Origin of the sequence: Candidatus Poriferisodalis sp., assembly GCF_965205175.1 — a bacterium.
GTDB lineage: Bacteria > Actinomycetota > Acidimicrobiia > Acidimicrobiales > Poriferisodalaceae > Poriferisodalis.
The window spans coordinates 1,782,334-1,897,676 of the sequence record NZ_OZ242038.1 but is presented as its reverse complement, the minus strand read 5'-3'; the positions used below and the strand labels follow the sequence as shown (position 1 = coordinate 1,897,676).

The following is a 115,343-nucleotide window of genomic DNA, read 5'->3' as shown; positions in this document are numbered from 1 at the left end:
GATCTGGGCAGTATCGAGACGCCGTCGGTGCTGGTGGCAACCGCGCTCACAGCAGCCGACACCGCTGTGCTCGACCCCGAGAAGGTACTTGGCATTGTGACGGAGGCAGGAGGGCCGACGAGCCATGTTGCCATCATTGCGAGGTCACTCGGAGTGGCAGCCGTGGTGGCGGCGAACGGGGTCGTCGCCGGCGTTCGCACTGGCGATACGGCGGCCATCGACGGTGCTACGGGCGAAGTGGCGATACGTCCCCGACCCGCCACGGTCGCGGATTTCGCTGCGAGACGCGCCGCGGCTGAGGCGGCCGTCGTCGCTGCCGAGCAGTTTCGAGGGGTGAGCATCGCCCTCGACGGCCGCCCGATCCAGGTGCCGGCCAATGTCGGTTCGCGCGACGATCTCGAGCGGGCCGTCGCGGTCGGCGCCGAAGGCGTGGGTCTGCTGCGCACCGAGTTCTTGTTCCTTGATCGCGCCGAGCCGCCAAGCGAGGACGAGCAGGCCGACTTCTACTCGTTTGCCGCCAGTGCCTTCAGCGAGCCTGTCGTCATCCGCACCTTCGACATCGGCGGCGACAAGCCGGCGCCCTACCTCGATGTCGCCACCGAGGACAATCCGTTCCTCGGCGTGCGAGGGGCTCGTCTCTACCGTCGACACCCGGAGACCTTTGCTGCCCAGGTGAGGGCGATCTTGCGGGCGGCCGCGGCCGGCGAGGTGCATCTGATGCTGCCCATGGTTTCCACCGTCGAGGAGATCGCCGCGCTGCGGCGCATCATCGAAGGTCAAGCCCGGCAACTGGACGCGCAGGGCAAACCCCACGCGCTTCCCCCGGTCGGGGTCATGGTCGAGGTGCCGTCGGTAGCACTCACGGCCGACAGATTTGCGAACTGCGTCGACTTCTTCTCGATCGGCACCAACGACTTGACCCAGTACGCCATGGCCGCCGACCGCACGCATGCGCTGCTCGACGGCTTGCAGGATCCGCTGCATCCGGCGGTGCTCGCGCTCTGCGCGCTCACGGTGGCATCAGCGCAGCGGCACGGCATCGGCGTCTCCGTGTGCGGCCTGGCTGCCGCAGATCCGCTGGGCGCCGCAGTGCTTGCCGCCATGGGCGTCGGCAAGCTGTCGGTCGACGCCCGACAGGTGAACGCGATCAAGTCGGTCATCGCCTCCATGGATGCCGCGGCAACCAGCGGCATGGTCGATGCGGCCCTGCAAGCAGCAACGGCTGCCGATGTGCGCCGCATCGTCGGCGCGGCCTTGGGCTGCACATGAGCGTCACGCTCGACACCCGCGTCATCCGGATCACCCGGTGGCTACTCGCACAGAGCGGGCCGAGGAGCACGGCGGATCTCGCCGCAGATCTGGGTCTCACACAGCGGGTGGTGCGCTACCGCCTCGGCCACATCGAGCGCTACCTGCGCACCTGCGACGCAGAGCTGGTGCGCAAGCGCGGGCTCGGACTCGTGATCGAGGCATCGCCGGCGACTCGGGCGCAGATCATCGAAGCCCTTGGCTCGGTGTCGAGGCCGCCGAGGGTCTATGCGCCCGAAGAACGGCTCCGCATCCTGTTGGCGGCCATGTTGTGGGCTGCACCTGCCGGCACGTCCCTGGACGAACTCCATCTCGAGCTGGCAGTGTCCAAGACTTCGGCGCGGCGCGACCTGCGGGCGTGCGAGCCGTGGCTGGAGCGCAACGGCCTGCCGCTGGTCCGCCGTCCAGGTCACGGGGTGTCTGTAGTCGGCACCGAGCGCCGTGTCCGCCAGGCAATCGTGCAGCTCATCTTGGAGGCGATTCCCTCCGAAGTGCTGCGCCTCCAGCTCCTTGATGATCCTTCGGCTCGCCAACAGGCCGCCGCCCGTGTTCCGGTGGGCCTGCGCGAGCGATTCTTCAACCTTCCGCTGGCGGAAACCTTGGCGATCGTGCGGGCCAGCACGCTGGGGCGAACGCTGACATCAGACCACAGCGACACGGTGTTTGCGCTGTTCCTAGCGGTCTCAGCAGCCAGAATCCGAGAGGGTCACACCGTCACTGTCGAAACCGGCTTGCACCGATCGGTCATGGACCATCCCATTGCACAGAGCGTCGCCGGCATTGTTCCGAGTCTCGAGGAGCTTGCAGGCACGTCCGTGGCAGCCGAAGAGGTCGCGGCCGTCACCGAGTACCTGCTCGGCCTAGACGCACTCGACGCAGCCAAACCGGAGTCGTCGGCCATCGGTTCCGAGCTTCTCGATGAAGTCATGGGCATCGCCGGCGCGCAGCTGCACTCAGCGCTCACCGACGACACGGAGTTGAGGAACGGGCTGTCCTCGCACCTCGAACGGCTCAGTGTCCGAGTTCGCTATGGCCTGCCGATACACAACCCGCTGCTGCGGGAGGTTCGTCAGCGGTACCCCGAGGTTCACGCAGTCGCTGCCGAGATGGCCAAGCCTGTGGAAGCTGCCATGGCGGTCCCCATCGCCGAGGACGAAATCGGCTTCATCACCATGTATGTGTGCGGTGCGATGGAGCGGGCCCGTCTGCGGCCGCGGCGTCGGGCGCTGGTCGTGTGCCCGAGCGGTATGGCGACGGCGTGGGTGCTCGTCTCTCGAATCCAAGCCGAGTTCCCGCAGTTGGACCTCGTAGAGGTGCTGTCGGAGCGGGGCTACGAGGAACTCCCCCATGACGACTTCGACTTGGTGATCTCCACGGTTCCCGTTGTCGACCGCAGGGTGCCGGTCGTCGTCGTCAACCCGTTGCTCTCAGCCGGCGACGTCGTCCGCGTGGCCCAGCAAGTCTAGCCAGCGCTCGATGCGCAGTCAGACTTTCCGGCGGGGCGAGTCAGCGTTCTTGAGGACGCGGCCGTCGGCATCGAGGATGCCGACCTTGGACCCAAGCGACAGCGGATTGGCCCCGAAGAGGTCCTCGCGGTTGATGGCCACCCAGCGGTAGCCGTCGATCTTCTTGGCCCGCTTGAATGCTCCCTTCAGCTCTGAGACCTCCGCAGCGATCACGATGTAGCCCCGCTCAAAGACGACATCCGCGACTCCGGAGGCATCCGGAGTCGCGCCGACCGAAGCGGCCAACGCGGCGACAAGCGCGTCGTGGTCGAGACGAGCCATGTCAGCTGTCCGCCGTGAGGATCGCCACGACGGTCTCCATGGCTGCACCGGCGTCGGGACCCTCAGAGATGATGCGTGCTTCGTCGCCCGGACCGGCACCCAGAGCCAGCAAACTCATGATGCTCGCTGCATTCGCTGTCTTGGCACCGACTTGGATGCGCACATCGGCATCGAGCTCCTTGATTTTCTCGACGAGCACTGCGGCTGGACGCGCGTGGAGTCCGTGACTGTTGGTGATGACCAGTTCTTGCTCCATGGGCTCGCCTCCCCTCACGCTGCTTCGTCTCGCGACTCGGATTCGCTGTCGCTCGGCCGCCCGTGGTCGCGACCCAGTCGCCGTATGTGCTCAGTCGTCATCGGACGGCACTGCGCTCAGACATTCGTAGATGCTCGCAGCGTCATCGACTTGCGCGAGCTCGCGGCAGAGCTCCTCATCCTGGAGCACCGAGGCCAGCTGCGACAGCACGCGCATGTGATCGTCGCCCACGGCCGCGAGTCCCACGACGAGATGAGCTGTGCCACAGCCTCCCCAATCGACGCCTCGCGGGTATTGGGCGACGACGACGCCTGTCGAGCGAATGTACTGCTTGCTCTCCAGCACCCCGTGCGGAAGGGCGACGCCGTTGCCCAGATAGGTGGACACGACCCGCTCGCGCTGCTTCATGCCCTCGATGTACTCCGCTGACACCGAGCCGCGGCACACGAGCAGGCGTCCCGAGAATTCGATCGCTTCCTCCATGGAGTCGGCGCTGCACGCCATCACGATATCCGTCGGGGTCAGAACCGTTCCAAGTCCCCCGTCCACGGCCGCCCTACACCCGGGAGGTCACAGGTTCGCCCGCCGCGAGCTGCGCGACCAGCTTCTTCACCGCAGGGTCGTTCATAAACAGCGTGAACGGTACGACCACTGCGTTGGGCACCTTCGCCCGAGCCTGTTGTGCCAGACCCTTGTGTACGACGACCACGTCAGCTTCATCGGTCAGCTGCCCGACCGGTGTATGCACCACCGAGATGTCGAGCTTCGCCTTCTTCACCATCTTCTTCAGCTGGTTGGCACCCATCAAGCTGCTGCCCATCCCCGCCTCGCAGGCGAAGACGATGAGCTTCACCGCATCGGCAGCCTTCGTCACTCTGTTCGTCACTGTTGACCTCCGCAGGTCGGCAAGCTGAGCTTTCTCGTTGCATCTCATTCTGAGCGGCCAGTCACGGGCACCACCGTGCTCGCGGACTCTAGGCCGAAGCGGCGTGGCGTCAGCCGCGACCGCTCCGGCTTCGACAGGCTGCATCGACTGGGAAGCCGACGCAACCCACCGTGCCATCAGCCCATGGGCACGCCTTCCATGGCATCGGCTACAGAAGTGTCGTCGTCTTCGGTGTCGTCAATCTCTGCGACCGGGAACAATCGCAAGAGGATGCTGCCAACGAAGAACGCCGCCGCTGCACTGACGGCCATGCCGAGATACACGCCTGCTGCCGCTGCGCCGCTCGAAGGCGTGAGCGGCAGGTAGGCAAAGATGCTCCCTGGAGACGGCGGACCGGTCAGACCGGCATCGAAGATCACGAAGACGATGTCGGCGAGGATTCCGCCGGCCCACATGGCACCGATCATGACTGGGTTCATCAGGACGTACGGGAAGTAGACCTCATGGATGCCGCCGAAGAAATGAATGATGATCGCTCCGGGGGCGGACAGCTTGGCCAAACCCTGGCCGGCGAACCAGTAGGCCAGCAGCAATCCCAGGCCAGGTCCGGGGTTGGACTCCAGCATGAAATAGATGGACCGGCCGGTTTCGGTGACATCGATGGCACCGAGGGGTGTCAGCACGCCGTGATTGATGGCGTTATTGAGGAACAGCACTTTGCCGACCTCGATCGGCAGGTCCATCAGCGGCAGCAGGCCGGCGTCGCTGATGCCTTCAACCATGTTGCCGAACATCTCAGCGAGGGTCGACACGATCGGCCCGATGACGATGTAGCCGAGCATCGCCATGAGCACACCGGCGATGCCCTGAGAGAAGTTGTTGAACAGCATCTCGAACCCGGCCGGACGCCTGTCCTCCAGCCACTTGTCGATCTCTCTCATCACCAAGCCGGCAAGGGGCCCGATCAGCATGGCACCGAGGAACTGCGGCGGATCGCCCGTAGCACCGGAGGCCAGCTCGAACGAAGACCCTCCGATGACGCCCAGCAAGGCTACTGCTGCGAGAACGCCTCCTCGGTGGCCGTGTATCAACTTGCCGCCGGTGTAGGCCACGAGAATCGGGAGCAGAAATTTGATCATGGGAGCGACCGTGTTGTCGGTGATCGCACCCCAGTCCCAATCGAGGCTGGTCTTGGCCAGCCATCCCCTGGGAATGAACAGTGCCGTGATGAGCCCCCAGGCGATGAACGCACCGATGTTCGGTATGACCATGCTCGACAGGAAGCCGCCGACACGCTGAACGCGTTGAAGCATGCGCCCGTCCCCCCTTGTGTGTTGAGATAAAGACAACCGCGTCGTGTTGCGCGATACCGGAGTATCTGCGATCTCGGCATCTTCAGCAACTCCCAATACGGCACCGCAGGAATACGACATTTCGGCGCGCAGCAGTGCTCCAGGACAGGGCCGGCCCAGAGCTCGTCGCCAGAACACGTCGAAGATGCTCGAGCCCAGCGCCTCGGTCAGTAGCGTTGAGTCCCGTGGCATACAGCGACCGCGTCCTGATGGGGCCTGGGCCTTCGAACCCGTACCCAGAAGCGATGGCGGCGTTTGCCCGGCCGGTGCTCGGGCATCTCGACCCTGAGTTCCTCGCTCTGCTCGACGAGACCAACGAGCGGCTGCGGGCAGTCTGGCAGACCGGCAACTCGCTGACGTTTCCGATCAGCGCCACCGGCTCAGCAGGCATGGAAGCGGCGTTCTGCAACTTCGTCGAACCCGGCGACACCGTGGTCGTCGGCGTCAACGGCGTGTTCGGCTCTCGCATGTGCGACGTGGCTGCGCGCTGCGGGGCCGAGGTCGTGGCGGTGAACGAGGAGTGGGGGCGCGCCATCGACCCGCAGCGTCTGCTCGACGCCCACCCGTCGCCGAAGATCATCGCCGTCGTGCATGCGGAGACCTCCACCGGCGTGCGCAACGACATCGCACCCTTGGGCCGGCACACGGGCGACGCGCTGCTGCTGGTGGACTGCGTGACGTCGCTGGGCGGCATCGAAGTCGCTGCCGACGACTGGGGCATCGACATCGCCTACAGCGGCACGCAGAAGTGTCTCGGCGTGCCGCCGGGGCTCGCGCCGCTGACCGTGAGCGAACGGGCGCTGGAGGCGTTGGTAGAGCGGCCCCAGAGCTGGTATCTGGACCTCAACATGATCCGGGCCTACGTGGCCGGCGAGGGCGCCCGCGCCTACCACCACACCGCGCCGATCTCGATGCTCTATGCGCTCCACGCCGGGCTGGGCGCGGTGCTCGAAGAAGGTCTCCCCAACGCGTGGGCGCGCCATCAGGCCTGCGGCGACGAGCTGCACACTCGCCTGCCCGAACTCGGCTTCGAGCTCTGGGCCCAGGAGGGCCACCGTCTGCCCCAGCTCACCACCGTCACGCTGCCCGACGGCTTCGACGACGCGGCAGGCCGCCGCTGCTTGCTCGAGCGCTACGGCATCGAAGTGGGCGGCGGGCTGGGTCCGGTCGCCGGCAAGGTGTGGCGCATCGGCGCCATGGGCCACACTGCTCGGCCGCGCAACGCGGAGATGCTGCTGGGAGCGCTCGAAGAACTCGTCAAAGCCTGAGCTGGCCGTGTTGGCTGAGCCGGCTGCAGTGGCTCGCTGACGTGTCAGTCAGGGCGATGTCAACCGCTCGTCCGGCTGTCGTCAGTCTCCCGGTACAACACCGTTGGTCAGGCTGTGGTCATTCAGGCGGTGGGATGCAGCTCCAGCAGCTCTTGGCCGAGTGCTGCACGGTAGGTGTTGTGGAAGTGGTGCAGCGCCGGCTCGTTGCGCCCGAACACGACGTGCTCCAGCGCCCCGCTGTTGGCTGAGAGCTGCTGGCTGGCGCTCATCACGTAGTCCTCGTCGCGGATGACGGTGCCGAAGCCTCGCGATGCCTCAGCGAAGAAGTCGATCTCGGCCTCGTCGCGCGCGATGCCTGGCCGCAGGTAGAAGGAGATCTGGCTGGTGTGCCGGCCGGGGTCGTCCGGGTGGGGGTACGCCCGCACCAAGAACAGCACCTCGCGCGACGGGATCAGCTGGACGTTCGGAAACAGCCAGTACACGGGCAACCCGTAACGGGTGATGTTCCACTCCGACGGCGGCCGCTGGCGGGCTTCCTCGATGACGCGGCGGCACAGAATGAGCCGGTGGTGGCGCCCGAACTCGTCGTAGCACTGCACGTTGCCGTAGAAGTCGTTGGACAGCGTGTCGACGTGCAGCACTGGGAAGTGGTACGTCTCGCCGAAGGTGTCCATGGCCAGCTTCCAGTTGCATTCCACGGAATAGGCATCGCCGCCCAGCCACGCCAGCGCGCCGAAGTCCCACCCGGCGAGGTCCGCGGTCAGCTCGGCGCCCAAGAGCGCTTCGGGGTCGAGCACGCCGTCGGGCCGTGGATGCACCCACAGCAGTCCGCAGTGCTCCGCCGCCGGGAGTTCCACCAGGCCCAAGTCGTCGCGGTCCAGCTCCCCGAAGTGCTCCGACTTCGGCAGGCCGCAGAGCGCACCGTCGGCGTCGTAGGTCCAGTTGTGGAACGGGCAGGCGAACCTGCGCTTGCGGCCGCGCGCCTGGGATTCGAGGACCACGCCGCGGTGGCGGCAGGCGTTCACGAATGCCCGGAACCGGCCACTGGGCGAGCGAACCAGCAGCAGCGGCGTGCCCAGGTCGTTCTGCGTCACGAACGAGCCGGGCTCGGGCAGGTCGCCCGACAATCCGACCAACTGCGGATGCGTGTCGAAGAACTCCCGCCGCTCGATGGCGGCGAGTGAGCGATCGGTGTAGGCGGTCGTGGGGTTGTAGCGAACGCCGCCTGCGTCGACGTTGGTGCCCGAGTCGAGCCGGGCCAGCAGGGTCTTGATGTGGCTGATCTGCTCGGCGTGGTCCACGGCGTCAGCCCTGATTCATCGACTGCGCCAAGACGGCGAAGCCGTCGGTGCTCTCGAGGCGCAGACCGACAACCTGCTGGTACTCCGCAGAGTCGTACCACGCCTTGGCCGCTGCAGTGTCCTCGAACTCCAGGATGACTGTTTGGGGGCCGGGCGGCGTGCCTTCGATGGACTCGGCCGCGGCGTCGAAGGCGATGACCTTGGCACCCGCCGCCGCAACGGTCGGCACGGCGCCTTGCTGGTAGCGCCGGTAACCGTCGGCATCGTTCACGCTGTACTGAGCGACGAAGTACGCGGGCATGGCGGCAGTATGCCACTTGATGCCACTCGCACACGGCGACCCGAGACCGTGAGATGCTGCACGCTACGCTCCGTGCGCATGCCGGACGGCCCCACAACGGCAAGCACAGACGGCAACCCCTTTGCGCCATTTCGCGACGCGCTGATGCTGCGTCTCGACTCCGTGACCGCCGCCGGCCGGCGGACGCACTACGTGACGCCATTTGTGACCGACGGCAGCAGGCTCTGCGTGTTCGAAGAACCCGGCGACCGCAGCGATGCGCTGGAGCAGCTGCTGGTGGGCAACCGCACCACCATCAGCTCGGTGGCGACTGGCGCGCTGCGAATCTGCGCCGTGGGCCGTCTGCCGTCCGGCGCTGACGAAGCGTGGGCACGCGATGCCTGCGCCGAGCGGTTCTGCTACGACCAAGCTCTGCAGGATCTCGCCCAGCTCGGCGGCCTCGTGAGCCTGCACCCCGCCTGAGCACCTTGCCTGTGGCGACTGAGGTGCCGAAGCCGCATCGGCGCAGCGAAGCCGACAAGCCCCACCGCACGCACGGCAGCCCGCGGCCCCTCACCCCCACCCAGCGGCCCGGCGTGGTCGATCCCACGACCGGGCGCCCACGACCTAGCGTGTGGGCCTAGCGTGTGGGCGATGCGCACAGCAATCGGCTTTGGAGGTCCGGCTTCGGGCCGCCGGCGCGACTGGGAAGAACAGGTCGAGTTCTTGCGCGAGGCCGAACGGCTCGGCGTGGACATTCTCTGGTCCGCTGAAGCGTGGGGCATGGACGGTGTCAGCACGCTGGCCTATCTCGCTGCGGTGACCCACCGAGTACAGCTGGGCACGGGCATCTTGCAAATCTCGGCGCGCACGCCGGTTATGACGGCCATGACAGCGCTCTCGCTGGCAGCACTCAGCGGCGACCGATTCATCCTGGGGCTGGGCGTCAGCGGACCGCAGGTAGTCGAGGGCCTGCACGGGGTGCGTTTCGCTGACCCGCTCGGGCGTCTGCGTGAAACCGTCGACATCGTCCGCCAAGCCTTCGCCGGCGACAAGATCAGCTACGCCGGGCGCCACCACAGCCTTCCGCTGCCCGACAGCGGCGGCAAGTCGCTGCGGCTGGCTCAGCCCGCCAACGACACCATCGAAATCTGGCTGGCCACGCTGGGACCCAACTCGCTGCGTTACACCGGCGAGGCAGCAGACGGCTGGGTCGGCACCTGTTTCGTGCCGAGCAGCCCCGAAGCCACTTGGGGGCACGTGCTCGCAGGCGCAGCGTCCGCAGGTCGAGCCCCCGGTTCGGTGACATGCCAAGTCGGCGGCGCAGTCGAGTTCGGCGACGATCTCGATGCCCTCATCGCACCGCGTCGGCCCGGCATCGCCTTCACGCTGGGAGCGATGGGGTCGGCCACTGCCAACTTCTACAACGACGCTTACCGGCGCGGCGGCTTCGAGCACGAATGCCGCTCAGTGCAGCGCCTCTGGCTCGACGGCGACCGGGCGGGCGCTGCCGCAGCTGTGCCGGACCGACTCGTCACCGAGACCAACTTCTTGGGCACGCCGGCGCAGGTCGCCGAACAGGTGCGCGCCTACCGCGACGCTGGCGCAGACGTTCTGCGGCTGCAGCCGGAAGGCACGACAGCCACGGACCGGTTGGAAACGCTCGCCCAGATGATCGACATCGTGCAGACAGTGAACGCCGAGCCCGTTGCGCGGTAGGCCTTGATCCCACTCGGCTGATCTCATTCGGCTGATGTCACCCAACGAAGAGCCGAGTGGGTGGGTCATTTTCTGAACTTGTCCGGGGCGATGTAGCTCTGGGCCTCGGTGACCTTGAACGGCACGTCGATGAGGGGCTGCAGTACCTCGACGATCAGGTCAAACCAGCGATTCAGCGACAGCAACGACCGCTGCGGGACCAACGGGTCGTGTATGCCGATCTCCAGCACACCGGCCTCATGGTCGACCCAGGTCCAGGCCACGGCGTCGGCCAGCTCGATGCTCTGCGGCGGTATCTCGTAAACGTCACGAGGCAGGAACACGCCGCGGCCATCCGCGAACTGTCGCTGCGCTGTCATCAACACAGCAGCGCTCTCCGGCGCGCCAGTACGCACTTCGAGGTAGTCGTGCGCGCCAACGAGTTCCTGTGTCTCGGTGCTCGGCACATCGTCTCCCGCAAGGGCGACCCAAGCGGTCATACGTCCGCCCTGATTGGGAAGTTCGCCCTGATTGGGATCGCTGTGCTCCAAGCCGAAGCCGGCTACTCGCTCCTGCTCAAGGTTCAGAATTTGCTCGACTGCCTGCTCCAGCACCGGAAGTTGAGCAAGGCGGCGATGGGCCTCTTTCTGCGGAATCCGCTGCGCAAAAGCGTATGATTCGACAGCGCACATGGGGTAGTCGAATCTGCCAGGGATGCGGCCGCACGGACTCACGTAATTGCTCAACACTTTCGGATAGCCACCGCAGCGTTCACTGCGCAGACCGCCTAAGGGCCCACTGATTTCGACTCGCTGTGCGTCGTCACCTACTCCGATCGGGCCCTCGCGCCAATCAGGCCCGTGTACCCAGATCTCCAGCGAATCAGGGTCAAACTGGACCCAGCCGCGCGGTAACACCATAACGTACTGGCGTCGGAGCTGCTCGGGGGGCAGGCCCGAATAGCGGTACTCGCTCGTCATATCACCGTCCACGATGATGTAGAGACAGCGGCCTTCGAGACGCGGCTTGCCGAGAGCGCTGATGTCGGCCCAAGATTGGTGCGGTATCGGCTCGTACATCTCGTCGAAGTCTGCCCACGGCAATGGCAGCACAAGATCCTTCCGCGGCGCGAACGGCACCGACGTAGTTGACGCAGTCCAAGGACTGCCGTCTGCACCATCTGCGAGCGTTCGGGCGCCTGCAGCCCCGGGTATCGAAACGCTACCAGTCGCCTCCGGCGTACTTGTTGACGACGGAACTTGTAAGTTCGGCAGCGCGTCAGGAGAGTGGTCTGTGGCCGGCTCCAGATCGCCTGTTCCGGACTGACCGACTGAACAAGCCGTCGTCAGAAGCAATACGGTAATCAGCACGCTCGGGAACATGGTTCGACTACACACCGCAGTCCTGACGGAAGTCACCCGAACGACCACCAAAGACGGTTTCGGTCGACATGCTCCAGCTGCAGTTCTCGAGACCAACATCGGACGCCTTAGTTCACACTCAATGGACCGAAGGTGAGCACTTGCACGCCAAGAAATCTCTCGACTTCGCGTATCGCGCTGAAATAGATTGCTACGTTGGTCTTGTCACAGTCGTTGCCCGAATCACTCCCATTGTGAATGCCGAACGCCGTCGAACGGTGCCTCAGATGCAATGAACTCGGCTGCGATGACACGGTAGGGTACGTTGATGTGCGGTGCCAAGAGTTCAGTGATACTGTCACGAAGCTGAGCAGTGGTGATGCCGCCGCCGGTGTTTCCAGTTGGCCCGAACGGAACCGTGGCCTCTAGATCGCCCGGCACCGCAGCACCTGGAAGCTGAGTGCGGTCGATCCCGATCTCCAGTGCGTTCGCTCGCAGATCTATATCGGTGTGAGTCATCAGATCAGCGAAATCGACGGCACCGCCGTCGGCTGAACCGACACCAGCGACGGGCCCGACGCTGCTCCCAAAGCCAAAGTTCTTTTGGGCAGCGACGAGTGCTGCGTAGGTGACCTTGGCGCCGGTACGTATCTCCAGGTCGTCGTGTGCGGCCGCGATCTCGACTGCTGCCGCGCTTGGGGCCTCATCACCAGAGAGCCACACCCACAACGTCAACGGGCCGTCATGGTCGATGCCCCAGCCAGCAAGCCGCTCCCGCACCGCTGTATGCAGCCGCTCAACGGTCGGCTGCAATTCGTCGATGCGATCAAGACGCCGTTTCGCTTCAGCATGAGTGACGGCATAGTCGACTGCGTACGAGGCCACGACCGGGTGGACCGCTGCGCCGTGCTGGACTTCGGGCGCATCGACTGACGGCGAATCCGTGTCGGTGCCGGCCTGAGCAGTTGCCGGTGCCAGTGCGCCGAGCGATGTGTCGGCGGCTGCGGCGGACGAGGTGGCTGCGCTGGGGACCTGAGCAGTTGCCGGCGCCAGTGCGCCGAGCGATAGCGCGACGGCCAAGGCGGCGACGTACCAGCGCCGTCTCCCTGTTGTCTGGGCCCCGGGACTGGAGACATCGCTTCGTCTTGGAAGTAGTGGATCGTGCCGCATGGCTAACCCTCCTCCTGGGCATTCTGCTTCACCAACGCCTGATGGCCAGGTTTGGTTCCATGCACTCACTGCCGCGTCGTGCCAGCAGCGCGCGGCTCTGTACTGTGGGGGCCATGAGCGAACGCGCCGTGTCCTTCAGCCCGGACGAGCTGCGGGAGCGGCTCACGCCGATGCAGTTCTACGTCACTCAGGAAGCCGGCACCGAGCGTCCGTTCAGTGGCGACACTTGGGACAGCCACGAACGCGGCACCTACCGATGCGTGGTCTGCGGCGCAGAGCTTTTCAGCTCGGACACGAAGTACGAGAGCGGCTCTGGCTGGCCGAGCTTCTGGCAGCCGGCGTCGCGCGAGTGCGTGGCCACGAGTGTCGACCGATCGCTCGGCATGGTCCGCACCGAGGTGACCTGCACGGCCTGCGGAGCGCACCTCGGCCATGTGTTCCCCGACGGCCCCAAGCCCACCGGCGACCGCTACTGCATGAACTCTGCCGCGCTGGCGTTCGCTCCCGCCCCCGAGTCTGACTGAGCCTCAGCCCGGTTCAGCTCGGCTCAGCGTCGTCGATGTCGAGGCTCAGCTGCACCGCAATGGGCTCGTCGGGCAGCAGCTTCACCACGGCGGTGTCCAGTTCCCTGCGAACGCCCGCCACCGGCAGCACCGACAGCATGGCCGTCTGGCCTTGCCGCAGCAGGCTCATCACCGTCTCGTCGTCCGCGAGCAGCACGTCGCTGCCGCTGATGACGATGTTCGCAGACGCGACCTCGCCGCCCATCTGGTTGCGCAGGTAGTCGAACGCACGGGCAATCGATTTGAGCTCCACGTTCTGCTCGCGCATCTTGTTGGCGATCTTGAGCTCGACGAGATCGTTGTAGGAGTAGCGACGCCGCGAGCCGCTGCCTGCCGCCTGGGCGACCGACGGCTTCACCAAGCCGATGCGAGCCCAGTGATCGAGCTGGCGGTAGCTGATGCCGACAATCTTCTCGGCCTGCTTGCTGGTGAACCCGTCGACGACCGCACCCGCACCCTCGCCTGCACCTGCATCGGCAGGCCCCGCGGCATCGGCAGCCTGCGCTGCGGACTGCGGCGCGACGGTGAACGTGCTGGTTGCGGCGGCGGCTGCGGGCAGCGGCTGCTGGGCGGCCATCGGCGTCTCCTCTGCTCCTGAGCACGGTATGCATCGCACGCCGGCTTGCAGGTCCGGCATCGCAAACCACACTCGACGAACTACCGAGCTGTGATCTGGACTGTCATGCAGCGTACGGGGAGCAGTCGCCGCTGCGCAAGTGCAGCCTCAGCAGCTCACCCCTTGTCGTCGGACTCCGCTGCGGGTCCGAAATCTCGCGGCTGCACGTCGTCGAGGAACTGCTTGAACTCGTCGAGCAGCTCGTCGGGGTCGACGTCGTCGTCGCCGTCGGGAGCGAGCTCGATGACTTGCCCAGCCTCGTCGAGCACCGACTCGCTGGCGAAAATCGGCGTGTCGGCACGCACGGCCAGTGCCACAGCGTCGCTCGGCCGAGCCGAGATCGTGTGGGTGGCCGATCCGATGGTCACCTCCATCTCGGCGAAGAAGGTGCGATCCCGCAGGTCGGTGACGGTGACCTTGACGAGCGTGGCGCCGAGGACGTCCAGCATCGCCGCCATCAAGTCGTGCGTGAGCGGCCGCGGCACCCGGATTCGCTCGATGCCGCGGTAGATGGCCTGTGCCTCGGGCGTGTCGATCACCAGCGGCAGCACCCGCTGCGGCCCGACCGTTTCGCGCAGCAGCAAGATGGGACTCTGCGAGGGCATCTCCACCTGCACGCCAAGGAGTTCCATCTCGACCATGCCCCGCACACTACTTCGGCGCTTGCGGGCATCAAGCCGGGCAGCGCCCAGTGAACCGGCACCATGCACCGGCCAGATGCGCTAACGCCAGTAGCTGCGCAGTGTGTCGCCCATCACCACTGAGCGCAGCCGCTCGCACAGCGTCACCAAGCGACCCAGCGAACGCTGCACATCGCTGTCTGCTGATGCGACGCCCGCATGTCGGATCGGCTGAATGCTCTGCTCCAGCATGGCGGCGTCTCGCGCTGCCGCGTTGCGGATCACTCGCAGGTGACGTGCGCCGAGGCCATAGGTAGCGAACTCTCGGGCGACTCGGGCGACCACCAACGAGCCGTTGCCGTAGCGCGGCTCGGGCGGAACCAGCCCCAGCGAAGCCTGCACTGGTTCTGACGGCGCAGGGCCGTGTAGCGCTGAGACGTCTGGACCTGGCCCGTCCGAAACTGGGCCGTGCAGCGCTGGGCCATCCGATGCTGGGCCATCCGATGCTGGGCCGTTCAATGCTGGGCCGTTCAATGCCGGGCCATTCGATGCTGGGCCGGTCACTGCTGGCTCGCCATTCGTGGCTGCCGGCAAGTCAGGCAACGGCATCAGCAAGCCAAACGCCGCCAGTTCGGCAATCTCCGCAGCGGTCAGCCCGCTTTCGGCGCTCAGCTCTGCGGCGCTGTAGGAACGGCGTTCTTCAGCTGGGCGCCACGGCGGTTGCGGCGTTGCGGCGGCCTCGCCGGGCACCTCCTCGCTGGTGCCGCGAGACGGCTGCGATTCGGCGGCACCGGCTGTAGACGACAGACTGGTCAGCCCCTCGACCGCTGCATCGTCGACACTCGACGACGTCCCTGCATCTGCCGGCCGGCTGCCCCAGATGTCCGCGAGGTGCTCGCCTCGCTCGATCCGCTCGCCGATGACGTTGAGCGGCAGATACTGGTCGCGCTGACGCGTGAGAATCCACCGCAGCACGTCGATGTCGTGGGGCCCGAACGCCCGGTAGCCAGCCGAGGTGCGAGCCGGCGAGATGAGCTTGCGGTCCTCCAGGAAGCGGATCTTGGAATCGGTCAGATTGGCGAACTCAGGCCGCAGCAGCGCCACGACCTCGCCGATCGACAGCCGGCTGCCAGACGAGGACGGCGCCGATCGGCGACTCACAGCCCGACCGAGGACACCAGGTACAGCAGCTTGAACTTGCCGACCTGCAGCTCGTCACCGCTGCGCAGCCTGACCTCGCCGTCGGTGCGCAGGCCGTTGACGTAGGTGCCGTTCAGCGAGCCGACATCGCGCAAGACATGGCCCGTCGGCCCGGATTCGAGCACCACGTGACGGCGAGACACCGTGATGTCGTCCAGGAACACGTCGCTCTCGGGGTGGCGGCCCACGGTCACCCAGTCGCCGCACAGCTCGAAGCGGGTGCCAGACCGATGCCCGGCGATGACCATGAGCTCCGCCGGCCCGCGGTAGCGCGGGGCCTCGCCCACGTCGACGGGCGCGAGCACTGCAGTCGGAGCGTCGGCGGCTAGGTCCAGGCGCGCTCCGCACTTGGAGCAGAACAGGGCATCGTCGGCGCATGGGGCGCCGCATGCGCCGCAGACGACCGACATGTCGATCAGGTGTCCTCGGAGATCAACGCGGCGTAGGCCTCGGCATCCAGCAGTGCTTCCCGCTCGGCCTGCGCTGACGGCGCGTCGTGAACCGGTTCGATCACACACAGCCAGCCATCGCCATAGGGCGATTCGTTGATCAGCTGCGGCTCGTCCTCCAAGTTGACATTCACTTCCACGATCTGCCCCGAGATCGGGGCGAATATGTCCGAGACCGACTTGGTGGACTCGATTTCGCACATCGCCTCGTCGGCAGTGACCGCAGCGCCGATCTGGGGAAGCTCCACATACACCACATCACCGAGCGCATCCTGCGCGAAGTCCGTGATGCCGACCTGCATGCCTCCTTCGACGGCGCGCACCCATTCGTGATCGCTCGAGTAGAGCAGCTCCGCGGGAATCTCCATGCCCGCGAACCTACCCGATAGCCGTCACTCCCTTGGCGAACGGAGGCTGCTTGGCGAGGGGACCGCGGGGCCTGCGGCTCATGCGGCCCGGCCGGCGCGCACGGCGGCGAGCGCTCGGGGCACATACCCCACCGCGGACCAGTAGTGGATCGGCAGGCCCGCCGCCACGAAGATCCATGCCCCGACTCGGAAGGCATCCGCCGCGGCGATGTGGCTGGCACCCGCGAGGAACATCGGCACCGCGAACATCATCAGCAACGTGCCCGTCTTGCCCCACCAGGTCACCTCGATCTTGCGAGCGCCGAGCGCCCCCAGCACCAGCGCGGCAACGGCGACCGCGCCTTCGCGCACCAGCGCCAGCACGGCCAGCCACAGTGGCAGCGAGCCGTCGGCGATCATCACCACGAGCGCGACCAGCAGCAGCAGCCGGTCCGCTGTGGGGTCCAGGATCTTGCCGAGCTCGGACACCTGGTCGAAGCGCCGCGCCACCCAGCCGTCCACCCAGTCGGTAGCGCCCAGCGCGCCGAGCAGCAGCGCAGCAGCCCAGCGGTCCTGCGCTCCGAAGACCAGCCAGACGAACCACGGCAGGCAGCACAGACGCACCACGCTGATCAGGTTCGGCACGGTGAATGGCCGCCACCCGGGGTCTGGTGCCGATGCCGCAGATGCCGACGGTGGGGACGCACCGCTCACCTCGCTCACCCATGCCCCCCGCTCACGGTGCCTCACCGTACCGAAGCTGGGTTCAAGCGTTCGGTACGCCGTGACTGCACCGGCGCCATGTCAGCACAAACACGGTCGGCATCAGCACGGTCAGCATCAGCAGGCACCACCCATGCAACGGGAAAACCATGGCAGCCCGAGTTTGGGGATGGGTGATGATGCTCGCATGGGCTTCATCGACGACGTGTGGTGCGCGCTGCTGTCGGACGCACCGTGCGAACGCGATGCCGCGCTCGACCGGGTTGCCGACCACGACGTCGCCTCGGCCATCGCGCGCAGCCTTCTGCCCGACGAGTCGGCACCCGAAACGGCACGCTCAAGCGAAGACTCGAACGAAAAAGGCGGCCCCTGACACGTCATCGGCACCGAGTACCCAGCAGCAGTGACCTACCGCGGCGTGCCCGCGCGTCTGCGAATGGCTAGCCGCACGGTTCGCAGGGGCGCGGGCGGTGCTTCCCGCGGCCGTCGCATAGTTGCGAAACCCGCGATGGCTGCGTCCGCGGGCGCGCTCAGACAAGCCGATGTCCTCGATGGGCCGAAGATTTGCGAGACCCGCGATAGTTGCGTCTGCGAGGCTCCGCAGCAGCACCTAGCCTCTCTCGCTCATGGTGAGCGAACAGGAGCGCACCCATCGAGAGCCCCATCAGGAGGGGCAGACGGGGGGCGGTAAACCGGAGCGCACCCATTAGGAGTCCGGGCAGCCGAAGAGCGGGCAGGCGGCAGATCGGCAGATGCCGTTCGAGCCAGAGGTGTTCACCGCGCTTCGGCGCCGCAGCGACTCGCCGCAAGAACAGGGGCGCATCTTCGAGCGCGTGATGCGCACGGCATTCGAACGGAATCCGCAGTACAGCCAACGATTCGCACGGGTGTGGCACTGGAACGACTGGCCCGACCGCATCATGCACGGCTACGGCAGCGACAGCGGCGTGGACCTAGTCGCGCAGGAGCACGACGGCGGCGTCTGCGCCATTCAGTGCAAGCTGTACGGCGTCGGGTCGACGGTTCCCAGTGCCGACATCAACAGCTTCTTGTCCGAGGCAGGCAAAGTGCCATTCACCAGCAGCCTGTTGGTGACCACCGGCAGGCTCGCTGACTCTTCATGGCAGAAAATCTTGAACGCCACGAAGCGCTGCCAAGTGCTCAAGGCGCATGAGCTGGACGACCGAGACTGCTTGCCGGTGCGGTGGGCGGAGTGCTTCGAGGACCCCGACCGGATCGTCTTCGCCGAGCGGGCAACAGCGCGCAGCGACCAAGCCGATGCGCTCAACGCCATCGCCAAGGGCTTTGCCGAGCATGATCGCGGCCAGCTGCACATGCCCTGCGGCACCGGCAAGTCGCTTGTGGCGTTGTGGGCTGCCGAGCAGCACGCCGGCAGGGGCGGCCGCGTGCTGTACCTCGTGCCGTCTATAGCCCTGATGTCGCAGACCATGCGAGTGTGGGCTGCGCAGCGCTCAGTGCCGCACCGCTACGCCGCAGTGTGCTCCGACGTGACGGTCGGCAAGCGCGCCAAGGCAGCCACGGCGGCCGCCAAGTCCGAACTGGCCGAGCTGCTGGCGCCCCCGAGCACCAACCGCGAGCAGATCGCCGCCACGCTGACGACGCAGGCCGGCGACGACGCAATGGGCGTGTGGTTCTGCACCTACCAGTCGCTGCCGGTGCTCTCGCAGGTGCTGGCCGACCACGCCCCCGGGGTGGTATTCGACTTGGTCGTCTGCGACGAGGCGCACCGCACCACCGGCGTCGGCCTCGCCGGCAACAGCGGCAACGGCACCTCCGGCTCGGCGTTCACGATGGTGCATGACGACGAGCATGTGCCGGTCCTGCGCCGGCTCTACCAGACCGCCACGCCTCGGGTGTTCACCGAGAAACAGCGCAGCAAGGTCGAGGCGCTCGGCGCAACCGGCAACTCCTACTCGATGGACGACGAGGCGACCTTCGGCCCGGTCTTCTACGAGATGAGCTTCAAGGAGGCCATCGACCGCGATCTGGTGTCGGACTACCGGGTGCTGGTAGTCGGCGTCAACGAGCGGGAGGCGAAGCTGGCGGGCGCAGCAAACCGGGTCATGCAAGTCACCGCATCGGATCGGGCCCGCAAAGCCAAGGTGGACTCCAACTACGCCATGAAGCTGCTCGGCTGCTGGGACGCGCTGGCCACTCCGCAGAGCATGCATCGCGCGGCGGGCACCGTGGCCGGCGAGCTGGCCGACAGCCCGCAGCACCGTCACCTGCGCACAGCGATTGCGTTCACCAACACCATCCGCTCCAGTCAAGCCTGCTCGCAGGACGCGTACTTCGCCGAGCAAGGCCTGGAAGGCTCGCTGTGGGAAGCCGTCGCGCACGACGTGGCCGAGGCCAACGCCGGCGCCGGCCGCCGTTTCCTCGGGCTCGACGTGGACCACGTGGACGGCGCCACACGAGCCGTAACCCGCGCCGAGGCGCTGGCCGCGCTCGAGCGTCAGAGCCACGACACCGAGGGCCCTCCCCGCTGCCGGGTGATCTCCAACGCTCAGCTCTTCACCGAGGGCGTGGACGTGCCCGCGCTGGACGCGGTGGTGTTCCTGGAGCCCAAACGGTCGCCGGTGCAGGTCACCCAAGCCGTCGGCCGGGCGATGCGCAAGGCCGAGGGCAAGGAGTTCGGCTACGTGGTGATCCCGGTGATCGTGCCCGAGGGCTGCACGATGACCGATGCCGAGGTGCTCGACGGCAGCGACTTCAAGGCCGTGTGGGAAGTGGTGCGAGCGCTGCGCAGCCACGACGAGCGAGTGGACTACTGGGTGAACGACCCTCGGGTGCCGTCGCCCATCGACGTCCTGCCGAACCGGCCCGACGACGGCGACCGCGATCCGGAGGTGGTCAACGACGCCCGCGCAGCCGAGCAGCTGGCGCTGCATCTGCAGTTCGTGGAGGAACTCGAGAAGGCGGTGGCCTCCAAGATCGTGGAGACCTGCGGCGACAAGCAGATGTGGCCCACCTGGGGCGAGCGCGCCGCGCAGGTGTGCAAGAACGTCGAGCGCAAGGTGGCATCGCTGATCGCGGAACCGGCCTGTGCCGTCGCGTTCGAGGAGTTCGTGGCGGCAATGCGCGCTGCCGTGGGCGAGCAGGTCACACCGGCGCAGGCACAGCAGATGGTCGCCCACCACGTCGTCACGATCCCCGTGTTCGACCATCTGTTCGCCGATGCTCAGTTCGCGCAGCGCAACCCGATTTCGCGGGCCATCACCCGGCTGCTGGACTCGCTTGCGGGCCACCACCCCCCTCCCGCCGCTGCTGACCCGGAGGCCTCCAGCGCCGACCTAGTGTTCGGGGAGCTGCTGGCACCGCTGGCGCGCAACTACCGCACCATGCAGCAGATGCTGGAGGGCACCCACAGCCCAGCCGAGACGGTGGACCTGCTGCGGCAGATCTACGAGGGCTTCTTCGCTCACGCCATGAAGGACACGGTGACCCGGCTGGGCATCGTGTACACACCGGTGGAGATCGTGGACTTCATGCTGCGCGCCGCCGATGCGGTCAGCCGCAAGCACTTCGGCTACGGGCTGACTGCACCCAACGTCCACATTCTGGACCCCTTCGTGGGCACGGGCACCTTTTTGTACCGCCTGCTGACCGCGACCCGCAGCAACGGTCAACCGCTGATCGAAGATGCCGACCTCGCGCGCAAATTCGGCAGCCCTGCTCGCGATGACCCCCCCCCCCCCGAGATTCGAGCGCAATGGGGACATCGGCCACGCCGTGCGCACGCCCGCCGGAGCTGCCTGCCGACGAGCCGATGGACGCGGACCGCGCGTGGCCTGCGCAACCAGAACTGCACGCCAACGAGACCGTGCTGCTGGCCTACTACATCGCGGCGCTCAAGATCGAAGCCGCTGCTGCCGAGCGTGGCATGGATGCCGCAGACCGGCAGTTCCGCGGCATCGTCTTCACCGACACCTTCCGCCAGCGCACACGCCAAGCCGGCATACCCGGGTTCGACGACAACTCCGAACGCGCTCGAGCGCAGGACGCACTGCCGATCCGGGTCATCGTCGCCAACCCGCCGTGGTCCGCCGGCCAGAAGTCGTCGGGCGACGACAACCCCAACATCGTGTACCCCGAGATCGAGCAGCGAGTCCGTGAGACCTACGGCCGCCGCCATCGGGAGGTCACCGGCAGCGGCATAGGCAAGGCCGCCGGCAACCTCTACATCGAGGCGCTGCGTTGGGCCTCCGACCGGCTTGCGCTTGACAGCGGCGGCGAGCGGCGCGGCATCATCGCTCTGGTTCATCCGAACTCGCTGACGCACGGGGTGTCGCTGGCAGGAGTGCGAGCCACGCTGCGAGACGAGTTCAACGACGTCTACGTGGTGAACCTGCGCGGCGACGCCATGAAGTCGGGTGACGAATACCGCGACGAGGGTGACAAGATCTTCGGCCAAGGCTCGCGCAACGGTGTGCAGATCACGCTGCTCGTTGCCGGAGAGGAGCTGTCGCGAGCGACCGACGATGTCCGCAGCGCCGAGGGCTCTGAGTACGCGACCGCTACGCCGTCAACCTCAAACGACATTGCAGCTAGCACGCCAGTGCCTGCCGGGGCCGTTGGCAACATCCACTACGCCGAAGTGCCGGCGCGACTGTCGTTGGCCGAGAAGTTTGCTTGGCTGAGTGAACTGGCACCAGGCACGGACGCGTTCTGGGACCAGTTCGAGACGGTGCCGGTCAACGACCGGCACGACTGGGCAAACATCACCGACGACAGCTACCAAGAGCTCATGCCGGTGTGCGTGGCCAAGCAACAAGAGCAAGTCGCGCTGTCGAACAACGTACTCGGCTTGATCACCGCCTGCGACGTCTACGTGTACTCGTTCGGCATACAGAGTCTCGAACACAAGGTGCGGCGGCTCCTCGCAGCCTACGAACAGGCACGCAGTCTGCATTTCGAGGACGGCTGGAGCCTTGAGGAAGTCACGCGCAACGACAACTTAGCGGCCATTCAGTGGACCGACCGCCTCAAGCAGTCACTCCGGCGCGATCTCCGCATCGATTTCGACCCAAGCCGGATCAGAAAGGTGCTCTACCGACCGTTCACTTACCTCTGGCTCTACGAAGACGACCGCGTCCTCACCAGCATCAAACGAGTGTCAAACATGTTCCCGCGGGCGACTTCAACAGAGAGAGAGAGAGAGAGAGAGAGAGAGAGAGAGAGAGAGAGAGAGAGAGAGAGAGAGAGAGAGAGTTCGGTACCCATTCATCATCACGACACCGAGCAACCGCTCAATATTCGGAGTCTTGGCAACGCACAAGCTCTGCGACCTCTGCGCAGTCGGGACCAATCAGCCCTCGCGAGTACTCGCACCGAGACGATGCTGATCACAGGCACGAGCAATATGACATTCCAAGCACTCGCGACCGCAACGATGCCAGACCTAGCTGCGATCAAGGGCTCTCAACCAACGCGGGCGATTCCGCGCATCAGCCGATGACGGGGGGGGGCGGATGCCTGCTGGTCATGTGTCACCGGCAACTCCCGTTCGGATGTCTCGCGACGGCTCAACTGCCCGACGGATTCGCAGCCGGTCGAGTTACCAGAGCGCTGCCCCGACGGGCCGCTGGAACGCGTCGATGATCGTGGCGGGCCCGTCAGCCATGGCGATGCCGGGCGCACTCGCCACAGCCGTGCTGCCGGACCTTCACCTGATGGGCCCAGGCCAGCAGTCGCGCACGCTGCCGCGGAGGCGCTCCTCGTGAGCAGTCCGTCGAACCGCACCACGTTCGCTGTGCTCGCAGCCGGTCACCTGCCCGACCTGCACACTGTGGACCCCGCAGCGCGGGTCGCGCCGAGATCGGAACCGCCACTACAGGCAGCACCGTGACCGACACCCTGAACCTCGGCCTCGAGCACTCCTCCGCCGACGGCGACAACGTGACGGACTGGTGCCTCGAACAGTTCCGCAGCCACTACCGCGACGACACGATCACCAAAGACGACATCTGGGAGTACCTCTACGGCGTCATGCACGCCCCCGACTGGCGCAAGCGCTACCACCACGACCTGCAGCGCAACTTGCCGCGGGTGCCGCTGGCACCGGACTTTGAGGCGTTCCGATCCGCGGGGCGCGAACTCATGGACCTGCACATCGGCCACGATGAGGTGCCGGAGTATCCCGTGGACTGCCTGCTCGACGGCGTCATCGACAACGACGGTGCAGCCGACCCCCTGACCGATCCCGACGCCTACCGCATCGCCAAGCTGGCTTGGGGCAAGGCTTCGGGCAACAAGAAGGATCGCAGTGTGATGGAGATCAGCCCCCGCTGCCGCATCGTCGGCATCCCAGAGCCGGCGCACGAGTACACCATCTCGGGCCGCTCACCGCTGCAGTGGGCCATCGACAGTCTGCGGCACAAGCACGACAAGAAATCCGGCATCACCGATGACCCGAACCACTGGGAAGCCTGGGCCGACGAGCCGTTCAACCTCATCCGCCACCTGCGCCGGCTGGTGATGGTGAGCGTCGAATCAGCGCGGATCATCGCGGCGCTCCCGCCGTCGCTAGACCCCGCTTAGGCTCTGCGTATGGCCACGGTGTTCACCCGCGTCATCTCCGGTGAGCTGCCGGGCACGTTCGTGTGGCGCGACGAGCGATGCGTGGCGTTCTTGTCCATCAATCCGCTGTCGCCCGGTCACACGCTGGTAGTGCCGATCGACGAGATCGACCACTGGCTGGACGTGCCGCCCGACACCCAGGCGCACCTGTTCGACATTGCCCGACGCATTGGCGAGGCGCAGATGCGCGCCTTCCGGCCCGAACGCATCGGACTCGTCATCGCCGGCTTCGAAGTGCCGCACTGCCACCTGCACGTCTGCCCGGTGAACTCGCTGGCCGACATGGACTTCGCTCACGCGCTGCCGATGGTCTCCCCCGAACAGCTGCACGAACCCGCCGAAGCCATCCGCGCCGAGCTGGCCGCCCTGACCTGACACAGCGTTGACCTGACACAGCACTGACACAGAACGAGGTGCAGCGATTCACCACAGCGCCGATGGGCCGTTCGACGCCACGGCCTCTGCGGGCTCGATGAGGCCGGCGTGGTTGTTGCGGGAATCGCCCACGGCTCCGCTCACTGGGTGAGAGCGGAGCATTCCTGGAGCGGCGGGGGCGCACAGAGCGGTCAGCTCGTCGAGATCGTCGTTGGCCGGGTCCAGCCACGTCTCCCACTGCGACCGCCCGAGCAGCACGGGCATGCGTTCGTGCATCTGGGCCATGAACTCGTTCGCGGCCGTGGTCAGCACCGTGGCCGAGTGGAGCACGTGGCGGGCACTGGCGGGCGTGCCGGAGTCAGCATCGACACCGGCGGCGACACCCTCATCGGCGCGAGGCGACCACCGTTCCCACAAGCCCGCCATGGCGAGCAGGTCGCCGTCGGCTCGGGTGATGTAGTGCGGGAGCGGACGCTGCTCGCGGCTGGCGCCCTTGGGTGCGCGGGGCCACTCGTAGAAGCCGTCGGCGGGGACGATGCAGCGGCGGCACCTGAACGCGTGCCGAAACGAGTTCTTGGACGACGCCGTCTCCGACCTCGCATTGAACAGCGGCGGACCCTTGCTGGGGTCGGCCGACCACGGCGGCACCAAGCCCCACCGAAACACCTCCAGCCGACGCGACCCACCACTGCCGACCACTGCCACGATGTCGGCGGTGGGACTCACGTTGTAGCTGCGCGCAGCGTCGAACCCCGGCGGCGGCGCGTCGAAGTAGGTGGCTACCAGCTCCAAGTCGCTCGCTGATACGAAGCGTCCGCACATGAGTGTCCAGCGTGCCATGTCCGCACTGCCATACGGGAAAGCTGTTGACAGCTAGCTGGCTGGTTGGGCCGCCGTCGGCAGCGTCATGTGCGTGTCCGCGCTATGTTGCCGAACGTGGCCGCAGCATTGGGGCGCGCAGACTGCGCAGCCCGGAGCGCTGGAAGCGTGCTGCGAGCGTGAGGGGAGATCACCATGGAACTGGGACTGTTCACGATGCCGAGCCATCCGCCCGAGCGAGACTTGCGGGCTGGCTGGGAGTGGGACCTGCAGGTCATCGAATGGGCCGACGAGTTCGGCTTCAGCGAGGCGTGGATCGGCGAGCATCACGCAGCCAAGTGGGAGCCGCATCCGGCGCCGGACCTGCTGACCCTTGCGGCATTGCAGCGCACCAAGAACATCCGCATCGGCCCGGGCGGCTTCCTGATGCCCTACTACCACCCCGCCGAGCTGGCGAACCGCATCTCGCTGCTGGACCACATCTCACAGGGACGGCTGAACTTCGGCGTGGCCGCCAGCGGACTGCCGAGCGACTGGGAGATGTTCGGCGTGGACGGCATGGCCGGCGAGAACCGCGAGATGACCCAGGAGTCGGTCGAGTTCATCTTGAATCTGTGGACCCAGCCGCCAGGCTGGGTGCATGAGGGCAAGCACTGGAAGGGTGCTGTGCCCCACGGCATGCCGGACTTGGACCTCGTGCAGCACCTCAAGCCCCTCCAGCAGCCCCATCCGCCGATCGGCGTGGCTGGGCTGAACTCGCCGTCGCCGACGCTGGAGATGGCCGGCGAGAAGGGCTGGCTGCCGCTCAGCCTCAACCTGAATCCGCAGTACGTCAGCGGCCACTGGGATTCCTACGAGGCGGGAGCGCGGCGAGCGGGTCGCGAGGTCAGCCGCAGCGACTGGCGGATGGTGCGCGAGGTGTTCGTCGCCCCCACCGACGACGAAGCCTGGGAGCTGTCCTACGGCGGGATGATGGGCCGGATGATGACCGACTACTTCATCCCCCTGCTCGGCGCCTTCGACTTCCACCAGTTCCTCATCGACGAGCGCAACCCACCCGAGGGCGGCGTCGTCACCACGGAGTACTGCGCCCGCAACAACTGGTTCGTGGGCTCACCGGAGACGGTCGCCAACGACATCGAGAAGGTGTACGCGGACGTCGGCGGATTCGGCCACTTGCTGCTGTTCTGCTTCGACTACTCCGAGACCGCTGAGTCGGCCGAAGCGTGGCGCCGCTCCATGGACCTGCTGGCCAACCAGGTCATGCCGCGTCTGTCGCACCTCACCGGCGACTGAACGCCGGCGCTCAAGGCGTCGGCTGGCCGCTCAGCGCGCAGCCGAGACGCTGCAGCGACACCGCGGCGGCATCGACCGAAGCTTGATCGTCGCCGATCAGCACGACGGCTGCGTCTCGCGGGCCGGGCACCGGCTCGATGCGCCAGCTTCGGCCGACTGCCTGCAGGTGGTGCCAGCCGCCGAGACTGGCAAACCACCCTTTTGCCCGCAGCAGCGAACATGGCGGCGAGTCGAGCCACTGAGCCACCGCCGCCGGGTCCCATGGGCCCGCAGGCTTCACCACCGCGGTCGCGACCTCCAAGGGATGCTCGCCGGCATCGACGCGGCACGCGACCCCCCGCAGCGCTGCACTGAGCAGCACCTGCGGGTCAACCCTGCCGTGGACCGAGGGCACCACCATTCGGCCGGGCGCAAGCTCGCCGATTCTGCTGGTCAGCGACGCCACCTCCTCGCAGTCCACCTGATCGGTCTTGGACAGCACCACGAGGTGCGACACGTCGATCTGGCGACGCACCGCCGGGCCGATGCGCGGATCGTCAAGCTGGCATGCGAGCTGCTGTGCGTCGGCCACCGCGACCACACCGTCGAGCGAGCATCCCGCGGCCGACTCCACAGCCAACGCCATCGCAGCAGGATCAGAGGCACCGCTGGCTTCCACGACGATGGCGTCGCATCTGGCATCGCCGCGCGGCGGCGCGGCGAGGCGCTCCAGGGTCTCGGCCAGGTCGCCGACCAGGACGCAGCATGCGCAGCCGTTGGTCAGCTCGACTCGCTCCAGCGGGCGGGCGACGGTCGCCGGTCCGTCGAGCGCTGCTGCATCGATGTTGACCGGTCCGATGTCGTTTACGACCGCGGCGATGCGCAGCCCGGCCGGTTCGGTCAGCAGGCGGCGCAGCAGCGTCGTCTTGCCGCTGCCCAGAAATCCCGTCAGCACCGTGACGCCCACAGCGTCGCTGCGAACTGCCCCGGGCCGGCGGCGCGCCGCGGAGATCGAGCCGACGACGGCCCGCCACGCCAGCTCGGTCCCACTCAAGGCCGGCTCGTCCGATACCCAATTGCTCCATGCCCAATCGCCCGATGAACAGGCGCTCGATGGCATCTCGCTCATTGGCACGCGGATTCGAGGGTCGGCGTCACTTCATGAGCTATCACGTGACTGCACCTGACATCACGAGGTGGGCTCGCCGCCGAGCACCGTGTCGGCGACGCCGATGTCCGCCAATGCCATCGGGTCAACCTCGTACGGGTCGTCGTCGAGCACGGTGAAGTCGGCCAGCTTGCCGACTTCGATCGAGCCCAGACGGTCGTCGCGTGCCAGCACGTGCGCAGCATCCACGGTGACCGCACGCAGCGCCCGATCCACCGAGATGCGCTCCCCGGGCGCCAACACCGTCTCGCCGTCCGCACCCACCCGGTTCACGGCGCACCACACGGCGAGCAGCGGCGACAGGGGCGTCACCACGAGGTTGAAGTCGCTGTGCAGCGCGAACGTCGCGCCGGCGCGCTCCAGCGAGCCCAAGCGGGCGGTGGCCTCGCTGCGGTCCGGCCCGAAGCCGTGGTCGGCGTGCAGCTGGGCGCGGAAATGCACGAAGTAGATGTTCACGCTGGCGATGCCGCCCAGCGCCGCCAGTCGCTTGGCCTGCGCCGGCGTCGAGATGCAGTAGTGCTCGATCGTGAACCGATGGTCGAAGCGGGGCTGCCTCGCCTGCAGTGCGGCCAGCGTGTCCAGCGTCATGTCGACGGTGCGGTCGCCGTTGGCGTGGGCATGGATCTGCACGCCTGCCTGCCAGAACGGCAGCATCCGCTCCGCCATGTCCTGCCACGGCACCTCGCCGGTGAAGCCGGTGTCCTCGTCGAGATAGCCCGGAGCATTCATCACCAAGGTCATCGACGGATACGACCCGTCGTTCACGTACTTCACGCCGTGCGTGTTGAGCCGGTCGTCGCCTCGGGCCCGCATCTGGGCCAGGAAGTCGAGCATCTCGGCGCCGTAGCTGCGCACCAGCTTCGGCTCGAAGGGCACCATGAAGATGCGCAACGGGAACGTGCCCTCGGCGATGGCAGCCGCGTGATCGTCCCACTCCCGCTCGAAGCCGTCGGCCATCCCCCACACCAAATCGGCAGTCGTGGTCACGCCTGCGGCACGGGCGACGGCGCCCATGCGGTCGATGGCAGCCCGGCCCGTGCCCGGCCCGAAGACCGCAGCGGCGACGGGCCTCGTCGCCCGGGCCGTCGCCTCGGTCTCCACGAACCAGCCGTTCAGCCGGCCGTCGGGGTAGCGGCCGAGCCCATGGCCGATCGAGTCGTCGTCGACGCCGATCAGCTCGAGCATCGGGGAGTTCGCATACACGATGTGCGGCGCGTAGGCGCAGACCCACAGCGGCACCGTGTCGCTGATCTCGTCGAGCGTGTCGCGGTCGAGGTGTCCGTGCTGGCTGGCGGGGTCGTAGCCCCATGCGGTGAGGGGTTCGGCGGGATCGGCGTGCTCAGCCGCCAAGGCACGCAGCTGGTGCAGCACAGCGTCTCGGCTCGGGAGGCCCTTGCGCATGCCCGTCGGCGAGGCCGAGTCGATCGGGCCGACGTAGTGCAGCCCCATGTAGGTACCGCTGAGACGCAGGTGGGTGTGCGGGTCGATGAAGCCGGGGAGGACGATCTTGTCGGCGTACCGGTCGTCGACCTCGTAGGGGCAGCGCCGCAGCCACGGCTGCATCGACGCCATCGAGCCGACCGACACGATGCGGCCGTCGGCGACTGCCACAGCGCTGCCGTGAGGCCTGCCGGGATCCATGGTGTGGACCCGAGCAGCCGTGTACACCGTGATCTGTTCCATTCGCGGACCCCGCTGGTGTGGCGCCTTGGCCGGTCGTTCTCGTGCGTTCGCGCCCGTTCTAGCTCACTGCGCTCGTTCTCGTTCGCGGTTAGGTTCGCGCACGACCGCTGCCGCGGAATCTCGACCACGGAAGGGAAGCACAGCCATGGCGCACGCCTACACCGACAAGGGCCTCGAAATGCAGGAGGCCGTGCAGTCGTTCATGGACGACCACATCTACCCCAACGAGCAGGAGTACCACGAGCAGTACGCCGAACTGGCTGCGGCCGGAGACGTTCACGCAACTCCCGAGATCATGGACAAGCTCAAGGCAGCCGCCCGCGAGCGGGGCCTGTGGAACCTGTTCATCCCCCACCTCGATCCCGAAGCGCCCGGCACGAAGCTCTCGAACCTGGACTACTCGCCGATCTCCGAGCAGCTCGGCAAGGTGCCGTTCAGCTCGGAAGCCCTGAACTGCGCGGCACCCGACACCGGCAACATGGAGATCTTGAACCTGTACGGCTCAGCACGGGTCAAGGAGCGCTACCTCGCGCCGCTGCTCGAAGGCGAGATCCGTTCGACGTTCTCGATGACCGAGCCCGAGGTGGCCAGCTCGGATGCCTCCAACATCCGCCTGCGGATCGACCGCGACGGCGACGAGTACGTCCTGAACGGCCGCAAGTGGTTCTCTTCCAACGCGCTGCGTCCGGAGTGCAAGGTGCTGATCGTCATGGGCAAGAACGACCCTGACGGCCCGCGCCACCGCCAGCAGTCGATGATCGTGGTGCCTCGCGACGCCGAGGGCATCACCGTCGAGCGCGACCCGCTGGTGTTCGGATTCCATGACCGCGGGGGTCACCCCGAGCTGGTCTACGACAACGTGCGGGTGCCCGCCGATCACATCCTCGGCGGCGAAGGCGAGGGCTTCGCCATCAGCCAGGCGCGGCTGGGGCCGGGCCGCATCCACCACTGCATGCGTTCGATCGGCGTGGCAGAGCGAGCGCTGGAGTACATGTGCAAGCGAGCGCTCGAGCGTGTGACGTTCGGCAAGCCCATCGCGCAGCAGGGGCTGATCCAGGACTGGATCGCGGAGGCCCGCATCGAGATCGACCAAGCCCGCGAGTACGTGCTGCACGTCGCGCACCTGATGGACACCATCGGCAACAAGGCCGCCGCTCAGGAGATCTCCGGCATCAAGGTGGCCGTCCCGAACATGGCGCTCAAGGTCATCGACCGCGCCATCCAAGTACACGGCGCCGGGGGTGTCACGCAGTTCTTCCCGCTGGCTGAGATGTACGCGCACATGCGAACGCTGCGCATTGCCGACGGCCCCGACGAGGTACACAAGATGACCATCGCGCGCCGTGAGCTACGTCGTCACGACCCCGACTTCCGCATGGCTTGACGCACCCGCGCCGAGCGTCGTGCTACGCGACGGGCGGCGTTGTCAGCTCGCGGAGCGGCACCATGCCGTCGCTCAAGGCACTCAAGGCATGAGTCGAATGCGCGCTATCGAACAGACGTCTGCTGCGCGGTACTGATTGGCCGGGCTACTGCTGCGTCCACAGGACCCGCTTCCTCTTGGACCAGCGTTTGCACTCCGCAGAGTATGACCACACTTCCACTCCGTATCGGATGTTGGACTGGAGACCTGTGATTTCTACAGAACGCGAGGTCGTGAGCGTGTGGCCGACGATCTCCTCACCGGGACTGGTCCATCTGCTGACCCTGTAGAGATAGCGCTGCGGAGATGCAGCCCGGCATCGCTTGGCCCCGACTTCGCTCGGGGCAGCATTCCACGTCACCGTCGCGGAAGTCCCGGACCCGGCCACTGCCAGATTGGTCACCCCCTTCGCAGTGAACTTGCGCGGGTGGGGTCCCGTCTTGGCCCACGGGTCCATCTGGATGGTCGTGGTGCTGGAGGCGGTTGTCGTCGTCGTTGCGGGGGCCGCAGTCGTTGCCGGGGCTGCCGTCGTCGCGGGGGCCGCAGTCGTTACTGGAGCTGCAGTCGTGCGCGGAGCGGCGGTGGTCGGGCGCGGCGCCGACCCGCTCCCCGATTGACGTTGCGCAGCCGCGGGCACAGGTGCGGAGAAGTACCCGAGGGCCCCTGACGAGGGCGCGTCACCGCAGGTGCTGTTCACCACTCGCGCGTGCAGCAGGTAGCCAGTGCCCGGCACCAAGCCACGCAGCGTCAGCTTCAGAGGACCGTCCGCCGGGATGTCTGGGTCTGCCACCGGAACGAAGACGCTGTCGCCGGAACTCGCGTAGGCACGGACGCGGTACGCCGTGGGCATGCACTCGTGGTAGTCGGCAGGAGTCCAGGTGATGGTGGCAGTGCCGCCGTGTACGTCCATCACCATCTGATGGGGCGCGTCGGACTCGTCAGAGGACGCGCCGTTCTGTGCCGATGCGCTGGTTGCAGTTGCGGCCAGCAGCGTCACGGACACCAGCGCTGCGGCGGCCGCCGTCGGGCAGCCGCCCCGACGGGATAGCCGCAAGCGCGGTCGGTGCAGCCACGCACGTGCTCTGGGTCGCGTCGCTGCGGAGTTCATCGAGGTGATCCTGTCGGTTTCTCGATCCATGGGCATGCGAGGATACCGCACACAGCGAGAGAAGCGAAACGCGTCCGATCGGCCACTGCACGCACGAGCCGGCCACGAAATGGCCGACGCTCAAGCCGGCCATCGCTAAAGTCGGTTGACATCACGAAGCCGAGCTGTTGAGGTTGCGGCATGACATCGCACACACGCCATCTGCTCGCACGACCCATGCCGGGTGCCACGACGGGGGCCACGAGATGATTCCGGCATCCATCCCGTTTCCGCTGTTCTTGGCATCGCTGGCGCTGATGACGACGTTCTGCGTCGTCTGCCAGACGCGCACGCTTCGGCGCTGCCGCCGATTCCTCCAAGAGACCCGAGCCGAGGCCAAATCCGGCCTTCGGCAGCTTGAACAGCGGCTTGAGGAGTGCGAGCAGCGAGCCGATGCGGCGATTGCGCGCATGCAGGCCGAGATCGACGCGTACGGCGTGTGGAGCGATGCGAACGACCGCTTCTTCCACCATGGCTTGGTGGCGGTGTCACACCTGCTCGGCGCCAGAGCGATGCCGGCGCGGCGAGCATGCGCGTCAGAGCGCAGGGTCACCCAGGAGCGGCGCGTGACCGAGACAGCGTGGCGCCCCAAGGCGACCCCTGCGGAACACTCGACTGCCGACAGATCCGCGGCGATGCAGGTGCGGCGGCGCACCTGCCCATGAACGGCCCGTAGGCGCCGCAGCGCGTACTGTTGCGACATGGCAGAGCTTGCACGATTCACGCTGGACAGCGACGAGAGTGAGATTGCCGAGGTCGTGCGCATCGACGGCGCTGCGATCATCGACGATGCCATCGGCACTGATCTCCTCGAACGACTCGAAGCTGAGCTGCGACCGTGGATCGACCGTACGCCGGGCGGGCTTGACGAGTTCTCCGGACGCGACACGACACGCACTGGGGCGCTCGTCGCGCGATCTCCCGCATGCCGGGAGCTGGTCATGCACGACAAGGTCATCGCCATGGCCAACCGGTTCCTCGAGCCGTACACCAACAAGATCCAGCTGCATCTGACCCAAGTCATCAACATCAAGCCAGGCCAGGGCACCCAGCCGCTGCACCGCGACCGGCTGGCATGGGGCGGCTACGTCCCCAGCTCGATCGAGCCGCAGTTCAACACGATGTGGGCGCTGACCGACTTCACACCCGAGAACGGAGGCACCCGCATCGTCCCGGGCAGTCCCGGATGGGACAACGAACGCCGCGCCGTCGACCACGAGAAGATCCAAGCAGCCATGGGCGCCGGGTCGGTGCTGCTGTACTCAGGCTCGGTCATCCACGGCGGCGGCGAGAACCGCAGCGATGCCGACCGCACCGGCATCAACATCACCTACACGCTGAGCTGGCTGCGCACCGAGGAGAACCAGTTCCTCTCCTGCCCGCCCGAAGTTGCCAAGGATCTCGACCCGCAGCTGGCCGATCTGCTCGGGTACTCCATGGGCAACTACGCGCTCGGCTACTACTCCGACCCCGGCGGCATGCCCGGACCGGTCGATCTGCTCACGCCGGAGATCGCGCTGGGCCGCAAGCCGGCCTCGAAGCACTCCAGCCCGGCGCTGGCGACCCCGGCGGAGTGAGCCCGCGCTGTCGCGGCGCCTGCTGCCGCCAGCGCTCGTGCAGGTCAGCCGGCAGCGACCACCGGCGGCGTGGTCTCGCTCATCTTGTCCCACACCACCTGATCAGGCAGCCCCATGATGCCGTCGTAGTGCTCTGCTGGCATCAGCTTGGGCATGCCGGTGTCGGGAGACGGCTGGGGTACCGGCGCGTCGGGTCGGGCATAGGCCGCCGGATGCTTCAGCCGCTCCAGCTCGGCATCGGAGATCTCGCACAAGCCTTGGACCTCGGGATCCACCCACTGTTCGACGGGAATGGCCGACCCACAGGCCACCTCGAGCGCCAGCCCCTCGGGACCGGCGAAGTAGATCGACTGGATGAACCCGTGGTCGATCGGCCCGAAGACCTGCACGCCGCGGTCACGGATGCGATCTCGCAACGCCAGCAAGTCCTCGAACGTCTCGACGTTGAATGCCACGTGCTGCATGGTGCCCGCCGTGACCGGTCCGCCGGGGCCTCCTGCATGGGTGATGCCCAACTCGATGTCCTTGGCGTTGTCCGGGTGCTGCACGAAGGCCACGTAGCTGTCGGAGGCCAGTTCGACGAAGCCGTGGTAGGTGCCCTCCACGCCATGCATCCAGTACAAGGCCTTCAGCGGCAAGCCCAGCACGTCGCACCAGAACTCCAGCTGGCCCTTCATGTCGCGGGTGGACAAGGCGAGATGGTTCACGCCGTTGGGATGCAGTGCAGTCATGCCGGCCTCCTGTGTGCCCCCAAGCGTGCCCGCTCACTCAGCGCGCTCGTTCACTTTAGACGGCCGCGATCTCTCGCATGCGAGCCAGCACGTCAACGCCGATCTGGCTGTAGACGTGCAAGAGGTCGATGAGCACCCAGTTCTCGCGGATTCTGCGTTCTATCGAACCGTCAGGCCGCACACGGCGCTCGATGCGCCAGAAGTCCAGACTGCGCATCGTGATTTGCTGACCGGCAGCGGCGATGCCGAGCCATCCGTCGCCGGTCAGGGTCATGGCCATGCCCGGCCAGCCGGTGACACCGACATAGGCGCCGTCGCCGAAGAAATGCCCGTCGCCGTCGTAGCCGCCGCGTCGGTCCGGCATGGCTCGAAGGAACGGGATCTGGTGGAAGCGCCGGAATCCCGCGATGCCGCGGCCCGTGCCGATGCCGTATGGCCCGTACCAGCTGAACTTGGGATGCCACCACTGTTCGAGCCGCATTGCTTCGACCGGCTCGCGGGGATGGCGCCCCATGTCGGACAGCATCCCGACGACATGGTCGACGCTGGCCTGCGACTCGGCGTCGTCACGCGGTCCTGAAGCGATGCCGTCTGAGGTCGCAGGCGACGGCACCAGCCAGTCGCGACCGAGGCTCGGCGTCATCGGCCAGACGCGTGCGTGCATCATCACCTCCGGCACGTCCCAGACGGCCTGCATCTCTACGATCTGCCGGCCCTCGAACCGGAAGAACTCGTGGTAGCGCATCGCCGCCGGCCGGCCTGTCGGCGGAATACCCAGCCACGCATCAGCGAAGGTGCCCATGTACGAGCCGGCGCATCCGACCCACGGCTGCGCGCTTGGATCCGCTCCGGCGATGACGATGTAGTCGCGCCGTTCGAGATCGGGCCACGCTGCGGCCAGCGGCGCGAGCGCTTGCTCGTACATGGCATCCGGTCCGTCGAGGTCCTCGAAGGGATGGGTCAGCCGAACGGCCGCATCGGGGGCGAACACCCCCCGCAGCGCCGCACTCGCGCCTTGCGGGCTGTAGTCGTACAACGCGGCACGCAGCGGTTCGAGCAGCGCTTGGTGGCGGCGATGCGGGTCGGTCACGAAGCGGCCGCCGCAATGGCTTCGTGACTGTGACGGTCGAAGAAACGCAGATGCCTGACGTCCACGTTGACCCGTATTCGGTCGCCGACGCGCGCGCGAGTCGCAGCAGCAAAGCGTGCAGTGCAGCGCCCCGTGTCGCGCATCTCGTCCAATGCGTCCGGGTCGCCGCTGTCCACGGCTTGCGCGTTCAGATTGAAATGCACCAGCGTCTCAGCCCCCAGTGCCTCGCGGACGTCCACTACGGCATCGATGCGCTGGTCGTCAGGGTGTTCGGTGGCCACTGCCGCATCCTCGAGGTGCTCGGGCCGTATGCCCACCACGACTGGTCGGCCCAGGTACTCAGCCAGTGCCGGCTGCGCTGCGATCACCGACGCCGGAACCGTCACACGCTGGTCCCCCAAGGTGAGCAAGCAGTCGCCGTCGGGTTCGTCGGCGCGCGAGAGCGTGGCTTCGTACAGGTTCATCGAAGGCGAGCCGATGAAGGCTGCAACGAACGCGTTGGCAGGACGGGCGTAGAGATCCTCGGGTGTGTCCACTTGCTGGAGCAGGCCGTCCTTGATGACCGCCACTCGGTCCCCCATGGTCATCGCCTCCACCTGATCGTGGGTCACATAGAACGTCGTCACGCCGAACTCGCGCTGGATTCCGGCGATGTCGGCGCGCATCTGGACGCGCAGCTTCGCGTCGAGATTCGACAGCGGCTCGTCCATCAAGAACAGCTCCGGGCGGCGCACAATGGCGCGTCCCATGGCCACCCGCTGGCGCTGACCGCCCGACAGCTGAGCGGGCTTGCGCTCCAGGTAGTCGGTGAGCTCCAGCACACGTGCCGCCTGGCGTACCTGCTCGTTTCGCTCTGTCTTGCGCACCTTGCGCAGTCTCAGCGGGAAGGCAATGTTGTCGGCCACCGTCATCTGCGGGTACAGGGCGTAGTTCTGGAAGACCATGGCGATGTCGCGGTCCTTCGGTGCAACGTCGTTCAGGCGCCGCTCCCCCACGAACAGATCGCCGCTGGTGATCTTCTCGAGTCCTGCGATCATTCGCAGCGCTGTGGACTTGCCGCAGCCGCTCGGCCCCACGAGCACCAAGAACTCCCCGTCGGCGAGGCTCAAGCTGAGATCGGTCACCGCCTCGAACCCGTTCGGGTACACCTTGGTCAGCTCGCTCAGCGTCACCGCAGCCATCAGAACTCCTCGATTCCCACGAGCCGGCGCATCCGCTCCAAGGGCCGCAGGCCCTGCTGGGACAGCCAGTGCAGCAGATCGATGAACACCCAGTTGTCGGCCAGCTTGTCGCCCTCGCGGCGGTACACGTCCACCACGCGCATCTCTGCGGGACCGCTGGACGGCAACCCGAGGTACCCGCCTCGCGGACGGTTGGTGACGTTCGCCCAACCGAACCACGCCGCGTAGCAGCCTTCGGCGATGCGGGCGACATGACCGTGGAACTCCTTGTCCGCCAAGCCGAATCGGAACGGGTAGGAGTGCTGCTGCTGGTAGCGGTCGATGGTGTAGGACGACCCGATGCCGTCGGGTCCGATCCACAGCATGTCCTCGTGCCAGCAGCGAGCCAGCACGTCGCGTGGCATCCGGTCCGAGCCCTGCTCGCGTGCGACGCGATTCGCCTCGTCGAGGTCGCCGGCCATGCGCCACGCCAGTTCCAGCGTTGCCGCAGACTCGTCCGGGTCCTGCGGCTCGGCCAGTACGCCGTCGGCGGTGCGGGGCCCGAGGTAGACACCCGGCTGCCCCGTCGTGGGCGGCAGCGGATAGTGACCGGCATGGCGCATCACCGCGATCAGGTCCAAGAACAGCGCCGACTCGCCGATGCGATCGCCGTCTACACGGCTGAACTCGACGTAGCGCAGCGGCAGCGCTCGACGGGTCGGCGGAATGTCGAGCCAGGGCGAGTCGAACAGTCCGAGGAAATGCCCCATCGAGCACACCCAAGTCGTGGCGCCGCCGTCCGCGTCGTTGTCGCCGGCCAGCAGCACGTCCACCCTTCGCTGCAGCGGCGCCATGGCGGCTCGCAGCGGCCCCCAGAACACGTCGGCGACCGCATGCGCGCCGTGCTGCTCGTAGAAGGGATGCATGCCGCGCCAGAGGTGGTCGCCCGTGATGCTCGACGCCAGCGCCGCCGCGATGTCGTCGCCGGCCGCACTGCGCTGATCTGGCACGCTCGCGAGCGTCTCGTCGAGCCTGCGGTGGTAGTCCGCCACCACCGATTTGGCGTGTTGCAGATACTCGCTCACGATGTCAGCCCTTCACCGCGCCGGCGCCGAGGCCCTTCACCAGGTGCTTCTGGAACAAGATGATCACGATCACGATGGGCAGCGTGATCGACACCGACGCTGCCGCCGCTTCAGTGATGGTGCGACTGCTCTCGCCGCCCGTGAGCGACACGATGGCCACCGGCAGCGTCCACTCGGTAGGTGCCAGCACACGCACGAACAGGAACTCGTTGTATGCCAGCAGCATCGTGAACAGCCCCGTGGCGATGATGGCCGGCCACATCACCGGGATGATGACTTTGCGAAAGGCCTGCAGGCGGGTGGCGCCGTCCATCATGGCGGCTTCCTCGAGTTCTTTGGGCACGTCGAGGAAGAAGCTGCGGAACATCCAGATGGTGAACGGCTGGTTGACCGCGACGAGTGCAAGCACCAGCACGAGCCGAGTGTCGAGCAGCTGCAGTTCGTCGATGAACGGCACGTCGATGAACGGGAAGTCGAAGGCGCCCACGCCGCTGGAGGTCAGCCAGTCGTCGATCCACGTCGCGCCGAAGAAGTACGGCAGCACGAACGCGCTGCGCGGCAGCGCCCGAAAAGCCAGAGCCACGATCAAGATGACGGCACCGGAGATGCCAGTGAAGCGGGCCAGCCCGTAGCCGGCCAGCAGCCCGATCGACAGCGACACCAGCATCGTCAGGACGGTGACCACGATGCTGTTGACCAAGAAGTCGTACTCGTCGTTGGTCTCCCAGATTCTCGGAAAGCGCCACATCGCCACGAGCAGCACGACACCGGCACCGCAGTACCACGGCCAGCCGCGCCGCATCCGTTTGCCGACGAGCCCGAGCAGCGCAGCAATGAGTCCCGCTGCGGCGATGTAGGCGAAGACGCCCCACATGTTGATGTCGTCGTCGCCGAGCCAGAACGCTCGATAGGCGTTGGCCGTGGTCTCATATCCCCACAGCACGGGTTCGCGCGCCAGCACGTCTCGGGTGAACTTGACCGATGTCTGCACGGTCCACAGGAACGGCAGCACCGACCAGATGCACAGCACCCCGAGCGTGACGTGCAGCGGCACGCGACGCGCGACCCGTCGGGAAGCCGTGGCTGCTGTGCGCATCTCAGGTGCGCTCGGAGATCTGGTCCTTGTAGGACCGGTACAGGAACGGGATCAGCACCACCAGGATCCCGACGACGGTCAGCACGGCCATGGCGTTGCCCTTGCCCACTCGGCCGATGTCGAACGCCGTTGCGACGCGCACGTTGTACACCTGCAGCGTGTGCGCGTCGGTGAAGCGGTTGCCGGTCCACACGAACACTTGGTCGTATATCCGGTACATGTCCATCACCGAGATCAACGCGACGAACACGACGAGCGTCCGCAGGTGCGGCAGCACGACATGCCACAGATTGCGCCAGAAGCCCGCGCCGTCGATAGCTGCGGCTTCGAGCCGTTCGCTCGGCAGCGTCTGGAGTCCAGCGAAGAACACGATCATGGCGAACGGCATGACTGCCCAGACGGCTTGGATGACGATGAGGTAGCGCACATTGCCAGAGGTGATCTGGAACGGATCGTCGAAGATCACCTCCCAGAGCCAGGCAATCAGGCCTCCGCGGTCGAAGAGATCCTTGTACACCAGCGACCCGACGACTGGGGTGACGATGAACGGGGTCAGCAGCGCTGCCATGTAGACGCTGCGTCCGCGCACCACACGGTCCAGCATGAGTGCGGTTGCCAGCCCCAGCAGCATCTGAACCGGCACGACGATCAGGACGAACAGCATCGTCCAGCGGAACGCAGTCCAGAACTCCGGATCGGACAGGATGTCCCGGTAGTTCTGCAGCCCGATCCAGCTGGGGTTCTTCAGGTCGCGCAGCAGCAGACGGTGAAAGCCCAGCCACACGGTCGTGGCAAAGGGCACGACCATGAGCACCGCCATCACCGCGACGCTGGGGATCGTGAAGTACCAGAACGTCCTGCGTTCCACTCACGCCCCCCTTCTGCTGCTCACGCCGCTTCGGGGCGACACCGCCACGCGGTGCCGCCCCGAAGGCGGACGGGACTGGCTGCTCGGCCTGGCGGCCTGGCGTCTAGTTGAGCAATCCCTGATCGCCGGCCTCGGCTAGGTACGCGTCCTCTGCGGCTTGGAGTGCCTCCTCGATGGGCGTGCCGTCGAGGATCGTGATGAGAGCTTCGCCCAGCTTGGCGCGAGCAATGCCCGCGGCCGGATGCGTGAGATCGGCACCGCGGCCGTTCACCAGGCTCGCCTGCGCAGCGGCGGCGTCGCGCGGACCGTTCGGGTGGCTCACTCCGTTGCGGGTGACCAGGCCGAACTCTGCTGCTGCTTGCATGCTCTCCAAGTCCGTCGCTGCAAGCATCGCCAAGAAGATCGCCTCGACCTTGTCAGCCGGCGTTCCGACCGGAATGCCCCAGCCGTCGATGTACGCAGGCGCCGCCACAATGTCGCCGCCGGTGCCCAGCGCGGGCGCGAACTCGATGTCGCCCACGACCGTGGAAGCCTCCGGATCGTCCATGCCTGCTGCACGCGAGGCCCAAGTGTGGCCCAGGATCGCTTCGCCGGTCTGGAAGGCGGCCTGCACGTCGTCGGTGCTGTAGGAACCAGCTGCGTCCGGCGCGCATTCGTCCACCATGCGCTTGAGCGTCTGTGCTGCCATCACACCCTCGGGACCGTTGAAGTTCGGCGCGCCGGTCATGGGGTCGATGGGCGAGACACCCATCGAGCCGAGCACCGAGTCGAACTCGATCTGCCAGGCCCAGCCGGCCGACAGCATGTACAAGAAGCCGATGTCGTAGTCGGCGTCGATGATCGCTCGACAGGTCTCGAACGCCTCCTCAAAGGTCGTCGGCACCGCCAGGCCCAGTTCGTCCATGGCGGGCTTGTTGTAGAAGACGTGCATGGTGTTGGACACCATCGGCAATGCGTAGATCTGGTCGCCGATGGAGGCCATGCGCCAGAAGGCGTCGTCGATCTCGTCAAGGTCGAACTGGTCGCGGTACTTCTCGACGAGGCCGTTCAGCGGCAGCAGGAACCCTTGGTTGGCCAGCTCGCCGATGAACGCATTGGAGCCCTGATAGAGCTCGAACGTCGGCGACCCGGTCGCCGCGTCAGCCGTCATCGCGCTGCGGGCCTCGACGCTGTCGAGGAACTGCAGGTTGAAGCGGTAGTTGCCTTCCTCGCAGTCCTCAAGTTCCTTCTCGTACTGCGAGATGATCGGGAACTCCCAGCCCATCGCATCGATCTCGACGACCTCGGACGGGTTGGGGATCGGGCACTCGTCGGAGATCAGCTCGACCTCCGCCTCGCCGTCGCCGGCCATGCCGTCGCTCGCGTTCGACCCGCCGTCCATGCCGTCGTCGTCATGGTCGTGCTCACCGTCCTCGTCGCCGTGGTCGTGGTCGTCGCCGTCCTCGTGGTCGTCGCCGTCGTCATCGTCGTGATCGTCGCCGTGGTCATCGTCGTCGGGCGCCATCGTCGATTCGGCCGCGGTGGTCTGCGTCTGCGCTTCGTCGGTGGCGTCGTCAGCAGCGTCGTCGCTGCCGCAGGCCGCCGCGAGGACAGCAAACGCGAAGACCACGGCGAGCAATCGCCATGCCTTGCCGGTAGTGGTGATCATGAGCTTCCCTCCCGGGTGATAGGGGCCGACGGGGATCGGGTGATCACAACCCGCTCCCCAACAACTCGAGCGGCGCGACATAGCCGGCCGCGTCGAGACCGAAACCCGCAGCTGTCGCCTCGGCGAGCACAGCGCCGGACCACTCGACCCTGCTCGGGCCGTCGCCGCCGGTGATGACCACTGCATGGGCAGCGGTCGCGCCGACGTTGCGCAGGTCGCGCCACGCAGATGCGGGGATGGACACCAGCGAACCCGCGGCGGGCCGCTCGGAGCCTTGTTGATCCGGCTCGTTGAGCGCGACTTCCCAGTCGCCGTCGAGCAGCAGCACGACTTGGCTGTCGTCGTGACGGTGCAGGCCGGTCGATGTGCCAGGCGATGCGCGCAGCCATTCGAGGCCGAAGCCGTGAGGAGTGCGGATCGGCGGCCGGCTGAGTCGGTCCTGACACAGGCCGAAGCCGATGACCGGCGCAAGCTCGACTGCGTGTTGCGGACCCAGCACGCTCGACAGCAGCCCGTGGGCAGACCATCGGCGCTGATCGCCGGTCACCACGCGCTGGGCCAGCTCTGCATCGCTGTACGCGTCGACGCATGCGAGCTGGCTGTCGCTCAGCGGCTGAATGCGGTCTTGAGGGACCGCGCCGTTGCCGGCTTCGATCAGCGTGTTGTCGCGACGCAAGTACAGGCCCGTCTCGGCGGCCTCCCGCAGCACTTCCGGCGCCCAGAGGATGCCGCCGGTGTCGTCACCGCCCAGCACGACGAACAAGAACCCGTCGTCGCAGCCGGTGTTCTCGAAGCCGCGGAACACCCAAGGCGGCACAGACAGCACAGCGCCGGGCGTGAGATGCACGGCCTGCTCGCGCCGGCGGCCGATGTCGACTCGCCAGTTGCCCCGAGTACACACGAAGACCTCGGGCGTGTAGTGCAGGTGGGCGTTGTTGTAGACGCCGTGGGGCATCGTGGCGGCACCCACGTTGAAGCCGTGCGGCTCGGAAATGCTGACGTGCTGATCGGCATTCTGCGACACGCCCGGTCCGACGAAGGAGTAGCTGACCTTGCCTCTGGAACGCTCGATGCGCACGTCCACGAATGCGGCGGTGTCGGCCACGAAGTCGGCGGGTTCCAGCACGCGCCCGGTGAGCACGGCACCAGTTCGCGCAGGATCTGTTCGCGTGGGTGCGCGCATCAGCCGCTTCGCTTGGTGGTCCGGCCGATGCGGAGGTGCCCGTCCACCACGACATCGCTCGGAGGTGACCCCGTTGCGGCATCGACGAGCAGGTCGGCGGCGTGGCGGGCGAGCAGTTCGGTCGGCTGCACCAGCGTGGTCAGGTCGATACCGGCCCAACTGGCCTGCGGCAGGCCGTCGAATCCGGTGACGGCGATGTCGTCGCCCACGCGGATGCCTCGTGATTCCAAGCCGTCGATGACGCCGAATGCGACCTCGTCGCTGCCCACCATCACCGCGTCGGGCGCGAGCCGTGAAATGCGCTCGGCGCCGGCATAGCCGGCGTCGTAGGAGAAAGCGCCGGCTTCGAGGTAGGGCAGCGCCACCCCGTGCTCGCCCATCTCACGCGCGGCGCCCCGATACCGAGCCTGGTCGGTCGAGGCCGACGACACGCCACCGACGAACACCGCCGTTCGGCAGCCTTGGTCGACCACGTGGGCTGCCAGCAGCCGACAGCCGGCTTCGTTGTCCACCGAGACCGAGGACACCAGCCCGGCTGCAGCCGGCTGGTTGAACGCCACCGTCTGGCTCGACTGGCCGCGCATGGCGCTGAGCTGATCGGGCCGGATGCTGGCCGAAGCCAGCAGCAGGCCGCTGACTCGGTACTGGCGCACGATGTCGAGCACATCGTCGACTTCGCCCGGATCGCTGAAGCTGAACAGCAGCAGCTGACGTTGGCGCGCCGCGAGCTCACGGGTGACCGCCGAGAGCACGTGCTGCCAGTACTCGCCGCAGGCGGGCACCACCGCGCCCACCACGTTGCTCTGCTGCGATTTGAGGCCGCGCGCAAACGCGTTGGGCGCGTAGCCGAGCTTGGCGGCCGCGTCGCCGACACGCTGACGCGTACGGTCGGACACGAGGTGCGGTGCGGAGTACGTGCGCGCCACCGTGGCCTGGGAGACGCCGGCTTCGGCGGCTACGTCGGTGGAAGTCGCTGGGCGCGCAACGCCGTCACGCACCTTGGCATCTCCTCTCATCCGGCGCATACTATGCATACGTAGTCATCGCTGCAACGAGTCAGTAGCGATGTCCCTTGCTGCGCTGCAAGAGCGGCACCGTGAGCGAGCGGGGCCTCAGCCGGTGTGCAGCAGGATCTGCTTCCACACAGCGGTGTCGTCCAGCAGCACCCACTCGCGCGCCAGGCCGTCGGGCCCGTACTCGCCGTGGCTGATGCCCATCACGTGAACGTTCGCCCCACTGGGGGCGCCGAAGCGGCCCCAGCCGGCATGCACACCGTCGAGCGACCAGCGCATCGCAACCCGCGGCGCGCGACTCGAGTCGCGACGTCCGATCCGGTGATGAATGGCGAAACGCGCCGACGGGAACGACGACAGCAGTCCGATCCAGAAGCTGTCGGACGCGCTCCAGCCGTGATCGGTGATGCCGCCTGGCAGCTCCAGCTGGACCGCCCGGTCGTACTCGCCGCGGATGGCCGCCAGGTCGCCCGTCATGACGCGGCCGTACATCTCGGCGTAGCGCGCACTGTCAGGATGGTCGTTGCCGGTGCCGCGGTAGCGGCCTTCGACGTCGGTCTCCGGACGCAGGGGCTGGAGGGCGTTGTCGTGCCCGCCTTCGGCGTCGATCTGGCCTGCGGCGAACGTCTTGGCGTCGATTCCCAGCTGGCGCACGATGGCGCCTTGATCTCGAATGAGCCATTCGTCGTAGATCTGGTCGCTGCGAGCTGCGCAGTCGGCGATGATGCGGTACCGCAGGCGCGTGCGGGTAGCCGGGCCGTAGATGCCGTCGCCCGAATGTGTGGCAGTCGACAGAATTCGATGCGACGACAAGAATCCCTCGTCGCCGTCGTCGCACCAGATGACGTCCTCGCCGAGCAGCTGGCGATCCCCGAACTCCGCCAAGGTGGCCAGCGTGGCGGCCATGACCGCACCATTGCCGACGACCACCCCAGACGGCGATCGGACCACCACATCTTCGGAGTAGAACCGGCGCAGCGAAGCCACGCCGCGGCGTTCCCAGACGGTCTCGGTGACGCCGAGGATGTACTCGCGCGGTCCGCCGAATTCCTCGCCGAATCCCTTCATGCCCATGCGGCCGCTCCTTGGTGGCGTTGTGGCACCGTGAAGACCAGTGAATCCCTCACGCGCATTTTGCATACGAAATCACGCCAGGCGCGGCATGCCGACCACAACGCCAACCCACAGGTGAACACGGTGCGGTCGCCCACCATGCCGCGGCGGCGGCTACTGGCGTGCCATCTCGGCTCTCGCTGTGGCAGCGACATCGCTGCCGCTGCGCGGTGCGAGACGGATCTCGACATGATGCAGCACTCCGCTGAAAGCGAACCCGCCGTCGTAACGCTTCGACACTGTCGAGCCGTAGTCGCGGCCGATGCTGGTGCCCATCGAGGACATGATCCGCATCATGAGCGGCAGCTCGGCAGTCGCTGCCGTCTCGCCGTTCACGCGTAGCTCGAGGGTGCCGGCGTGCCGGTCGGTTCGGCGCAGATGCATCGACAGCTCGCATTCGCCTTCAGGGATCGCAGCGGCGGACTCGACGACGGTGTGGTCTGCGAAGGCGTTGTAGTCCACGACGAGGCGTTCGTTCTGGACGAACATCGACACGCCTGCACCGGCGCTGCCGGTGGCCCAGATGACTCCTTCGTCGCCGGACTGACGCGTCACTCGCGCCGACAGGTCAAACGAGCGTCCGCCCGCCGATGCAGCGGCCTGGGTGGGGATGCGAGACATAGGCGGCCGGTACAGGTAGCGGCGCTCGGGCGTGTGCGGCGAATGCTCGAGCAGCGGCGCCGCGAACAGCGTCACACCGCGGTCGTCGAGAGGCAGCACGCCGTGGCGCTCGGCTTCGCTCCACCACAGGCCGACGAGCTCGTCGAGGCGCTGCGGCAGCTCACCAGCAAGGTCGTTGCACTCCGAGGGGTCCGCCCCGAGGTCGAAGAGCTCCCACTGCTCGGTGTCGTAGTCGTCGCCTGGCATGTGCCGCACGACTGCCTTCCACCAGATGCCGTCGCGCAACGCGACCAAGGCGCGCGATCCGCCGTTCTCGAAGTACTGCAACGTGTTGGCGGCTGGCGCATCGGCATCGTTGACCGCCGAGGCGAACGACTGGCCGGTCACCGGCAGCTGCTCGAACCCCCGATGGGTCTCGGGCGCAGCGACGCCGAGCAGCTCGTACACCGTGGGCGTCACATCGGAGACGTTGACGAACTGTGTGCGCTTGGTTCCGCGCTGGCCGGCGTCGATGCCCGCAGGCCAGTGCATCACCATCGGCACGTGTACGCCGCCTTCGTGGGTGTTCTGCTTGTACCAGCGAAACGGCGTGTTGCCGCACTGGGCCCAGCCCCAGGGGTAGTTGGTGTGACTGTCAGGTCCCCCGATGTCATCAAGCCGCTCGACCACGTCGTCCACGGACTCCGGCACGCCGTTGAAGTACTTCCATTCGTGCATGACGCCGAACGGGCCGCCCTCCTGGGAGGCGCCGTTGTCGGCCATCACGAACAGGATCGTGTTGTCGAGCAGGCCGCGGAGTTCCAGCCCGGTGACGAACCGTCCGATCTGGTCGTCGGTGTGGTCCAGGAAGGCAGCAAACGCCTCTTGCAGTCGGCAGGCCAGCCGCTGCTCGTTGCGGGACAGCTCGACCCACGGCTTGACGCCCGGGTTGCGCGGCGCCAGCACTGTGTGCGGCGGGACGATTCCCCGTTCGATCTGGCGGGCATGCCAACGCTGCCGTGCCACGTCCCAACCCTCGTCGTAGCGGCCTGCGTACTTGGCAAGGTAAGCGGGCGGTGCCTGGTGCGGCGCGTGGGTGGCGCCGAAGGGCAGGTAGGCGAAGAATGGCCGGTCCGGCCGCACGCCCTTGCTGTCGCTGATCATCTGCAACAGCTGATCCACGAGATCCTCGCTCAGGTGATACCCGTCCTGCGGCGGGCGAGGCGGATCGACGAGGTGGTTGTCGGCCACGAGCTCGGGGAAGAACTGGTCGGTCTCGCCGTCGAGGAAGCCGTAGAAGCGGTCGAAGCCCCGCCCGAGCGGCCACTGATCGAACGGGCCGGCCGCGGAGATACTCTGCGTCGGGGCGAGATGCCACTTGCCAGTGCAGAACGTGGCATAGCCGTGCTCGCGGAGCACCTCGGCGATGGTGGCCGCATGGTTGGTGATGTGGCCGAGCTGGTTGGGGAAGCCGGTCAGGAAGTTGGCTACCGAGCGGATGCCCACGGCGTGCTGGGACCGTCCGGTCAGCAGCGACGCGCGCGTCGGCGAGCACAGTGGCGTGACGTGGAAGTTCGTGAACTGGAGGCCGTTCGCGGCGAGCGCGTCGATGTGCGGCGTGTCGATGTCCGAGCCGTAGCAGCCGAGCTGGGCGAACCCGGTGTCGTCGAGCAGCACGAACACGACGTTGGGCGCATCGGGGGGCGCATGGGGATGCTCTTCGAACCACGGCTCGGAATCGGCAACGGTCTTGCCGATCCGGCCTCGAAACGTCGGGTGCGCGCTGGGAGCAGTCATGTCAGCCGTCTCTCACTTCAGTGCCGCGGTGCCTCACCGATGGGTGTACCGGCACATTACGTCGCGTCGCTGAGCACTACTGCTGAGCGCTGTCGCGGCGCGGCAGCGGCTTCCGACACGCCGAGCTGCCGTGTGCCGAGCAGCTCTTGACCGAACAGCTCGTACACGGCATTCGACACCATCAGGTGCGACTGGATCGTGTACACGTCGCGCAGGATGCGCTGCATCGCGCTGTGGTCCATGACCGCGCTGCCGCCCGCGAAGCGAAACAGCTCGGACACGAGCTCGACAGCCTCGTCGGTACACCACGCCGCTGCCGCTTGAGCCTCGGTGACCAGCGTCGGATCCGGAGGTCCCTGCGCCGCCGAGTCGAACATGCGCTCGATCGCGTCGGCCATCCCCAGAGCGCAGGCGTTCATGCGGATCGTGCCACGGCCGATGGCCCGCTGGAAGACCTCCCGATCAGCCAGGCTGACGCTGCCGACATAGCCACGCCACTTCTCTGAGACGTCTTGGCTCGCTGTGCGCAACGCCAGGCGCCCGAGCGCATACGCGAAGCTGCCGTGCTCGTTCACGACGAAAGCGGGCAGCCCCAAGCGCATGAGCGCGCCGCCTCGCGGCGGCGTGTCGGCGGACGCGTCGACGGCGAAGCCCGCGGGGACGAACACGTCGTCCATCTCGTAGTCGCAGCTGCCCGTGCCTCGCATGCCCAAGGTGTGCCAGTTGTCATGCACCTTGACGTGGCTGGTCGGCACCAGTGCTCGAATGAGCGACGGTCCGTCGCAGAACACCGGCACCAGCACCCAGTCGGCGTGCTCGATGCCGCTGCCCCACGCCCACTCGCCTGAGACTCGGTAGCCGCCGTCCACTCGTCGGGCCTCGCCGCCGGGTCGCAATGAGCCGGCCATGAACGGAAATCCCTCGGCCAGCACCGCCTGCACGGTCTCGTCGGGCAGCACCGACAGCGCAGCACCGGCCGCGGAGGCCGAGATGAACATGCACCACGCCGCCGCCGGGTCGATCATGGTCAACGCCTCGATCACGTCCATCTGAGTGACCGGGTGAGCTTCGGCGCCGCCGACCGCCCTCGGCGACTTCATGCGGAGCAGACCCGAGAAGCGCAGCGCCTCCACCGATGTCGGCGACAGACGTCGAAGACGCTCGGACTCAAGGCGCCCTGCGGCCAGTGCGTCCGCTACAGCGTCGACGGCTGCCAGCAGGCAGGCGCTGTTCGCGGCTCGGTCGGCGGGGAACCGATGCTCGGGACAGCTCAATGCCAGCACCTGCCGGCGCACCGGCGCACTGCTCGGCTGTTCAGCTGGCTGTCGGCGCTGGGACTGCGGCGTCAGGCACCCAGCTGCCGTGGAATCCGTACGGGACGCGCTGGGGCAGCAACACCCGGGCCACCGGCGCACGGCTCAGGTCTCGCGCATCCAGGATCACCAGCTCGCTGCCGTCGGTCGTCTCGTCGTAGACGAAGGACATCAGCCAGCCGTCGTCCTCGGCGCTGCCCGCCGGGTCCGCAACGAAGACCGCTTCCCCGCTGCCCCGGCCGGGTCCGTGATCGTGGCTGGTGGCGGTGCCGGTGTCGTAGTCGAACTTGTAGTTCGCACCGGGGACAAGCCCGCCGCTGAGGCCGACCGTGTAACCGAAGCGATGCCTGCGGGCAGTCCGGTCGGCCCGCACCTGAGGGAACTCGTGGGATCGCTCGTCCACGCGCTCTTCGTCGACTCGGCGCGTCGCTGGGTCGATGGTCCAGCGGTCGAGCGTGGGAATCGAATCGCCGGCCGGTCCCAGCAGGTCGCGGTCGAACATCTTGTCGTAACGGCACAGGTCGATCACTACGCGGCCGTCGTCGTCTTCGTAGGCGTTGAGCGGATGGAAGACGTAGCACAGCCCGACGTCGCACCACACGATCTCAGCCGCAGTGCCATCTCGGGGCAACAGACCCACCCGTGCGCCGTAGTCGGGATCCCAGCGGAACGGGAACGACGTCTTGCCGCTGAGCACCAGGTCCAAGTCCACCGTGACGGGCAGGTCGTAGATCACCGCGTAGTTCTGGGTGAGCGACATGTCGTGGATCATCGACATCCCGGGCAGCGGGACGTCGACGGTCTTGCGCACGCTGCCGTCGGCGCCGATCACGACGTACTCGACATGGTCCATCAAGTCCTGCCACGCGTAGCACACTGCGTGCAGCTCGCCGGTGTCGGGGTCCAGCTTGGGATGGGCGGTGAAGCCGGTGCGCAGCGTTCCGAAGAAGTCGTTGCGGCACGTCGTGTCAAGCTCGTAGCCGAGCTCGGTGGGCAGCGCGCCGGCCTCCACCAGCGCCCACGTGGTACCCGCGAAGCCGATGACACTCGTATTGGGCGAGAAGTCCACGCTGCGCCTGGGCCCCGGCACTGCCGGCTCGCCCAGCGCCTCAACCACGTCGTCGCCCCGCACCCAGCGATTGCGGTACCACTCGGCGCGGCCGCCGCGCAGGCGCACGCCGTGCACCATGCCGGTCCCGGTGAACCAGTGACTGGTCGCCGGGTCGGTGGGCACCACGGGATTGGCGCCGTTGCGCACGTACCGACCGTCCAACGTCTCGGGAATCTGGCCGATCACCTGGAGATCGAATGCCGTCAGCTCCTCGGCCACTCGGGCGAAGTTGCCGTCGGAGTACGTGGACGCTGCCGGCGTCGGTCGGGTTGCGGTATCGGTCATGGGGTTCTCCTCGATGCCTCTGATGTATGACGACGGAGCGCGTGCCGCGATCGGTCGCGATCCAGTGCCCCGGGCTCACGGGCCGATGCCCCATACCGTACGACACCGCTTCGGTGCCACGCGACGGTGCCCGGCAGCCCAAGAACGGCTTACAGCGAGATCGTGGTGAGGTCGTCGCCGATGATCACCTCGCCGCCGTAGTGCGCTGCTGCCAGTTCGATCCATTCGGGGTACTGCTCAGCGGCAGGCGCCGGGACCATGTGGGTCAGCACCAACCGCTTGGCGCCGACTCTGGCTGCGGTCTGCGCGGCTTCGACGACGCCTGAGTGGTAGTCCAGAATGTCCCTGAACATCTCGTTCGGGCTCAGCTCCACGAGGTCTTTTCTGATGACGGTCTGCACGTACGCGTCGGCTTCGGACGCGAGCTGGTCCACACCGTCGCAGGGCACGGTGTCGCCGACGACCGCAGCGGACCTGCCCTCGTGGGTGAGGCGGTAGCCGAGCGTGGGCCGCACCGGCGCGTGGTCCGTGGCTGCGGCAACGACCCTCACACCACCGATCTCCAGCGTTGCGCCCGCCTCGAGTTCGGTGACGGCGACCCGCGGCCCGTTCACCAGCGCGTCGTGGTGCGCGAGGCGATAGCCGATGTCGGCTTCGAGGGCGCCGAGCTGACGCTCCACGAACCGTTCGATTCCCGGCGGCCCGTACACCTGCAGTGTCGCGTTGCCTCCGCTCATGATCCAGTGCGTCGTGATCACGTCGTTGAGCGCGCACACATGATCGCTGTGCAGGTGGGTGACGAGCACGGCGCTCAGCCAGGCCGGCAGCGATCCGGCACCGGCCAGACGCATGACGACGCCGCGCCCGGCGTCGACGAGGACATGCGTGTCGCCCGCCTTGACGAGCGTGGAAGGCCCCGCCCGATGCGGGTCGGGCAGCGGCGACCCCGTCCCCGTCAGCACAACATCCATCGCTCTGTTCCTTCTCGAACCCGGGGAAGCGCAGTCACCGTCTTTGGACGGCTGTCATCAGACCGTGACCACAGCAAAGTACATACCGCCCGGCGAAGTTGCCGCAAGCGGCCATGCATCGTGGGCAGCATCTTCCCGCAAGACACCCACAATAGACGGATGCCAATGGCTCGTCTCGGCTCGAAGCCACGTCAACAGCAGCGAGTCCATGTCGCTATCTCGAACTCGCGTGCGTGCGACTCGAACGGCACTTCACGTCACATGGCCGCCGCGATCGCCGTCGCGACCTGCTTGGCCAGCAGCGGCGGCACAGCGTTGCCAATTTGAGATTGAACCGATGCTCGGCGGCCGACGAATTCGTAGTCGTCTGGAAACGCAAACAAGCGCTTGAGCTCGGGCACGCGCAAGCGGCGGTTCTCCCAGTGAAACGGGCCGACGTTTGGACCGGGCTGCGCTTGCACCGTGGGTGACGGTCGATTCGGATCCAGCTTCAACAAGAACGACCAGAACCTCGACCGCCACTCGAAGATTGGCGTCGGATGCCCGCGTTTGGCCGTGAAATACAGGTAGTTATCGCCGGGCGGTATTTCTGGGAGCAGATGCCCCCAGCGCCCACGAACGACTTCCTCGGCCTCTGGCGCGACGGCGAGATCAGCCAGTGCTTCGCCGGCCGTCACGTGCGGCTGCGGACCGCCTGCCCGCTTGCGCCGCTCCCAAGCGCCGTGGTGTGTCGGGGGCGGCAGCGCCGGAACTGCCTCGTCTCGCCTCGCGCCCACAACGAACAGCCGCGGGCGAGACTGTGGAGTGCCGTAATCGGCTGCGTTGAGCACTCCCCAGCCGAACGCGTAGCCCGCATCGTCGATTTCGCTGCAGAGGCGCAGGAAGGCCGGACGGCTGGCCTTGTTGTTGAATGTCAGCGCGTAGACGTTCTCCAGCATGAAGAACCTTGGTTGTGCCTGACGCAGGAATTCGGTGAACGCCTGAAGAAGGCTCGCCGCCGGGTCGGTGCCGTCACGCTTCCAGTCGAGCCAGAAGCCGGACTTGGAGAATGCCACGCAGGGCGGCCCCCCGACGAGCAGATCAGGCCGTTCCCGGCGGCCGAAGCCTCCTGCGCGCAGTATGTCCTGGACCGTCACGCCGGAATCGCGGCCCGCAGCGAGCGGGTACAAGTCCGCACGGATCACATCGCGAAGGGCTGGGAAGCAGAGGTCTGCGTTCTTCTCCATCGTGTCTGCTGCGTCGGCATCCCACTCGACTGCGACTGCGGTGCGAAACCCCGCCTGCTCGATGCCGAGGTCCAGTCCTCCTGCGCCCGAGAACAGTGACACCGCCGATCCGATCTCCACTGACCCAGTGTGGTCTGTCGGCCCGTTCGGGTCGCGCATCGGCACTGGCGCGCTCAGACTGAGCTGCCTGTCGTTCGCGCGGGCTTGGCTGCGGCGCGTGGCCATGCGCCGAACGTACGACCGGACTGTGACAGATGCGATGATGCCGTCGCTGCTGCGCCGAGCGCTCGGCGCCGCGCAACCGTGGAGGCTGCGGTCGGCGGTTCAGGTGCGGACGAGGCGGAAGACCGGTATCTCGCGGCCGTGCTCGGCTGCCTTCTGCTCGTACTCCGCGAACTGCGGCATCAGCGCTGCTTGGGCGTCGTACAGCCGCTTGCGCTCGTCTCCTTCGGCGAGGCGGGCCATGGCCTGCCATGAGTCTGTGCCCACCTCGACGGTGACCTCGGGATGGGCCACCAGGTTGTGATACCAGTTCGGATGGTCGGGAGCGCCGCCCTTCGACGCAATGACCACCAAGTCGTCCCCGTCGGTGGAGTACACGAGCGGCGAGCACAGCTTGCGTCCGGTCTTGGCACCGGTCATGGTGACCAGGATCATCGGCGCGCCATCGAGCCAGCCGCTGCACTGCCCGCCGTTGTCGCGGAACTCCTTGATCACCGCTTCGTTGAATGCCAGGTAGTCCGTCATGTGTCCTCCGTAGCTGTTGTGGCCCACGCCACCGCTCGCGCACGCGGTTTGTCGAGCCCGCAGTCTCTGAGAGTACGCGGTCAAGCGGCCCGTCGGCTGCGCCGAGCTGCCCGGACTGGAGTGCCGGTCGCCGCTCAGGCCGGCCGGGTGGGGGTCGGGTGCTCCTCGACGGTTCCGGCAGCCACGAGATGGTCGATCTCGGCAGCGTCGAATCCGATGCCGGCGAGCACTTCGCGGGTGTGCTCGCCGTAGCGGGGCGAGGCACCGAGGACGGGGCTGCCCGCGTCGCTGAAGCGCAACGGCATCCCTGAGGTGGTGTAGCGCCCGAACTCGGAATGCTCGAGGTCCACGACATAGTCGTTGGCTCTGATCTGGTCGTCGTCCAGCGCCTCGTAGGGCAAGTTGTACGGACCGCAGGGGAACTCGACCTCGCGCAACGCGGTCAGCCACTCCGCAGTGGTTCGTGTGCGAAACAGGGACTCGGCTGCGTCGACCACGCTGCGAAACGCATCGGAACTCGGGTCCTGCGTGCCGGGGCGTGCGAGACCGGTCACTCGGTGGAACTTGTCCTGCAGCGCAGCGCTCAGGCCCGCCACGCTGATCATCCCGTCGAGGGTCAGATAGGTGCGGAAGTACAGGCGAAAGGCACCGGCGCCGGGTGTGACGCGCTCCTCGTAGAGTCTCCGCTGATCGGCGAAGCCGACGCCTGCTGCACGCGCGGCGTCGATGTCGGATCGCAGTTCGGCGACGGCCTCTGCATCGGCCTCGAAGCCGCCGATCATCGGCGTGGCCAGCGCCATGGCGGTTCCGAGCAGCGAACTGTCGACGCGCTGGCCTCGGCCGGTCACGTCACGATGACGCAATGCGGCCACTACCCCGAGCGCAGAGACCATGCCGGTACCGAAGTCGTTGACCGCTGGACGTGTGGCCGACGGAACACCGTGCTCTGCGCGGTTCATCACGAAGCCCGCGCCGCTGCGTGCCTGCACCAGCACGTCGTAGCCGCCCACATGGGCGTCGGGACCCTCTGGCCCGAAGGCGGTGTGGGCGAGGTACACCAGACGCTCGTTGACCGCGCTGGCGTGATCCCAATCGATGCCGTAGCGCTTGAGATCACCCTGCTTGAACGCCACCAGAGCGACATCGGCCCACCCGAAGAGCGCGTCGATCACGCCGGCAGCGCCCGGATGCCCCAAGTCCAGCACGATGGCCCGCTTGCCGGGGTTGATCAGCGCGTATCCCCTGCCTTCGGTGGGCGTCAAGGCGGCGAGCGAGCGCATGGCGTCGCCGCCCGGGGGTTCCACCTTGACCACATCGGCGCCCATGCCGGCGAGCAGCCTGCCGCAGTGCGGGATCGCCGCGTTCTGTGCCAGCTCCACAACGTTGATCCCCGTCAGAATGCCGTCACCCCGCTGATCCGGCACCGGCTCGCCGTCCGCGGGTTGCGGCACATCGGTCGTCGGCACAGCAGTCATGGGCTTGTCGCTTCGCGTCGGGGCGTATACGGGTCCTGCGTGCCGGCAGGGATCAGCGGATGATCGGCCACGCTGTCCCAGAATTCGGCCACCGCCGCCATCACGGGGCGCTGCAGCCACGTGTTGGAGGGCAGGAACACGTCGCGGCGTTCCCGCGGGTCCTCGTAAAGATTGAACGCCCGCGGGATGCTGAGCTCGATCGGCGGGTCGCCCATGTACTCCTGCCAGACGAAGTGCAGCTTCCAGTTGCGCCACTTCACGGCGTGGAGCCGATCCGCGACGAAGCACAGCACCGAGTCGCGCTCCGAGCGCTCCGATGAGCCTTCGAGCAGCGGCAGCAGATCGACGCCGTCGATGGGTCTGTCGGTCGGCACGTGGGCGCCAGCGACTCCGGCGAGCGTGGCGAAGATGTCGGTGGCGTGCGCCAGCTCGTTGCTGACACGTCCGGCAGGGAGGCGCCCTGGCCAGCGGGCGATGAACGGCACTCGCAGGCTGCCTTCCATCGCCGTGAAGTACGAGCCGCCCCACGGCCCGGTCCAGCCTCGCCACGGCAGCACGTCCTCTGCGCCGTTGTCGCTGGTGAAGATCACCAGTGTCTCAGCGCCGACGGCCAGCTCGTCGAGCACGCCCACGAGATGCCCCACCCGGTCGTCGGTCTCACGCAGAGCGTCGGCAAAGTCGCCCAGACCAGTGACGCCGGCGTAGTCGGGATGCGGCAGCGTCGGGAAGTGCGGGAACGCGAGCGGCAGGTAGACGAAGAACGGTTGGCCCGCTTCGGCGCAGCGTCGAATGAAGTCCTCGCCCCGCCCGAAGGCCTCGGCGTCGAATTCGGCACGCCGTGCAGTGTCGTAGGGAGCCACCGCCTCGCTGGCCTGGCCCGCAAGCCCGGCCAGCAGCACCTCCGGCGGCACCACGTCGGGGTCGTAGCCCACGGCAGTCGACCAGAGCGAGGAGTCGTGGGTCTCCGCCAGCCCCCACCACTCGTGGAAGCCCCGTTCGTGGGGCTGGCGTCCTGGTCCCGCGCCCAGATGCCACTTGCCGTAGTGCGCGCATCGATAGCCCCGCGCCGACAGCAGTTCGGCTAGGGTGATTTCCCAGCGCACCAAGCCGCTGGGCTGGCCGGGCAGCGGGATGCGCACCGTGCCGGACCGAATGGGGATGCGACCGGTCATCACCGCAGAACGCGACGGCGTGCACTGCGCTTCCATGTTCATGTTGGTGAGACGCATGCCTTCGGCAGCCAGACGGTCGATGTTGGGCGTCGGCACGCCGCGCACCAGCCCGCCGCCGTAGCAGCCGAGCTCGCCGTACCCCAGGTTGTCGACGAACACGAACACGATGTTCGGGCGGCCTAGGTTCGGACTGCCCGGTTTCGAACTGTCGAGCTTCGGCTCGCCAGCGGGCTGGTCAGACATCCGGTGCAGCCACAGCTTCTCGGGCCACAGCGTCGCGGACCGCGTTCGACCGTGTCGATAGCTCGCTCACCGGACGGCCGCCCAGCTGCGGTCCGCTGGTGTGCAGATGGCACCAGACGGTGCCTCCTGCAGCGGTGGCGACCGGCTCGGGGAACGACTCCCGGCACACGTCGAGGGCGTGCGGACACCGCTCAGCAAAGGGACAGCTGTCGGCCGGCGCTCGTCCGCTGGCGCCGGCGATGCCTTGGGCCAGCTCGCGTCGGCGCTGCGACTTGACCTTCTGCACGGCTGGGTCGGGATCGGGAATCGACGCCAGCAGCAGATCGGTGTACGGGTGCGTCGGACGCTCGCAGATGTCGTCGGCATCACCCAGCTCGACGATGCGGCTGTGGTACATGACCGCGATGCGGTGGCAGGTGTGGCGCACAACCGCCAAGTCGTGTGCGATCAGCAGGTACGCCGTGCCAGTCTCGCGCTGCAGGCGTTCGAGCAGGTTGATGACCTGGCTCTGGGTGGAGACGTCCAGCGCGGAGACCGGCTCGTCCAGCACCAGCAGGTCCGGCTCGGTCGCCAGCGCTCGGGCCACCGCGATCCGCTGACGCTGGCCGCCGGAGAACTCGTGCGGGTACCGATCGAGGTGATGGCGCTGGAGTCCGACCTGTTCGAGCAGTTCGCCCGCCCTGTTGCGCGCCGCGCCGGCGTTCATGTCGAAATGGATGCGCAGAGGCTCCGCGATGATCGCGCCCACCACCATGGAGGGGTTCAGCGAGCCCACCGGGTCCTGGAATACCACCTGCACGGACTTGCGGTATGCGGTGGGCACGCGGCGGCCGAAGCCGGTGACGTCGAAGTCGCCCAGCCGTATCGAGCCGCTGTCGGGCTGCAGGAACCGCAGCACCGCGCGACCCAAGGTGGTCTTGCCCGATCCCGACTCGCCGACCAGCCCCAGCGTGTCGCCGGCGTCGATGACGAGCGACGCGTGCTGCACTGCACGCACGTCCGGCAGCTTCTGCCACGGCAGCGCGCCACGTCCCCCCGGGAACACGATCGTGAGGTCGTCGACGTGCAGCAGCGGCTCGCTCATGCCGGCTCTCCCCGCTGCACGCCTTGCAGTTCGAGTTCGTGGCTGCGCTCGCAGCGCACGAGCGACACCCCAACGCTTCGCAGATCCACGGGACCGCGTCGGCATTCGACCGTCTCGTACCGGCAGCGGTCGGCGAAGTGGCAACGCTCCGGCCATTCCCATGGCGGCGGCACCACGCCCGGAATCGTGGGCAGATCGCCCGAGCGCGGCTCGTTGCGAGGGATCGCTGCGATGAGGCCTTCGGTGTAGGGGTGGCGTGGCCGGGCGAACACGTCGTCGAGACGGCCGGTCTCGACGATCTCGCCTGCGTACATGACGGCGACCCGATCGGCCAGATCGGCTACTACGCCCAAGTCATGGGTGATCAGCAGGACCGACACGCCGCGGGAGGCAGCCAGCTCTCCGATGAGGTCGAGCATCTGGCCCTGCACGGTCACGTCGAGCGCGGTCGTCGGCTCGTCGGCGATCAGCAGTTTCGGCTCACACGACAGCGCCATGGCGATCATGACCCGCTGGGCCATGCCGCCCGAGAACTGATGTGGGTAGGCGTCGATCCGCTTGCGCGGGTCGGGTATGCCGACCTCGGCAAACAGCTCGATCACCCGTTCTCGGGCTTGGCGCTTGCTCATGCCCAAGTGGACTCGCAGCGGCTCTGCCACTTGGCGACCGACGGTGTAGGCAGGGTTCAGCGCGGCAGACGGCTCCTGAAAGACGATGCCGATGTCCCGGCCGCGAATGCGCCGAAGCTCGCCGAAGTCCATGCCCACCAACTCTTTGCCGTCCAGCATGATCGACACTGCCGAGGCTTGGCCCGGATCAGGCACCAGTCCCATCAGCGACAGTCCGGTGATGGTCTTGCCGGAGCCCGATTCCCCCACCAGCGCCACCACCTCGCCCCGGCCGATGTCGAGATCGACACCGCGCACGACGGTCATGTCGGTGCCCTCGCCGGGCTTGGGGAACACGATGTCGAGCCCGCGCAAGCTCAGCAGCGGAACGTCGGCTTCGGGCGGACGCGGAGGCGCCGCTGCGCTGGGCTGGCCAAGACTGGGCCGATCGAGACTGGGCTGGCCGAGACTGGGCCGATCGAGACTGGGCAGCCGCGGAAGCACGTCGCCCACGCCGACCCGTCCGCCGCGGGCCTCTCGGGCGAAGGCGTCGCGCAGCCCGTCGCCGAAGACGTTGAAGGCCACCACGGTGAGGAAGATGGCGACTCCCGGCGGAATGGCCGGCCAGATCGTGCGGTCGATGCTCAGCTCCGCATCCCGCAGCATCCGGCCCCAGCTCGCCTGGCTGGCATCGGCGCCGATGCCCAAGAAACTCAACGCCGCCTCTGCCAGCACGGCCTGGGCGAACAGCAGCGTGGTCTGCACGATCAGCGGGGGCGCGATGTTGGGAAGGATGTGGCGCCACATGACACGCCGGTCCGATGCCCCGGCAGCTCGGGCGCCGTCCACATAGAACTCCTCGCGTGCCGCGAATACCTCGGCACGGGTGAGACGGGTGATGATCATGGAGTAGACCAGCCCGATCGCCAGCATCGCGTTGGTCAAGCCAGTGCCCAAGCCCGTGATGATCGCCATGGCCATCACGACGGCGGGAACGGCCACCACGGTCTCCACCAGCCGCATGGCGACGCGGTCCACCCAGCCGCGGAAGTAGCCGATCACGAGGCCCAGCGGCACCCCTATCACCAGCGCCACGAGCACCGCTTCCACTCCGGCGATGAGCGCATAGCGTGCGCCGTAGAACAGCCGGGTGAGAATGTCGCGGCCGACGTGATCGGTGCCCAGCAGGTAGCCGGCCTCGCCTGGACTGAACAGCACGTCCTGGAAGCGGGTCGCGAAGGTCTCGTCATGCGAGGTGAACACCGGTGCGAACACCGCGGCGATGATCGTCAGCACCAAGTAGACGGCGCCGGCGACGGCCACCTTGTTGCGCCGCAGCCTGACCCAAAAGCGCCCCCGGACCTCTCCCGCGGCCGACTCGGCAGCACCGGGCAGGCCTGCTGCGGTGGGCACTTCAGCGAGCCGGCTCATTCCGGCCTCACCTTGGGGTTCAGCCACGCGTAGCTCATGTCGAGCACGATGTTGACCAGGACCACCACAGCCGAGGTCACCAGCACGAAGCCCAGCAGTGCGGGCATGTTCTGGCGCAGGATCGCGTCCACGCCGAACCGGCCCAGCCCGGGCACGTTGAAGACGAACTCCACGAAGATCGAGCCGCCGATGAGCGCCGAGGTCTGGAATCCGGCAAGGGTGACCACCGGTATGGCGGCATTGCGAATGGCGTGTCGTGACACCACCCGCCGCACCGGCAGCCCCTTGGCCAGCGCGGTCCGGATGTAGTCGCGTTGCAGCACGCCGATCATCGACGACCGCGCCTGGCGCGCTATCGCCGCCGACGCCGAGATGCCCAGCGCGATGCAGGGCAGCAGCAGTGCTTCGAGCCACTCCCCGATCGATGCGGGCCGGGTCATTGGCCAGATGGCCGGCAGCCACCGCAGCTTGACGCCGACGTAGTAGGCCAGCAGCAGCGCAATCCAGAAGTTCGGGACGGCGAGGCCCAGCGACGACGTCCCCGTGATGATCCGGTCCGGCAAGCGACCCGCCTTCAGTGCGGCAGTGACGCCGAACACCATGCCGATCAACAGCGCGACGATCAGCGAGCCGAACACCATCGCAGCCGTGACTGGGATGCGGTCACGCAGCTCGGTGGTGATCTGTTCGCCGTTGAACCAGTTGGTGCCCAGATCGCCGACCACGGCGCTGTTCAGCCAGTCCCAGTACTGCGCCAGCAGCGGCCGGTCGATCCCGAGCTCTGCTCGCTTGAGCGCCAGCGACTCGAGGTCGGCGTCGTCGCCCATGATGGTGGCCGCCGGATCGACCGGGTTGAGCTGGGCCAAGAAGAACACCAGCGTGGCCACCATCAGCATCAAGGGGATCGCCGCGATGAGGCGACTGACCAGCAGTCGGAACACCTCGTACCCCCTGTGTTGTGTCGGCGAGTCATGCAGGCGAGCGTGGCGGCCGAGCCGCTCGGGCCCGGCCGCCTGCTCAGTTCGTCATCGCGGCACCAGCCGTCGTATCTCGCGCGACGATGTGGATCGATCAGCGGTTGATGCGCACGCCGTAGGGCATGGGCGCCTGCATGTTGAGGCCCAGCGTGACACCCGACACATATGGCGCATACAGGGCGTTCTGGCCGCCGTGCGCCAGCGGCAGCACCACGCCGCGGTCGATCAGACCCTCCATGACCTCGGCATACAGCGCTTTGGCGGCGTCGGCCGACGGGGCGTTCAGCGCCTCCACCAGCGTGGCTTCGAGATCGTTCAGGTCATCGAGGCCGAACGCGTTGAAGCGGCCGCTCACGCCCATGAACTTGCCGAGGTCACGCGCCGGATGCACCAGCAGGTCGCGGAACCACGAGATGCCCCACTGCGCAGTCGCTGTGCCCGGTCCGAGCTCGCCGTTGTTGATCTGGATCAGATCGATGTTGATGCCCGACTGGCCGAGCATCTGCACCACGAACTCCACAATCGGGTTGATGGCCGGCATGATCGGCATCTGGATGGTGACGCCGTCTGGATAGCCCGCTTCGGCCAGCAGACGCCGAGCCTCGTCGGCATCGTAGCTGTACTTCGTGTCCAGCTCGGGAACGTTGAACTGGCTGAACGCGGGCGGGTAGATGCCGCCGAGGCTGTCGGCCTTGCCGAAGTGGACGGTGTTGGCATACGCCTCGCGGTCCAGCGACAGCAGAATCGCACGCCGCACCCGCTCGTCGGCCAGGGGCGAATCGAACTCGCCCGCCCGGTCAGTGACGATGAGGTAGGCGAAGAAGTTCGGCACCGAGATCAGCACGTTCCCGGCTTCCACGCCCGCATCGATCTGCGCGTCACGCGTGGTGGACATGATGTCGGCCTCTTCGGTGAGCAACGCGTTCAGCCGTGCGTTGTTGCCCGGCACCGCAGTCACCGTCACCGTCTCGACACCTTGGTCGGCCGGATTCCAGTAGTTCGGGTTGAGGTTGTACACCTCGGTCACGCCGGCTTGGCTTTCCTCCTTGGACCAGATCCACGGGCCTGAGCCCTGCGGATCACGCGAGAGATCGTGGCCGTCGAGCGCGTTCGGGCTGATCATCATGCCCATCACCATCGACATCTCCAGCGGGAACTGGGGCGCGGGCACTGCGAACTCAACCTCGAAGGTGGTGTCGTCGATCACCCTGGCTTCCGTGAATGCCGCCCACGTGGCTGCATTCGGATTGCCGGGGAACTCTGCGTGGTAGTGCATGTTGTCCACCGCGACCTGCGCAGTGAATGCAGCGCCGTCGTGGAAGGTCACGTCGTCTCGCACGGTGAAGCGCCAGACGTTCGGCGACGGCTGCGTCCACGATGTGGCAAGCGACGGCGCCAAGCTGAAGTCGTTGCGCTGTCTGGTCAGCGTGTCATAGACCGGGTAGTGGTAGGCGCTCTGGGCGGACTGGCTGGCAGCCGGGTTGAAGCTGGTGACCGGCGAGAACTCGACCATGCGCAGCGTGCCTTCGGGCGGCGGGATCGGCACGGCTGTGGTCGTCGTGGCGCCCATCGTGGTCGTAGTCTGCTCCACTGCCGCAATCGTCACCTCGGTCTGCGCCTGGGTCGTCGGCGCAGCGGCCGCCGCGGCGGTGGTCGCGGGCGCAGCCGTGGTCGCCGAAGCGGTCCCGCCGCCGGAATCCGAACTGCCGCCGCCGCAAGCGCTGGCTGTCAACGCCAGCGCCGTCAGCACGGTCATGAGACGCGTCACGCGCCGAGTAGGCAAGCTCACCAGCCTGTCCTCCCAGATGTCGAGCGCCGTCCCCTGAACTCCGCGGCGCTGGCTGTCAGTTCGTCGAACGATAGTCAGCCGGACGCCGCAGCGCTGCGGGCAGCACCACGACGAACTCGGCACGGGCACATCGATGCCGGGGTCGCAGCGTGTCCCGGCGACGGCAATCGGATCAGCCGACCACGATCGGCACGGACCGCGGGCCGCGGATCTGTCCCGTGGACCACGTGACCTCCGCTCCGGGCGCAATCGAGTACTCCGGGATGTGCCGCAACCACGTCTCGAGTGCGATCTCCATTTCGAGGCGTGCCAGATTCGAGCCGAGGCAGCGATGGATGCCGGCGCCGAAGGCCACATGCCGGTTCTCGGCACGATCGATGACCACGTCGTTTGCTCGGTCGAACCGCTGCGGGTCACGGCAGGCGATGGGGAACGTCATCATCACGTGATCCCCGGCGCGCATCTCCACTCCGTTGACCTCCGTGTCGACGGTGACCCGACGGGCCACGTTCACCGGCGCATAGGCCCGCAGGAACTCCTCCATGGCTCTGGGCAGCAGTTCCGGTGCTGCTGCGAGCCGGCGGCGGTCGTCGTCGTGGCAGGCGAGGTGCCACAGTGCTGCGCCGATGGAGCTCCAGGTGGTGTCGATGCCGGCCACGAGCTGCAGCACCAACATTCGCTCGATGAGGTGATCCGGGAGCGGCTCACCGCCCATCTCTGCGGCGACCAGGTGGCTGATCAGGTCGTCGCCGGGCTCGGCGCGCCGGGCTGCCATGACCGTCGCCATGTAGTCGCGCACCTCGGTGATCGCCCGTGCCATGACGGCGCCGTCGTTGGGCCCGGCCGCGAGGATGTCGAAGATCCACGCGCGGAACTGATCGCCGTCAGCAGGGTCGATTCCCAGAATGGAGGCAATGGCGCCCACGGGGATGTGCTGGCTGTACTCGACGGCAGCGTCGCCGTAACCCCGCTCGGCTATTTCGGCTGCACGCGCCTCGCAGTCGGCAGCGATGTGGCTACGCCAGCTCTCGATGCGCTTGGGCGCGAAGAACGGGAGCAGAGTGCGTCGGATGTCGAGGTGCTCGGGAGGGTCGGAGTTGATCGGCGGGAAGTAGCCACGGTCCACGGTGCCGCCTCGGCGGATCCCGTGGTGGACGTTGGAGAACGTCTGGGGGTCGTTCGCGATGCCGACGATGTCGTCGTAGTGCAGCGGGAGCCACACGCCTTCGTTGAACCGCTCCGAGTGCCCCATCGGGCAGCGGTCTCGCAGGTCTGCCCAGATGGGGAACGGATCGTTCACCCATGCCGGGTCGTTGAAGTCCCAGTCGGTGGCGAAGTCCTGCACGGGCGGTATCGCCGCGTCGGCGGCTGAGGCATCGGTGGAATCGTCGGTGTAGGTCACAGCAGCGGGCGTTGCAGCTCGTCGGCGCGGCAGCTCAGACCGGCCGGTCGCCGAGCAGCGTGACCCGTTCCATGCGCCGATGCAGTCCGCCGTGGTCCGGCACCGCGTAGTGCTGCGTGCAACGGTTGTCCCACTGCGCGATCGAGCCTGGCCGCCAGCGGAACCGGCACTGGAACTCCGGCTCGCTCGCCTGCTCGTACAGCCGACGCCGCAGCGGTCGGCTCTCCTCAGGCGTCATGCCGTCGATGGTGAGCGTGAACGGGCGGTTCACGTACAGGCTCTTGCGGCCGGTCACTGGATGCGTGCGCACGATGGGGTGCTTCTGGTCCGGGTAGTCGTGGCGGGCCTGCTCCCGCTCGGCTTCGCTCATGTTGCGGCCGAACGCCTTCACGAACGAGTGGATCGCGTAGCGCCCGTCGATCTGCTCCTTGATGTCGTCGGGCAGCCGCTCGTAGGCCAGTTCCATGTTCGCCCAGCAGGTGTCGCCACCATAGGCGGGCACGATCCGCCCCAGCAGGACCGAGCCGAGGGGCGGGCACTCACGGAAGGTCACATCGGTATGCCAGGTCTCGGCGGCCTCGAAGCTCTCCGGCGTGGACTCCAGCACGATGATCTCGGGGTGTTCGGCGATGTTCCGCGTGAAGGGATGGATCTCCAGCTCGCCGAGCGCGCGGCCGTAGGCGACGTGCTGCGCGTGGGTCAGGTTCTGATCGCGGAAGAACAGCGCCTTGTGGTCCATCCAGGCGTCCTGCAGCTCGCGGATCAGCTCGTCGTCCAGCTCGCGAAGATCGACGCCGGAGACCTCGGCGCCGATGGTGCCGGTCACCGGCTCGACGCGGATGCGGTCGTAGTGCTTCGGCGTGACGGCATCGATGCGCATGGCTGGTCCCCTGTTCCCCCGCCGGCGTCACGTCGCGGGCGAGCCCGTGCGCGTAGATTAGCCACGCCGTTGTCGAGCTTCACGACGATGTCGAGCCGAGATGCTGTCCGTCGCGACGTCGACCGCCGAAAGGAAAGAGCAGATGCCTGATGTCGTGGGTTACCGAGCCAAGATCGGCGTCATCCTGCCCTCGACCAACACCGTGGTGGAGCACGACTTCGCCCGGGTGCGGCCCCCGGGGGTGACCTTCCACAGCGGGCGCTTCCTGGTGGAGGCGCCCGACCTGAGCAGCGACGAGGCGTTCCTGCATTTCCTGGACCTCATACGCAAGACCATCCCGCCGTCGGTTCACGACCTGATGACCTGCAAGCCCGACCACATCCTGATGGGCATGTCGGCAGAGACCTTCTGGGGCGGCAAGGAAGGCAACGCGGCGTTCTTGGCACGTGTGGCAGAAATCGCCGGCGACATCGGCATCACCTCGGGCGCGTCGTCGTGCAACGCCGCTCTCGAACGGCTCGGCGTGTCGCGCATCGCCTGCCTCACGCCCTACCAGCCCGCCGCAGACGAGCAGGTGTACGGCTACTTCACCGAGTGCGGCTTCGACGTGAAGCGCGTACACGGTCTGCGCTGCGAATCGGCGACCTCCATTGCCGACGTCACTCCCGACACGCTGGTGGACGTGCTCAAACGCCTCGACGGAGACGACATCGACGCCATCGTGCAGTGCGGCACGAACCTCTCCATGGTGGAAGTGGCCGACCAGGCGGAGCGCTGGCTGGGCAAGCCGGTGCTGGCCATCAACGCCGTGTGCCTGTGGCACGCGCTGCGCACGCTCGGCATCGACGACCAGTTCGTGGGTCACGGGACGATGCTCCGCGAGTTCTGACGTGTCCGCGCCCAGCGTCATCGTCGTGGGCGCAGGCCCGGTCGGCTGCGTCGCCGCAGCGGCACTGGCGGCACGCGGCATCCACGTGACCCTCCTCGAAGCCGCCCCGCGGCTGCCGAGACAGCTGCGCGCCTCCACCTTCCATCCCGCCACGCTCGACGTGCTCGAAGAACTCGCCCCCGGCGTGGTCGACGAGATGCTGGGGCGCGGTCTGGTGGCGCCCCGTTTCGCCTATAGGGACCGCCGCAACGGCGTCGTGGCCCGGTTCGACCTCGGCTCGCTGGCCGACGTGACCCGCCACCCATTCCGGCTCCAGTGCGAGCAGTACAAGCTGTGCGAGATCATGCTGGAGCGCTTCGAGCGCGCCGAGCATGTCCGTGTCTGCTTCGGCGCAGAGGCAGTCGCAGCGGCTGCTGCGGGCGACGCTGCCTCGGTGCGGCTGGCATCGGGCGAGACGCTCACCGCCGACGCAGTGGTCGGCGCCGACGGCGCGTCCAGCGCGGTCCGCAAGTCGCTGGGCCTGGGCTTCGACGGCATGACCTACGAGGACCGCTACCTGGTGCTGTCCACGCCGTTCGAGATGGCAGAGCACCTGAGCGACCTGGAGTACGTCAACTACATCTCCGACCCAGACGAATGGCTGGTGCTGCTGCGCACGCCGGAGCTGTGGCGGGCACTGTTCCCCGTCGGCGACGGTGAGACCGACGCCGAGGCGCTCAGCGATTGCAGCGCTCAGCGCAGGCTCAACGGGGTGGTGGCCCGACACGAGCCCTACGAGGTCGCTCACCGCACCATCTATTCGGTACACCAACGGGTCGCGGACCGATTCGTGGTCGGCCGTGTGGTGCTGATGGGCGACGCTGCGCACATCAACAATCCTCTCGGGGGCATGGGCATGAACGGCGGTGTCCATGACGCCGTGCTGCTCGGCGGGTCGCTGGCCGCCGTGCTGCTTGGCGACATCGGTGCCGACCGGCTCGACCGTCATGCCGAGCTGCGCCGGAAGCTGGCCATCGAGTACGTGAAGCGTCACACGCACGAGAACGCCGTAAGCCTGGCCGCCCCCGACGGCGCCGCTCGACAGCGCGCCCTCGATCAGATGGCCGCTCGGGCCGGCGACCCCGACGCAGCCCGCGCCTACCTGCTGCAGGCCAGCATGATCAACGCCGTACACGCCATGCGCGCAGAGCTGGAAGAGGTCGGCCATGTCCGGCACGGCGGCATCACGCCGGTGTCCACCAGCGGTGCCGTGCCGAATTAGTGTTGCGCCGTATCTGGGGACGATTCGCCCAGACTGCGCCAAGGCGCCGACACTCGGGCGAGTCCGCAAAGGAGAGGTCATGTCCGAGACGTTCACCACCACAGCACGCCGCGTGTTGGTCACCACGGCGGTCGTCGTCCTTGCCGGCTTCGCTGCAGCCCCCATGGCCGCGGCAGACCACGGCATGGGCCACAACGGCGAGACGATGGAGCTGTCCAAGAGCGAGGACATCGCAGACGGCGAGGTGGTGACCGTCATGCTCAGCAGCTGGCTGCCGGGCAACACTGCCACCATCGTCACCTGCTACGCCTTCCCGGCGGTCGGGCCCACAGACTGCGAGCTGAGCAACTACGGCGAGCACACCGTGATCATCGGCGACGACGGCACCGCCACCTACGACTACCCGGTGGCCGTGGTGCCGGGCCGCTGCGACGAGACGACCTCGTGCTTCATCGTGGCCGGCGATGCCTTCGGGCCGAACGCCAACTACGCAGCTCACCCGATCACCTTCGCCGCTGCGCCCGAGCCTGAGCCCACGACCACCACCGCCGCGCCTACCACCACCGCCGCGCCGACAACGACAGCGGCACCAACCACCACCGCCGCGCCGACGACCACGGCAGCCCCCACGACCACCGCACCACCCGCCACGACCGCTGCGCCCGACGAAACGCCGGCATCAGCTCAGGCCGACACCACATCTCAGGCCGATGACAGCACGTCGGTGTGGGCATGGCTGGTTCCGGTGATCATCGCGGCTGCAGTCGTCGCAGCAGCGGCGGTGCTGTTGGCCCGGCGGCGCAGCAGCAGATGACAGATGAGCGCAGCCCGAAAGCAGCGAGACGAGCCACTGGCGAACTGCTGATCGAGGACATGACCGATGCCGAGCGCGAGCGCGCCCGGCGCGTTGACTCGGTGCTGCCGGCGATCGCTGAGCGAGCCGAAGAGGCAGACCGCATCGGTGAGTTTCCGCTCGCCCACGTCCGCACGATCTCAGAAGCCGGACTGCTGGGTCTGACGGTGCCGACCGCCTACGGAGGGCTCGGCGGCGGGCTGCGCGACCTTGCGGCCGCAACCTTTGCCATGGCCACGGCCTGCGCATCCACCTCGCTCACCTACTACTTCCAGTGCAGTGGATCGTCGCGAGGCCTGCTGCCGCTGGCTGCCGCCGATGCCGGCCTGTTCGCCGACGAGGACGTGCCGCACGTGCGGGCATTCGGCGAGACGGTGCTGCGGCGCATGGGCGCGCAGGGTCGCTGGGTGGCGAATTTCGCCAGCGAGTCGGTACGCAGCAAGGACGCAGCGATCACCATTGCCACCGAAGCATCGCGTGCGCCCGGCGGCTGGGTGCTCAACGGCGTCAAGTCGTTCGGCTGCGCCACGGGCGTCGCCGACGACTACCTGGTCACCGCCAAGCTCGACACCGGCGACACGGCGGAGTCGCTGGCTATGTTCCTGATTCCTCGGGACACACCCGGCGTGAGCGAGCGAGCCAAGTGGGATGCCATCGGCATGCGAGCCACCGCCACCCACGGCATCGTGCTGCAGGACGCGTTCGTGCCCGACGACCACGCGCTCACGGTTTCCGGGACGTTCGTCAAGATGACGCAGATGAGCCGCGGCAGCTTCGTCGGCAACCAAGTCGCGCTCTCCTCGGTGTACGTGGGCGCAGCTCAGGCCGTCTACGACTTCGCGCTGAGCTACTTGAGGTCCACCACCTACCACGGCAGCGACGAGCCCATCGGCGGCAGCGACCTGCATCGCCAGCTGATCGGCAAGATGCGGGCGCACCTCGACACTGCGTACCTGTGGGCTCGGCGCCAGATTCTCCTGGAGAGTTCTGAGACAGACATCATTCCCAAGAACGACGTGGTGGCCAACTGGCGCATCGCCAAGGGCGAGATCGCCGACAACTGCTTCGCGGTCGCCACCGTGGCCCTGAAAGCGTGCGGCACCGGCAACACGGCCATGAGCGGGGCGATCTCGCGGGGCCTGCGCGACCTGTCCATGGGCTTGGTGCAGGGCTTTCCCGCCGAGCGTGGCCGCCTTGAGGCAGCCTCCTACCACGTCTTGGGCCGCGAGGGCGCCCAGTTCGCAACCGCCGGTGCCAGGCCGTGAACCGGCTGGCGAAGCGGCCGTGGTTCTTTCCCTCGCTGGCCGTGTTCTTGTACCTGACCGGGATGAACGACGAGGCGCTTCACCGGCTCGGCCAGTGGTGGCTCAGCTTCGGGCGCTGGGGGCAGACCGTTGCGGTGCTGGTGCTGCTGACGCTGCTCGCATACTTCACGCTGGACATGGTCGGCCGTCGCCGTTCGGCCTACCGAACTGCGGTCCGCGCTGCGGCTGACACCGGCTCGCGCCGTGGTTCGCCCAGTGGGCGCATTGAGCAAGGCCCGCGCTAGACCGTTCGCTTGCCGACTCACCCCATCGATTCCTGCCGACTGAGCATCGAGGTACCCCATGCCACCCGCCGACAGCACCTTCGGTCACTGCTCCACCAACGGCGGCAGGTGCGCCGGCAGCCGACTGCTGGGCCGGCTGCGGCGCCGACCCGTGCAAGTGCGGCGGCTCGGCTGGCGAGCTGCAGTGCTGGCAGCGATGCTGGCCGTCGCTGCCTGCTCACAAGCGGCTGACCCGCACGGCGCGTTGCCGGAGACGACGGCCGCGCCGACGACTGCTGCAGACGACTCCGCAGCCCAGAGCCCGGATCCGGATGCGCCCGATGGCGGCCAGTCCGAGGACGGATCAGGCAATGGCCAAAGCGGCAGCGGTGCGGACGCCGAGAATCAACCCGAGCCTCCAGCCGGCCCCCCGCCTGCGGGATCCGACGCTCCAGGCGTCACCGACGACGCAGTGACCATCTCGTTCATCATCACCGACACCTCAGCGGTGGCCGCAGCCTTCGGCTGGGAGACGCCGGACGAGGGCGACCGCGAGGCGCAGCTGGCCGCACTGGCAGACCACTTCAACGCCGCGGGCGGCTTCGCCGGTCGCCAGATCGACGCCAAGGTCCGGCTCTTCAACGCCATCACCGACGGACCGGTCGCCGAGGAAGCCCTGTGCAACGCCATCACCCAAGACGACCAAGCCTTCGCCGTCGTGCTCACCGGCCAGCTGCAAGAGAACGCACGGCCCTGCTACCGCAACGCCCAGACGCTGATGTTCGACGCCACCTTGTACCCGGTGGACGTGACCGGCTTCGAAGCGCTGGCGCCGTACTACTGGTCACCGCTGCTGCCGTCCTACGACGACTTGGTGAAGGGGCTCGCCGCAGGACTCGTGGCCGACGGCTGGTTCGAGGGCGCGACGTTGGGAGTGCTGGCCATCGAGTCCGAGCTGGGCCAGCGGGTGTACGAGGAACAGTTCCTCCCCGTGCTGGCCGAAGTCGGCGTCGAGGTCGCCTCCTACAACACCATCGACCCGACCGACGGCACCTCGTTCGCCAACGATCAGCTGCAGGCGATCATCAACTTCAAGGAAGCGGGCGTGGACAAAGTCGTGGCAATCGGCGGGTCGCGTCTGGTCTCGTGGTTCATCGAGACGAGCATCACGCAGAACTTCGCTCCCGCGTACGCCATCACCAGCTACGACGCGCCCGAGTTCAACGTGTTCAACTTCGCGGAGATGCTGCCGGGCGCCAGCGGCATCAGCGTGCTGCCCGGCTACGACGTGGGCGACGACCAGCACGAGTTCCCCGCCGGGCCGGCAGAGCGAGAGTGCCTCGACGTCTTCACCGCCGCCGGGCTGGAGTTCTCCGAACGGGCCAACGTGCGCACCGGACTCATCTTCTGCGATGTGCTGCGCCTGCTGCGGGCGATCTCGCCGGATGTGACCGAGGTGAGCGCGCAAGGGGTCTCCGAAGCTGTGTGGCGTCTCGGCGACAGCTTCGAGGCGGCCTCGGTGTACGGGGTGAGCTTCACCGAGGGCAGCTACTCCGGTGGAGCGCTGTACCGGCGCTTCCGGTTCGACCCCGACTGTGAGTGCATGGCGTTGATCGGCGACCCGACGCGCTACGGCGACTGAGCCCGAATGGCGTCGCCCGACAGCGGCAGGGCTCGCCCCGCCGAGGCGAGACCGCTCGCGGCGATCTGCTGTCAAGCAGCTGCGCTGGCCTCGCCGGTGCCTGTCCTGCTGTTCCACCGCGAGGAGATGGCCGAGCGCTTGGGCGTGCTGGGAGCGCTCACCGGCGAATCGCTGCTGATCGGCACGACGGCGCTGATCGCCGTGCTGACCGTTCCTCGGCTGCGCGACCGGCTGCCTGCCGGCTTCCTGCTGCTGGCGGGCGGCGTGGCCTCGGCGGCCGGGCTGGCCCTGATGGCCTGGACGGTGCAGCTCACACTGTTCGTAGCCGGCGGCATGCTGCTGGCCGCCGGCTCGGCACCGGCGCTGGTGACGCACCGGATACTGCTGGCCAACAGCTCACAGCCCGCAGTGCGGTTCCGCACGATGTCGTGGTACTGGGCCGCAGCGACCGTCGGCGCCTGCTGGCCGCTGGCAGTGCAGGTGCCGATCTCGCCGAGCTACGGCGACCTGCTGTGGGCCTGCTGCGCGCTGACCGCCGCAGGCGCGCTGATGGGCGCGCGCCATGCGCTCGCCCACGACGACGACCACGAGACGCAGATCACCGCAGCCCGCACCGACATGCCGTGGGCTCGTCGGATGTACGCCGCAGCGTTCGCTGGGGGCGCTGCGGTGATCGGCGGCGCCGACGCTGCGCAGTCGCTGCTGCTGGGGGAATGGCAGCGCAGCCCGAGCCAGACCGCCGCTGTGCTGGCATCGCCGGTCGCGGCCGGCGCCCTGATCAGCGCGCTCGGACCGTGGTACCACCGGCTCCACCGACTGACCGAAGGCCGCCGAGCGGACGCCGTCGGGACCCAGCTGTTCGCCGCCGGCGCCTTGGTGCTGCTGGGCGGCCTGTCATTCACCTACATCGGGCTCGTGGCGTCCTGGATGGTGGCGGGCGGCGCGCTCAGCTTGGCCGCTGCCGGGCTGGACGCGGCCGCGTTCGCGGCGTTCGTGCCAGCGGTGCGCCGAGCCTTGGCCGCTCGGGCAGCGCTGTGGGTCGGCATCGGCGGGCTGGGTGCGTCGCTGGTCAACGCGCATCTCATCGGCGCTTGGTCGGACCAGTGGAAGGTCGCCTGGCTCGGGCTGCCGCTGATGGCGGTGGGCTGGACGACCCGCCGTCTTGCGCCCAGTGCCCGTGACGCGCAGACAGCAGTGACCGGAGCGCGGGCCACCGCAGCACCCCGGCGGGTGTACAGCCTCGAGCGCGACGGGGCCCAACCGCACCGTCGACCAGGGCCAGGCTCGCCGGCCGGCTGGCAAGCACCGCTGCTGTCGGTGGAGCAACTGTCGGTGGCCTACGGGTCCGTGCAGGTGCTCTTCGACGTGGGCCTCGAAGTGCGCGAGGGCTCGGTGGCCGCACTGCTGGGCACCAACGGCGCCGGCAAGACCACCCTGCTGCGGGCGATCTCCGGGCTGGCGCCGACCATCGGCGGGCGCGTCGTGTACGCCGGGCTGGACATCACCAGAACCCGTCCGACGTGGCGGGTCGGGATGGGCCTGCACCAAGTGGTCGGCGGCGAGGCCGTGGTCGGCCCGCTGACCGTGGCGGAAAACCTGCGCCTGTTCGGCCACGGCGCGCCGGCGTCGCGTCGAGCCGCAGGCATCGCCGAGGCCTACGACCTGTTCCCCCGCCTGGCCCAGCGGTCGCAGCAGCGTGCAGCCACGCTGTCGGGCGGCGAGAAGCAGATGCTCTCGCTGGCGCGTGCGATCATCATGCCGCCTCGACTGCTGCTGATCGACGAGTTCTCGCTGGGCTTGGCGCCGGCGGTGATCGCCGACCTGCTGCCGGTGGTCCGCCGCATCGCGGAACGGGGCGCAGCGGTGCTGCTGGTCGAGCAGTCGGTCAACATCGCTCTGGCCGTGGCCGACGACGCCTACGTCATGGAGAAGGGCGAAATCGGCTACTCCGGCGCGGCTGGAGAGCTGCGCGACCGGCCGAATCTGGTCCAGTCCGCCTACTTGGAGGGCCTGGCCCACGCCCTCACCCAGGATCGGTAGGCGCGGCCATGGGCGCGTTCGACGTGTCGGGTCCGCTGCTGCTGCTGGGATCGATCTTCGGCATCGGCTACGCGCTGCTGGGCATCGGTCTGGTGCTCGCGTATCGCACCAGCGGGTTCATCAACTTCGCTCACGGATCGATCGGGCTGGTGGCGGCGTCGCTGATGTCGGTGGTCGTGAGCGACTACGGGGTGCCGTACTGGCTGGGCTTCGTCGGCGCGTTGATCGTCGCCGCGCTGGTGGCCGCAGGCGTGGAGGCCTTCGTGGTGGCCAAGCTGGCAGCAGCCCCGAAGGTGCTGTCGATGGTGGCTGTGCTGGGCGCTGCCCAAGCGCTGCTGCTGCTGGCGCTGTCGTTCTCTCGGGGCGGCCTGGGCGGCGGCAGCTTCCCTCAGCCTCCTTGGCTGCCGGACTTCGACTTCACGGTGTACGTGTCGCCCTCGGCCACAGCGCTGATGTTCTTGTCCCCGTTCGTCGTCGGCGGGCTCTACGTGTTCCTGCAGCGCAGCCGGTACGGCCTGGCCATCCGAGGGGCGGCAGCCAACCCGGACTCGGCCACGCTGGCCGGCGTGGATCCCCGAGGCATGGCGATGCTGTCGTGGGGCCTCGCCGGCGCCGTGGCAGCGTTCGCAGCCATGCTCATCATCGGCAATCAGCCGACGGTCACCGCCGATGCGTTGGGCCCGGACTTCATCATCCGCGGTCTCGCCGTGGCAGCCTTGGCACGGTTCGCCAGCTTGCCGGCGGCATTCGCAGCAGGCTTGGGCATCGGCGTGCTCGAGCAGATCATGGCCACCAATCCGCAGGCGACCGGCTGGTTCGAGGTGGCGCTGTTCGTCCTGGTGCTGGTGGGGGTCGTCCTGCAGGTGCGCGCGGGGAGAGAACAGCCGGAGCGCTGGTCCAGTCTCGATCTGAGCCTGCGGCTGCCCGACGACTACCGCGAGGTGTGGCTGATCCGCAACCTGGGATGGGTGATCGGCGGCATCGGCGCCGCTGCCGCTGCGCTGTTGCCGCTGTGGATCAGCAACCGGTCCGCCTTCGTGCTGACCACCGTGATCGCCTTCGCCACCATCGGCATCTCGGTGAGCTTCCTCACCGGCCTGGCCGGGCAGCTCTCGCTGGGTCAAGTGGCCTTCGCCGCCATCGGCGCGATCGTCGGAGTGCGGGTCGCCACCGGCACCGGCAGCTTGGTGCTGGGACTGGTGTGCGGGGGCGCCACCGGCGCATTGGCGTCCGCGGTCGTCGGCCTTCCGGCCCTGCGAGCGCGCGGACTGCAGCTCGCGGTCGCGACCTTGGCATTCGCCTTGGCGACCTTCAGCTGGCTGCTGCGCCAGGACTGGGCGTTCGGCGCCGGCTTGTCGTCTCGTCCGCTCAGCGTCATCGGCTTTGAGCTGTCCACCTCCCGCCAGTTCTACTTCGTGGCGCTGGGGACGTTCCTGGCGGTGCTGGCCGCTGCCAGCGTGCTGCGGCGCTCCACCTTCGGACGCTCGCTGGTGGCAACCCGCGACAACGAGGCAGCCGCACGGGTGCTGCAGATCGCTCCACGGCGACTGCTGCTGCAGGCGTACGCCTTCGCCGGGCTGGTCGCCGGCATCGGCGGCGTGATCCTGGCCACCAGCAACACCTTCGTGAGCCGCAGCATCTTCACCGCGAGCGACAGCATCAACGTGGTCTCGGTGGCGGTCATCGGCGGACTGTCGGAGCTGACCGGTCCGCTGCTGGGAGCGGCCTACCTGATCGGCATACGCGAGTACTTCGACTTGGAGCTCTCGGCGCTGGCGGGGCTGAACGCAGCGTGGCTGATCCTGATTCTGGAGCAGCCACGAGGCATCCACGGCCTGCTCGCCGGCACCCGCCGCAACCTGATCGACCAGATCGCCCGGCTGCACGGCATCCGCCCCAGCGCGCCACAGCGGTCCGATGCAGCCCGCAGCGCTGCGCCGGCCGACTCGGCAGGCATCGCGACCACACCGAGCGCGGCGGAGGTGATCGTCGCATCGCGCGGTGCGGGCGTGCCGTCAGCGGATGTGCCGGCCGCGCTTGCCGGCGCCGACGCGGGCGCTGCTGCGCTGGAGGTACGGCATCTCACGAAGCAGTTCGGCGACTTGACCGCAGTGGCAGATGTGTCCTTTCGCGTGAGCCCGGGCGAGACGCTGGGCCTGATCGGGCCCAACGGCGCCGGCAAGACGACGGTATTCGAGATGATCGGCGGCTTCCTGCGCCCAGACTCCGGCGCCGTCGTGTTCGACGGCGTGGACGTCACCGGCGCTGCGCCCGAGGATCGCAGCGGCCGAGGACTGGTGCGCTCGTTCCAGAACGCTCCGCTGTTTCCGACTATGACCGCACGGGACATTGTCTTTCTCGCCTGCCGGCGCGCGAACCGACACGGTTTGGTGCTCGGCGGCTCGCGTCTCGAGCACCGGCTCGAGGGCGAGGCCTCCGAGATGCTGACGCTCTTCGGTCTCGAACGGCTGGCCGACCAGCCGGTGAGCCAGCTCTCTACTGGCACTCGCCGCCTGGTCGAACTGGCAGCGAACGTGGCGCTGCGACCGCGGCTGCTGTTGATGGACGAGCCCTCCGCAGGCATCGCCCAAGCCGAGACCGATGCGCTCGGAGACGTGATCCGCCGAATCCGCGATGCCGGCGACATGACCTTGGTAGTGATCGAGCACGACATGCCGCTGCTCACGTCGGTCTGCGACCGACTGATCGCCCTGGAGGTGGGATCGGTCATCGCCGAGGGCACCCCGGCTGAGGTGCAGACCGACCCGGCGGTGGTGCGCAGCTACCTCGGTGCCGATCCTGCGGCTATCGCTCGCAGCGGTGCCGCCATGCCCAAGCAGCTGTGATCGGCTGCGTCACGCGCCGGCGATGCCGGCGAACAGGTCGCGCTTGCGGAACGGGGCCGTCGCGAAGCGTGCGAAGGCTCGACGGCGAGTGAGCCAGGCCACGTGCGTCCCTGACTTGTCGGCGGCCAGCACCTGCTCGGCCAGCCACGGCGTGACGGTGTGTACCTCGTCGCCGAGAATGTTGAAGATCTTCTTCGACTTCGCCCACTGCTCGGAGGCGAGGTCGTAGTCGCCGGTGAGCAAGTCCGTCACCACGATGCCCGGCGAGAGCGTGCATACCTGCACCGGCGTGTCGGCGGTGTCGGCCATCAGCGCCTTGCGCAGATAGCGAACGGCGCGCTTGGTGGCGCCGTAGGCGGCCATGCCCGACTGGGCGGCGCCGTCAGAGCCGAAGCCCTCGGTGTTCCACACTTGGCCGTGCCCCTGGCGAACCATGTTGGCAATCGCCGTCTTCGAGCCCAGCAGCACGCCGGTGAGGTTGGTCTCGACCAATTGGGCGAGATCGCCGTCGCTGTGGTGCCACAGCGGCCGGCGCCCGATGCTCACACCGGCGTTGTTGATCCACACGTCCACCCCGCCGAAGGCAGCGGCGGCTTCGTCCCAGAGCGCTTGGAGCTGTTCGCAGGAGGTGACATCGCACGGCGCTCCGCACACCTGCGAGGTTCCGTAGTACTGGCCCAGCTCGGCCACCGCAGCCTCCACGCTGTCGGCCGAGCGTCCGCTGATGGCTACCTGGCAACGGCGCTTGAGGAACTCGCGGGCCAGCCCGCTGCCGATGCCTCTGGTGCTGCCGGTGATCACGATGCGCTTGGTCACCCGACCCCCTTCACGGTGCTGCCATGTACTGGGCAGTGCAGCTCGGCCACTGTGCTCGATGAGTCTGGGCTCGATGAGTCTGGGCTCCATGAGTCTGGCCTGCTCAGCAATGCTGGTCGTAAAGTCTGGTCGCTGACCGCGGTGCTGCAACCGGTCGTCGATCCTGCACCGGACGCTGCAGCGACGGCGGTCACCGGACTGCCGGCTTCAGCGGCGGTCCCAGCGGCTCACCAGCCGATGCGCAACGACGGACTCGAAGTGGGCAACATCGCGCCGACGGAGCGCCACGCCGACGAACGCTGCGATGAGGTCGCCAAGCAGCTCCTGGACGTCTTTGTCGGGGACTGGGTCGCCCTGTGTCGCGCCGAACTCCAAGAACGCGCGTCCGCTGGTGGTGTCGACCGGCCGGCAGACGGCGAAATGACCGGCGCCTGACAGCTCCACCAGCCACGAGTCCCCGCAGCTGCGCCCGAGGGCTTCGGCGAAGGTGCGTCCGACGGGATCGTGGCGATGGTGAGGACCATCGCTGCTGTCGCTGCGGTAGCGGTCGCTGCTGGCGGTGATCACGCCATCTTCGGCGCCGCACAGCAACAGCACCGGCACTTCAGCGGGCGCGGCTGCGATGACGCTCTCGCCGTGGCCGAGGTCGGATGCCATCATGGTGTGGGCGCCGTAGGCGAACACGGCACGCAGGCCCCGAACCCAAGCCGGACTGCTGTTGTGCAGCGCCATGGTTCCGCCGGCCGAATGGCCGCCCAGCACCACCCGGTCGAGGTCTACGAGTCCGGCCGCCGGGGTGCCGTCCAGCACGCTGCCGGCAACCACTGTCCCGTCAGCTACTGGGGCTACGGCACCGGCGCGGACAGCATCGACGGCTGCAGCGCTCGCCCCGGCATGCTCGGTGATGCCCGATGCGGGTGAACCGCGCAAGCAGTCGAGCAGCGGCCCGAGCACGGTGGACGACGGCCGGGTGCCGATCTCTTCGGCACTCAGGGCGGACAGGTCGATGCCTGGAGTGATGCCGCGGCCGGCGGGCCCGAGCGAGCCGATTGCCGCGAAGGTCACCACGCACAACCCGTCTGCCACCAAGCGGCGCGCCAGCCAGCGGTACCCGTCGGGCGCCACGTTGACGCCCGGCATCACTACCACCAGCGGCCACGGCGCGTGCGTCTCCAGCGCCGGCACCTGCCCGGTGAGCCGAGCCTCTGCGAGTCGGCGCTCGTCGCCCGGGTAGTACAGCGTGGCCAGCGCTGCGCCCTCGTCGGTGTGGAAGGCGAAATGACATGCTCGAACGATCATGGCGCGGCCCCGGTCTTCGGTGAGCAGTCGGCGGGCAGGCGGCTGTGGGCAGGCGGTCTGTGCCGATCACGCTAGGCCGACGCCGTTCGGCGGGCGTCACTGTTCGGCGGGCGGGGGCGGGACGGCTATGGTGAGCACCGCATGAGTGAGTCACGGACCTACGGCCCGGTGTCGCCACGGCCCTATCAGTGCTTCATGGGGCGCTGGGAAGGACTGTGCAAGAGCTTCAGCCCTGTCGGCGAGTTCCTCGAGTCCAGCGCTGTACACATGGACGTGTACTGGCTCGACGACGAGACGTGGCACCTCCACGAGCACTTCGAGAACCTCTACGGGGTGGGCGAGACGGTCTACGACACGCCGATCCGCGTCGAAGCCAAGCGGTGTTTCGCCCACAGCGAGCAGATCAGCCTCGAAGGCGCCGAGCTGACCCCGCACAACTACGTGTTCACCATCGACAGCCGAGTCAGCAACAGCATCGTCTACAACAACCACTACTTCTTGGACCCCGACACCCGCCGGATCCTCACCCACAAGGTGCGCGACGGGCAGACCATCTTGTTCCAGGTCCAAGACTTCGCTCGGATCATGCGGCCATGATCGTCCAGAGCGCCCCCGAAGGCACTGCTGATGCGCCGCAGTTCGTGATCGCCATGCACCAGCACACGGCGTTTGCCGGATCGCTGGCCGCCAACTTCGGCAACGACCGTTTCGCGGGCTTGGACCCGGCCGAGCCCATGCAGTTCGTGGTGGATCACCACGACGCCGGCTGGGCCGACCTCGACGCCGCCGCGCCCCAGGACCCGGCCACCGGGCTGCCCTACAACCTGACGGCCACACCGCTGCGGCAGATCGTGAGCACGTCGGCAGGCTCGCCGACGTTCAACGAAGCCCACCATCCCTTCAGCGGCATCATCTCCTCGATGCACACCTACGGCCTGTACTGCGGACGCTACGGACTCAGCGACAAGATCTTCCTCGACCTGATTCCCGACGACCTGCGCCCCGAGGTGGATGCCATGCTGTCCGCCGAGGAGCGCCGCCAGGAGCGCCTCACCGCAGATCTGGCGACAAGCGAACCGACCTATGCCACCCAGGAGCACCTGTTTCACGCGTACAAGCAGCTGCAGTTCTTCGACACGCTCTCGCTGTACTTCCACCTGTCGCCCGAGGGCGAGCGTGGTGCCTCGGAGTTCCACAACGTGCCGCAGGGCGTCGGCCACGACGTGACCGTCTCCGTCACCGAGCAGTCCGACGGCATGTACACGCTGCATCCGTTCCCGTTCGCCTGCGACGGGCTCGAACTTGCCACCGAGGGCCGCTACCTGGCGCCCCAGCCGGCCGGCGCCGACCTCGCAGCAGTGCTGGAAGCAACACCCGTGCAGACACAGGCGGTGCGCCTGATCTCCGCGTGAGCGAGACGGCGTTCTCGCAGGGCATCGGCGAGTGGGTGGGTGACGCCGAGGTCTACGGTGCCGACGGGCGCTATGCCGGCATCGGGCGCGACACCCGCTCGGTCCGAGCCGACGACCGTGCCGGCCGGGTGACCGTGGAGGTGAGCTTCGACGGGCCGTTCTCGTTGTCGGGCACCTACACCATTGCCGAGCAGGGTCCGCACCGCACCTACGAGGGCCCGCTGAACGTGGGGTTCGCCGAGACGCTGAGCGAGGGCTTGGTGGCTGCTCACAACTACTGGCCGGACTTGGGTCTCTCGCAGCGGTTCTTCTTGATGATGCTGCCCGACGGCACTCGGCAGCTGTCCTTGGCGCTGCTCAGCCGAGGCGAGCGGCTCCGCTGGACCGTCGTAGGCGAGAACCGGCGCCGGCCTGCACCGGCGCCGAACGCAGGCGAGCAACCGCGGCCAGATGGCCGCGACCGTCCTGCACCCGACCCTGCGGCGCTGCGGAACGACCCCGCTGCGGGACGCGGCGAGCTGTTGTTGCTGCGCTCGGGCACATGGTCGGGCCGACTGCACTGCCTCGACGCCGGTCTCCAGCAATGCGGAACGGTCGAGTGCAGCGAGACCGTCACCGCACGTGAGGGTGACACCGACGCCGGCGACGCGGCGGCCCGCCGCTTCGACGTGGAGCTAGCCGGTCTGGGATGTGCCGCTGATGCGTCGTTCACCATGGCATCGGACGGATGGAGCGTGTGGACCCCGACAGGCGACATCGTCGGCAGCGCCGCGCTCAGCGGAGGACGCGCACTGAGCGGGCAGTTCCACTGTCGAGACGACGGGCTGCGGATGTGGCGCCGTGAGGCCGCCGCGCTCGACGGCACCGCCAAGGCCGTGCTGCACACGTGGTACCGCGGCGAGCAGCGTGTCGGCACCGTCTACGGCACGCTGGCCTTCGAGCCCGCATGACCAGCCCAACCCGCATGACCAGCCCAAGATGAGCGGGCCCGACAGCTTCGGCGGGGAGTGGCTTGTCTGTGAGTATGTCTACGACCCGGACGGCACCTATCGGGGCACCGTTTCTCAGCGCCGCGATGTCACGCCGATAACACACGAACGCCTGCGAGTGCGCCAGCACTGCGAGCCGTCGCCCGAGCTGTCAAGCCACGCCATGGCGGCCTTCGCCGGCGAGTGGGTCTTCGATCTGGAGCTCGCAGGCGACGAGCGCTGCTACGTCGGCCCCGACGTGGTGGGCCACGGCACGCAGTGGCAGCCCGGCGTGATGACCGGCCAGGGTCTGTGGCCCCGCTTCGGCCACGAGTTCGAGTCCTACGGTGTGCTGGTGGCACCAGACCGTCAGCTCACCGGCGGCAGCTTCTCGCTCGCTGGCCGCCTAGTGGCCGACGTCGTCGGGGTCGCCGTTGCGGCGGCCGGCGGCGCGGCACCCCGACTGGACCTGTCGGCACCTCCCCCCGAGGCCGACCCGGCAGCCATGCTGCACCGCAGCGTCGGCCCGATGCTGATGGCAGTGGCGTGGCCGTCGCACTCGCAACGGCAGCGCTGGTGGGCCATGCGCGACCGAATCGCCGGCACCGGCTTCACGCTCACCGAGAACATCGACGGCGGCACGCGGCGCGTCCGCGCAACCGTGGGCTGAGCCAGTGCCCGGGCGCGAGAGCGACGCTGTGTTCGCCGCGCTGGCCGATCCGACGCGCCGCGCGGTGCTGGGCATCATCGGGGAGGAAGGCGAGCTGACCGCCGGCGAGATTGCCAAGCGAACAGCGGGCGTGGGACGCACCGCGGTCTCGGGACATTTGCGGGTGTTGCGGCTGGCCGGGTTGGTGGCGGAGCGCCGAGACGGCCGCTACCGCTACTACTCGGTGACGGCGAGCCCGGCGAGCACCGTCGTGGCCTTTTTGACGTCGGTCTACCGGCACTCGCTGGCGGATCTGGCGAGCGCAGTCGAGGAAGCGGAGGCCGACCACGCCGCAGCGAAGGCGGCCGAGCCCGGCCAGCCCGCATAGCGGCCATGGGCCAACTGGTGCTCAACAACCAGACCCACCTCGCGGTGGCGCCCGGCGAGGCCTTCCTGCGATTCGGCACGGGCAACCCGGCCTACGGCTGGCTGTTCGGCGCCGAGACAGCCGACGTCCGCGTCGGCAGCCTGGTGCGACTGGCGATCCCGCTGGCCGGCCTGGCCGGCCTGGAGGGCACGGCACGGATCTCCTCGGTCACCCCGTACCGGAGGATCGATCTGGTTCACGAGTCGCCGTGGCTCGGCCACGTAGCATGCCTGTTCGCTCCCGGCCGCAGCGGCGGGACCAGGGTCACCGTGCGAGTGACCCTCGACGACGCAGAGATCGAGCGGCTGAGCGCCGAGCTCGGACTGGTCAGCCACCGGCCGGCCAATGGCGCCATTGCCGTGGGTCTGCTGCTGTCGCTGTCGGGCGCGGCAGGGATACTGGGCCGCTCCACCTCCAACTGCGCGCACCTCGCCGTCGAGGAGATCAACGCTCAAGGCGGCGTGCTGGGGCGGCCGGTGTGCTTGGTGATCGCCGATGACGCCACCGATGCCGCCGTCGGCCGCATCGCCATGAGCCGCCTGCTGCGGACCGAAGACCTGAGCGTGGTGGTGGGCATGCACTCCTCGGCCACCTTCGCAGCGGCGGCGCCGCTCGCGGTAGCTGCCGGAATTCCGTACCTGTACCCGTCGACGAGCGAGCCGCAGCGCGGGCACCCGCTGCTGGTCCGCTTCGGCGAGACTCCGCTCGACCAGCTGCACGTGGCGCTGCCGCGGCTGGCCGACGAGACCGGGGGCCGACGCTGGTACTTGACTGGCAACGACTACTCGTGGCCGCGGGCGATCGGCGACGCTGCGCGCGCCGTCGTGGCGCGCATGGGCGGCACGGTCGCGGGCGAGAGCTACCTGCCGATCGGGTCGGACTGCTTCGAGCCGGTGCTCGAGGCGATCCAACGATCGGGTGCCGATCACGTGATCTCCAGCTTCATCGGCCAGGACCACGTGCGGTTCGAGCGGGCGTTCGCCGGCTGCGGACTGCGCAGCACGACCCGCACATTCGCGCCGCTGCTCGACGATGCCGTCGTGGAGCACTTGGGCGAGGACGCGTCGGGGATATGGAACGTCCTCGGCTACTTCCAAGGGCTCGACACCGCCCGCAATCGCCAGTTCCTGGATCGCTACGTGCAGCGCTTCGGCGTGTGCTCGGCGCCGGTGTCGGCCGCTGCAGAGGGCGTGTACGAGGCTGTCCACTCGTGGGCGCTGGCATGTCGGCGCGGCCGGGGCGCCGATGCCACGGCTGTGCTCGACGGGCTGCGCAGGGTCCGATTCGACGGACCCCGCATGCGCCGGCCCACCGGGGAGGCCAGCCTGCTCCTGGGCGAGGCCGGCCGCGACGGCGTGAGGGTCCTGACCGACGTCCCCGCAGCAGCCGGTAACTGCTGAGCCGCAGCTGACCGAAGCGGGACAGCGGCGCCCGAAGCATGCGCCGCACCTGAGACAGCGACTGACGACTGCGGCGGCAACAGCACCTGCGGCACCGCCGAGCGTCGCACCCCTGTTGACCCACATGCTAATATGTCACGACTAACCGACATATTGGGGTCCTGCCCGCAGGGCCGCACACATCTGGCAGGGGGTGCGGAATCCATGCCGTCTCGTTCGCAACACCACCGTCCCAGCAAGCACTGTCCCAGCAAGCACGGTCTCAGCAAGCACAGTCCCAGCATGCACCGCCGGGCGAGATGGCTCGCGCTCGTGACCGGCCTGGCTGCTGTCAGCCTGCTCGCCGCAGCCTGCGGGAGCGACGACCAAGAATCGTCCGGCGCCCCAACGACCGACAGAGCGCCCACCGCCGAACCGACCGCTACATCGGTCGCCGAACCCCAAGAGGCACCCGCGCCTGACCCCGAGGCCGGCAACGAGGAGGAGGAACAGGAGCAGGAGGAGAACGGCGACGGCAGCAGCGAGGCCCCCTCGCAGAGCGGCGGCAGCCTCGACACGGCCGACCCGGTGCGCATCGGCATCCTGTTCTCCAACAGCGGCGCGGCGGGCGTGTTCGGCCCGCCGGTCGCGAACATCGCCGAGATGATCGAGATGGACATCAACGCCGCGGGAGGGATCAACGGCCGCAGCGTGGAGACATTCCTCGCGGACGACGCGACCGACCCCGAAGTCGGCCGTCAGGCGATGGAGCAGCTGCTGGACTCGGACAGCGTCGATGTCGTGCTCGGGACCCACTCGAGCGCGACCCGCGAGGCAGCACGGCCCTTGGCGGAGGCAGCGGGCGTGCCCTACATCTACGCCGCGCTCTACGAGGGCGGCGAGTGCTCTCCGGTCATGTTCAACACCGGCGAGGTGCCGAGCCAGCAGCTGAAGCCCGCCATACCGTGGATGATGGAAGAGACCGGCGGTGCCAAGTGGTTCCTGCTGGGCAACGACTACGTGTGGCCCCGCAGGTCCTTCGAGCTGGCCCGCGAGTACATCGAGGCCGCCGGCGGCGAGGTTGTCGGCGAGGAGTACGTGCCCCTCGGCACGCAGGACTTCTCCTCGGTGGCCCAGCGGATCGCCGGTGCCGGCGCAGACCTGATCTTCCCTGCGCTGGTCGGCGGCGACGCCGTCGCGTTCGAGACCCAAGCGGTGGACTTCGGCATCGGCCAAGAGGCCCTGCCTCGTCTTGCCAACATCTACGAGGAGAACGTCCTCGGCGCCATGGGTCCGGCCGTGACCGCCGGGATGCGGGTGACACTGGGCTACTTCAAGGAAATCGACAATCCCGCCAACGCCGAGTTCGTGGCCCGGTACACGGAGCTGTTCGGGGCCGATGCCGCCCCGCACTCCACGTTCAGCTCGCACATCTACGACGCAGCGCTGCTCTACGCCGCAGCGGCCAACGAGGCAGGCACCGTGGGAGCCGGCGCCGTGATCACTGCAATGGCCGGCCAATCGCTGTCCACGCCCACCGGCGACATCGCCGTCACCGCCAGCCGCCATCTCGCCCAGCCGATCTACATCGCGGAGATCGGCCCGGACGGCTCGCAGACGATTGTCCAGGAGTTCGCAGCAGTCGAGCCTGACGAGACCTGCGAGTTGTGATCCGGCGCCGCCGGCGCCAGCCCGCATGGAGACGCTCACCCGAGAAGCGCTGAACGGCCTCGGCCTGCTGGCCATCCTGGCGATCGTCGCATTGGGACTGGGGATCGTCTTCGGGCTGATGGGCGTCATCAACCTGGCTCACGGCGAGTTCGTGATGATCGGCGCCTATGTGGCTTGGGTTGTCGGCGACAGCGGGCTCTCCCACTGGCTGGCGCTGCCGGCTGCCGCAGCGGTTGTGGGCGCGCTGGGAGCGGCCGTGGAGGTGACGCTGATCCGGCGCATCTACCGTCAGCCCGAGCTGGCCATCCTCGCGACGTTCGGGCTGTCGATCGTGCTGCGCCAGGCAGTCGAGCTGCTGTTCACGAAGGATTTCCGCAGCGTGGCGAACCCGGTGCCCGGGGCGACCGAGGCGTTCGGCGTGCTGTACCCCACCTACCGCTATCTGCTGATCGTCATCGCGCTGGTCGTCGTGGCGGCCACGCTGGCGGCGTTCACCCGCTCCAGGCTGGGGCTCACGGTGCGCGCCATCGTTGCCGACCGGGACCTGGCCGAGTCGGCGGGCATCCGCACCCGCGTCGCCAACGTGGCGGCCTTCGCGATCGGCGCTGCCGCCGCCGGCGTGGCTGGTGCGCTGGTGGCGCCCTTGGGCGCTGTGGAGCCCAACCTCGGTCTGGCCTACCTGCCGGGGGCCTTCTTGGTGGTGATCGTCGGCGGGTTCGGCCGCCGCTGGGGCGTGCTGACCGGCGCAGCGATCCTGGCCGCGCTCCAGACGACGGTGATCCACTGGTTCGACACGGTCGCCGCGCAGATCGCATCGCTCGCCCTGGCTGTCCTGGTGCTGCAGTTCCGTCGGACCTCGGTCCAGGGAGCGGACGCATGAGCGGCGTCGCCCGGAGCGTGCCTGGCCGCTTCGTGCTGGCACTCGGCGCTGCCGCCGGTGCCAGCGTGCTGCTGGGCGACTACCGGTCCGGCCAGCTCTCGCTGTTCTTGAGCCTTGCCCTCGTCGCCGTGAGCCTCGACCTGGTCTGGGGCTACGCAGGCATCCTCTCGCTGGGCCAGCTGTTGCCGTTCGGCACGGCGGCGTACCTCACAGCGCGGCTCACGTCTGCCGCGCCGGAACTGTCGGCACCGGCCATCGTGGCGTCCGCCGCGGTGGGGATGGCGCTGGCGGCGGGAATCGGCACAGCGGCCTTCAAGCGCCGGCTGTCGCTGGTGGTGGTGGGACTGCTCACCTTGATGCTCTCGCTGGCCTTCGAGCAGATCGCCGAGCAGTGGCGCACCGTCACCGGCGGCTTCAACGGCCTCACCGACGTCCCCCGCATGAACTTCGCCGGCTGGGAGCTGAGCGAGCAGGCTCAGGACCTCGCCGTGACCGTCCTCGCTGTTGCCGTCATCGGAGCAGTCGGGGTACTGCTGACCCGCCCGGCGGGCGCAGTGCTGATCGGCGTGCGGGACAACGAGCGGCGCATAGAGGCGCTGGGCTACGACACGGTCGCCGTCAAGATCTGGGCCTATGCGCTGGGCGGGGCGGTGGCCGGGGTGGCCGGAGCGCTGTACGTTCACCGCACCGGCTTCGTGTCGCCCGGCGTCTTCGGGTTCGCGCTCGCCACCAACGTGGTGCTGTGGACGCTGATCGGCGGCCGCGGCACCGTGCTCGGCCCGGTGATCGGCACGCTGGCGGTGAATTTCGCCACCGCGGCCCTCGCCGACGCGTGGCTCCAGTACTGGGTGCTGACCACCGGGGTCATCTTCGTGGCGTGCACGCTGCTGGTGCCCGAGGGCCTGTTGCCCTGGGTGCTGCGTCTGGGCGGACGGCCGCCGCGGCCCGCGCGGGCACCGGCGCTGACCGAACGCGGGCCCGACGACGGGCGCCCAGCAGGGAGCACGGTGCTGGCGGCGAACGGCCTCGGCAAGTCGTTCGGCCCCTTCGTCGTGCTGGACTCGGTGGACCTGGAGATGGACAGCGCCGAACTGCGATGCCTGATCGGCCCGAACGGAGCCGGCAAGACCACGCTGCTCGACATTCTGTGCGGACAACAGGCCCATGCCGGCGGCACGGTCACCGTCTTCGGCGAGGACTTCACCGGCAGGCCGGCCTGGAGTTTCGCCCGCGGCGGCGTGGCCCGAAAATTCCAAGCCCCGCAGGTCGTCGGCTCGCTCTCGGTGGGCGAGAACCTGGCCGTCGCAGCCTGGGGCGGCACCGGGTCGCTGTGGTCGCTGGCGCGCCGGCCGTGGTCGGCGGACATCGGTCCGGGCGCGCTCCGCATCCTCGAGCGAACCGGCCTCGGGGATCGGCGACACGAGCCGGCCGGAACCTTGTCTCATGGCGAGCAGCAGTGGCTGGAGATCGCCATGGCCATGGCCGGCCGTTGCCGTCTGCTGCTGCTCGACGAGCCCACAGCCGGAATGTCCGCCGCCGAGAGCCTCGGCGCCGCTGCGCTGCTGCGCGACCTCCACGCAGAACTCGGCGTGCCCGTGGTGATCGTGGAGCACGACATGACGTTCATCCGGGCCGTGGCCGATCGCGTCACGGTACTGGCCGGCGGCCGTGTGATCGCTGACGGCACGGTGGAGGCAGTGGAGTCCGACCCCCGGGTGCGCGCCGTCTACCTCGGGGCGGGAGATGCCGGTGCTTGAAGTGCGCCGGCTGCGGTCGGGATACGGCGGCGCGACGGTGCTCGACGAGATGTCGCTGACCGTCGGGCGGGGCGAGATCGTGGCCGTGGTGGGACGCAACGGCATGGGCAAGACGACCCTGGTGAAGACCCTCATGGGTGTGATCGCCGCGACGTCGGGGTCGGTCACGCTCGACGGAGTCGACGTCACGCACAGCCCGCCCTCGCGGCGCGTCCGGCTCGGCATGCGCGCCACGTACCAAGAGCGGGGCGTGTTCGCCACGGTCTCCGTCGGCGACAACCTGCGCCTCAACGGCTTCGGCCCCGGCCGCCACGGCGACGTGCTGGAAGCGTTCGGCGACTCGCTGACGGGCCGCGAACTCCAGCTCGCCGGGACGCTCTCGGGCGGCGAGCAGAAGATGCTGGCCGCCGCGATCGCACTGGCGACGCCTGCGCCGGTCCTGGTCATGGACGAGCCGAGCGAGGGGCTGCAGCCGGCAAACGTGGACCGGCTCGGCTCGCACCTCGAGCGGGTCCGCTCGTCCAGCCGGGGAGTGCTGCTCGTGGAGCAGCACCTAGGGCTCGCTGCCCGTGTGGCGGACCGCTTCGTGGTCGTCGAGAAGGGTGCGATCGTCGACTCCGGCACGGCGGCCGATCCTGGCATCCACCGGCGCGTCGCTGAGCGCCTCGCGCTGTGAGCCGAGCGCCGCGGGTTCGCCGGATGAACGTGCCCCGCCAGTTGCCCGCCACAGGCACATCAGTCACCTGTCAGTCTGCCATCGAAGGAGCCACGCAAACATGAACATCCACCTCAGCCTGAGCGAAGCGGCGCAGGCAGTCCGCTCAGGCGCCGCGACCGCATCGCAGCTCGTCGCCGAGTGCCTGGCGCGCATCGAGACCACCGACGGCGAACTGCATGCCTTCAGCGCCGTCCTGGGCAACTCGGCGCTGGCTGCCGCCGCCGAGCTGGACGCCCGTGCGCCGATCGGCCCGCTGCACGGCGTGCCGATCGCGCTCAAGGACCTCTTCTGGACCGAGGGGGTCGCCACCGAGGCCAACTGCGAGGCGCTGCGCGGCTTCGTGCCCGACCGCGACGCGACGGTCGTGACGCGGCTGCGGGCAGCCGGCGCCGTCGTCATCGGCAAGACCAACACTCACGAGCTGGCCTACGGCGTGTCCTGCCCTGCGTCGTACAACCCGTGGGATCTCTCGCGCATGACGGGAGGCTCCTCGGGCGGGAACGCCGCGGCGCTGGCATCGAGGCAGGTCTTCGGCGCCCTCGGCACCGACACCGGCGGCTCGGTGCGCATCCCCTCCAACTGCTGCGGCACGACGGCCGTCAAGACCACGCGGGGGCTGGTCCCCCGTGACGGCGTGCAGCTCATCTCGTGGACCTACGACACCGTGGGGCCCATGGCACGGACCGCTGCCGATTGCGGCCTGCTGCTGGAGGCGATTGCCGGACACTCGCCCTGCGACCCCTACTCGTCCCGCACGCTGCTCAAGAACGCTCGACCGGTCGGTTCGCTGCGGCTCGGCATTCCCGATGAGACGTTCTACGAGGGCTTCGACACCGACCCCGACGTCCGGGCGGCGCTCGAGGACGCTCTGGAGGTGCTGACGGGCGTCGTCGGGTCGGCCGGCAGCGTCACGGCGCCCAACACCGCAGACCACTTCGAGGCAGGCGCGACGATCGTGTTCGCCGAGTCCGCCGCTCTGCTGGCGGAGCTGCGCGAGACCGCCGAGCACCTGATCGGCCCGGCGCCGAGGGCCATCCTGGCCGACGGCGCCGCCATCAGCGCAACGGCCTTCGCAGCGGCCCAGGACCGGCGCCGGCAGGTGGAGGCGGCCTGGCTCGGCGTCTTCGAGGATCAGGGCGCCGATCTGGTCATCGCGCCGGTCAACCCGAACCTGCCGCTGCCCCACGGCGCCACCGAGATCGACGGCGTGCCGCTGATCCCGGCCATCACGCAGTTCACCTTCCCGGTCAACGGCACCGGGCTGCCGGCCATTGCGCTGCCCGGCGGATTCTCACGCGACGGGCTGCCGGTCGGGTTCCAGCTGATCGGCCGGCCGTTCTCGGAGCGGACCCTCGTGGCCGTCGGCGACGCGTTCCAGCAGCGCACCGGCCATCACCTCGCCGTGCCGCCGCACCCGGCACCGCTGCCGGGCCCGGACTGCTGAGCCTCAGCGTGGTTGTGAGTCGCTGGGATCCTGTGCAGCGCGACGCGCAACGCCGTTCAGGGCGCTACTCGTCGGGGGTCCAGGCCAGCGGGCCGAAGACGATGTCGGTCATGCGGTCGCCGCAGTACAGCTTCCAAACCACGGCCATCTGGTAGTTGCGGTCCAGGACGAACTCCCGACCCTTGATCTTGAACGCTTCGGAGGCGTGGTGCTGGGAGGTGTACAGCGCCCGTCCGTACGCGATGGCGTTGCCCCACAGGTTCGGGCCGTCGTAGGTGTAGCGGTTGGCGTGCGAGCGGGTGCGGATGTAGCTGAGCCGCCGGTTCACCACCCCGGACATCTCCAGCGTCTGGCTGGTGCGCACGAGGTCGATCGGGTCGTGACGCAGGCGGACGCTCACTGTGCCCCGCTGGTGCTGGTCCGCCCCGTACACCTCGCACTCCCCTGCCCATGCGCCGCCGGTGCGGTCCGGCACGCTGTGGGGCCACGGGCCCAGCTCGCGTTCAGCCTCCACGTGAGCGTCGATCCACGCAGCGGTGTCGGGGTTGGTGTCGTAGTCGTGGGCGTTGAGGTACACCCCGTTGAACACGGCGAACAACGTTGGGCCCTCATAGAGCAGCGAGGAGTACACCTGCGTCACCCCGTCGGGCAGGATCTGATTCAGCGTGTTGAGATCCGCACGCCACCCCGGCGAGTAGTAATGCGAGTCCACCAGCGAACCGTAGGGGTGGCCGGCGCCGTGGAAGTCCGGCCCTTGGTAGATGCGGTCGTCGCCTTGGTCGTCCACTCCGAACTCGAAGTCGCGAATCTCGAAGCGGTTGCGCAGCGGCCCGCTGTTGGCGAAGTTGCACTGCATCCAGTAGGTGACTTTGCCGTCGGCGAACACGCTGGCGCGGCTGACCTTGTTGAAGCCGGTGTGGCTGCCGTCGGCATCGAACACCGACGGCAGTCCGTACCACTCGCCGGTGATGCGCTGCTGCCATTCCGAGGCGTGCGGTTCGGCGGCGGCTGTTTCGCTCATGTGCGCTCTCCTGTGTGACCTGCGGCAGTCGTGAGACTGGCGCGGATGCCGGCGCTCACCTCGGCGCCGAGCAGCTGATCCACTCGGGCCCACACCGGGTCCACCTGCGGGTTGAACACGGCCGCTCGGTTGCGGGCGTCGCGTCGCGCCAGGTCGTCGGCGGAGGCACCGTCGGTCACCTCCTCGGGCACCCCGGCGGTCACCAGCTCCAGCCAGCGGTCGCGGTACGCGGCCACCGTCGGGAACACCGCACGGAAGCCAGCCTCGTCCGCTCGGTGCGCCAGCATCCACGCGGACATCAGCTGCCACTGCCGCGGCGACAGATGCGCCGGCGTCAGGCCTTCGATCTGGGCTGCAGCGTCGTGCATTTCGGTGAGCGCGCCGTAGCAGTGGTCGATGTAGGCAAGGTTGGCACCGGGGTCGAGGCGCGGAATCAGGTCCAGGTGGAAGGCGTAGTGCGGCCCTGCGAGCACCGCATCCACCGTGAAGTGCGGCACTGCGCTGGTGGAAGGGGCGAACGCGAAGCACATGTGGCTGTCCAGCCCGAACGCCTCCACGGTCATGCCGACGTACACCAGCGCCGCGGTGCCCGGCTGCGACAGCACGCGGTGCGTCCCCACCGGCGAGCCGTCAATGGCCGAGACCAAGGGCTCGCACCGCTCCTCGCGCAAGTCCAAGCGCGTGCTGATCGCCTCGACCGTGCCCAAGCACAGCTCGGCCGACAGGCTCACGCCCGCACCTCACCAGGAGCGCGCTCGGCCAGTGCCTCCTCCACGGTGGGGAACACCCAGGCCTTGGCGAACTCGGGCTCTGCGGCGCGCTGCGGCGAGGGGATCACCGCTACGGCGCGCCTGGTCTCGTCCTGGCTCAGCGATTCGAGCCCCCAGCCCCGCTCCAGCTGCTCCTGGCGCCAGCGGCGGTAGGCGAGCTGGATGGAGTCCGACTTGACGTGCAGCTCCGCAGACAGGTCGAACGGCAGCAGCTCGGGCCGCTGACCCTCGACGCTGGCGCGGTCCTCGGTGAAGATCTTGATCGTGCGCTGGATCGAGTTCTTGTCGGCCCAGCCTCCGGTGAAGAACGTCCGCAGCATGCAGAACTTCGACACGGTGGTCTCCTCGTCGCGGGGCACCGCTGCGGTGAAGATGCGGATCTCTCCCATCGGCAGACGCACGATCAGCATCGACACATTGGGGGGGTAGAAGCCGGTGGTGGTGGTGACCAGCGGGCGGTCCTTCTTGGAGACGAACTTCCACAGGCCCGACGGGCGAGGCGGCTTGAGGTCCACCGTGGCCCGCACCGAGACCAAGTGGCCGTCGCTGCGCTGCTCCTCTAGGTCGAAGTCCTGAATCTCGGGCTCGTCGGCGTTGCCGAACGACCCAGAATGCACGAACGGGGTGTGGGCGATGTCCACGGCGTTCTCCAGCACCCGGTCGTAGTTGGCGTTCCAGGTGAAGTCCCCGTAGACCGGCCGGTAGCCCGCGGCCTTGGTATCGGTGTGCTCCTCAAGTCCGTCCAGCTCGGGCAGCGGCGGCCGTTCGGCGGGCGGCAGATCGCCCAGGAACACCCACACGAAGCCGTAGCGCTCCACGCACGGGTAGGCGTCGATGCGGGCCTTCTTGGGGATGGGCACGCCGGAACGGTTCGCGGGGATCCGCACGCATGCGCCGTCGGCGTCGTAGCGCCACCCGTGGTAGGGGCACTGCACGCAATCGCCCTCCACCGTGCCTCCGGCCAGCGAGCCGCCTCGGTGGACGCACAGGTCGGACTGCGCGTGGACGGCGCCGTCGGTGCTGCGCCACAGCACCAGGTCGTGGCCGTGGATTCGGGCCAACACCGGCCCGGCGGCCACCTCGTGGCCGAACTCCACGGCGTACCAGTTGTTCTTGATGAACACGTGTGAACCTCCTCCGCAGTTCAGGGGCCGCAAGCACCGAGCGACGTCGCGCTCGCTGGCTCGGCGGCCGCTCGCCGCAACACGGCGCGCTGCACCGACCTCACGCGGGCCGGGGCAGCACCCGGTCGCCGCCCCAGAGCGCCCGCACCAGGCGGTCGGTCATCGCCTCGCCGAAGAACCGCACCGCCATCACGTTTGCGGGGTCGCGCTCGGCGATGTTGCGCCGGCGCGCCAAGTCGTCGGCCACCAGCTGTGCCCGCCGTTCTGGCGGCACCGGCTCGGCCTCGTCCACCCACGCCAGCCAGCGGTCGACCCGCCGGTGGGCCAGCTCGCGCACTTGGTCCAGCCGGGCCTCGTCGTGAGTGCGCCCTGGGGTGGTGAAGCAGACCGCCACCTCGCTCAGGGCCTGGCGCACGTAGAGCGCCCTGGAAGTGAACGGCGCAAGACCCTCATCCGCGCGCAGCTCCAGGAACTCCTCGTTCAGCGGGCCCCAGTAGCGGTCCAGCGAGGCAGTGTCGAGCATCAGGTCCGACCGCGGATTGAAGTCGATGTAGAACCACAGATCGGGCAGCGTCCCCCACGCCACGCCGAGGTGTGGCACGTCGATGTGGGGGCCCAGCCAGGCGGTGACATGCATGTTGGTGAAGCCCAATGGTGGGTTGCCGATCCACGAGTGGACCAGCCAGTCCATCTCCGGGCCCGTGTAGGCGGCGAGGCGGCCCGAGGGGTGCTCGGCTTGCCCGCGGTAGGACTCCAGGTCTTCGGTGCTGGGGTCGCGGGCGAGATCGAAGCGCGCCTCGATCTTGGCCATCAGCTCGCCGGTGATCGACCAGAGGCGCTCGAACGTCGCCGTTGCGTCGGTGGGACCGCGCTCGTCGAAGATGTCCTCGACACCCCTCAGCGTCTCGCGCATGGTCGCTCCCTGCCGCCGTGGCGACGGTACTGCCGCACGCGCACGATCGTCAACACACGACGCCCTCGCGCCTGCCTGAGTCCGGCGACGAGGCGGCGGCCGGCCCTTTGGCGGCCAACGCTGCCTCAGCCAGCACCGCTGCGGCCTGCCACGGGCGTCCGGCCACCAAGTCGGTGTCCTTGGAGACCTCCCGGTTCACCGCTCGGCCAGGGTGCAAACTCGCCAGCAGCAGTCCGCAACCCGGCTCGGCCCTCACCACGGCGGGCATGTTGATGGTGCCGTCGTAGGGCTTCGAGCGGTTGGGGTTCCACAGCGAGTCCGCCGGCGGATCGCACATCATGGTGGCCTTCGGCGCGTCGGGCGGGGCGCAGGCGGCGACGACCAGACGGTTCTCCGCTGCCCGCTCCACCAAGCCCAGCTCGGTCTCCCACCGATGCTCGGGCTGCCAGCACACGGCCACGATGTGGGCGCCGGCGGTGGCGGCCAAGCGTGCCGTCTCGGGGTATCGGTGATCGTCGCCCACCAGCACCGCCAAGTCGCCGAACGGGGTGCGGCACAGTTCGACGGTTTCGCCGAGACGGGTGGCACCGGGATGACGCTCGCTTCGGTGAACCTGCGGCTGCTCGCCGACGATCCTCCCGTCGAGCCATACCTGACCCACGTGGCTGTCGCCGCGCATGGCCGTGGTCACCACCAGCACCCCGCCGGGCATCGCTGCGGGCACCGGCGTGAGCTCGGGCAGCACCACCAGCTGCGCCCCGGCCGCTGCCGCTTGAGGTGCCAGCGCAGGCTCACCGCGAGCGCCGGGCACGCACGCCACGGTCAGCTCGGCCTGCAGGCCCTCGGCAGGCCGCGCCGTCTGCGGCCGTGCCAGCGGCGCGTACACCTGGGGACGGCGACCGCGCAACCGCTGTGGCTCGGTCGCCAACAGGTCCACTTCTGCGGCCACCACCGCTTCGCCCGTCGCCGGGCCCACAGCCAGCACGGTGCCGTCGGGGGCCACGATCTGGCTCTCGCCTGCGCCTTCGAAGGTCTCGGTCGGCACACCGAGCGCTTCGCTGAACGCTTGCACGCGATCGGCCGGAATCAGCGGGCCGACCTTGTTGGCGGCTGCCACGAACACGCCGTTCTCCGCCGCCCGTACCGGGATGTGCAGCGCTGCCTCGTCGCGTGCGAACGAGTTGAGGCTGTTCAGCAGCAGTCGCGCGCCTCGCACCGCCAACGTGCGGGGCACCTCGAAGGTCACGCCGTCCATGCACGAGTACAGGCCCAGCAGCCCGAAGGGCGTGCCGGCGATCGGAGTCGGGCCGGTGCCTCCGCTCAGGAACGCCCGCTCGTTGCCCATCAGCATCTGCTTGTCGGCCGCGACCGCAACGTTGCCGTCGGGGTCCACCAGCACGTTGGTCGCCGTCGTGCGGCCTGACGGGCGCGGCACCGTCACCGCCAGCGCGGCGTAGACGCCGAGCGCTGCTGCACGCCCGGCGAGCGTGCCCAGCCAGGGGCCGTCGAGCGGCACCGCGACCGCTCGGCAGTGCTCGGCGTCGTCGTAGACGGAGATGTGGTTGCAGAACTCGGGCAGCACCACCAACTCGGCGCCTTCGGCTGCCGCTGTGTCGAGCATGCGCACGCAGGTGTCCAGATTCTCGTCCAGGTCGGTGCCCGTGGCGAACTGGGCTGCTGCCACTCGCACACGGCGGCCGTGATGCCGGCGGCCTGGACTGCTGACGGGCATGTGCGGCCGCCGCGTCCGGCCTCAGCTTGGCCGGCGCGGCTGGGGGAACCCGCCGGCCTTGGCAACCAGGCTGGGCACGCCGTGGCCGAGCTGGCCCTCCAGCCACTGGCTGGTCTCGATCAGGGCGTCTAGGTCCAGCCCGGTGTCGTAGCCCATCTCGTGCGCGAGGTACACCACGTCCTCGGTGGCGACGTTGCCGGTGGCTCGTGGGGCGAACGGACAGCCGCCGACGCCTCCGACGCTGGTATCGAACACTCGCACTCCGGCGTCGATAGCCGCAGCGGTGTTGGCCAGCGCCGTGTTGCGGGTGTTGTGGAAGTGGCCGCGCAACGCGATGCCCGGTGCGCGCTCGGCAGCGCCGGCGAACAGGTCGCCCACCCGGTTGGGGACGCCCACCCCGATGGTGTCTGCCAAGGCGATCTCGTCGGGCTGCGTCTGCGCCAGCTCGTCCACGATGTCGAGCACCTGAGCGGGATCGACTCGTCCCTCGTACGGGCAGCCGAACGCCGACGCCACGATGACTGCTGTCTTGGCACCGGCAGCTCGGGCGGCATCGCTGATGTCCCGCCAACGCTGCAGCGACTCCGCCACCGTCGCTCGCTGGTTGGCCTGGGAGAACGTCTCGGTGGCCACCACCACGCCGCACACCTCGTCCACTCCGGCTTCGACGGCCCGCTCGACGCCCCGAGCGTTGAGCGCCAAGGCGCTGTAGCTCACGTGGCTGCTGCGGGGCACTTCGGCCAGGACCTCAGCAGCGTCGGCCATCTTGGGCACCGCCCTGGGGCTCACGAAGCTGGCAGCCTCGATGCGGGTGTGCCCGGCGGCGGCCAGCCGCTCGATCAGCTCCACCTTCTGGGCGGTGCTGAGGTCCGCAGGGTCGGCCTGCAAGCCGTCGCGGGGGGCGACCTCAACGAGGTGGATGCGCTCTGGTTGGTCGGTCATCGTGAGCGGACATCGTACCCGCGATGCTGCGATAGGTTGAGCTTGGCAGATGAGCCAAGCTGGGCTGGCACCATGCGTGAGCGAGACGAGGGCGGCAGATGAGCGGGGCGCTCGAGGACATCCGGGTGATCGAGATGGGCACGCTGCTGGCCGGCCCGTTCTGCGGCCAGCAGCTCGCCGACCACGGCGCCGAGGTCATCAAGATCGAACCGCCGGGCAAGGGCGACCCGATGCGGGCCTGGGGCCAAGAGCGTGCCGACGGCAAGTCGCTGTGGTGGCCCGTGGTGGGCAGGGGCAAGAAGTCGATCACGGTGAATCTGCGCAGCGCCGCCGGTCAGGACTTGGTGCGCCGACTCGTCACCGGGGCTGACGTGCTGCTGGAGAATTTCCGACCGGGCACGCTGGAGAAGTGGGGTCTGGGCCCCGACGAGCTGCACGCGCTCAACCCTCGGCTGGTCATCACCCGCGTGTCGGGCTACGGCCAGACTGGGCCGTACTCCTCCCAGCCCGGCTTCGGCGCCATCGGGGAAGCGCTCGGCGGCCTCCGCTACACCACGGGCGACCCCGACAAGATGCCCAGCCGCACCGGCATCAGCATCGGCGACACGCTCACCGCCATGTTCGCCACCATCGGCACCCTCAACGCGCTCCATGCCCGGGAGCGCACCGGCGCAGGCCAGCTCGTGGACGCGGCACTGTACGAGTCGGTGCTGGCGGTGATGGAGTCGCTGCTGACCGAGTACCACGTGGCCGGGTTCATCCGCGAGCGCACCGGCCCGATGATCCCCAACATCGCTCCAGCCAACGCCTATCCCACCCGCGACGGCAAGGCCCACCTGATCTCAGGCAACCAGGACACGGTGTGGCGGAGACTGGCCGAGGCGATGGGGCGCCCCGACCTGGCCGACGATCCTCGCTATGCCACCCATTTGGCGCGGGGCGACCATCAGGCCGAGCTCGACGAGATGATCTCAGCGTGGACTGCCACGCTGGACGCCGACGAGCTGCACCGCCTGCTCAACGAGCACGCTGTGCCCAACGGCCAGATGTATCGGGCGCCGGAGATGCTTGCCGACAGCCACTTCGCTGCGCGCAACGCCGTTGCCTGGGTGGACAGCCATGACTTCGGCGAGATTCCGATGCAGAACGTGGTGCCCAAGCTGTCCGGCACGCCGGGGTCGATCGACTGGTCCGGTCCCCGGCTCGGCGAGCACAACGAGGAAGTGCTGGGCGGCATGCTCGGACTCAGCGATGCCGACTTGGACCAGCTGCGTGCCGACGGCATCATCGGCTGATGGGCGAGCCAGCTGAGCCCGACGAGCGCTTGGCCGAGGACTACCGCCGGGCCGGGTTCGCCAACCGGCTGGGGTTCGGGCAGCGGCCTGCGCTGGTGGTGATCGACTTCTGCCGAGCGTATCTGGATGCCGACTCGCCGCTGTACGCGGGCGTGGAGGCCGCCCGTGGGTCGTGCGAACGGGTGCTGGCCGCTGCACGTGCTGCGCGGATTCCGGTGCTGCACACCCGTGTGGAGTTCCAGTCCGGCGGCGCCGACGGCGGGGTGTTCTTCCGCAAGGTCGGCGCCTTGGAGTGCTTCGTGAGAGGCAATCCGCTGGGTGCCTACGGCCAGGGCCTTGAGCCGCTGCCGGAGGAGACGGTGGTGGTCAAGCAGTACGCGTCAGGCTTCTTCGGCACGTCGCTGGCTTCCACGCTGACAGCCGCAGGCATCGACACGCTGATCCACACCGGCGTGTCCACCAGCGGCTGCGTGCGCGCCACCGCGCTCGACGCCTGCCAGCACGGCTTCGTCCCCATCGTGGTGCGCGACGCCTGCGGCGACCGCGACCCGCAGGTTCACGAGGCCAATCTGTTCGACCTCGACGCCAAGTACGCCGACGTCGTCTCCGAAGCCGAAACGCTCCGCTACCTCGCCTCGCTCTAGCTCGCCACCCTGCGGCCGCCGTCAGCTCGCTGCCGTGTGGCGGTCGTTGCCATATCCTACGCTTCGGTCGTGACCATCGAACCCGGATACCTGCCGCAACTCCAGACTCGCGAGCAATACGTGGACCACCTTGAGGGGTACGCGGTGCATGCGCTCGATAGATGCGTGGACGGCAAAGCCCCTCGAAAGTTTGTCAAGACCTACATGTTCGAGACAGCGCGGCACGGCCACAAGATTCCTGACTTGGCATCGATTTTTCCAGAGCATGTGAAGCCCCATCGCCTCGATGACACACTGTACCGGGTTGAGGACATGTCTCATGACGGCAAGGTAATCGGGCTGCTCGAGTGCTTGGACGAGCGACACCCGGTTCTCTATACTACGCTCGCCGCCGACGAGAGCAACAGGTGGGTACGACAGGTTATTGATCCCAACCCCTGGTTGGACCGCCTCTGGCTCTCCTCACCAATCCTCTTCGAGTTCTGGCGTTACGTGCAAAGAACCACTGCAAAACACCGTTATGTCCGCCTCGGATTCGAACATGAAGCAAAGTACGAAGCAGTTTCGGATATAGATAGCTCTGATGACATCGAAGACATGGATGTGAATGACGACGCCGAAAACGACGGCGGCACACAGGAATGGGTCGATCGCCGACGCTCAAAGGTAGTCATCACAGAGCGACTGTCACTACTTGAGGCAAATCTGCCGAAACTCTCAAAGCTGTATGATCCGCTACATTCACTTGTTCAGTTGCAGATGCCTAGCGGTGGGCGTGGCGGGCATCTGTTGTACTATGACGGTCGTGCTACCAACAGGGCCGAAACGTTTGTAGAGCACCGCGCCACGATCGCCGCCGTAGTAGAACATTACAAGAAGATCACCGAGCATGCTGAAGAGCGGCTGTGGACGGGGATGACTGATACCGGAACCGACGGGGTAAGTGTGAGAGGTGCACCGGTCACGATTCGTTTCAGTCAACCAATTGCCGAGAGTACATTCAACAGATTCGTCGAGTCCGGCTTACAGAGGCGAAATAGCCCATTGCGGATCGGCGGCTATCTCACTCGCCGTGGTCCGACCAAGGTCCACCTTGCGGCTATAGACCGCCATCTCTGGCAACCACTGCTTCTAGAAGTGACCTGCAAGCAAATACTCGGCGTTCTTCCTCGAGGAACTTGCGGAAACACAGTGCACCGACTCGTCACATATGTCCAGCGGCACATCGATCCCAGCGTAGAAGTATGGCTCGGCAGTGAACCGTACAGCACAGCCATCGCGGACTCAATGGCTGCCACATGACCATCGATTCAGTGCTTCTCTCTGATCAAGTATTCCAACTCAACACCTTCCTTTGGGCGCTTCAAGAACTGCCCGAAGGTGGCACTACTGATCCAGTCCTTCGCAGAGCTGGCTACTATCCGAGGGCTATCGAGCGAACCGTGCTCGTGCCCAACGAGGAGTCTATCATTGCTGCGCTGGCTAATTTGTTGGGAGGCACCGACCGATCTCCTACGCGCCCAGATCTTTGGCTGAGCCATTCTTCGGACAGTACAGACATTGTGGTCGAACTCAAGTCGCGCGGATTTTCGGCAAATTCTTCTGACCGGCGGCAAGCTTTGAAGATCATCGCTTCAGCAGCCGACCTAGCCCCTTCACTCGGTGGACAATCAAAGCAGTCGAAGCGTCTGGGACATGTGATTTATGCAACGGTCGCCTCGGACGCAAGAGCCCTCTCTAATGCCTTGCACAGACTCTCCAACATGCTGAAGTCTCAGAAGATCGTCACAGCTCCTACTTCGGTCATAGAATTCCTGATGGAGGAGGACGGCGTTGCTCTCATGAGCCTCACTCCCCGAGACCTACCGAAGCCAGCTGCAGACGTCCTTTCATCGCCCGCTATCGTCCTGAAGCTAGATGGCGAAAATGATCTACAGCCCTTGTATTTTGTTCCATGGATTCCGGGAATTCAGAAAAGTCAGAACGCTGAATTATCGTCGGCCGGACTTGCTGAACTCACTGCTCGCGTGTTGAGTCACGCATTGGCGAAAATCGGTCAAGCCAATGCACCACGCAGAGTCGTGCTTGACGGCTTCCAACTTCTCGACGCAGCTACGTTCGGGGTATTCGAGTACTGGAGAAGCCCTGAAAGAAAACAGTTCGGCAAGACGGTAGCGGAGATCTTGATGAAGGCGCTGACTTCTATTGTCGAAGTCGTCAGGCTGAACAACCATACTATTGAGGTAGACCTGCCCGAATCTGTTGATCGCGATCGTGTGATTGACCGCCTCGAACAGGCCGATCCATTCGATCCAGCTTCGAACTTGGAGACGGCGGAGCAGCTGACGCTTGACCTCGGGGTAACTTGAGCATTGCCGCTCGACCTTTCTGGTGTTGACCCGTTCTAGACGATTATCCTGCGAGGCGACACTTTCTCACTTCGCCTCGCTCTAGCTCGCCACCCTGCGGCCGCGGTTAGGCGGCGTTGGCCCAGATTTCTGACAGCACTTCGGCTTGCTCGAGAACTGTTCGGGTTGCGGCCTCCTGCTTGTCGGGCGGGTAGCCGTGCTTGTGCAAGATGCGTTTGACGTAGGTGCGGATTTCGGCACGCACGCTCTCTCTCACCGCCCAGTCGATGGTCACGCTGTTTCGGACCACATGCACCAGCTCGCGGGCGATGTCTCGCAGGGTCTCGTCGCCGAGCACAGCGACAGCGCTGTCGTTGGTCTCCAGCGCGTCGTAGAAGGCAACCTCGTCGTCGGTGAGGCCGAGCTGCTCGCCGCGTCGGTCGGCTTCGCGCATCTCGCGTGCCAGCGCGATCAGCTCTTCGATCACCTGAGCCGCTTCCACTGCACGGTTCTGGTAGCGGCGCAGCGATTCGGTCAAGCGTTCAGAGAACAGGCGCGCTTGCACCACGTTCGTTCGTCGGCGGGTGGTGACTTCGCCATTGAGCAGTTTGGCGAGCAGGTCCACGGCCACGTTGCGGTGCTTCAGGTCGCGCATTTCGGCCAGAAACTCTTCGGACAGGATGGAGATGTCGGGCTTGCTCAGGCCGGCCGCTGCGAAGATGTCCACCACGCCTTCGGGCGCAATGGCCTGCGACACGATCTGCCGGATTGCATGGTCCAGCTCTTCTTGGGCGCGCGTCTCACTTGCGGACGGCTTGTTCATCACGGACCGAAGCGTCTGGAAGAAGGCCACGTCGTCTCGGAGGCGCACGGTCTCGCGGTGTGGCACTGCCAACGCGAATGCCTGCTCCAGCTCTCGGACGTGGCGGGTGAAGCGCTCCTTTCCCTCGGCTTGTGACAGCACGTGCTCCTGCGCAGCGGGCAAGAGCTCCAAGCGCTGCGAGGCGCCCTCAGTCCAACTCGACCAGTCGAAGCCGTGCAGGATGCCGCAGCAGACGTCGTGCTTCTCCAGCATGACTTCTACAGCCTTGCCTTGGTCGATGGCCGTTTCGCCCTTGCCACCGCTGTCCGTGTAGGTCGCGAGCGCCTGCTTCAGCTCAGCGGCGAGGCCGAGGTAATCGACGACCAGGCCGCCAGGCTTGTCCTTGAAGACTCGGTTGACACGGGCGATGGCCTGCATCAGGCCGTGGCCGCGCATCGGCTTGTCGACGTACATGGTGTGCAGGCTGGGAGCGTCGAAGCCGGTCAGCCACATATCGCGCACCAACACGATTCGCAGCTCGTCGTCGGGGTCTCGGAAGCGCTTGGCGAGCGTTTCGCGGCGGGCCTTGTTGCGGATGTGGGGCTGCCAGTCGTCAGGATCGGAGGCAGAACCGGTCATCACGACCTTGATCACGCCTTCGCTGTCTTCGGCGCTCGCCCAGTCCGGGCGCAACCGCACCAGCTCACGGTAGAGGTCGATGCAGATGCGGCGGCTCATGCACACCACCATCGCTTTGCCCTCCATGGCTGCGACGCGCTGATCGAAGTGCTCGACGAGGTCAGCGGCCACGAGGCCGACGCGCTCGTCCGCGCCGACGATGGCCTCCAGTTGCGCCCACCTCGTCTTGAGCAGCTCTTTGCTCTCGGCTTCCTCTCCCTCGGTGACTTCCTCGAACTGCTCGTCGATCAGCGCGTGGCTCGTTGCTTCGAGGCCGACTTTGGCGAGCCGGCTCTCGTAGTAGATGGGCACCGTGGCGCCGTCGTCCACGGCTTGGCGGATGTCGTAGACGCTGATGTAGTCGCCGAACACTGCCCGCGTGTTGGCGTCTTGGCGTTCGATGGGCGTGCCGGTGAAGCCCACGAAGGAGGCGTTCGGCAGCGCGTCGCGCAGGTGGCGGGCGAAGCCGTCGATGAAGTCGTACTGGCTGCGGTGCGCTTCGTCCGCGATCACCACGATGTTGCGTCGGTCCGACAGCGTGGGGTGCGTGTCGCCTTGCTGGTCAGGGAGGAACTTCTGAATCGTGGTGAACACCACCCCGCCGGCGTTCACCGAGAGCTTGTTGCGCAGGTCGGCACGGTTGGCGGCCTGCGTCGGCGGCTGGCCGAGGAGGTCGGCACAACGCGAGAAGGTGCCGAAGAGCTGGTCGTCGAGGTCGTTGCGGTCGGTGAGCACCACGATGGTCGGATTGTTCATCTCCGGCTCGCTCGCAATGGCACCGGCGTAGAAGGCCATCGTCAGACTCTTGCCGGCACCTTGGGTGTGCCAGACCACGCCGATCCGACGGTCGCCGGCCTCGCCTCCCGTCCGCCGTTTAGCGCTGCCATTGCTGGCCGCTCCCCCACCGTCGGCGCTGGTCTGTGCCCGTGTCGCGCGCAGGGTCTCGCCTATGGCGGTGCGCACGGCGTGGAACTGGTGGTAGCCCGCGAGCTTCTTGGCTAGCGCACCGCTGCCGTCGTCCTCGAACACAACGAAGTCGCGGATCAGCGGCAGCAGGCGCTCCGGCGCAAGCACACCTTCGGTCAGCACACGCAGGTTCGGCTCGGATGCCGCGGCCAAGCTGTCGCCGGTGACAGTGCGCCACGGCTTGAACCACTCCTTGCCTGCGGTGAGCGTGCCGAGCCGCGCCTCGTTGCCATCGGAGACAATGAGCAGCTCATTCATCGAGAACAGCGCAGGCAGTTCGTTCTTGTAGGTCTGCAGCTGCTGCCATGCCGACCAGACGGTCGCGTCTTCGTCGGTAGGACTCTTGAGCTCGATGATGCCGAGCGGCAGTCCGTTGACGAACAGCACAACATCCAAGCGGCGTCGATGCTCACCCGCGACGACGGTGACTTGGCTGACAGCAAGCAGGTCGTTCGCAAACGGGTCGCCATAGTCGAGCACCTTCACGAGCGCGCCGCGAGTTCCCCCGGTATCAATGCGGTGCTCGACCTGCACACCCCGCACAAGCATGCGATGGAACGCACGGTTGCGGGCCTCCAGGGTCGAGCCTTCAGGGCGGGTCAGCTTGCGGACTGCATCTTCAAGCGCTTCGAGTGGCACAGCCGGATTGAGCTGCGCCAAGGCATCACGGAGCCGCTCGTCCAGCAACACCGCGCTGTAGTCGGCACGCTCGGGCGATACAGCATCGGGTCCGATGTCCGGACCATTCGCCCGCTGCCAGCCGACATCTGCAAGCCACGCAAGCGCCGCCTCCTCCACATCGGCTTCACCCACGAAAATGTCCGCAAGGGAAGTCATCCCGTCGTCAGAATTTGTTCAAGTTCGTCAGAGTGGGACCATTTGGCGATACGAGACACTTGAGCCAGCAACTCATAATCCGGTGTGCGCCATACATCTACTGTATCGTCAAACAACGACAGTATCGTTGCACCTCGAACACCAGTCCCCTTCCGACCGGACGCGTTGTGCAAGTCCGAACATCCCGTGAACACTCTATCGGAAATTCTGCTCGCCGCATCTCGCGTGTTGGTGCTAAGCAGAAACATCAGACAAAAATTTGTACTGCCCGCCTCCACTACATAATCTACAGTCCAGTTGCGCCCCGAATTTCCTCGATATTTAGCTCGTCGTGTACAACTAAATCGTCGCTCTCTCAGCCACGCATCTACTTCATTCGCAATTGAGTGAAAACTGCGCGTGCGAAATGTAAAGTAAATGTCAGAAATACGCAATGTGGCCTGCGCTACACGTTCTATTGCATCAGGAAGCTCCGATTGTTCATTGCACCACACCTCAAGCTGGCCGTTCGGTTTCTCGACATCGAGCGTCTGGCACACATCGGCAATCAGACGCTTTTGGTTCCACGAGAGTTTGCCGCTCATCGAGTTCATCTTAAGCCATCCAATGGCATCACCGAAATCTGTAACAAGTATCTTGTCGTCGCGCTCACGAATGTACACATCAATCACACTGCCATCTGGCTGAATCAATGGTGTATGCACTTGCAGATTCCCGTTCGGCGCATCCGAGCATTCGAATAGCGCTGGCACGCCCGTGCGTACGATTTCTTCTAACATGGATATATTCAACTTAAGCAACTTTCCCTATTTCCGCAGGTTTCCCAAATGACTGACTCCTATTTCATCACAAAACTGTATCCAGACTTGCCGGGGCTTGTCCCACGCATAGGTGATGTCATCCGGCACGTAAGCTTGCTTGTCCCGGAACTGTTCGGACCATCTATGTTTGTGGGTACCGATGAGCCATTCTGCTGATGGATTCCGATGCTTAACTTTGCCGAGTTCCAGCCGCACGATACAGCCTGAAGGTTCATGCAGCAGCATGTAGGCCAACTTCGCTCCTTCAACATTCAAGCGACCTCGGACCTTCAACGGCCATGCTGCATCTGACTGTACCGTAGCCCAAAAGACAAATATGTGACTGAGTCTTCGATCTTGATGCCAACGCAGGTCACCTTCAATTAGCTTAGACTCGTCTGCAAGTATACTCTCAAATTCTTGGTCCGTTAGCACGTGGCAGCATCTCTCGTCTCGGTATCGTCTCTCGGCACCCGGAATTTACGCGACAGCAGGTGAGATAGTAGCGCATCGCGTTGCTCGACTAGTCCCTTCGATTGCCGAACGATCTCAAGGATCATGCCATAGAAGTTGGTTGCCATACTGTTCCAAGTGTTGTGTACTGCCATATCGGGTATTGTGATCAACATCTGTCGAAAGGCACTCTTGCCAATCTCGGCAAATGTAGTGCCACTAGCTCTTGCCCTTATCTGGTGCATATTAGTTCGCATCCAATGGAGCGCGTACAGTGATCCTAGATCACTCCCACATACCATCGCGATTATTCCTTGATGGATGGCAACAGGCACAGCAGTCACTGCAAGATAGCCGATTGGAACACGCGAAGACATCAGTACAGTATCCGTCGGCAATAGTCCCGAGAAAATTCGGGCGATGCCTCGGTCGGTAATCTGTCGCGCTGTGGCAACAAGCACAGACCCGTTAAGCTCTGCCAAATCCTTAGGTGTGGCAAAGTTGTATTTGTCGCCCCAGTACTCAGACTCGCTCGTACTCGGCGTATTTCCGCCGTGAACGGCGATTGCTTCGCCTATGGGCACGACTGTCCAGCCTGCGGGGATAGGGCCGAGTTCGGAGTCTTGGAAGGTGTCGGGGAAGAGGGCGTCGAGATCGGATGGGAGGCCGGTGGGTCGGCCTTCGGCCTTGGCGTGTACGGGGTCAGAGTTGACGAACCACGACTGGAAGAGTGCCTGCGCCATCTCCTCCAGTGTCCTGCTCATGCGGCGGTTCAGTTCGATTCTATCGTCCAGTGCGCCGAGCACCTGCGCAATCCGCCGCTGCACATCCAGCGGCGGCAACCTAATGGGCAGTTGCGCTAACTCACTTGGCCTGATTGCGGGATAAGCCGATGTGCTGTGCTCGGCAATAGCTTGAAGCTGCTCTACTACGCTGTTCTGCGTCAAGTACCAGTAGACGAAGCGCGTGTCTGCAATCCCGTCGAGGCCGTGCATAGTCGTAAAACCCGTCGATACCAATAGCTCGTCCGATACGCCCCTCAGCATGCCATGATGGCGCTGATTGGGACGCACCATGGAATAGACGATGTCGCCCTCGCGAACTCGCCGTCGGGCTCTTGTAGGAATCTTGTCATGCCCAGCGACGAGTTGTTCGATCTTGTCGATACGATTATTGGTTATACTGCCGGTGTCCAAGTAATCGATCCTGGGCGGCAGTTGCTTGGGTGAGGCTGTGTCATCATTCATCACCACACATTCGCCCAGTGTCGTTGCGTGCCACTTCGGAGATGCCGATGGAGACTGAAGTACAGCATGGCTAGCAGTGATATTGCGTTGCCACTCTTCGGGTATCGTGTGCCAGTCGAGTATGTCAATGCAGATCGGCAGGGTAGAGTCTTCGAAGGCCTCTCGTAACTGGCCGAGCGCTTGCTGTGGTACCGGCTCGTCGCCCACGATGACGAGGTCGAGGTCCGAATAGTCCCACGCAGTCCATGTGGCACGCGAGCCGAATGCTCGTACCTCGTAGCCCGGCACGTGCTCGGCGAGAATTCGCTTCACCGTGGCAAGGCTGGTGGGGTCGAGGTCAATCATTGCGCGCTTCCAGTGCGCCCAGCAGATATTGCGCATCATGGAGGAACCCGCGCACTGCTTCGTAGGCGAGCATGGTTCGCTCCGCGTTGTAGGTGTGACTTGTCAGATTGCGAGTCTCGTGATACGCCATCCACGCGCCCACGTCGTGAATCAATCGATTGCGGGCGGCGAGACGGAACCTCTGCCGCCGTGTTGCACCGAGGACTGAATCGCTGGCCACGTTGGCTCCAAGCCAGCGATCCATGTCCCGACAACAGACTGTGTAAGCGACCTCGAAGTTCTGGATGACACCAGCACGAACGACCCTGTGTTCGGCTTCGGTGAGCCGCCGCATGAACGCTTCGTTCTCGGCGACAGCCACTGATTCTGACAGCGACAGCACTGCATTGCGTAGGCTGGTCAGGTCGAGCGGCACATCAGGCCCCAGCGGGTGGGTCGCTCGGCGGAGTGGCGCCGAATCCCAGTGCGGTGAGGTTCGCCTCGATCTGCTCGTCGAGCCGCGCAGCCTCGGCGCGCTGCTTGCGCCACTGCGCCGCAAGGCGCGACATCTTCTCCTCGAACGGCTCGCCGTCCTCTTCCTGGGGCGCAGCGCCGACGTAACGACCCGGCGTGAGCACATGCTGGTGCCGCCGCACATCGTCGAGGCTTGCCGACTTGCAAAAGCCCGGAACGTCGGCGTACTCGCCGCAGTCCGCTTGCCCCCGCCAGGCGTGGTACGTGTCGGCGATGCGGGCGATGTCGTCGGCAGTCAGCTCGCGACGGGTGCGGTCGATCATTCGGCCCAGCGTTCGGGCGTCGATGAACAGCACCTCGCCGTTGCGGCGCCGGTAGTCGCCAGCGCGGCGCCCCTTCGACAAGAACCACAGGCACACGGGTATCTGCGTGGAGCGGAACAGCTGCCCAGGCAATGCCACGATGCAATCCACCAGATCGTCCTCGACGATGTTCTTGCGTATCTCGCCCTCGCCCGACTGGCATGACGACATCGACCCGTTCGCCAACACGAAGCCCGCCGTGCCGCGTGGGGCGAGATGGTGCAAGAAGTGCTGCACCCACGCGAAGTTGGCGTTGCCCTTGGGAGGCAGGCCATACACCCAGCGCCGGTCGTCGCGCAGGCGCTCCTGGCCCCACTCCTTCACGTTGAACGGAGGGTTGGCGAGGATGTAATCGGCCCGCAGGTCGGGGTGGCAGTCGTGGTGGAAGCTGTCGCCGTGCGCGATCTGGCCTTCGATGGCCCGTATCGCAAGGTTCATCAAGGCCATGCGCCACGTGGTGTAGTTGGATTCCTGCCCGTAGATCGAGATGTCGGCACGGGCCTTGCCGCCGTTGCCGTTGCCGGTGGCGTGCGCAGCGATGAACTCCACCGACTGCACGAACATGCCAGCCGAACCGCAGCACGGGTCGTAGACGCGACCGCGATACGGCGCCAGCATCTCCACCAGCAGCCGCACCACCGAGCGCGGGGTGTAGAACTCGCCGCCCTTGCGACCCTCGGCCAGCGCGAACTGCTCGAGGAAGTACTCGTACACGCCGCCCAGCACGTCGGTGGCGTGGGCGTCGCCACCGCCAACTTGGATATTGCTCACCACGTCGACGACCTGGCCGAGACGGGTCTGGTCCAGCGCCGGCCAGGCGTAGTCCTTGGGTAGCACGCCATCGAGCGCAGGGTTCGCGCGCTCGATCGCATCCATCGCCTCGTCGATCAGGTGGCCGATGTCGGGCTGACGAGCCTTGCTCTGCAGCAGTTCCCAGCGAGCCTCCTCTGGCACCCAGAACACGTTGGCACGTCGGTACTCGTCGGGTTCGTCGAGGTCCGCCGGGGGCGGGACGCCAGAGTCGGCCAGGCGACCAGCCCTCGCCGCGGCCATCTCCTGCTCCAGCTCTTCCCGCCGCTCCGCGAACGCGTCCGACACGTACTTCAGAAACACCAGCCCCAGCACGACGTGCTTGTACTCGGCGGCGTCCATGCTGCCGCGCAGCTTGTCGGCCATCTGCCACAGCTCGCGCCGATAGTCCGAGGAGGCGTCGCCGCTGCCACGCCCGGTCGCCGAAGCCATCAGGCGACGACTGTACCGCCGGCCGGCAACCCGCTCTGCGTCCGCGCCATCGCCGCAACCGTCGCGCCGCCCTCGCGTATGCTCGTGCTCGGGCAGTTCTCGACCGTCCGACAACGAGCGGCGCGGTCTACGAACAGCAACCGTCGACGAGGGAGCGTAGCCATGACCGACACCAAGCCCGTTGAGGACTGGGCGACGGACTACGACATCTTCGATGCCGAGTACGTGCGCGATCCGGCGCCCGTGTGGGACGAGCTGCGCGGTCGCTGCCCGATCGCGCACACCGAGCGCTGGGGCGGGTCGTTCCTGCCCACCCGCTACGAGGACGTGCAAGCGCTCTCCAAGATGGTGCCAGAGATGTCGAGCAGCGACGTGCTGGTGACCACACCGCCGCCCGAAGTCGTGGAGGCGCTCCGAAACGACCCCGTCTACGCGAAGTACGGCACGGACGCGGCGCCCATCTCCGAGGATCCGCCGATTCACGGCTGGACCCGCCGCCTGCTGCTCCCGCACTTCTCGCCCCAGGCCGCCGAAACGCACCGCGAGTACACCCAAGCGCTGGCCGACCGGCTGATCGACGGCTTCATCGATTCCGGCACGGTCGACGGCGCCAGCCAGTACGCGCAGCAGATTCCGCCGCGGGTGATCGCCCACCTGCTGGGCATCGACGAGAGCCGCGTGGACGACTTCACCCACTGGGTGCGCTGCGTGCTCGAGCTGGGACTGGCCGACGACGAGCTGCGCCGCAAGTACCGGCTGGTGATCCGGGAGTTCTTCGCTGATGTCGTGAACGAGAAGATCGCCCATCCAGACGACGGATTCGTGTCGTCGCTGCTGAAGGGCATCGACCACGAGGGCAACCCGATCGACCCGATCATGGTCATCGGCATGCTCAACCTGCAGCTCATCGCCGGCATCGACACCACCTGGAGCTCCATCGGCTCGGCGCTGTGGCACTTCGGCACGCACCCAACGGACCGCGAGCGCATGGCCGCCGAACCTGAACTGTGGCCCACCGCCATCGAGGAGCTGCTGCGGTTCTACGCGCCGGTCACCATGGCCCGCCACGCGGCTGCCGACGTGGAGATCAACGACGTGACCATTCCCGAGGGCAGCAAGGTGCTGATGAACTTCCCCGGCGCGAATCGCGACCCGGCGGTGTTCGACCGGCCCGACGAGGTGATCCTGGACCGACCCCACAACCGCCACGTTGCGTTCGGCGCAGGCATCCATCGCTGCGCCGGGTCCAACTTGGCGCGCCTGGAAATGGATATCGCGCTGCGCACCTGGTTCCGGCGGATTCCCGACTTCGAGGTGAGCGAGCCCGACGAAGTCACCTGGGCAGGCGGCCAAGTCCGCGGCCCCCGCTACCTGCCGATTCGCTTCCCCTCAGCGGCATAGACGCAGCGCCACCCGAAGACGAGGGCGCTGGCGGTGCGGCGCTACTGGTCTACCAGCGCGTTCTCGGCTTCCACTGCGGCCGCGGCTCGCAGGTCGGCACGGTCGTCGTGCAGCCGGAACTCGACCCAGCGCAGCACTCCGGCAAACTCGTTGGGCCCGTCGTAAGCAGTGCTCACGGTGGGACCGAGATCGCGACCGACGTCCATGCCGTACAGGGACTGCCGGAAGGGCATCGTGGACAGCTCGACCGCGCCCAGCTCGACCGTGTGGCCAGCGGCACCGTCGCGCTGCCACAGCGTCGCCACGCCGGCGTGTTCGTCATGCTTGCGGTAGCGCACGCCGAGTTCGCATTCGCCTGAGGGCACGGGCCGGTCCGCCCGCACAACGTACGGCCGGCCGAGGCAGTTGTACTCGAACGTCAGGCGGCCGCCCTCGACGTAGAGCACCAGCCCGCCGCTGCGCGACCCGCTGGCCACCAGCACACCGTCCGCGCCCGAGCCGACATCGACTGGCGCGGTGTCCACCGACGCCACGATCTCGAAGGAGCGATTGCGCACGTCGGGCGCCTTGAAGCGGTCGAGATGCGGCACGCCGGCCGGGAATCGCTGGACAGCCTGCTCGGCGTCGGCGCCCGGTCGGCGCAGCACGAACAGCTCCACGCCGCGGTCGTCGAGCGGCAAGACGTTGTGCTTGTCGGCCTCGTGCCACCACAGCTCGATGAGTTCGCGCAGTTTGTCCGGGTGGGTCTGGGCCAAGTCGTGGATCTCAGCGAAGTCGCTGCGGGTGTCGTACAGGGCCCACTCGTCGGACTCGAACGGCGTCCCTTGACGGTGCATGGTGACGGCCTTCCAGCCGCCCGCGTAGATGGCCCGGTGACCGAGCATCTCGTAGTACTGGACCGTGCGAGCCGAGGGAGCGTGCGCAGCGGCGGCCTCGAACGTCGGCGCCATGCTCACGCCCTCCACCGGCTGCTGGGCGATGCCGCCGAACTCGGCCGGCGGGTCCACGCCCACCACGTCGAGGATCGTGGGCATCACGTCGATGACGTGGTGGTACTGGTCGCGAACACCGCCCGCGTCGGCGATCCCGCTCGGCCAGTGAACGATCAGCGGGTCGCGGATGCCGCCCTCGTAGGTGTTCTGCTTGTAGAAGCGCAGCGGCGTGTTGCCGGCCTGCGCCCAGCCCCACGGGTAGTTGTTGTACAGGTTGGGTCCGCCGATCTCGTCGATGTGCGGCATCATGTCGGCCACCTCGGCTCGCCGGCGGTTGAAGAACACGTTCTCGTTGACCAGGCCGTGGCGTCCGCCTTCTTGGGAGGCGCCGTTGTCGCTCAGCAGCACGATCAGCGTGTCGTCGAGCAGCCGGGCCGACTCCAGCCAGTCGATCAGCCGTCCGATCTGGTCGTCGGTGTGGTCCAGGAACGCGGCGAAGGCCTCCTGCATCCGGCAGTAGAGACGCCGATGGTCCGCGTCGAGCTCCGCCCAGGGCGCCACCCCCGGATTGCGCGGAGACAGCTCCGCGTCTGCGGGCACCACGCCGAGCGCCTGTTGGCGCGCGAACCACCGCGCCCGCACGATGTCCCAGCCGTCGTCGAATCGGCCTCGGTACTTGTCCAGATACTGCTGCGGGGCCTGGTGCGGGGAATGTGTGGCGCCGAAGGCCAGGTAGGCCAGGAACTTGCGCGACGGCGCGGTGGCCTGCTGCGCAGCGATCATCGAGATGGCCTGGTCCGCCAAGTCCTCAGAGAGGTGGTAGCCGGGCCGGCTCGGCGGGTCGACCGGATGATGGTCGATGACCAGCTCCGGCGAGTACTGATCGGTGGCGCCGCCGAGGAAGCCGTAGAAGCGGTCGAAGCCACGACGCAGCGGCCAATGGTCGAACGGCCCCGCCGGCCCGCAGTCCTCCAAGTTGGCCAGATGCCACTTGCCCAGCGCGAACGTGGCGTAGCCGTGGCCCGACAGCACCTGCGCGAACGTGGCGGCCGACGGCGCGATCACCCCGCGGCAGTTGGAGAAGCCGGTGTCCACGTTCGACAGGAACCGCATGCCGACCGAGTGGTGATTGCGACCGCTGAGCAGGCACGCCCGCGTGGGCGAGCACAGCGCCGTGGTGTGGAAGTTGGTGTAGCGCAGCCCGCCTGCCGCGAGCCGGTCGATGTTCGGCGTCTCGATGTCGCTGCCGTAGCAGCCCAGATGCGCGAACCCGGTGTCGTCGAGCACGATCACCACGACGTTGGGCGCGCCTTGCGGCGGTGCCGGCCGCGGCGCCCAGCTCGGCTCTCGTTCGGCGGCAGTGATACGGGGGCGTGCGCGATCTCGCATTGCCTTCGTCTAGCACGACGACGGTCTCCGCAGCGTGCGAGCCGCCGGAAGGCGCTGCCGGAACTACGCGGCCAGCGCGCAGCCCTTGAGCGTGATCCGATGCATCAAGCGGGACTCGCCGCGATAGTCGTTCAACGCCTTGTGCCACGTGCAGCGGTTGTCCCAGATCGCCACCGAACCCGGCGCCCACCTGAACCGATAGGTGAACTCGACGCTGGCACCGTGCTCGAACAAGAACTCGAGCAGCGGACGGCTCTCGTGTACGGTCCACTCGTCGAAGCGGGTCGTGAACGAGCGGTTCACGTACAGCGCCGCTCGGCCGCTCACCGGATGGGAGATGACCACCGGATGCACGACGTCGGGGCCGAAGGGGTAGCTGTCCTTGAAGCGCTCGTTGCGCTCGGACTCGGGCAGCTTCGACAGGCCCACGCCGAACGCCTCGTACGAGGAATGCACCGCCCGCAGTCCGCCCAGCGTGGCCTTCATGCCGTCCGACAACGCTTCATAGGCGGCGTACATGGAGCTGAAGGCCGTGTCGCCGCCGCGCGACGGAAGACGGCGCGCCACCAAGATGGAGCCGAGCGCCGGCGCAGTCTCATAGGAGTGGTCGGTGTGCCACGCCTCACCGATCACGTAGGCGTTCTCGGGGCGGGTGCGCACCTCGGCAATCTCGGGGAAGTCCTCGTTGGGAGCGAAGAACGCATTGGTGTCGATCTCGCCCAGCGAGCGGGCGAACGCAATGTGCTCAGCCGGCGACAGCTCCTGGCCGCGGAAGAACAACACTCCGTGCTCGCCGAGCGCTTCGATGAGGCCGCGGCCCTCGGCCGCCCCGATCTCGCTGAGGCGAATGTCCGAAACGAAGGCGCCCAGCGCCGCACCGGTGGGCGTCACGGTGAAGCTCATCTGCTGAGTTCTAGCCGCTCTGCGCCCGCGAGTCAACGAAGCCGCCGCGCCGACGTTCTGCTAGAGATTGGCTGTGCCCGCAGCCTCGAACTCCAACACTGCCCGCGACGACGAGCCGCCGCAGCCCAAAGCGCCCACGGACGTCACCGTCGCGGCCAACCGGGCGGCGGCCGCCGCGATGATCTCCTTCGACGATCCGGGAGATTTCGAGCGAGCCTCCCGCGGGTTGATCGCGCAGCTCGACGACGGCAGAGTCACGATGGACGATCACGTCGTGTACGACGTGGCCCGTCACGCCTTCGTGAGCGAGTCCCCGGACGCGCCGCCCTCGGTGCATCCCGGACTGTGGCGCCAAGCCCGCCTCAATGCGCGCCACGGCCTGTTCGAAGTCGCGCCGGACGTGTGGCAGGTGCGCGGCTACGACATCGCCAACATCACGTTCCTGGCCGGCGCCGACGGCTGGCTGATCATCGACCCGCTCACCAATGCGCCCGCGGCCGCGGCTGCACTGGAGCTGGCCAACCGCACGCTGGGCGCGCGGCCCGTGAACTCGATCATCTACACCCACTCCCATGTGGACCACTTCGGCGGCGTGCTGGGCGTCACCAGCGCCGAGGCCGTGGCCCGCGGCGACGTGCAGATCGTGGCACCCGACGGGTTCCTCGAAGAAGTCGTGAGCGAGTTCGTGATCGCCGGGCCGATCATGGGTCGGCGCGCCGCGTACCAGTTCGGACCGCTGCTGGCGCCCGGTCCCCGCGGCCATGTGGACTGCGGCCTGGGCACGACAGTGGGCATGGCCCGCTCCGACCTGCTGGCGCCCACCGACACCATCGAGCACACCGGCGAGGAACGCACGCTCAGCGGCATCAGGATCGTCTTCCAGTACACGCCCGATGCCGAGGCCCCCGCCGAGATGAACTTCTGGTTCCCGGACAAGCGGTTGCTGTGCATGGCCGAGAACTGCACGCACACACTGCACAACCTGTACCCCATCCGCGGCGCTCAGACGCGTGACGCGCTCGCGTGGAGCAAGTACATCCAGCAAGCCATCGACCTGTGGTGCGACGGCACCGAGGTCATGTTCGCCAGCCACCACTGGCCCCGATTCGGCAACCCAGACGTGCGGGCGTTCCTGTCGATGCAGCGCGACGTCTACCGCTGGATGCACGACCAGACCATGCGTCTGGCCAACCTGGGGCGCCGACCGACCGAGATCGCCGCGCAGCTGGCGCTGCCCTCGGAGTTCGACCAGTCGCACGTCCGCGGCTACTACGGCACGGTGTCGCACAACTGCCGCTCGGTCTACAACCGCTACCTGGGCTGGTACGACGGCAACCCGGCCAACCTGGATCCGCTGCCGCCGGCCGCAGCGGGCGCCAACTACGTCGAGTTCATGGGCGGCGCCGACGCGGTGCTGGAGCGGGCCCGCGAGTGCTTCGACCGCGGCGAGTACCGCTGGGTGGCCGAGGTCGTCAACCATGTGGTGTTCGCGGATCCGTCCAACCGGACAGCCCGCCTGCTGCAGGCCGATGCGCTCGAGCAGCTCGGCTACCAGTCCGAATCTGCCACGTGGCGCAACGCCTACCTGATGGGCGCACAGGAGCTGCGACAGGGGTCGCCCACGTGGCGCCGGGTGCCGACACGCGACATGTCCGGCGCGATGACCGCCGAGCACTTCATCGACGTCATCGGCGTACGGTTCGACCCGGACGCGTTCACCGCCGGGCCGTTCACGATCAATCTGCATCTGAGCGACCTGGGCGAGCACCACGTGCTCGGCGTGGGACGCTCAGCGATCCATCATCGAGCACACGTCGCCGACCCGGACGCGGCAGCTTCGGTGCGTACCGACCGGGCGACGCTGGCCGCCGCGCTCGACGATGCCGATGCACTGTCGGGTGCCGAGATCGACGGCGACGCCGAACTCGTGTACTCGCTGCTGGGCAGTCTCACCCGCCTCGCTCCGGCAGCGCTCATCGAGCCGTGAACGCGCATCGGTAGCGTCGCGGCCGTGAGATTCGCAGCATTCCTGGCACCGCATCACCTGCCCGGCGAGAGTCCCGCACTGCAGTTGCAGCGGGACCTGGACCTCGTGGTACACCTCGACCGGCTGGGCTTCGACGAGTTCTGGTGCGGCGAGCATCACTCGACCGGCTGGGAGACCATCGGCTCGCCGGAGATGTTCCTCGCTGCCGCCGCGGTGCGCACCGGGCGCATCATGCTGGGAACCGGCGTCACCTCGATCCCCTACCACCACCCCTTCAACGTCGCCCAGCGCATCGTCCAGCTGGACCAGATGAGCTTCGGGCGGGCGATGCTGGGCACCGGGCCGGGTGCGTTGCCGTCCGACGCCCACACGCTGGGCATCGACCCGATGGTGCTGAGAGATCGCCAAGACGAGGCCATTCCGGTCATCCAGCGGCTGCTGGCCGGCGGCGAGCGCTTCACCTATGAATGCGACTGGTTCCAGATGTACGACGCGAAGCTGCAGATCCTGCCCTACCAGCGCCAGATCCCGATGGCGACGGCGTCCATGATCAGCCCGTCGGGCATGACGCTGGCAGGCAAGCACAGCCTCGGTGTGCTGTCGGTCGGCTCCATGTCCACCGAAGGCTTGGCATCGCTGCCGCTGCAGTGGAGCTTCGCCGAGGACGCCGCCGCGAAGCACGACGGCACGGTGAACCGGGCGGACTGGCGGGTGATGTTCAACTTCCACGTTGCACGCACACGGGACCAAGCTCGCCGCGACGTCGAGCACGGCCTGCTGCAGTGGCACAACGACTACAACGTCGCCACGCTGCAACGTCCGGGACTCCAGCCGTTGTCGTCGACGGCCGAAGCGATCGACTTCTACGCCAACCCGGACACCTCAGCTGGCGTCATCGGCACGCCGGACGACCTCATCGAGAACATCCTGCTGATGCAGGAGATCACCGGCGGATTCGGCGTGATGATGGGGTTCGTGAATGACTGGGCCGAACCCGAAGCCATGTTCCGCAGCTGGGACCTAGTGGCGCGGCACGTCATCCCGGCGGTCAACGGTCAGCTGGCCCCGATGGTCGAGTCAAACGAGCATGTGATTGCCAACCGGGAGTACTTCGACCGCGCCGGCAAGGCGATCTTGGCGAAGATCTTCGAGAATGAGCGAGCGGCCGCAGCGCTGGAGGGCGCCGGTACCCCCAAGTCTGGCTTCACGCCGCCGCTGAACGCTGCAGAGCCCGCCAGATCTTCTCCGGGGTGAGCGGTAGATCGAGATGCTCGACGCCATGCGGCGACAGCGCGTCGAGCACGGCGCTGTGGATCGCGGGCGTGGCCACGACCGTGCCCGACTCGCCGATGCCTTTGACGCCCAGAGGATTCAGCGGCGACGGCGTCACCGTCTCGTGTGTCTCGAAGAACGGCAGCTCTGCGGCTGAGGGCATGGCGTAGTCGGCGAGGCCGACGGTGATCGGGTTGGCGTGGTCGTCGTAGCGCATCTGCTCGTACAGCGCCGCGCCGACCGCCAGCGCCAAACCGCCGTGTACTTGCCCGTGCGCCAGCACCGGCTGCAAGATCACTCCGGCATCGTCGACGCTGAGCAGGCGCCGAAGAGCGACCTCGCCGGTCGCGGCATCGACCTCCACCGCCGCGACGCAAGCGCCGAACGAGAACGAGCCCGCCCCGCCCTCTGGCCGGAAGTGATGCTCGGCACGCAGCTCGCCCTCGGCAGCCAGATCGGACCAGCCAAGCGAGCGGGCCGGCGTTCCGATCACGTGCAACCGGCCGCGATCGGCGTCGAGCACGATGTCGCCGGGATCAGCTTCGAGCAGCGCCGCGGCACGCTCACGGGCTGCTGCGACCAGCTTGACCGCGGCACCGTGAGCCGCTGAGCCTCCGAGCTGCGCGGAGCGGGAGCCGATGGTGCCTCCGCCGACG

General features: G+C 67.4%; 100 protein-coding genes and 1 pseudogene (2 of these 101 only partly in view). 41 read left to right on the top strand and 60 right to left on the bottom strand.

What is annotated here, in order from left to right; genetic code table 11:
• Together ptsP and ACOGI4_RS08315 are read left to right on the top strand one after the other, a co-directional pair.
• Window positions 1-1,269, top strand: the 3' portion of a protein-coding gene (gene ptsP / locus ACOGI4_RS08320) for a phosphoenolpyruvate--protein phosphotransferase (RefSeq protein ID WP_419841212.1). It extends 459 nt beyond the left edge of the window; only the last 1,269 of its 1,728 coding nucleotides appear in the window; the start codon falls outside the window, past its left edge; the stop codon is at window positions 1,267-1,269.
• Window positions 1,266-2,774: a BglG family transcription antiterminator gene (locus ACOGI4_RS08315; RefSeq protein WP_419841211.1), complete on the top strand. Its 1,509-nt coding sequence runs from the start codon at window positions 1,266-1,268 to the stop codon at window positions 2,772-2,774. The genes ptsP and ACOGI4_RS08315 overlap by 4 nt, the downstream gene beginning before the upstream one ends.
• Window positions 2,775-2,792: 18 nt before the next feature.
• Here the strand turns inward: ACOGI4_RS08315 and ACOGI4_RS08310 are convergent, their stop codons facing one another.
• From ACOGI4_RS08310 to ACOGI4_RS08290, 5 genes and pseudogenes are all read right to left on the bottom strand, one after another.
• Window positions 2,793-3,095, bottom strand: coding sequence for a hypothetical protein (locus ACOGI4_RS08310; protein WP_419841210.1), 303 nt, complete (start codon window positions 3,093-3,095; stop codon window positions 2,793-2,795).
• A 1-nt stretch (window position 3,096) separates the two neighbouring features.
• Complete coding sequence (locus tag ACOGI4_RS08305) at window positions 3,097-3,351, bottom strand: HPr family phosphocarrier protein (protein ID WP_419841209.1); 255 nt, start codon at window positions 3,349-3,351, stop codon at window positions 3,097-3,099.
• A gap of 90 nt (window positions 3,352-3,441) precedes the next feature.
• On the bottom strand, window positions 3,442-3,900 hold the full coding sequence (locus tag ACOGI4_RS08300; protein ID WP_419841208.1) for a PTS sugar transporter subunit IIA: 459 nt from the start codon (window positions 3,898-3,900) through the stop codon (window positions 3,442-3,444).
• A gap of 7 nt (window positions 3,901-3,907) precedes the next feature.
• Window positions 3,908-4,198, bottom strand: a pseudogene (locus tag ACOGI4_RS08295) (hypothetical protein); the annotation flags it as partial.
• 215 nt (window positions 4,199-4,413) lie between these two features.
• Window positions 4,414-5,550 (bottom strand): PTS transporter subunit EIIC, encoded by a 1,137-nt coding sequence (locus ACOGI4_RS08290; RefSeq protein WP_419841207.1) that lies wholly within the window; start codon window positions 5,548-5,550, stop codon window positions 4,414-4,416.
• A gap of 224 nt (window positions 5,551-5,774) precedes the next feature.
• On the opposite strand from ACOGI4_RS08290, the gene ACOGI4_RS08285 reads away from it, so the two are divergent.
• Window positions 5,775-6,857, top strand: coding sequence for a pyridoxal-phosphate-dependent aminotransferase family protein (locus ACOGI4_RS08285; protein ID WP_419841206.1), 1,083 nt, complete (start codon window positions 5,775-5,777; stop codon window positions 6,855-6,857).
• 122 nt (window positions 6,858-6,979) lie between these two features.
• Here the strand turns inward: ACOGI4_RS08285 and ACOGI4_RS08280 are convergent, their stop codons facing one another.
• Together ACOGI4_RS08280 and ACOGI4_RS08275 are read right to left on the bottom strand one after the other, a co-directional pair.
• Window positions 6,980-8,158, bottom strand: coding sequence for an aromatic ring-hydroxylating oxygenase subunit alpha (locus ACOGI4_RS08280; protein ID WP_419841205.1), 1,179 nt, complete (start codon window positions 8,156-8,158; stop codon window positions 6,980-6,982).
• A gap of 4 nt (window positions 8,159-8,162) precedes the next feature.
• Window positions 8,163-8,459 (bottom strand): DUF1330 domain-containing protein, encoded by a 297-nt coding sequence (locus tag ACOGI4_RS08275; RefSeq protein ID WP_419841204.1) that lies wholly within the window; start codon window positions 8,457-8,459, stop codon window positions 8,163-8,165.
• Between the two features lie 78 nt (window positions 8,460-8,537).
• Here ACOGI4_RS08275 and ACOGI4_RS08270 point away from each other — a divergent pair, with 78 nt between their 5' ends.
• Together ACOGI4_RS08270 and ACOGI4_RS08265 are read left to right on the top strand one after the other, a co-directional pair.
• Window positions 8,538-8,921: a hypothetical protein gene (locus ACOGI4_RS08270; RefSeq protein ID WP_419841203.1), complete on the top strand. Its 384-nt coding sequence runs from the start codon at window positions 8,538-8,540 to the stop codon at window positions 8,919-8,921.
• A gap of 171 nt (window positions 8,922-9,092) precedes the next feature.
• The gene (locus ACOGI4_RS08265; RefSeq protein ID WP_419841202.1) at window positions 9,093-10,157 is read left to right on the top strand and encodes an LLM class flavin-dependent oxidoreductase; all 1,065 of its coding nucleotides are present in this window, start codon (window positions 9,093-9,095) and stop codon (window positions 10,155-10,157) included.
• Window positions 10,158-10,222: 65 nt separating this feature from the next.
• Here ACOGI4_RS08265 and ACOGI4_RS08260 read toward each other — a convergent pair whose 3' ends face one another.
• Together ACOGI4_RS08260 and ACOGI4_RS08255 are read right to left on the bottom strand one after the other, a co-directional pair.
• On the bottom strand, window positions 10,223-11,275 hold the full coding sequence (locus ACOGI4_RS08260; protein WP_419841201.1) for a hypothetical protein: 1,053 nt from the start codon (window positions 11,273-11,275) through the stop codon (window positions 10,223-10,225).
• A gap of 465 nt (window positions 11,276-11,740) precedes the next feature.
• Window positions 11,741-12,577 carry a hypothetical protein gene (locus tag ACOGI4_RS08255; RefSeq protein WP_419841200.1) on the bottom strand — a complete coding sequence of 279 codons (837 nt, stop codon included), beginning with the start codon at window positions 12,575-12,577 and terminating at the stop codon, window positions 11,741-11,743.
• A gap of 203 nt (window positions 12,578-12,780) precedes the next feature.
• Here ACOGI4_RS08255 and msrB point away from each other — a divergent pair, with 203 nt between their 5' ends.
• Window positions 12,781-13,191: a peptide-methionine (R)-S-oxide reductase MsrB gene (msrB, locus tag ACOGI4_RS08250; protein ID WP_419841199.1), complete on the top strand. Its 411-nt coding sequence runs from the start codon at window positions 12,781-12,783 to the stop codon at window positions 13,189-13,191.
• A 13-nt stretch (window positions 13,192-13,204) separates the two neighbouring features.
• Here the strand turns inward: msrB and ACOGI4_RS08245 are convergent, their stop codons facing one another.
• The 6 genes from ACOGI4_RS08245 to ACOGI4_RS08220 form a co-directional block, all read right to left on the bottom strand.
• On the bottom strand, window positions 13,205-13,807 hold the full coding sequence (locus ACOGI4_RS08245) for a MerR family transcriptional regulator (protein WP_419841198.1): 603 nt from the start codon (window positions 13,805-13,807) through the stop codon (window positions 13,205-13,207).
• A 155-nt stretch (window positions 13,808-13,962) separates the two neighbouring features.
• Window positions 13,963-14,487: a bifunctional nuclease family protein gene (locus tag ACOGI4_RS08240; protein ID WP_419841197.1), complete on the bottom strand. Its 525-nt coding sequence runs from the start codon at window positions 14,485-14,487 to the stop codon at window positions 13,963-13,965.
• An 81-nt stretch (window positions 14,488-14,568) separates the two neighbouring features.
• Window positions 14,569-15,627 (bottom strand): MerR family transcriptional regulator, encoded by a 1,059-nt coding sequence (locus ACOGI4_RS08235; protein ID WP_419841196.1) that lies wholly within the window; start codon window positions 15,625-15,627, stop codon window positions 14,569-14,571.
• Complete coding sequence (locus ACOGI4_RS08230) at window positions 15,624-16,076, bottom strand: FHA domain-containing protein (protein ID WP_419841195.1); 453 nt, start codon at window positions 16,074-16,076, stop codon at window positions 15,624-15,626. The genes ACOGI4_RS08235 and ACOGI4_RS08230 overlap by 4 nt, the downstream gene beginning before the upstream one ends.
• Before the next feature lie 5 nt (window positions 16,077-16,081).
• A complete protein-coding gene (gcvH, locus tag ACOGI4_RS08225; protein WP_419841194.1) occupies window positions 16,082-16,483 on the bottom strand; it encodes a glycine cleavage system protein GcvH in 402 nt (133 codons plus the stop codon).
• 78 nt (window positions 16,484-16,561) lie between these two features.
• Complete coding sequence (locus tag ACOGI4_RS08220) at window positions 16,562-17,176, bottom strand: CDP-alcohol phosphatidyltransferase family protein (protein ID WP_419841193.1); 615 nt, start codon at window positions 17,174-17,176, stop codon at window positions 16,562-16,564.
• Between the two features lie 196 nt (window positions 17,177-17,372).
• Here ACOGI4_RS08220 and ACOGI4_RS08215 point away from each other — a divergent pair, with 196 nt between their 5' ends.
• The 5 genes from ACOGI4_RS08215 to ACOGI4_RS08195 all read left to right on the top strand — a co-directional run bounded on the left by ACOGI4_RS08215 (window position 17,373) and on the right by ACOGI4_RS08195 (window position 24,160).
• Window positions 17,373-17,558 (top strand): hypothetical protein, encoded by a 186-nt coding sequence (locus tag ACOGI4_RS08215; protein WP_419841192.1) that lies wholly within the window; start codon window positions 17,373-17,375, stop codon window positions 17,556-17,558.
• Between the two features lie 379 nt (window positions 17,559-17,937).
• The gene (locus tag ACOGI4_RS08210) at window positions 17,938-21,366 is read left to right on the top strand and encodes a DEAD/DEAH box helicase family protein (RefSeq protein WP_419841191.1); all 3,429 of its coding nucleotides are present in this window, start codon (window positions 17,938-17,940) and stop codon (window positions 21,364-21,366) included.
• A 203-nt stretch (window positions 21,367-21,569) separates the two neighbouring features.
• Window positions 21,570-22,664, top strand: a complete 1,095-nt coding sequence (locus tag ACOGI4_RS08205; protein WP_419843114.1) for a type ISP restriction/modification enzyme — start codon at window positions 21,570-21,572, stop codon at window positions 22,662-22,664.
• 386 nt (window positions 22,665-23,050) lie between these two features.
• Window positions 23,051-23,746, top strand: a complete 696-nt coding sequence (locus tag ACOGI4_RS08200; protein WP_419841190.1) for a type ISP restriction/modification enzyme — start codon at window positions 23,051-23,053, stop codon at window positions 23,744-23,746.
• Between the two features lie 9 nt (window positions 23,747-23,755).
• Window positions 23,756-24,160 (top strand): HIT family protein, encoded by a 405-nt coding sequence (locus ACOGI4_RS08195; RefSeq protein ID WP_419841189.1) that lies wholly within the window; start codon window positions 23,756-23,758, stop codon window positions 24,158-24,160.
• A gap of 48 nt (window positions 24,161-24,208) precedes the next feature.
• On the opposite strand, the gene ACOGI4_RS08190 is transcribed toward ACOGI4_RS08195, so the two are convergent.
• Window positions 24,209-25,000, bottom strand: a complete 792-nt coding sequence (locus ACOGI4_RS08190) for an SOS response-associated peptidase (protein WP_419841188.1) — start codon at window positions 24,998-25,000, stop codon at window positions 24,209-24,211.
• A gap of 174 nt (window positions 25,001-25,174) precedes the next feature.
• Between ACOGI4_RS08190 and ACOGI4_RS08185 the strand changes: the two genes are divergently transcribed.
• Window positions 25,175-26,275 carry an LLM class flavin-dependent oxidoreductase gene (locus ACOGI4_RS08185; protein WP_419841187.1) on the top strand — a complete coding sequence of 367 codons (1,101 nt, stop codon included), beginning with the start codon at window positions 25,175-25,177 and terminating at the stop codon, window positions 26,273-26,275.
• A gap of 10 nt (window positions 26,276-26,285) precedes the next feature.
• Here the strand turns inward: ACOGI4_RS08185 and ACOGI4_RS08180 are convergent, their stop codons facing one another.
• Both ACOGI4_RS08180 and ACOGI4_RS08175 read right to left on the bottom strand, forming a co-directional pair.
• The gene (locus tag ACOGI4_RS08180) at window positions 26,286-27,308 is read right to left on the bottom strand and encodes a CobW family GTP-binding protein (RefSeq protein ID WP_419841186.1); all 1,023 of its coding nucleotides are present in this window, start codon (window positions 27,306-27,308) and stop codon (window positions 26,286-26,288) included.
• Window positions 27,309-27,443: 135 nt separating this feature from the next.
• Window positions 27,444-29,105: an amidohydrolase gene (locus tag ACOGI4_RS08175; RefSeq protein ID WP_419841185.1), complete on the bottom strand. Its 1,662-nt coding sequence runs from the start codon at window positions 29,103-29,105 to the stop codon at window positions 27,444-27,446.
• Window positions 29,106-29,250: 145 nt separating this feature from the next.
• On the opposite strand from ACOGI4_RS08175, the gene ACOGI4_RS08170 reads away from it, so the two are divergent.
• Complete coding sequence (locus ACOGI4_RS08170) at window positions 29,251-30,489, top strand: acyl-CoA dehydrogenase family protein (RefSeq protein WP_419841184.1); 1,239 nt, start codon at window positions 29,251-29,253, stop codon at window positions 30,487-30,489.
• Between the two features lie 145 nt (window positions 30,490-30,634).
• Here ACOGI4_RS08170 and ACOGI4_RS08165 read toward each other — a convergent pair whose 3' ends face one another.
• Window positions 30,635-31,666 (bottom strand): fibronectin type III domain-containing protein, encoded by a 1,032-nt coding sequence (locus tag ACOGI4_RS08165; RefSeq protein WP_419841183.1) that lies wholly within the window; start codon window positions 31,664-31,666, stop codon window positions 30,635-30,637.
• A 215-nt stretch (window positions 31,667-31,881) separates the two neighbouring features.
• Between ACOGI4_RS08165 and ACOGI4_RS08160 the strand changes: the two genes are divergently transcribed.
• Together ACOGI4_RS08160 and ACOGI4_RS08155 are read left to right on the top strand one after the other, a co-directional pair.
• Window positions 31,882-32,340: a hypothetical protein gene (locus ACOGI4_RS08160; RefSeq protein WP_419841182.1), complete on the top strand. Its 459-nt coding sequence runs from the start codon at window positions 31,882-31,884 to the stop codon at window positions 32,338-32,340.
• Window positions 32,341-32,376: 36 nt separating this feature from the next.
• Window positions 32,377-33,252: a phytanoyl-CoA dioxygenase family protein gene (locus ACOGI4_RS08155; protein WP_419841181.1), complete on the top strand. Its 876-nt coding sequence runs from the start codon at window positions 32,377-32,379 to the stop codon at window positions 33,250-33,252.
• A gap of 44 nt (window positions 33,253-33,296) precedes the next feature.
• Here the strand turns inward: ACOGI4_RS08155 and ACOGI4_RS08150 are convergent, their stop codons facing one another.
• The 24 genes from ACOGI4_RS08150 to ACOGI4_RS08035 form a co-directional block, all read right to left on the bottom strand.
• A complete protein-coding gene (locus ACOGI4_RS08150) occupies window positions 33,297-33,983 on the bottom strand; it encodes a VOC family protein (protein ID WP_419841180.1) in 687 nt (228 codons plus the stop codon).
• Between the two features lie 55 nt (window positions 33,984-34,038).
• Window positions 34,039-35,073 (bottom strand): ester cyclase, encoded by a 1,035-nt coding sequence (locus tag ACOGI4_RS08145; RefSeq protein ID WP_419841179.1) that lies wholly within the window; start codon window positions 35,071-35,073, stop codon window positions 34,039-34,041.
• The gene (locus tag ACOGI4_RS08140) at window positions 35,070-36,254 is read right to left on the bottom strand and encodes an ABC transporter ATP-binding protein (RefSeq protein ID WP_419841178.1); all 1,185 of its coding nucleotides are present in this window, start codon (window positions 36,252-36,254) and stop codon (window positions 35,070-35,072) included. The genes ACOGI4_RS08145 and ACOGI4_RS08140 overlap by 4 nt, the downstream gene beginning before the upstream one ends.
• Window positions 36,254-37,318, bottom strand: coding sequence for a nuclear transport factor 2 family protein (locus tag ACOGI4_RS08135; RefSeq protein WP_419841177.1), 1,065 nt, complete (start codon window positions 37,316-37,318; stop codon window positions 36,254-36,256). The genes ACOGI4_RS08140 and ACOGI4_RS08135 overlap by 1 nt, the downstream gene beginning before the upstream one ends.
• Window positions 37,319-37,322: 4 nt before the next feature.
• Window positions 37,323-38,414, bottom strand: coding sequence for a carbohydrate ABC transporter permease (locus ACOGI4_RS08130; protein ID WP_419841176.1), 1,092 nt, complete (start codon window positions 38,412-38,414; stop codon window positions 37,323-37,325).
• A 1-nt stretch (window position 38,415) separates the two neighbouring features.
• Window positions 38,416-39,282, bottom strand: a complete 867-nt coding sequence (locus ACOGI4_RS08125) for a carbohydrate ABC transporter permease (protein WP_419841175.1) — start codon at window positions 39,280-39,282, stop codon at window positions 38,416-38,418.
• 103 nt (window positions 39,283-39,385) lie between these two features.
• Window positions 39,386-40,930: an ABC transporter substrate-binding protein gene (locus tag ACOGI4_RS08120; protein WP_419841174.1), complete on the bottom strand. Its 1,545-nt coding sequence runs from the start codon at window positions 40,928-40,930 to the stop codon at window positions 39,386-39,388.
• A 43-nt stretch (window positions 40,931-40,973) separates the two neighbouring features.
• Window positions 40,974-42,113 carry a cupin domain-containing protein gene (locus tag ACOGI4_RS08115; RefSeq protein WP_419841173.1) on the bottom strand — a complete coding sequence of 380 codons (1,140 nt, stop codon included), beginning with the start codon at window positions 42,111-42,113 and terminating at the stop codon, window positions 40,974-40,976.
• A complete protein-coding gene (locus ACOGI4_RS08110) occupies window positions 42,113-43,129 on the bottom strand; it encodes a LacI family DNA-binding transcriptional regulator (RefSeq protein ID WP_419841172.1) in 1,017 nt (338 codons plus the stop codon). Before ACOGI4_RS08110 ends, ACOGI4_RS08115 begins: the two co-directional genes overlap by 1 nt.
• Before the next feature lie 96 nt (window positions 43,130-43,225).
• A complete protein-coding gene (locus tag ACOGI4_RS08105; RefSeq protein WP_419843113.1) occupies window positions 43,226-44,194 on the bottom strand; it encodes a nuclear transport factor 2 family protein in 969 nt (322 codons plus the stop codon).
• Between the two features lie 159 nt (window positions 44,195-44,353).
• Complete coding sequence (locus tag ACOGI4_RS08100) at window positions 44,354-46,636, bottom strand: arylsulfatase (RefSeq protein ID WP_419841171.1); 2,283 nt, start codon at window positions 46,634-46,636, stop codon at window positions 44,354-44,356.
• A gap of 56 nt (window positions 46,637-46,692) precedes the next feature.
• Complete coding sequence (locus ACOGI4_RS08095; RefSeq protein WP_419841170.1) at window positions 46,693-47,931, bottom strand: hypothetical protein; 1,239 nt, start codon at window positions 47,929-47,931, stop codon at window positions 46,693-46,695.
• Between the two features lie 19 nt (window positions 47,932-47,950).
• Entirely contained in the window at window positions 47,951-49,345 is a 1,395-nt protein-coding gene (locus ACOGI4_RS08090) for a carotenoid oxygenase family protein (RefSeq protein WP_419841169.1), read from the bottom strand.
• Window positions 49,346-49,494: 149 nt separating this feature from the next.
• A complete protein-coding gene (locus ACOGI4_RS08085; protein WP_419841168.1) occupies window positions 49,495-50,316 on the bottom strand; it encodes an MBL fold metallo-hydrolase in 822 nt (273 codons plus the stop codon).
• A 257-nt stretch (window positions 50,317-50,573) separates the two neighbouring features.
• Complete coding sequence (locus tag ACOGI4_RS08080; protein ID WP_419843112.1) at window positions 50,574-51,701, bottom strand: DNA cytosine methyltransferase; 1,128 nt, start codon at window positions 51,699-51,701, stop codon at window positions 50,574-50,576.
• A 165-nt stretch (window positions 51,702-51,866) separates the two neighbouring features.
• A complete protein-coding gene (locus ACOGI4_RS08075) occupies window positions 51,867-52,289 on the bottom strand; it encodes a nitroreductase/quinone reductase family protein (protein ID WP_419841167.1) in 423 nt (140 codons plus the stop codon).
• 134 nt (window positions 52,290-52,423) lie between these two features.
• Window positions 52,424-53,764: a CaiB/BaiF CoA transferase family protein gene (locus tag ACOGI4_RS08070; protein ID WP_419841166.1), complete on the bottom strand. Its 1,341-nt coding sequence runs from the start codon at window positions 53,762-53,764 to the stop codon at window positions 52,424-52,426.
• The gene (locus tag ACOGI4_RS08065) at window positions 53,761-55,179 is read right to left on the bottom strand and encodes an arylsulfatase (RefSeq protein ID WP_419841165.1); all 1,419 of its coding nucleotides are present in this window, start codon (window positions 55,177-55,179) and stop codon (window positions 53,761-53,763) included. Before ACOGI4_RS08065 ends, ACOGI4_RS08070 begins: the two co-directional genes overlap by 4 nt.
• Entirely contained in the window at window positions 55,172-56,263 is a 1,092-nt protein-coding gene (locus tag ACOGI4_RS08060; protein ID WP_419841164.1) for an ABC transporter ATP-binding protein, read from the bottom strand. The genes ACOGI4_RS08065 and ACOGI4_RS08060 overlap by 8 nt, the downstream gene beginning before the upstream one ends.
• Entirely contained in the window at window positions 56,260-58,302 is a 2,043-nt protein-coding gene (locus ACOGI4_RS08055; protein ID WP_419841163.1) for a dipeptide/oligopeptide/nickel ABC transporter permease/ATP-binding protein, read from the bottom strand. Before ACOGI4_RS08055 ends, ACOGI4_RS08060 begins: the two co-directional genes overlap by 4 nt.
• Window positions 58,299-59,243, bottom strand: coding sequence for an ABC transporter permease (locus ACOGI4_RS08050; protein ID WP_419841162.1), 945 nt, complete (start codon window positions 59,241-59,243; stop codon window positions 58,299-58,301). Before ACOGI4_RS08050 ends, ACOGI4_RS08055 begins: the two co-directional genes overlap by 4 nt.
• A 130-nt stretch (window positions 59,244-59,373) precedes the next feature.
• Window positions 59,374-61,068: an ABC transporter substrate-binding protein gene (locus tag ACOGI4_RS08045; protein ID WP_419841161.1), complete on the bottom strand. Its 1,695-nt coding sequence runs from the start codon at window positions 61,066-61,068 to the stop codon at window positions 59,374-59,376.
• A gap of 172 nt (window positions 61,069-61,240) precedes the next feature.
• The gene (locus tag ACOGI4_RS08040; protein WP_419841160.1) at window positions 61,241-62,470 is read right to left on the bottom strand and encodes a cytochrome P450; all 1,230 of its coding nucleotides are present in this window, start codon (window positions 62,468-62,470) and stop codon (window positions 61,241-61,243) included.
• 34 nt (window positions 62,471-62,504) lie between these two features.
• Window positions 62,505-63,350, bottom strand: coding sequence for a TauD/TfdA dioxygenase family protein (locus ACOGI4_RS08035; protein WP_419841159.1), 846 nt, complete (start codon window positions 63,348-63,350; stop codon window positions 62,505-62,507).
• Window positions 63,351-63,492: 142 nt separating this feature from the next.
• On the opposite strand from ACOGI4_RS08035, the gene ACOGI4_RS08030 reads away from it, so the two are divergent.
• The 8 genes from ACOGI4_RS08030 to ACOGI4_RS07995 all read left to right on the top strand — a co-directional run bounded on the left by ACOGI4_RS08030 (window position 63,493) and on the right by ACOGI4_RS07995 (window position 74,409).
• Window positions 63,493-64,239, top strand: a complete 747-nt coding sequence (locus ACOGI4_RS08030) for an arylmalonate decarboxylase (RefSeq protein WP_419841158.1) — start codon at window positions 63,493-63,495, stop codon at window positions 64,237-64,239.
• Between the two features lies 1 nt (window position 64,240).
• Window positions 64,241-65,500, top strand: a complete 1,260-nt coding sequence (locus tag ACOGI4_RS08025; protein ID WP_419841157.1) for an FAD-dependent oxidoreductase — start codon at window positions 64,241-64,243, stop codon at window positions 65,498-65,500.
• 79 nt (window positions 65,501-65,579) lie between these two features.
• A complete protein-coding gene (locus ACOGI4_RS08020) occupies window positions 65,580-66,314 on the top strand; it encodes a hypothetical protein (RefSeq protein ID WP_419841156.1) in 735 nt (244 codons plus the stop codon).
• Window positions 66,311-67,618 carry an acyl-CoA dehydrogenase family protein gene (locus ACOGI4_RS08015; protein ID WP_419841155.1) on the top strand — a complete coding sequence of 436 codons (1,308 nt, stop codon included), beginning with the start codon at window positions 66,311-66,313 and terminating at the stop codon, window positions 67,616-67,618. Before ACOGI4_RS08020 ends, ACOGI4_RS08015 begins: the two co-directional genes overlap by 4 nt.
• Window positions 67,615-67,902, top strand: coding sequence for a hypothetical protein (locus tag ACOGI4_RS08010; RefSeq protein WP_419841154.1), 288 nt, complete (start codon window positions 67,615-67,617; stop codon window positions 67,900-67,902). The genes ACOGI4_RS08015 and ACOGI4_RS08010 overlap by 4 nt, the downstream gene beginning before the upstream one ends.
• A gap of 58 nt (window positions 67,903-67,960) precedes the next feature.
• On the top strand, window positions 67,961-69,523 hold the full coding sequence (locus tag ACOGI4_RS08005) for a hypothetical protein (protein WP_419841153.1): 1,563 nt from the start codon (window positions 67,961-67,963) through the stop codon (window positions 69,521-69,523).
• A 6-nt stretch (window positions 69,524-69,529) separates the two neighbouring features.
• Window positions 69,530-71,563 (top strand): ATP-binding cassette domain-containing protein, encoded by a 2,034-nt coding sequence (locus ACOGI4_RS08000; protein ID WP_419841152.1) that lies wholly within the window; start codon window positions 69,530-69,532, stop codon window positions 71,561-71,563.
• An 8-nt stretch (window positions 71,564-71,571) separates the two neighbouring features.
• Window positions 71,572-74,409, top strand: coding sequence for an ABC transporter permease subunit (locus ACOGI4_RS07995; RefSeq protein ID WP_419841151.1), 2,838 nt, complete (start codon window positions 71,572-71,574; stop codon window positions 74,407-74,409).
• A 9-nt stretch (window positions 74,410-74,418) separates the two neighbouring features.
• On the opposite strand, the gene ACOGI4_RS07990 is transcribed toward ACOGI4_RS07995, so the two are convergent.
• Both ACOGI4_RS07990 and ACOGI4_RS07985 read right to left on the bottom strand, forming a co-directional pair.
• The gene (locus ACOGI4_RS07990) at window positions 74,419-75,225 is read right to left on the bottom strand and encodes an SDR family NAD(P)-dependent oxidoreductase (RefSeq protein WP_419841150.1); all 807 of its coding nucleotides are present in this window, start codon (window positions 75,223-75,225) and stop codon (window positions 74,419-74,421) included.
• 207 nt (window positions 75,226-75,432) lie between these two features.
• A complete protein-coding gene (locus ACOGI4_RS07985; protein ID WP_419841149.1) occupies window positions 75,433-76,524 on the bottom strand; it encodes a hypothetical protein in 1,092 nt (363 codons plus the stop codon).
• Between the two features lie 141 nt (window positions 76,525-76,665).
• Between ACOGI4_RS07985 and ACOGI4_RS07980 the strand changes: the two genes are divergently transcribed.
• The 11 genes from ACOGI4_RS07980 to ACOGI4_RS07930 all read left to right on the top strand — a co-directional run bounded on the left by ACOGI4_RS07980 (window position 76,666) and on the right by ACOGI4_RS07930 (window position 87,829).
• A complete protein-coding gene (locus tag ACOGI4_RS07980; protein ID WP_419841148.1) occupies window positions 76,666-77,121 on the top strand; it encodes a hypothetical protein in 456 nt (151 codons plus the stop codon).
• Window positions 77,118-77,936: a DUF3891 family protein gene (locus ACOGI4_RS07975; protein WP_419841147.1), complete on the top strand. Its 819-nt coding sequence runs from the start codon at window positions 77,118-77,120 to the stop codon at window positions 77,934-77,936. Before ACOGI4_RS07980 ends, ACOGI4_RS07975 begins: the two co-directional genes overlap by 4 nt.
• Window positions 77,933-78,886 carry a hypothetical protein gene (locus tag ACOGI4_RS07970; RefSeq protein ID WP_419841146.1) on the top strand — a complete coding sequence of 318 codons (954 nt, stop codon included), beginning with the start codon at window positions 77,933-77,935 and terminating at the stop codon, window positions 78,884-78,886. Before ACOGI4_RS07975 ends, ACOGI4_RS07970 begins: the two co-directional genes overlap by 4 nt.
• 28 nt (window positions 78,887-78,914) lie before the next feature.
• Window positions 78,915-79,574, top strand: coding sequence for a hypothetical protein (locus ACOGI4_RS07965; RefSeq protein ID WP_419841145.1), 660 nt, complete (start codon window positions 78,915-78,917; stop codon window positions 79,572-79,574).
• 4 nt (window positions 79,575-79,578) lie between these two features.
• Window positions 79,579-79,941 carry an ArsR/SmtB family transcription factor gene (locus tag ACOGI4_RS07960; protein ID WP_419841144.1) on the top strand — a complete coding sequence of 121 codons (363 nt, stop codon included), beginning with the start codon at window positions 79,579-79,581 and terminating at the stop codon, window positions 79,939-79,941.
• 5 nt (window positions 79,942-79,946) lie between these two features.
• On the top strand, window positions 79,947-81,380 hold the full coding sequence (locus ACOGI4_RS07955; protein WP_419841143.1) for a substrate-binding protein: 1,434 nt from the start codon (window positions 79,947-79,949) through the stop codon (window positions 81,378-81,380).
• Window positions 81,381-81,662: 282 nt separating this feature from the next.
• Window positions 81,663-83,030 carry a substrate-binding protein gene (locus tag ACOGI4_RS07950; RefSeq protein WP_419841142.1) on the top strand — a complete coding sequence of 456 codons (1,368 nt, stop codon included), beginning with the start codon at window positions 81,663-81,665 and terminating at the stop codon, window positions 83,028-83,030.
• 25 nt (window positions 83,031-83,055) lie between these two features.
• Complete coding sequence (locus tag ACOGI4_RS07945; protein WP_419841141.1) at window positions 83,056-83,910, top strand: branched-chain amino acid ABC transporter permease; 855 nt, start codon at window positions 83,056-83,058, stop codon at window positions 83,908-83,910.
• Window positions 83,907-85,667 (top strand): ABC transporter permease subunit, encoded by a 1,761-nt coding sequence (locus ACOGI4_RS07940; protein ID WP_419841140.1) that lies wholly within the window; start codon window positions 83,907-83,909, stop codon window positions 85,665-85,667. The genes ACOGI4_RS07945 and ACOGI4_RS07940 overlap by 4 nt, the downstream gene beginning before the upstream one ends.
• A complete protein-coding gene (locus tag ACOGI4_RS07935; RefSeq protein WP_419841139.1) occupies window positions 85,654-86,343 on the top strand; it encodes an ATP-binding cassette domain-containing protein in 690 nt (229 codons plus the stop codon). The genes ACOGI4_RS07940 and ACOGI4_RS07935 overlap by 14 nt, the downstream gene beginning before the upstream one ends.
• 100 nt (window positions 86,344-86,443) lie before the next feature.
• Window positions 86,444-87,829, top strand: a complete 1,386-nt coding sequence (locus ACOGI4_RS07930) for an amidase (protein ID WP_419841138.1) — start codon at window positions 86,444-86,446, stop codon at window positions 87,827-87,829.
• Between the two features lie 64 nt (window positions 87,830-87,893).
• Here the strand turns inward: ACOGI4_RS07930 and ACOGI4_RS07925 are convergent, their stop codons facing one another.
• The 6 genes from ACOGI4_RS07925 to ACOGI4_RS07900 form a co-directional block, all read right to left on the bottom strand.
• A complete protein-coding gene (locus tag ACOGI4_RS07925) occupies window positions 87,894-88,850 on the bottom strand; it encodes a hypothetical protein (protein WP_419841137.1) in 957 nt (318 codons plus the stop codon).
• Window positions 88,847-89,581 (bottom strand): hypothetical protein, encoded by a 735-nt coding sequence (locus tag ACOGI4_RS07920; RefSeq protein ID WP_419841136.1) that lies wholly within the window; start codon window positions 89,579-89,581, stop codon window positions 88,847-88,849. The genes ACOGI4_RS07925 and ACOGI4_RS07920 overlap by 4 nt, the downstream gene beginning before the upstream one ends.
• Window positions 89,578-90,744: a Rieske 2Fe-2S domain-containing protein gene (locus ACOGI4_RS07915; RefSeq protein WP_419841135.1), complete on the bottom strand. Its 1,167-nt coding sequence runs from the start codon at window positions 90,742-90,744 to the stop codon at window positions 89,578-89,580. The genes ACOGI4_RS07920 and ACOGI4_RS07915 overlap by 4 nt, the downstream gene beginning before the upstream one ends.
• A 100-nt stretch (window positions 90,745-90,844) precedes the next feature.
• Window positions 90,845-91,657, bottom strand: coding sequence for an oxidoreductase (locus ACOGI4_RS07910; RefSeq protein ID WP_419841134.1), 813 nt, complete (start codon window positions 91,655-91,657; stop codon window positions 90,845-90,847).
• Between the two features lie 49 nt (window positions 91,658-91,706).
• Entirely contained in the window at window positions 91,707-93,341 is a 1,635-nt protein-coding gene (locus ACOGI4_RS07905) for a nitrilase-related carbon-nitrogen hydrolase (RefSeq protein WP_419841133.1), read from the bottom strand.
• 69 nt (window positions 93,342-93,410) lie between these two features.
• A complete protein-coding gene (locus ACOGI4_RS07900) occupies window positions 93,411-94,331 on the bottom strand; it encodes a hydroxymethylglutaryl-CoA lyase (protein ID WP_419841132.1) in 921 nt (306 codons plus the stop codon).
• A gap of 98 nt (window positions 94,332-94,429) precedes the next feature.
• Here ACOGI4_RS07900 and ACOGI4_RS07895 point away from each other — a divergent pair, with 98 nt between their 5' ends.
• The 4 genes from ACOGI4_RS07895 (at window position 94,430) to ACOGI4_RS07880 (ending at window position 98,639) form a co-directional block, all read left to right on the top strand.
• A complete protein-coding gene (locus tag ACOGI4_RS07895) occupies window positions 94,430-95,626 on the top strand; it encodes a CaiB/BaiF CoA transferase family protein (protein WP_419841131.1) in 1,197 nt (398 codons plus the stop codon).
• Window positions 95,626-96,270, top strand: a complete 645-nt coding sequence (locus ACOGI4_RS07890) for an isochorismatase family protein (protein WP_419841130.1) — start codon at window positions 95,626-95,628, stop codon at window positions 96,268-96,270. The genes ACOGI4_RS07895 and ACOGI4_RS07890 overlap by 1 nt, the downstream gene beginning before the upstream one ends.
• Window positions 96,271-96,339: 69 nt before the next feature.
• Window positions 96,340-97,572, top strand: coding sequence for a hypothetical protein (locus tag ACOGI4_RS07885; protein ID WP_419841129.1), 1,233 nt, complete (start codon window positions 96,340-96,342; stop codon window positions 97,570-97,572).
• On the top strand, window positions 97,569-98,639 hold the full coding sequence (locus ACOGI4_RS07880; protein ID WP_419841128.1) for a hypothetical protein: 1,071 nt from the start codon (window positions 97,569-97,571) through the stop codon (window positions 98,637-98,639). Before ACOGI4_RS07885 ends, ACOGI4_RS07880 begins: the two co-directional genes overlap by 4 nt.
• A gap of 106 nt (window positions 98,640-98,745) precedes the next feature.
• Here ACOGI4_RS07880 and ACOGI4_RS07875 read toward each other — a convergent pair whose 3' ends face one another.
• Genes ACOGI4_RS07875 through ACOGI4_RS07850 form a run of 6 tightly spaced genes read right to left on the bottom strand, consistent with a single transcriptional unit; the run spans window position 98,746 to window position 106,803 of the window.
• The gene (locus ACOGI4_RS07875) at window positions 98,746-101,901 is read right to left on the bottom strand and encodes a type I restriction endonuclease subunit R (protein WP_419841127.1); all 3,156 of its coding nucleotides are present in this window, start codon (window positions 101,899-101,901) and stop codon (window positions 98,746-98,748) included.
• A complete protein-coding gene (locus tag ACOGI4_RS07870; RefSeq protein WP_419841126.1) occupies window positions 101,898-102,680 on the bottom strand; it encodes a DUF1828 domain-containing protein in 783 nt (260 codons plus the stop codon). The genes ACOGI4_RS07875 and ACOGI4_RS07870 overlap by 4 nt, the downstream gene beginning before the upstream one ends.
• 27 nt (window positions 102,681-102,707) lie before the next feature.
• A complete protein-coding gene (locus ACOGI4_RS07865) occupies window positions 102,708-103,136 on the bottom strand; it encodes a DUF6978 family protein (protein WP_419841125.1) in 429 nt (142 codons plus the stop codon).
• Entirely contained in the window at window positions 103,130-104,746 is a 1,617-nt protein-coding gene (locus ACOGI4_RS07860) for a restriction endonuclease subunit S (protein ID WP_419841124.1), read from the bottom strand. The genes ACOGI4_RS07865 and ACOGI4_RS07860 overlap by 7 nt, the downstream gene beginning before the upstream one ends.
• A complete protein-coding gene (locus ACOGI4_RS07855) occupies window positions 104,739-105,161 on the bottom strand; it encodes a nucleotidyltransferase substrate binding protein (protein WP_419841123.1) in 423 nt (140 codons plus the stop codon). Before ACOGI4_RS07855 ends, ACOGI4_RS07860 begins: the two co-directional genes overlap by 8 nt.
• Before the next feature lies 1 nt (window position 105,162).
• A complete protein-coding gene (locus ACOGI4_RS07850) occupies window positions 105,163-106,803 on the bottom strand; it encodes a type I restriction-modification system subunit M (RefSeq protein WP_419841122.1) in 1,641 nt (546 codons plus the stop codon).
• 162 nt (window positions 106,804-106,965) lie between these two features.
• On the opposite strand from ACOGI4_RS07850, the gene ACOGI4_RS07845 reads away from it, so the two are divergent.
• Window positions 106,966-108,204: a cytochrome P450 gene (locus tag ACOGI4_RS07845; RefSeq protein ID WP_419841121.1), complete on the top strand. Its 1,239-nt coding sequence runs from the start codon at window positions 106,966-106,968 to the stop codon at window positions 108,202-108,204.
• Window positions 108,205-108,245: 41 nt separating this feature from the next.
• Here ACOGI4_RS07845 and ACOGI4_RS07840 read toward each other — a convergent pair whose 3' ends face one another.
• Together ACOGI4_RS07840 and ACOGI4_RS07835 are read right to left on the bottom strand one after the other, a co-directional pair.
• A complete protein-coding gene (locus ACOGI4_RS07840; RefSeq protein WP_419841120.1) occupies window positions 108,246-110,525 on the bottom strand; it encodes an arylsulfatase in 2,280 nt (759 codons plus the stop codon).
• A 63-nt stretch (window positions 110,526-110,588) separates the two neighbouring features.
• A complete protein-coding gene (locus tag ACOGI4_RS07835) occupies window positions 110,589-111,428 on the bottom strand; it encodes a TauD/TfdA dioxygenase family protein (RefSeq protein WP_419841119.1) in 840 nt (279 codons plus the stop codon).
• A gap of 73 nt (window positions 111,429-111,501) precedes the next feature.
• Here ACOGI4_RS07835 and ACOGI4_RS07830 point away from each other — a divergent pair, with 73 nt between their 5' ends.
• Window positions 111,502-113,415, top strand: coding sequence for an alkyl/aryl-sulfatase (locus ACOGI4_RS07830; protein ID WP_419841118.1), 1,914 nt, complete (start codon window positions 111,502-111,504; stop codon window positions 113,413-113,415).
• A 24-nt stretch (window positions 113,416-113,439) separates the two neighbouring features.
• The gene (locus ACOGI4_RS07825) at window positions 113,440-114,669 is read left to right on the top strand and encodes an LLM class flavin-dependent oxidoreductase (RefSeq protein ID WP_419841117.1); all 1,230 of its coding nucleotides are present in this window, start codon (window positions 113,440-113,442) and stop codon (window positions 114,667-114,669) included.
• Here the strand turns inward: ACOGI4_RS07825 and ACOGI4_RS07820 are convergent.
• Window positions 114,620-115,343, bottom strand: partial view of a xanthine dehydrogenase family protein molybdopterin-binding subunit gene (locus ACOGI4_RS07820; protein WP_419841116.1) — the 3' end only. Its footprint extends 1,562 nt past the window's final position; the window shows 724 of its 2,286 coding nt (coding positions 1,563-2,286); the start codon falls outside the window, past its right edge — the gene reads right to left on this strand; the stop codon is at window positions 114,620-114,622. The genes ACOGI4_RS07825 and ACOGI4_RS07820 overlap by 50 nt on opposite strands.

Bases quoted from the DNA above. Each gene is read 5' to 3' on its own strand.
- ACOGI4_RS08005 (WP_419841153.1), top strand. From the start codon at position 67,961: ATGCCACCCGCCGACAGCACCTTCGGTCACTGCTCCACCAACGGCGGC.
- ACOGI4_RS08230 (WP_419841195.1), bottom strand. From the start codon at position 16,076: ATGTCGGTCGTCTGCGGCGCATGCGGCGCCCCATGCGCCGACGATGCC.
- ACOGI4_RS08175 (WP_419841185.1), bottom strand. From the start codon at position 29,105: ATGGAACAGATCACGGTGTACACGGCTGCTCGGGTCCACACCATGGAT.
- ACOGI4_RS08035 (WP_419841159.1), bottom strand. From the start codon at position 63,350: ATGCGCATCGATGCCGTCACGCCGAAGCACTACGACCGCATCCGCGTC.
- ACOGI4_RS08270 (WP_419841203.1), top strand. From the start codon at position 8,538: ATGCCGGACGGCCCCACAACGGCAAGCACAGACGGCAACCCCTTTGCG.
- ACOGI4_RS07840 (WP_419841120.1), bottom strand. From the start codon at position 110,525: ATGCGAGATCGCGCACGCCCCCGTATCACTGCCGCCGAACGAGAGCCG.
- ACOGI4_RS08245 (WP_419841198.1), bottom strand. From the start codon at position 13,807: ATGGCCGCCCAGCAGCCGCTGCCCGCAGCCGCCGCCGCAACCAGCACG.
- ACOGI4_RS08170 (WP_419841184.1), top strand. From the start codon at position 29,251: ATGGCGCACGCCTACACCGACAAGGGCCTCGAAATGCAGGAGGCCGTG.
- ACOGI4_RS08265 (WP_419841202.1), top strand. From the start codon at position 9,093: ATGCGCACAGCAATCGGCTTTGGAGGTCCGGCTTCGGGCCGCCGGCGC.
- ACOGI4_RS08305 (WP_419841209.1), bottom strand. From the start codon at position 3,351: ATGGAGCAAGAACTGGTCATCACCAACAGTCACGGACTCCACGCGCGT.
- ACOGI4_RS07945 (WP_419841141.1), top strand. From the start codon at position 83,056: ATGGAGACGCTCACCCGAGAAGCGCTGAACGGCCTCGGCCTGCTGGCC.
- ACOGI4_RS07880 (WP_419841128.1), top strand. From the start codon at position 97,569: ATGACCATCGATTCAGTGCTTCTCTCTGATCAAGTATTCCAACTCAAC.
- ACOGI4_RS08275 (WP_419841204.1), bottom strand. From the start codon at position 8,459: ATGCCCGCGTACTTCGTCGCTCAGTACAGCGTGAACGATGCCGACGGT.
- ACOGI4_RS07895 (WP_419841131.1), top strand. From the start codon at position 94,430: ATGAGCGGGGCGCTCGAGGACATCCGGGTGATCGAGATGGGCACGCTG.
- ACOGI4_RS07985 (WP_419841149.1), bottom strand. From the start codon at position 76,524: ATGATCGTTCGAGCATGTCATTTCGCCTTCCACACCGACGAGGGCGCA.
- gcvH (WP_419841194.1), bottom strand. From the start codon at position 16,483: ATGGAGATTCCCGCGGAGCTGCTCTACTCGAGCGATCACGAATGGGTG.
- ACOGI4_RS08065 (WP_419841165.1), bottom strand. From the start codon at position 55,179: ATGTCTGACCAGCCCGCTGGCGAGCCGAAGCTCGACAGTTCGAAACCG.
- ACOGI4_RS07935 (WP_419841139.1), top strand. From the start codon at position 85,654: ATGCCGGTGCTTGAAGTGCGCCGGCTGCGGTCGGGATACGGCGGCGCG.
- ACOGI4_RS08060 (WP_419841164.1), bottom strand. From the start codon at position 56,263: ATGAGCGAGCCGCTGCTGCACGTCGACGACCTCACGATCGTGTTCCCG.
- ACOGI4_RS07845 (WP_419841121.1), top strand. From the start codon at position 106,966: ATGACCGACACCAAGCCCGTTGAGGACTGGGCGACGGACTACGACATC.
- ACOGI4_RS07835 (WP_419841119.1), bottom strand. From the start codon at position 111,428: ATGAGCTTCACCGTGACGCCCACCGGTGCGGCGCTGGGCGCCTTCGTT.
- ACOGI4_RS07930 (WP_419841138.1), top strand. From the start codon at position 86,444: ATGAACATCCACCTCAGCCTGAGCGAAGCGGCGCAGGCAGTCCGCTCA.
- ACOGI4_RS08140 (WP_419841178.1), bottom strand. From the start codon at position 36,254: ATGGCTGCGGTGACGCTGAGCGAGCTGACCAAGGTGTACCCGAACGGG.
- ACOGI4_RS08130 (WP_419841176.1), bottom strand. From the start codon at position 38,414: ATGCGCACAGCAGCCACGGCTTCCCGACGGGTCGCGCGTCGCGTGCCG.
- ACOGI4_RS08215 (WP_419841192.1), top strand. From the start codon at position 17,373: ATGGGCTTCATCGACGACGTGTGGTGCGCGCTGCTGTCGGACGCACCG.
- msrB (WP_419841199.1), top strand. From the start codon at position 12,781: ATGAGCGAACGCGCCGTGTCCTTCAGCCCGGACGAGCTGCGGGAGCGG.
- ACOGI4_RS07870 (WP_419841126.1), bottom strand. From the start codon at position 102,680: ATGTTAGAAGAAATCGTACGCACGGGCGTGCCAGCGCTATTCGAATGC.
- ACOGI4_RS08190 (WP_419841188.1), bottom strand. From the start codon at position 25,000: ATGGCACGCTGGACACTCATGTGCGGACGCTTCGTATCAGCGAGCGAC.
- ACOGI4_RS08150 (WP_419841180.1), bottom strand. From the start codon at position 33,983: ATGACTGCACTGCATCCCAACGGCGTGAACCATCTCGCCTTGTCCACC.
- ACOGI4_RS07975 (WP_419841147.1), top strand. From the start codon at position 77,118: ATGATCGTCCAGAGCGCCCCCGAAGGCACTGCTGATGCGCCGCAGTTC.
- ACOGI4_RS07860 (WP_419841124.1), bottom strand. From the start codon at position 104,746: ATGATTGACCTCGACCCCACCAGCCTTGCCACGGTGAAGCGAATTCTC.
- ACOGI4_RS07980 (WP_419841148.1), top strand. From the start codon at position 76,666: ATGAGTGAGTCACGGACCTACGGCCCGGTGTCGCCACGGCCCTATCAG.
- ACOGI4_RS08100 (WP_419841171.1), bottom strand. From the start codon at position 46,636: ATGACTGCTCCCAGCGCGCACCCGACGTTTCGAGGCCGGATCGGCAAG.
- ACOGI4_RS07900 (WP_419841132.1), bottom strand. From the start codon at position 94,331: ATGACCGACCAACCAGAGCGCATCCACCTCGTTGAGGTCGCCCCCCGC.
- ACOGI4_RS08205 (WP_419843114.1), top strand. From the start codon at position 21,570: ATGAAGTCGGGTGACGAATACCGCGACGAGGGTGACAAGATCTTCGGC.
- ACOGI4_RS07940 (WP_419841140.1), top strand. From the start codon at position 83,907: ATGAGCGGCGTCGCCCGGAGCGTGCCTGGCCGCTTCGTGCTGGCACTC.
- ACOGI4_RS07925 (WP_419841137.1), bottom strand. From the start codon at position 88,850: ATGAGCGAAACAGCCGCCGCCGAACCGCACGCCTCGGAATGGCAGCAG.
- ACOGI4_RS08210 (WP_419841191.1), top strand. From the start codon at position 17,938: ATGCCGTTCGAGCCAGAGGTGTTCACCGCGCTTCGGCGCCGCAGCGAC.
- ACOGI4_RS08080 (WP_419843112.1), bottom strand. From the start codon at position 51,701: ATGCGCGACCCGAACGGGCCGACAGACCACACTGGGTCAGTGGAGATC.
- ACOGI4_RS08195 (WP_419841189.1), top strand. From the start codon at position 23,756: ATGGCCACGGTGTTCACCCGCGTCATCTCCGGTGAGCTGCCGGGCACG.
- ACOGI4_RS08240 (WP_419841197.1), bottom strand. From the start codon at position 14,487: ATGGTCGAGATGGAACTCCTTGGCGTGCAGGTGGAGATGCCCTCGCAG.
- ACOGI4_RS08315 (WP_419841211.1), top strand. From the start codon at position 1,266: ATGAGCGTCACGCTCGACACCCGCGTCATCCGGATCACCCGGTGGCTA.
- ACOGI4_RS07910 (WP_419841134.1), bottom strand. From the start codon at position 91,657: ATGCGCGAGACGCTGAGGGGTGTCGAGGACATCTTCGACGAGCGCGGT.
- ACOGI4_RS07950 (WP_419841142.1), top strand. From the start codon at position 81,663: ATGCACCGCCGGGCGAGATGGCTCGCGCTCGTGACCGGCCTGGCTGCT.
- ACOGI4_RS08090 (WP_419841169.1), bottom strand. From the start codon at position 49,345: ATGACCGATACCGCAACCCGACCGACGCCGGCAGCGTCCACGTACTCC.
- ACOGI4_RS07875 (WP_419841127.1), bottom strand. From the start codon at position 101,901: ATGACTTCCCTTGCGGACATTTTCGTGGGTGAAGCCGATGTGGAGGAG.
- ACOGI4_RS08165 (WP_419841183.1), bottom strand. From the start codon at position 31,666: ATGGATCGAGAAACCGACAGGATCACCTCGATGAACTCCGCAGCGACG.
- ACOGI4_RS08185 (WP_419841187.1), top strand. From the start codon at position 25,175: ATGGAACTGGGACTGTTCACGATGCCGAGCCATCCGCCCGAGCGAGAC.
- ACOGI4_RS07965 (WP_419841145.1), top strand. From the start codon at position 78,915: ATGAGCGGGCCCGACAGCTTCGGCGGGGAGTGGCTTGTCTGTGAGTAT.
- ACOGI4_RS08290 (WP_419841207.1), bottom strand. From the start codon at position 5,550: ATGCTTCAACGCGTTCAGCGTGTCGGCGGCTTCCTGTCGAGCATGGTC.
- ACOGI4_RS08110 (WP_419841172.1), bottom strand. From the start codon at position 43,129: ATGAGAGGAGATGCCAAGGTGCGTGACGGCGTTGCGCGCCCAGCGACT.
- ACOGI4_RS08030 (WP_419841158.1), top strand. From the start codon at position 63,493: ATGCCTGATGTCGTGGGTTACCGAGCCAAGATCGGCGTCATCCTGCCC.
- ACOGI4_RS07890 (WP_419841130.1), top strand. From the start codon at position 95,626: ATGGGCGAGCCAGCTGAGCCCGACGAGCGCTTGGCCGAGGACTACCGC.
- ACOGI4_RS08085 (WP_419841168.1), bottom strand. From the start codon at position 50,316: ATGGATGTTGTGCTGACGGGGACGGGGTCGCCGCTGCCCGACCCGCAT.
- ACOGI4_RS08000 (WP_419841152.1), top strand. From the start codon at position 69,530: ATGGCGTCGCCCGACAGCGGCAGGGCTCGCCCCGCCGAGGCGAGACCG.
- ACOGI4_RS08120 (WP_419841174.1), bottom strand. From the start codon at position 40,930: ATGATCACCACTACCGGCAAGGCATGGCGATTGCTCGCCGTGGTCTTC.
- ACOGI4_RS07995 (WP_419841151.1), top strand. From the start codon at position 71,572: ATGGGCGCGTTCGACGTGTCGGGTCCGCTGCTGCTGCTGGGATCGATC.
- ACOGI4_RS08105 (WP_419843113.1), bottom strand. From the start codon at position 44,194: ATGAAGGGATTCGGCGAGGAATTCGGCGGACCGCGCGAGTACATCCTC.
- ACOGI4_RS08310 (WP_419841210.1), bottom strand. From the start codon at position 3,095: ATGGCTCGTCTCGACCACGACGCGCTTGTCGCCGCGTTGGCCGCTTCG.
- ACOGI4_RS08020 (WP_419841156.1), top strand. From the start codon at position 65,580: ATGTCCGAGACGTTCACCACCACAGCACGCCGCGTGTTGGTCACCACG.
- ACOGI4_RS08160 (WP_419841182.1), top strand. From the start codon at position 31,882: ATGATTCCGGCATCCATCCCGTTTCCGCTGTTCTTGGCATCGCTGGCG.
- ACOGI4_RS08155 (WP_419841181.1), top strand. From the start codon at position 32,377: ATGGCAGAGCTTGCACGATTCACGCTGGACAGCGACGAGAGTGAGATT.
- ACOGI4_RS07955 (WP_419841143.1), top strand. From the start codon at position 79,947: ATGGGCCAACTGGTGCTCAACAACCAGACCCACCTCGCGGTGGCGCCC.
- ACOGI4_RS08075 (WP_419841167.1), bottom strand. From the start codon at position 52,289: ATGACGGACTACCTGGCATTCAACGAAGCGGTGATCAAGGAGTTCCGC.
- ACOGI4_RS08070 (WP_419841166.1), bottom strand. From the start codon at position 53,764: ATGACTGCTGTGCCGACGACCGATGTGCCGCAACCCGCGGACGGCGAG.
- ACOGI4_RS08015 (WP_419841155.1), top strand. From the start codon at position 66,311: ATGACAGATGAGCGCAGCCCGAAAGCAGCGAGACGAGCCACTGGCGAA.
- ACOGI4_RS08115 (WP_419841173.1), bottom strand. From the start codon at position 42,113: ATGCGCGCACCCACGCGAACAGATCCTGCGCGAACTGGTGCCGTGCTC.
- ACOGI4_RS08055 (WP_419841163.1), bottom strand. From the start codon at position 58,302: ATGAGCCGGCTCGCTGAAGTGCCCACCGCAGCAGGCCTGCCCGGTGCT.
- ACOGI4_RS07850 (WP_419841122.1), bottom strand. From the start codon at position 106,803: ATGGCTTCGGCGACCGGGCGTGGCAGCGGCGACGCCTCCTCGGACTAT.